The sequence below is a fragment of the Nocardia sp. NPDC058244 genome (assembly GCF_042882065.1).
Lineage (GTDB): Bacteria > Actinomycetota > Actinomycetes > Mycobacteriales > Mycobacteriaceae > Nocardia.
Genome location: NZ_JBHVWX010000001.1, coordinates 229,445 through 317,934, shown reverse-complemented (window position 1 = coordinate 317,934; position 88,490 = coordinate 229,445). Strand labels below are relative to the sequence as shown.

81 protein-coding genes (1 of these 81 cut by a window edge) are annotated in these 88,490 nt (G+C 69.6%); 41 read left to right on the top strand and 40 right to left on the bottom strand.

Going from position 1 to position 88,490, the window contains the following annotated elements; all coding sequences use genetic code 11:
• Positions 1–582 (bottom strand): hypothetical protein (locus ACFVW6_RS01450; RefSeq protein WP_387790444.1); only part of this gene is annotated, 582 nt, incomplete at its 3' end.
• Positions 583–646: 64 nt separating this feature from the next.
• On the opposite strand from ACFVW6_RS01450, the gene ACFVW6_RS01445 reads away from it, so the two are divergent.
• Positions 647–2,005 (top strand): hypothetical protein, encoded by a 1,359-nt coding sequence (locus ACFVW6_RS01445; protein ID WP_387790441.1) that lies wholly within the window; start codon positions 647–649, stop codon positions 2,003–2,005.
• Here ACFVW6_RS01445 and ACFVW6_RS01440 read toward each other — a convergent pair.
• Positions 1,971–3,140, bottom strand: a complete 1,170-nt coding sequence (locus ACFVW6_RS01440; protein WP_357342122.1) for a glycosyltransferase family 4 protein — start codon at positions 3,138–3,140, stop codon at positions 1,971–1,973. The two genes, ACFVW6_RS01445 and ACFVW6_RS01440, sit on opposite strands and share 35 nt — an antisense overlap.
• 155 nt (positions 3,141–3,295) lie before the next feature.
• Here ACFVW6_RS01440 and ACFVW6_RS01435 point away from each other — a divergent pair, with 155 nt between their 5' ends.
• A complete protein-coding gene (locus tag ACFVW6_RS01435) occupies positions 3,296–4,168 on the top strand; it encodes a class I SAM-dependent methyltransferase (RefSeq protein ID WP_355274961.1) in 873 nt (290 codons plus the stop codon).
• Here ACFVW6_RS01435 and ACFVW6_RS01430 read toward each other — a convergent pair.
• The gene (locus ACFVW6_RS01430) at positions 4,096–4,392 is read right to left on the bottom strand and encodes a hypothetical protein (protein WP_355274964.1); all 297 of its coding nucleotides are present in this window, start codon (positions 4,390–4,392) and stop codon (positions 4,096–4,098) included. The genes ACFVW6_RS01435 and ACFVW6_RS01430 overlap by 73 nt on opposite strands.
• Before the next feature lie 211 nt (positions 4,393–4,603).
• Between ACFVW6_RS01430 and ACFVW6_RS01425 the strand changes: the two genes are divergently transcribed.
• Positions 4,604–6,052: an aldehyde dehydrogenase gene (locus tag ACFVW6_RS01425; protein WP_378824230.1), complete on the top strand. Its 1,449-nt coding sequence runs from the start codon at positions 4,604–4,606 to the stop codon at positions 6,050–6,052.
• A 4-nt stretch (positions 6,053–6,056) separates the two neighbouring features.
• Here the strand turns inward: ACFVW6_RS01425 and ACFVW6_RS01420 are convergent, their stop codons facing one another.
• Positions 6,057–6,236 (bottom strand): hypothetical protein, encoded by a 180-nt coding sequence (locus tag ACFVW6_RS01420; protein ID WP_355274970.1) that lies wholly within the window; start codon positions 6,234–6,236, stop codon positions 6,057–6,059.
• Positions 6,237–6,527: 291 nt separating this feature from the next.
• The gene (locus ACFVW6_RS01415; protein WP_378824231.1) at positions 6,528–7,478 is read right to left on the bottom strand and encodes a GlxA family transcriptional regulator; all 951 of its coding nucleotides are present in this window, start codon (positions 7,476–7,478) and stop codon (positions 6,528–6,530) included.
• Between the two features lie 114 nt (positions 7,479–7,592).
• Here ACFVW6_RS01415 and ACFVW6_RS01410 point away from each other — a divergent pair, with 114 nt between their 5' ends.
• Positions 7,593–8,348, top strand: a complete 756-nt coding sequence (locus ACFVW6_RS01410; protein ID WP_357342120.1) for a phosphohydrolase — start codon at positions 7,593–7,595, stop codon at positions 8,346–8,348.
• 54 nt (positions 8,349–8,402) lie between these two features.
• Here the strand turns inward: ACFVW6_RS01410 and ACFVW6_RS01405 are convergent, their stop codons facing one another.
• From ACFVW6_RS01405 to ACFVW6_RS01395, 3 genes are all read right to left on the bottom strand, one after another.
• Positions 8,403–10,235 (bottom strand): phosphoenolpyruvate carboxykinase (GTP), encoded by a 1,833-nt coding sequence (locus ACFVW6_RS01405; RefSeq protein WP_355274978.1) that lies wholly within the window; start codon positions 10,233–10,235, stop codon positions 8,403–8,405.
• 252 nt (positions 10,236–10,487) lie between these two features.
• Complete coding sequence (locus tag ACFVW6_RS01400; RefSeq protein WP_378824232.1) at positions 10,488–11,960, bottom strand: hypothetical protein; 1,473 nt, start codon at positions 11,958–11,960, stop codon at positions 10,488–10,490.
• Complete coding sequence (locus ACFVW6_RS01395) at positions 11,947–13,056, bottom strand: hypothetical protein (RefSeq protein WP_357342117.1); 1,110 nt, start codon at positions 13,054–13,056, stop codon at positions 11,947–11,949. The genes ACFVW6_RS01400 and ACFVW6_RS01395 overlap by 14 nt, the downstream gene beginning before the upstream one ends.
• Before the next feature lie 167 nt (positions 13,057–13,223).
• Here ACFVW6_RS01395 and trmB point away from each other — a divergent pair, with 167 nt between their 5' ends.
• From trmB to ACFVW6_RS01380, 3 genes are read left to right on the top strand one after another with little or no spacing between them, the layout of a single operon-like run.
• On the top strand, positions 13,224–14,057 hold the full coding sequence (trmB, locus tag ACFVW6_RS01390) for a tRNA (guanosine(46)-N7)-methyltransferase TrmB (protein WP_355274985.1): 834 nt from the start codon (positions 13,224–13,226) through the stop codon (positions 14,055–14,057).
• Positions 14,054–14,776, top strand: coding sequence for an NYN domain-containing protein (locus ACFVW6_RS01385; RefSeq protein WP_355274987.1), 723 nt, complete (start codon positions 14,054–14,056; stop codon positions 14,774–14,776). Before trmB ends, ACFVW6_RS01385 begins: the two co-directional genes overlap by 4 nt.
• Positions 14,777–19,045 carry an MMPL family transporter gene (locus ACFVW6_RS01380; protein ID WP_387790434.1) on the top strand — a complete coding sequence of 1,423 codons (4,269 nt, stop codon included), beginning with the start codon at positions 14,777–14,779 and terminating at the stop codon, positions 19,043–19,045.
• Between the two features lie 252 nt (positions 19,046–19,297).
• Here the strand turns inward: ACFVW6_RS01380 and ACFVW6_RS01375 are convergent, their stop codons facing one another.
• From ACFVW6_RS01375 to ACFVW6_RS01355, 5 genes are all read right to left on the bottom strand, one after another.
• A complete protein-coding gene (locus ACFVW6_RS01375) occupies positions 19,298–20,863 on the bottom strand; it encodes a DUF2339 domain-containing protein (protein ID WP_387790905.1) in 1,566 nt (521 codons plus the stop codon).
• Positions 20,864–22,001: 1,138 nt separating this feature from the next.
• Positions 22,002–22,667, bottom strand: a complete 666-nt coding sequence (locus ACFVW6_RS01370; RefSeq protein ID WP_378824238.1) for a DUF1707 domain-containing protein — start codon at positions 22,665–22,667, stop codon at positions 22,002–22,004.
• Between the two features lie 49 nt (positions 22,668–22,716).
• Entirely contained in the window at positions 22,717–23,373 is a 657-nt protein-coding gene (locus tag ACFVW6_RS01365; RefSeq protein WP_218718521.1) for a response regulator transcription factor, read from the bottom strand.
• 14 nt (positions 23,374–23,387) lie between these two features.
• Positions 23,388–24,566, bottom strand: coding sequence for a MacS family sensor histidine kinase (gene macS / locus ACFVW6_RS01360; protein WP_378824239.1), 1,179 nt, complete (start codon positions 24,564–24,566; stop codon positions 23,388–23,390).
• A complete protein-coding gene (locus tag ACFVW6_RS01355; RefSeq protein ID WP_355275004.1) occupies positions 24,547–25,794 on the bottom strand; it encodes an AI-2E family transporter in 1,248 nt (415 codons plus the stop codon). The genes macS and ACFVW6_RS01355 overlap by 20 nt, the downstream gene beginning before the upstream one ends.
• Before the next feature lie 72 nt (positions 25,795–25,866).
• Between ACFVW6_RS01355 and ACFVW6_RS01350 the strand changes: the two genes are divergently transcribed.
• Together ACFVW6_RS01350 and ACFVW6_RS01345 are read left to right on the top strand one after the other, a co-directional pair.
• Positions 25,867–27,387, top strand: coding sequence for an adenylate/guanylate cyclase domain-containing protein (locus ACFVW6_RS01350; protein ID WP_355275424.1), 1,521 nt, complete (start codon positions 25,867–25,869; stop codon positions 27,385–27,387).
• 4 nt (positions 27,388–27,391) lie between these two features.
• Positions 27,392–28,474, top strand: coding sequence for a YbhN family protein (locus ACFVW6_RS01345; protein WP_355275007.1), 1,083 nt, complete (start codon positions 27,392–27,394; stop codon positions 28,472–28,474).
• Between the two features lie 2 nt (positions 28,475–28,476).
• Here ACFVW6_RS01345 and ACFVW6_RS01340 read toward each other — a convergent pair whose 3' ends face one another.
• Both ACFVW6_RS01340 and ACFVW6_RS01335 read right to left on the bottom strand, forming a co-directional pair.
• Positions 28,477–28,833 carry a DUF3054 domain-containing protein gene (locus tag ACFVW6_RS01340; protein WP_378824240.1) on the bottom strand — a complete coding sequence of 119 codons (357 nt, stop codon included), beginning with the start codon at positions 28,831–28,833 and terminating at the stop codon, positions 28,477–28,479.
• Between the two features lie 83 nt (positions 28,834–28,916).
• The gene (locus ACFVW6_RS01335) at positions 28,917–30,554 is read right to left on the bottom strand and encodes an NTF2-like N-terminal transpeptidase domain-containing protein (protein WP_355275013.1); all 1,638 of its coding nucleotides are present in this window, start codon (positions 30,552–30,554) and stop codon (positions 28,917–28,919) included.
• Positions 30,555–30,993: 439 nt separating this feature from the next.
• On the opposite strand from ACFVW6_RS01335, the gene ACFVW6_RS01330 reads away from it, so the two are divergent.
• Both ACFVW6_RS01330 and aroQ read left to right on the top strand, forming a co-directional pair.
• Entirely contained in the window at positions 30,994–31,575 is a 582-nt protein-coding gene (locus ACFVW6_RS01330; RefSeq protein ID WP_355275014.1) for a hypothetical protein, read from the top strand.
• A 15-nt stretch (positions 31,576–31,590) separates the two neighbouring features.
• Entirely contained in the window at positions 31,591–32,049 is a 459-nt protein-coding gene (aroQ, locus tag ACFVW6_RS01325; protein WP_378824242.1) for a type II 3-dehydroquinate dehydratase, read from the top strand.
• Between the two features lie 97 nt (positions 32,050–32,146).
• On the opposite strand, the gene ACFVW6_RS01320 is transcribed toward aroQ, so the two are convergent.
• Positions 32,147–32,593: a nitroreductase family deazaflavin-dependent oxidoreductase gene (locus ACFVW6_RS01320; protein ID WP_357344154.1), complete on the bottom strand. Its 447-nt coding sequence runs from the start codon at positions 32,591–32,593 to the stop codon at positions 32,147–32,149.
• 180 nt (positions 32,594–32,773) lie between these two features.
• Between ACFVW6_RS01320 and ACFVW6_RS01315 the strand changes: the two genes are divergently transcribed.
• From ACFVW6_RS01315 to ACFVW6_RS01305, 3 genes are read left to right on the top strand one after another with little or no spacing between them, the layout of a single operon-like run.
• Positions 32,774–33,703 (top strand): ABC transporter ATP-binding protein, encoded by a 930-nt coding sequence (locus tag ACFVW6_RS01315; RefSeq protein ID WP_378824243.1) that lies wholly within the window; start codon positions 32,774–32,776, stop codon positions 33,701–33,703.
• Positions 33,700–34,542 carry an ABC transporter permease gene (locus ACFVW6_RS01310; protein ID WP_378824245.1) on the top strand — a complete coding sequence of 281 codons (843 nt, stop codon included), beginning with the start codon at positions 33,700–33,702 and terminating at the stop codon, positions 34,540–34,542. The genes ACFVW6_RS01315 and ACFVW6_RS01310 overlap by 4 nt, the downstream gene beginning before the upstream one ends.
• The gene (locus ACFVW6_RS01305) at positions 34,532–34,768 is read left to right on the top strand and encodes a helix-turn-helix transcriptional regulator (protein WP_232995771.1); all 237 of its coding nucleotides are present in this window, start codon (positions 34,532–34,534) and stop codon (positions 34,766–34,768) included. Before ACFVW6_RS01310 ends, ACFVW6_RS01305 begins: the two co-directional genes overlap by 11 nt.
• Before the next feature lie 52 nt (positions 34,769–34,820).
• Here the strand turns inward: ACFVW6_RS01305 and ACFVW6_RS01300 are convergent, their stop codons facing one another.
• The gene (locus tag ACFVW6_RS01300; RefSeq protein WP_378824246.1) at positions 34,821–35,747 is read right to left on the bottom strand and encodes an NAD(P)-dependent oxidoreductase; all 927 of its coding nucleotides are present in this window, start codon (positions 35,745–35,747) and stop codon (positions 34,821–34,823) included.
• A 94-nt stretch (positions 35,748–35,841) separates the two neighbouring features.
• Here ACFVW6_RS01300 and ACFVW6_RS01295 point away from each other — a divergent pair, with 94 nt between their 5' ends.
• Entirely contained in the window at positions 35,842–36,213 is a 372-nt protein-coding gene (locus tag ACFVW6_RS01295; RefSeq protein WP_378824247.1) for a winged helix-turn-helix transcriptional regulator, read from the top strand.
• 6 nt (positions 36,214–36,219) lie between these two features.
• On the opposite strand, the gene ACFVW6_RS01290 is transcribed toward ACFVW6_RS01295, so the two are convergent.
• A complete protein-coding gene (locus tag ACFVW6_RS01290) occupies positions 36,220–37,347 on the bottom strand; it encodes a glycerate kinase (protein WP_378824248.1) in 1,128 nt (375 codons plus the stop codon).
• Positions 37,348–37,504: 157 nt separating this feature from the next.
• On the opposite strand from ACFVW6_RS01290, the gene ACFVW6_RS01285 reads away from it, so the two are divergent.
• A complete protein-coding gene (locus ACFVW6_RS01285) occupies positions 37,505–37,816 on the top strand; it encodes a GNAT family N-acetyltransferase (protein ID WP_355275028.1) in 312 nt (103 codons plus the stop codon).
• Here ACFVW6_RS01285 and ACFVW6_RS01280 read toward each other — a convergent pair.
• Positions 37,810–38,571 carry a lysophospholipid acyltransferase family protein gene (locus tag ACFVW6_RS01280; RefSeq protein ID WP_378824250.1) on the bottom strand — a complete coding sequence of 254 codons (762 nt, stop codon included), beginning with the start codon at positions 38,569–38,571 and terminating at the stop codon, positions 37,810–37,812. The genes ACFVW6_RS01285 and ACFVW6_RS01280 overlap by 7 nt on opposite strands.
• A 106-nt stretch (positions 38,572–38,677) precedes the next feature.
• Between ACFVW6_RS01280 and ACFVW6_RS01275 the strand changes: the two genes are divergently transcribed.
• The 3 genes from ACFVW6_RS01275 to ACFVW6_RS01265 all read left to right on the top strand — a co-directional run bounded on the left by ACFVW6_RS01275 (position 38,678) and on the right by ACFVW6_RS01265 (position 40,589).
• Entirely contained in the window at positions 38,678–39,316 is a 639-nt protein-coding gene (locus ACFVW6_RS01275; protein ID WP_355275032.1) for a YqgE/AlgH family protein, read from the top strand.
• A gap of 68 nt (positions 39,317–39,384) precedes the next feature.
• Positions 39,385–39,894 carry a sigma-70 family RNA polymerase sigma factor gene (locus ACFVW6_RS01270; protein WP_218718536.1) on the top strand — a complete coding sequence of 170 codons (510 nt, stop codon included), beginning with the start codon at positions 39,385–39,387 and terminating at the stop codon, positions 39,892–39,894.
• Complete coding sequence (locus ACFVW6_RS01265; RefSeq protein WP_355275033.1) at positions 39,891–40,589, top strand: zf-HC2 domain-containing protein; 699 nt, start codon at positions 39,891–39,893, stop codon at positions 40,587–40,589. Before ACFVW6_RS01270 ends, ACFVW6_RS01265 begins: the two co-directional genes overlap by 4 nt.
• 51 nt (positions 40,590–40,640) lie before the next feature.
• Here the strand turns inward: ACFVW6_RS01265 and ACFVW6_RS01260 are convergent, their stop codons facing one another.
• The 3 genes from ACFVW6_RS01260 to ACFVW6_RS01250 all read right to left on the bottom strand — a co-directional run bounded on the left by ACFVW6_RS01260 (position 40,641) and on the right by ACFVW6_RS01250 (position 43,023).
• Positions 40,641–41,420, bottom strand: a complete 780-nt coding sequence (locus tag ACFVW6_RS01260) for an ABC transporter permease (RefSeq protein WP_355275035.1) — start codon at positions 41,418–41,420, stop codon at positions 40,641–40,643.
• On the bottom strand, positions 41,417–42,376 hold the full coding sequence (locus ACFVW6_RS01255) for an ATP-binding cassette domain-containing protein (RefSeq protein WP_378824251.1): 960 nt from the start codon (positions 42,374–42,376) through the stop codon (positions 41,417–41,419). Before ACFVW6_RS01255 ends, ACFVW6_RS01260 begins: the two co-directional genes overlap by 4 nt.
• Before the next feature lie 119 nt (positions 42,377–42,495).
• On the bottom strand, positions 42,496–43,023 hold the full coding sequence (locus tag ACFVW6_RS01250; RefSeq protein ID WP_378824252.1) for an EXLDI protein: 528 nt from the start codon (positions 43,021–43,023) through the stop codon (positions 42,496–42,498).
• A gap of 175 nt (positions 43,024–43,198) precedes the next feature.
• Between ACFVW6_RS01250 and ACFVW6_RS01245 the strand changes: the two genes are divergently transcribed.
• From ACFVW6_RS01245 to ACFVW6_RS01225, 5 genes are read left to right on the top strand one after another with little or no spacing between them, the layout of a single operon-like run.
• Positions 43,199–44,872 (top strand): thiamine pyrophosphate-binding protein, encoded by a 1,674-nt coding sequence (locus ACFVW6_RS01245; protein ID WP_378824253.1) that lies wholly within the window; start codon positions 43,199–43,201, stop codon positions 44,870–44,872.
• The gene (locus ACFVW6_RS01240) at positions 44,869–45,528 is read left to right on the top strand and encodes an SRPBCC family protein (protein ID WP_357342076.1); all 660 of its coding nucleotides are present in this window, start codon (positions 44,869–44,871) and stop codon (positions 45,526–45,528) included. Before ACFVW6_RS01245 ends, ACFVW6_RS01240 begins: the two co-directional genes overlap by 4 nt.
• Positions 45,529–45,530: 2 nt before the next feature.
• On the top strand, positions 45,531–46,544 hold the full coding sequence (locus ACFVW6_RS01235; RefSeq protein ID WP_355275042.1) for a 3-oxoacyl-[acyl-carrier-protein] synthase III C-terminal domain-containing protein: 1,014 nt from the start codon (positions 45,531–45,533) through the stop codon (positions 46,542–46,544).
• Positions 46,541–47,584: a pyridoxal phosphate-dependent aminotransferase gene (locus ACFVW6_RS01230; protein WP_378824254.1), complete on the top strand. Its 1,044-nt coding sequence runs from the start codon at positions 46,541–46,543 to the stop codon at positions 47,582–47,584. The genes ACFVW6_RS01235 and ACFVW6_RS01230 overlap by 4 nt, the downstream gene beginning before the upstream one ends.
• Before the next feature lie 4 nt (positions 47,585–47,588).
• Complete coding sequence (locus ACFVW6_RS01225) at positions 47,589–48,386, top strand: hypothetical protein (protein ID WP_378824255.1); 798 nt, start codon at positions 47,589–47,591, stop codon at positions 48,384–48,386.
• Positions 48,387–48,511: 125 nt separating this feature from the next.
• Here the strand turns inward: ACFVW6_RS01225 and ACFVW6_RS01220 are convergent, their stop codons facing one another.
• The 7 genes from ACFVW6_RS01220 to ACFVW6_RS01190 all read right to left on the bottom strand — a co-directional run bounded on the left by ACFVW6_RS01220 (position 48,512) and on the right by ACFVW6_RS01190 (position 53,318).
• Positions 48,512–48,778 (bottom strand): hypothetical protein, encoded by a 267-nt coding sequence (locus ACFVW6_RS01220; protein WP_378824256.1) that lies wholly within the window; start codon positions 48,776–48,778, stop codon positions 48,512–48,514.
• Positions 48,779–48,847: 69 nt separating this feature from the next.
• Positions 48,848–49,138: a hypothetical protein gene (locus tag ACFVW6_RS01215; RefSeq protein ID WP_378824257.1), complete on the bottom strand. Its 291-nt coding sequence runs from the start codon at positions 49,136–49,138 to the stop codon at positions 48,848–48,850.
• A gap of 24 nt (positions 49,139–49,162) precedes the next feature.
• The gene (locus tag ACFVW6_RS01210) at positions 49,163–49,444 is read right to left on the bottom strand and encodes a hypothetical protein (RefSeq protein ID WP_378824258.1); all 282 of its coding nucleotides are present in this window, start codon (positions 49,442–49,444) and stop codon (positions 49,163–49,165) included.
• A 124-nt stretch (positions 49,445–49,568) separates the two neighbouring features.
• Positions 49,569–50,084, bottom strand: coding sequence for a DUF3558 family protein (locus ACFVW6_RS01205; RefSeq protein WP_378824259.1), 516 nt, complete (start codon positions 50,082–50,084; stop codon positions 49,569–49,571).
• On the bottom strand, positions 50,081–52,534 hold the full coding sequence (locus ACFVW6_RS01200) for a hypothetical protein (RefSeq protein ID WP_378824260.1): 2,454 nt from the start codon (positions 52,532–52,534) through the stop codon (positions 50,081–50,083). Before ACFVW6_RS01200 ends, ACFVW6_RS01205 begins: the two co-directional genes overlap by 4 nt.
• Complete coding sequence (locus tag ACFVW6_RS01195) at positions 52,527–52,793, bottom strand: hypothetical protein (protein WP_378824261.1); 267 nt, start codon at positions 52,791–52,793, stop codon at positions 52,527–52,529. Before ACFVW6_RS01195 ends, ACFVW6_RS01200 begins: the two co-directional genes overlap by 8 nt.
• A 117-nt stretch (positions 52,794–52,910) precedes the next feature.
• Positions 52,911–53,318: an SdpI family protein gene (locus ACFVW6_RS01190; protein ID WP_357342060.1), complete on the bottom strand. Its 408-nt coding sequence runs from the start codon at positions 53,316–53,318 to the stop codon at positions 52,911–52,913.
• A gap of 159 nt (positions 53,319–53,477) precedes the next feature.
• Here ACFVW6_RS01190 and leuS point away from each other — a divergent pair, with 159 nt between their 5' ends.
• The gene (gene leuS, locus ACFVW6_RS01185; RefSeq protein ID WP_378824263.1) at positions 53,478–56,327 is read left to right on the top strand and encodes a leucine--tRNA ligase; all 2,850 of its coding nucleotides are present in this window, start codon (positions 53,478–53,480) and stop codon (positions 56,325–56,327) included.
• Between the two features lie 54 nt (positions 56,328–56,381).
• Here leuS and ACFVW6_RS01180 read toward each other — a convergent pair whose 3' ends face one another.
• Both ACFVW6_RS01180 and ACFVW6_RS01175 read right to left on the bottom strand, forming a co-directional pair.
• On the bottom strand, positions 56,382–57,173 hold the full coding sequence (locus ACFVW6_RS01180) for a polysaccharide deacetylase family protein (RefSeq protein ID WP_378825631.1): 792 nt from the start codon (positions 57,171–57,173) through the stop codon (positions 56,382–56,384).
• 260 nt (positions 57,174–57,433) lie between these two features.
• Positions 57,434–58,123, bottom strand: coding sequence for an SDR family oxidoreductase (locus tag ACFVW6_RS01175; RefSeq protein WP_378824264.1), 690 nt, complete (start codon positions 58,121–58,123; stop codon positions 57,434–57,436).
• A gap of 191 nt (positions 58,124–58,314) precedes the next feature.
• Here ACFVW6_RS01175 and ACFVW6_RS01170 point away from each other — a divergent pair, with 191 nt between their 5' ends.
• Complete coding sequence (locus ACFVW6_RS01170) at positions 58,315–58,818, top strand: DUF6069 family protein (RefSeq protein WP_355275061.1); 504 nt, start codon at positions 58,315–58,317, stop codon at positions 58,816–58,818.
• 54 nt (positions 58,819–58,872) lie between these two features.
• Positions 58,873–60,213, top strand: coding sequence for an amylo-alpha-1,6-glucosidase (locus ACFVW6_RS01165; RefSeq protein WP_378824265.1), 1,341 nt, complete (start codon positions 58,873–58,875; stop codon positions 60,211–60,213).
• A gap of 1 nt (position 60,214) precedes the next feature.
• On the opposite strand, the gene ACFVW6_RS01160 is transcribed toward ACFVW6_RS01165, so the two are convergent.
• A complete protein-coding gene (locus tag ACFVW6_RS01160; protein WP_378824266.1) occupies positions 60,215–60,898 on the bottom strand; it encodes a pentapeptide repeat-containing protein in 684 nt (227 codons plus the stop codon).
• A 160-nt stretch (positions 60,899–61,058) separates the two neighbouring features.
• On the opposite strand from ACFVW6_RS01160, the gene ACFVW6_RS01155 reads away from it, so the two are divergent.
• The 3 genes from ACFVW6_RS01155 to ACFVW6_RS01145 are packed head-to-tail and all read left to right on the top strand — an operon-like array spanning position 61,059 to position 62,387.
• Entirely contained in the window at positions 61,059–61,799 is a 741-nt protein-coding gene (locus ACFVW6_RS01155) for a glycoside hydrolase family 25 protein (RefSeq protein ID WP_378824267.1), read from the top strand.
• A 31-nt stretch (positions 61,800–61,830) separates the two neighbouring features.
• Positions 61,831–62,121, top strand: coding sequence for a type II toxin-antitoxin system Phd/YefM family antitoxin (locus tag ACFVW6_RS01150; RefSeq protein WP_387790411.1), 291 nt, complete (start codon positions 61,831–61,833; stop codon positions 62,119–62,121).
• Complete coding sequence (locus ACFVW6_RS01145; protein ID WP_378824269.1) at positions 62,118–62,387, top strand: type II toxin-antitoxin system RelE/ParE family toxin; 270 nt, start codon at positions 62,118–62,120, stop codon at positions 62,385–62,387. Before ACFVW6_RS01150 ends, ACFVW6_RS01145 begins: the two co-directional genes overlap by 4 nt.
• 73 nt (positions 62,388–62,460) lie before the next feature.
• Here ACFVW6_RS01145 and ACFVW6_RS01140 read toward each other — a convergent pair whose 3' ends face one another.
• The 3 genes from ACFVW6_RS01140 to ACFVW6_RS01130 all read right to left on the bottom strand — a co-directional run bounded on the left by ACFVW6_RS01140 (position 62,461) and on the right by ACFVW6_RS01130 (position 66,012).
• Positions 62,461–64,527 (bottom strand): PhoX family protein, encoded by a 2,067-nt coding sequence (locus ACFVW6_RS01140; protein WP_378824270.1) that lies wholly within the window; start codon positions 64,525–64,527, stop codon positions 62,461–62,463.
• A 133-nt stretch (positions 64,528–64,660) separates the two neighbouring features.
• Positions 64,661–65,461 (bottom strand): hypothetical protein, encoded by an 801-nt coding sequence (locus ACFVW6_RS01135; protein ID WP_355275071.1) that lies wholly within the window; start codon positions 65,459–65,461, stop codon positions 64,661–64,663.
• 41 nt (positions 65,462–65,502) lie between these two features.
• Entirely contained in the window at positions 65,503–66,012 is a 510-nt protein-coding gene (locus ACFVW6_RS01130) for a lipoprotein LpqH (protein WP_357342042.1), read from the bottom strand.
• A 132-nt stretch (positions 66,013–66,144) separates the two neighbouring features.
• On the opposite strand from ACFVW6_RS01130, the gene ACFVW6_RS01125 reads away from it, so the two are divergent.
• The 4 genes from ACFVW6_RS01125 (at position 66,145) to ACFVW6_RS01110 (ending at position 71,510) form a co-directional block, all read left to right on the top strand.
• Entirely contained in the window at positions 66,145–67,497 is a 1,353-nt protein-coding gene (locus ACFVW6_RS01125) for a hypothetical protein (RefSeq protein WP_378824271.1), read from the top strand.
• A complete protein-coding gene (locus tag ACFVW6_RS01120) occupies positions 67,497–68,678 on the top strand; it encodes a hypothetical protein (RefSeq protein WP_378824272.1) in 1,182 nt (393 codons plus the stop codon). The genes ACFVW6_RS01125 and ACFVW6_RS01120 overlap by 1 nt, the downstream gene beginning before the upstream one ends.
• Before the next feature lie 76 nt (positions 68,679–68,754).
• Complete coding sequence (locus ACFVW6_RS01115; RefSeq protein WP_378824273.1) at positions 68,755–70,269, top strand: tetratricopeptide repeat protein; 1,515 nt, start codon at positions 68,755–68,757, stop codon at positions 70,267–70,269.
• Positions 70,266–71,510 carry a CHAT domain-containing protein gene (locus ACFVW6_RS01110; RefSeq protein ID WP_378824274.1) on the top strand — a complete coding sequence of 415 codons (1,245 nt, stop codon included), beginning with the start codon at positions 70,266–70,268 and terminating at the stop codon, positions 71,508–71,510. Before ACFVW6_RS01115 ends, ACFVW6_RS01110 begins: the two co-directional genes overlap by 4 nt.
• A 4-nt stretch (positions 71,511–71,514) precedes the next feature.
• Here the strand turns inward: ACFVW6_RS01110 and ACFVW6_RS01105 are convergent, their stop codons facing one another.
• The 5 genes from ACFVW6_RS01105 to ACFVW6_RS01085 form a co-directional block, all read right to left on the bottom strand.
• A complete protein-coding gene (locus tag ACFVW6_RS01105) occupies positions 71,515–72,585 on the bottom strand; it encodes an alpha/beta hydrolase (RefSeq protein WP_378824275.1) in 1,071 nt (356 codons plus the stop codon).
• Between the two features lie 130 nt (positions 72,586–72,715).
• Entirely contained in the window at positions 72,716–73,012 is a 297-nt protein-coding gene (locus ACFVW6_RS01100) for a hypothetical protein (protein ID WP_355275084.1), read from the bottom strand.
• 94 nt (positions 73,013–73,106) lie between these two features.
• Entirely contained in the window at positions 73,107–73,832 is a 726-nt protein-coding gene (locus tag ACFVW6_RS01095) for an amino acid ABC transporter ATP-binding protein (protein WP_355275086.1), read from the bottom strand.
• Positions 73,829–75,619 carry an ABC transporter substrate-binding protein/permease gene (locus ACFVW6_RS01090; protein ID WP_378824277.1) on the bottom strand — a complete coding sequence of 597 codons (1,791 nt, stop codon included), beginning with the start codon at positions 75,617–75,619 and terminating at the stop codon, positions 73,829–73,831. Before ACFVW6_RS01090 ends, ACFVW6_RS01095 begins: the two co-directional genes overlap by 4 nt.
• Before the next feature lie 71 nt (positions 75,620–75,690).
• Positions 75,691–76,485 (bottom strand): LLM class F420-dependent oxidoreductase, encoded by a 795-nt coding sequence (locus tag ACFVW6_RS01085; protein ID WP_357342030.1) that lies wholly within the window; start codon positions 76,483–76,485, stop codon positions 75,691–75,693.
• Positions 76,486–76,718: 233 nt separating this feature from the next.
• On the opposite strand from ACFVW6_RS01085, the gene ACFVW6_RS01080 reads away from it, so the two are divergent.
• From ACFVW6_RS01080 to ACFVW6_RS01050, 7 genes are all read left to right on the top strand, one after another.
• Positions 76,719–78,335 carry an MFS transporter gene (locus ACFVW6_RS01080; RefSeq protein WP_378824278.1) on the top strand — a complete coding sequence of 539 codons (1,617 nt, stop codon included), beginning with the start codon at positions 76,719–76,721 and terminating at the stop codon, positions 78,333–78,335.
• A gap of 78 nt (positions 78,336–78,413) precedes the next feature.
• Positions 78,414–79,499: an ABC transporter ATP-binding protein gene (locus ACFVW6_RS01075; protein WP_378824279.1), complete on the top strand. Its 1,086-nt coding sequence runs from the start codon at positions 78,414–78,416 to the stop codon at positions 79,497–79,499.
• Between the two features lie 143 nt (positions 79,500–79,642).
• Entirely contained in the window at positions 79,643–80,290 is a 648-nt protein-coding gene (locus ACFVW6_RS01070; RefSeq protein ID WP_378824280.1) for an NADPH-dependent F420 reductase, read from the top strand.
• Between the two features lie 83 nt (positions 80,291–80,373).
• Positions 80,374–81,600: a hypothetical protein gene (locus tag ACFVW6_RS01065; RefSeq protein ID WP_378824281.1), complete on the top strand. Its 1,227-nt coding sequence runs from the start codon at positions 80,374–80,376 to the stop codon at positions 81,598–81,600.
• A complete protein-coding gene (locus ACFVW6_RS01060; protein WP_378824282.1) occupies positions 81,597–83,552 on the top strand; it encodes a hypothetical protein in 1,956 nt (651 codons plus the stop codon). The genes ACFVW6_RS01065 and ACFVW6_RS01060 overlap by 4 nt, the downstream gene beginning before the upstream one ends.
• The gene (locus ACFVW6_RS01055) at positions 83,549–84,574 is read left to right on the top strand and encodes an AAA family ATPase (RefSeq protein WP_378824283.1); all 1,026 of its coding nucleotides are present in this window, start codon (positions 83,549–83,551) and stop codon (positions 84,572–84,574) included. Before ACFVW6_RS01060 ends, ACFVW6_RS01055 begins: the two co-directional genes overlap by 4 nt.
• Positions 84,571–88,490, top strand: the 5' portion of a protein-coding gene (locus tag ACFVW6_RS01050) for an SAV_2336 N-terminal domain-related protein (RefSeq protein ID WP_387790399.1). 730 nt of this gene lie beyond the right edge of the window; the window shows 3,920 of its 4,650 coding nt (coding positions 1–3,920); it begins with the start codon at positions 84,571–84,573; its stop codon lies beyond the right edge, outside the window. The genes ACFVW6_RS01055 and ACFVW6_RS01050 overlap by 4 nt, the downstream gene beginning before the upstream one ends.

Genomic DNA, 88,490 nt, shown 5'->3' with positions numbered 1-88,490 from the left:
CAGGAGCGCGGCACACGGCACCACGGCCGACCGCACAGCGACCTCCAGCAGGACCGCGACACACCGCACCACGGCCGACGGCACAGCATCCTCCGGCGGGAGAGCAACACACGGCACCACGGCCGACGGCGCAGCGACCTCCGGCAGCAGCGCGACACACCGCACCACGGCCGACGGGGCATCCTCCAGCAGGAGCGCGGCACACGGCACCACGGCCGACCGCACAGCGACCTCCAGCAGGACCGCGACACACCGCACCACGGCCGACGGCACAGCATCCTCCGGTGGGAGAGCGACACACGGCACCACGGCCGACGGCGCAGCGACCTCCGGCAGCAGCGCGACACACCGCCCTACGGCCGACCGCACAACGTCCCCCGACAGGAACGCGGCACACAGCACCACGGCCGACGGCAACACATCCTTCACGAGGAGCGCGGCGATCGGGGCCTGGGCTGCGCTGACGGCGGGTTTCGCGGCGGCCGGGCTGACGCCGACGGGGTCGCTGCTGGCCGCGATCATCGGGCTCGCGCTGGTTGGTCGGCGGGCTTTCCTGCCCGCCACGGTGCTGTGGGTCCTCACGTGCGCGCCCTGGCTGACTGCGACGGCGCTCGGTTCCGGCGCCGAACCGTCGGATCCAGCGGGTGTGTCGGCGTTCGCGGCCAGGGCTGAGCCGTGGCTCGGCACCCTGGGCAGCCTGGCCGGGCTGGGCGGGATCTGGAACAGCGAGGCGGTGCCCGCCACCCGGACGACACCGCTGGCCCTGGTCGGCACCGTGCTGTTGCTCGGCATCGTCGCGCTCGGCGTGCGCACGGTGTGGGCGCTGGGCCGCGACGGCCGGGCACTGCTGATGATCGCCGCACTGGCGATCGTGCTGCCCGCACTCGGTGCGACCGGCCCCGGTCTCGCGGTCGGCGAGTGGCTGGTGGTGCATGTCCCCGGCGCGGGTCTGCTGCGCGACACGCAGAAATACGTCGCGCTGGCGATGCCTGCCTACGCGCTCTGCGCGGCAGCCGCGTGCGGAACCGCCCTCCGATGGGCCCGCCGGACAGCATCGGCACAACCGGGTCCAACGACAGGCCAGGACTTCCAGCACGCCGGTCCGGTGGACTCGTCCCTCGCCGGACCGACGAACTCCGCCGAAGCCGTTCCGACGGAGTCGACCCACGCCGAGCTCACCGGCTCGATCGACGCCGGTCCAGCGGATGCCAGCGGAGCTGCGCCGACAGACTCCACCGACGCCGACCCAGCGGACGCCAGCCAAGCTGCACCAACAGGCCCGGTCGACGCTGGACCGGCGGCCTCGGACAACGCCGATCCGGGGAACACGGACATCGCCGTTCCGACAACAGCCACCGCACGAACCGAACGCGGAACCTCCACGGTGGCCGCCCTTTTCATCGCCCTGCTGATCCTCCCGCTGGCCGATCTGGCCTGGGGTGTCGGCGGCGAGATGCGGCCGGCGCACTACCCGGCGGGGTGGGCGCAGGTCGTCGAGCGCGTGGACGGGCCCGGCGATGTGGCCGTTCTCCCGACCGGCATGTTCCGCCGATTCCCCTACAGCGGAACCGCTCCCGTGCTCGATCCGGCGCCGCGCATCCTGCCGAACGACGTGCTGCAAACCGGTGAGCTGCGGGTCCGGGGCTACGCCGTCAACGGTGAGGGCAACCGGGCGCGCCGGGTCGAAGACGCGCTGCTCAGGGGCGCGAGCCCGGCCGAGATCGCGGCACTCGGGGTCGGCTGGATCGTCGTGGAGCGCACCACTCCCGGCCCGCTCGGCGACTCCGGGAAAACCCTCGCCGCAGCCGAACTGGCTTATCAGGACGCGGATCTGGCCCTGTACCGGGTGGCGGACCACGCTCCCACCGACATCGCCACGCCGGCGCAACGCTGGATTTCCGCGGCGGCGCACCTGCTGTGGGCGACGCTGCTGATCGGCGGACTGCTCACCGCCGCACTGCTTTCGCGCGTCAGTCCCGCGCGGGCGGGGCGACCAAACCGGTGACGAACGCGCCTCGGGCGGCGGCGGACAGCACCTCGTAGACCCCGGAACCGGTCTGCTCCCAGGAGAATTCCCGCGCGCGGGCCCGCGCCTTCTCGCCCATCATGAGCCGGGTCTCCGGATCGGCCAGCAGGTCGGCGGCCGCCTCGGCCAGTGCGGGGGCGTCGTCGACGAGCAGTCCGGTGACGCCGTCGACGATGGAGTCGGTGAGGCCGCGCGAGCTGCGGTAGCCGATGGTCGGCACGCCGTGCTGGGCCGCCTCGATGACGGCCAGGCCCCAGCCTTCCTTGCGCGACGGCATCACATGCACCCACGCGGTCGACAGGATCTCGTGCTTGCGCTGTTCGTCGACGTGGCCGTGGAAGGTGACGGCGTCGGCGATGCCGAGCTCGTCGGCGCAGGCGCGCAGGTTCGGCGCCCACCAGCCGTCGCCGATCACGTCGAGGTGCACGTCGGGGAAGCGCCCGCGCAGGGCGGCGACGGCGGTCAGCGCGTCTTCGATCTGCTTGTGCGGAACCAGGCGCGACAGCACGGCGATGCGCGGATGCGTGGCGCGGGTGCCGTCGGCGCCGGGGACGACCTCGGCGGGCACCGGCTCGGCGCCGTTGCGCACGACGGCGATGCGCTCGCGGTCGACGCCGAGCACCGCCAGCTCCTCGGCCGAGGGCAGCGAGACGGTCAGGTACTGGTTGTCGCGGTGCACGCGCGGCGAGAGCCGCGACTCGATCCACCAGCCGATCCGCCCGACCAGCTTGCCCGCGACCGGCCACTGCTCCCGGTGGCCGTGGTGCACCAGCACCACCGAGGGCACACCGGTGGCGGCGGCGAAGAAGGGGATGCCGTTCTGGGTGTCGATCACGACGTCGGGGCGCACTCCGCGCAGCGGTCCGATCCCCAGTCGACCTGCGACGATGGCGGCCAGCGCCCGGGGATAGACGGTGAAGCGACCGCCCGCGCGGCTGATGTCGATGCCGTCGATCCGCTCGCGGCGCGCCGCGCCCGGGTAACCGGCCGTCCGCAGGGTGACCTTGATACCGCGGGCGGCCAGCTGGGCGCCGACCTGCTCCAGGTACCGCTCGCTGCCGCCGCCCTGCGGGTGCCCCGTGTCACGCCAGCACAGCAGGAGGACTTCACGCACGGTCGGGGCTCGCAATCGGTTCGGTCGAGGACAAAGGTCGGCACCCACCCTAGCGGGTGTGGTCTGCGCGACACATCTGTATCGGCACGTCCGTCCAGCTGTGTCCCGCCGGACCACGCGATCGGCCCCGGTGACGCTGCCCATAAACTCTGGCCGTGCCGACCGCATCCCTGCCGAGAACCGAGCAGCCCGTCCAGCGCCGCGACCAGTCCAGGTTCGCGCGCCGCGCGACGCTGCGCCGCTCCCTGCGGCTGCTCACCAGCTTCCGGTTCGAGCAGTCCGACCCGGCCAGGTTCTACGGCGGCATCGCCACCGACAGCGCCGACCTGATCGGCGACTTCTACGCCGACATCACCGGCCGCGACCTCACCGGCACCGTCGTCCTCGACGTGGGCGGCGGCCCCGGGTACTTCGCCGACGAGTTCACCGCGGCGGGGGCGCGCTACGTGTCGGTCGAGCCCGATCCGTCCGAGATGCACGCCGCCGGCCTGCGGGTCTCCGGGTCGGTCCGCGGATCGGGCATGGCACTGCCGTTCCGTGACGACGCCTTCGACGTCTGCTTCTCCTCGAACGTGGCCGAGCACGTGCCGCACCCGTGGGTGATGGCGGAGGAGATGGTGCGCGTGACCAAGCCCGGTGGCCTCATCGTGTACTCCTACACGGTGTGGCACGGGCCCTTCGGTGGTCACGAGACCGGCCTCTGGCACTACCTCGGTGGCGAGTACGCGGCCCGCCGGTACCGCCGTAAGCACGGCAGGGAACCGAAGAACAGGTTCGGCAGGTCACTGTTCGCGGTGACCGCCGCCGACGGTTTGCGCTGGGCGGCAACGACTTCAGCCGACGTCCGGACGGTCTTCCCCCGGTACCACCCGCGCTGGGCGTGGTGGCTGGTTCGAGTTCCGGTGATCCGCGAGCTACTGGTGAGCAACCTGGTGGTCGTGGCCACCAAGGGCGATCAGGCCAGCCAGCTCAATCGACGCGACCGGCGGACCGGCTCGGGTAGCGCGGCCACCCACGGCGACTCCTGAATCGCCAGGCCCACCGTCTCCAACGTGGTCAGGCCGACCTGATCAGCCAGCGCCCCGACCATCGCGACCGCCTCAGCGGCCTGAATGGCGGCAGTTGCCTGCTCGATCGTGAGCGTCCGGCCGGGCAGGAATGACACAACCCATCCCCCGCTGCCTACACTCTTCGCTTGATGGTCGGTCTGGTCGCTGGTCATCAACGATCGGCCGATCACTTGCACAGCCATGAGTCGGTCTCCCCAATTCGCTGTAAAGGTCTGATGAATCGAGCGAGCTGATCAGTAGCTAAAGCATCCCCTTTTCAACAACAGAACGCAATAGTGCGTTTACCCGAAAAGCGAACCGACAGGTTGGAATTCGCCCTGTTCACAGTCGTTGCGGCACAGCGAATTAGAACGTGTTGCAGACAACCCGGCCACAAAACTGTAACGTGTTCTTATGCACTACGACAGTCTGTTCATCGGCGGGAAGTGGACCACCCCTGCCGGTAGTGACCGCATTTCCGTGGTCTCACCCGCAACGGAGGAGACCGTCGGCAGCGTGCCCGCGGTGACGAAGGCCGATGTGGACGCCGCGGTCGCCGCGGCCCGCGACGCCTTCGACAGCGGACCGTGGCCATCCACACCGCCACTGGAACGAGCAGAGGTGCTCACCAAGGCGGCCCGACTGATCGAGCAGCGTTCGCCCGAGTTGCTCGCCGCGCTCACCGCGGAGATGGGCGCGCCTTCGTTAGCCGCCTTGACGCTCAACCAGCTTCCGGCCGTCGCCGCGCTGGACGCCTGGGCGGCGCTGGCGAAGACGTTCCAGTGGAACGACACTCGCACCGGCCTGTTCGGAACCTCGCGCGTCTCACGGGAACCCCGCGGCGTCGTCGCGGCGATCACCGCCTGGAACGTCCCGCTGTTCCTGGCCGCCAACAAGCTCGGCCCCGCCCTGCTGGCCGGCTGCACCGTGGTGCTCAAGCCCTCGCCGCTCACCCCGCTGACGGCCAACATCCTCGCCGACATCTTCACCGAGGCCGGCCTGCCGGACGGCGTGCTCTCGGTCCTGCCCGCCGACGCCGCGGAGAGCGAGTACCTCGCGAGCCACCCCGGCGTCGACAAGGTGACCTTCACCGGCAGCACCGCGGTCGGCCGCAAGCTGGCCGCGATCGCGGGCGAGCAGCTCAAGACGGTCTCGCTGGAGCTCGGCGGCAAGTCGGCCGCCATCGTGCTCGAGGACGTCGACCTCGCCGCCAGCATTCCCGTGCTCGCGTTCTCCGGGTTGATGAACAGCGGACAGGGCTGCGTCGCCCAGACCCGCATCCTCGCCCCGCGCAGCCGCTACGACGAGATCGTCGACGCGCTGGTCGCGCACGTCAAGACCATGCAGGCAGGCGACCCGACCGACCCGGCCACCCAGCTCGGCCCGCTGATCAGCGAGAAGCAGCGCGAGCGGGTGGAGGGCTACATCGCCAAGGGCAAGGAAGAGGGCGCGCGCCTGGTCCTCGGCGGCGGCAGGCCGGCCGGCGTCGAACGCGGCTGGTTCGTCGAGCCGACGATCTTCGCCGACGTCGACAACGCGAGCACCATCGCCCAGGAGGAGATCTTCGGCCCGGTGCTCTCGGTGATCCCGTACGAGACCGAGGAGGAGGCGATCGCCATCGCGAACGACTCCGACTACGGCCTCGCCGGTTCGGTGTGGACCACCGACATCGACCACGGCCTCGAGATCGCGGCGAAGGTGCGCACCGGCACCTATGCCATCAACTGGTACGCCTTCGACCCCACCGCGCCCTTCGGTGGGTACAAGAACTCGGGCATCGGCCGCGAGAACGGCCCGGAGGGCCTGGACGCGTTCTGCGAGCAGAAGTCCGTGCTGATGCCGATGGGCTGGACGGCGGAGTAGTCGTTCAGTTCTCCGGCATCTGCACCCGCAGTACCGGCTGTCCGGCCACTTGACCGCGGGGTGGCAGGTCGACCACGTCGACCCGCCACCCCGGCGGCAGTGCGCTCTGCAAACGTCCCGCCACGCGTTGCAGCGGGGTACTCGAGTAGGTGTCGGACCCGTATCCGGTCACCACATCGGTCATGCGTCAACCACCTCTCAGCGTCGATCTCATCGGGACCGCATCGGCGGTGCTGGAGTCTCGAAAGGGAGTTAGCTCGGATGGTGCGACGTGCGGAGGAGCCTGACCAGGAATATAAGTCACGACTCCCACCCAACGGCAGCGACCCTCTGACATCGACAGATGTACCCAGAATCGAGTCGGGGAAATCGTCCACGCCGGAATCTGTCCGGAAACTCATAGTTCGCTTGTCCAGTTGATCACCGCCCGCCGCCCCGAAAACCGCGGCGGAATCGGGATTCCGACGGAACCGTGTCAGTGCCGCAGCGAGCGCCGATACGCCGAGGGCGTGAGTCCGGTGGCGACGCGCAGATGATCACGCAACGCCGTCACACTGCCGAACCCGGCGCGCTGCGCGACCGCCTCCACCGGAAGGTCGGTGCGCTCGAGTAGTTCCCGCGCGCGACCGAGCCGTTGCGCGTCGAGCCAGGCGCCCGGGGTGGCCCCGACCTCCGCCTTGAAGCGGCGGATGAACGTGCGCTCACTCATCAGCGCGTGCGCGGCCATGGCCGAGACATCGCGGGCGACTTCGGGATTCGCGGCCGCCCAGGTCAGCGTGGCGGCCAGGCCACCGTGCGGATCGGGGCCGCCCAGCGGCCGCGGGATGTACTGCGCCTGGCCGCCCTCGCGATGCGGCGGCACCACATTCCAGCGGGCGAGGTCGGCGGCCGCGGCCGCGCCGAGTTCCCGGCGCACCAGGTGCAGGCACAGATCCAGGCCGGCCGACAGGCCCGCCGAGGTGAGGATGTCGCCGTCGTCGATGTAGAGGGCCGTCGGGTCGAGTTTCACCGCCGGATAGAGCTCGGCGAACTGGTCGCAGTAGCCCCAGTGGGTGGTGGCCGGGCGGTCGTCGAGCAGCCCGGCCTGGGCGAGCACGAAGGCGCCGATGCAGATGCTGGCGATCGTCGTGCCGCGATCGGCCGCCGCGCGCAGGGCGTCGAGCACGGGTTCCGGCGTCGGCAGCGTCGGCAGGCCGATACCGGGGACGACGATCAGATCGGCCTCGGCCAGGAGTTCCAGGCCGTGTTCCACCCGCAGGTCGAAGCCGTTCGGCGTCCACACCGGACCGGGCCTGACCCCGCAGGTGCGCATCGCGAAGCCCACCGGTTCGCCGGTGACGCCGGGCCCGTGCCGGAACGTCTGCACCGCGCAGGCCAGGTCGAACGTCATCACCCCGTCCAGTACCAGCGCGGCGACCTCGATCATGGCTCCAGTTTGGCACGTATCCACGCATTGCTGGCATTTCCGCCACTTCACCGGCCGGGTCCGCTCCGCGACACTCGACGGACATCGCGAAACACGCGTCGGAGGAGACCGAACATGCTCACCGTGACACCCGCCCTCGACTGGGAGTGGGCCACCAGCACCGGCGGGAATCTGACCGCCGCCCAGCGCCGGGCGCTCACCGTGCGCCTGCTGCGCACCGTGCCCGCGATGGTGCCGGGCCGCGTGCGGCAGGCACTCGGCAGGCGCGGCTCGGGGCGGCTGGCGCTGGCCGAACTGCGGCTGCCGGACACCGCGCTCGCTCGCGCCGCCGAAGCCGAAGCGCGCGAACGGCTTTCGGACACGATGCTGGCGCACTCGTACCGCACCTACTTCTTCGCCCGCGCCCTCGCCGAGCTCGACGGCGTCGACCACGACGACGAGATCGGCTACGTGGCCAGCCTGCTGCACGACCTGGAACTCGAACAGCCGACGCCGGGCCGGTGTTTCGCCGTGGTCGGCGGCGAGACGGCGAACGCGTTCGCGGTCCGGCACGGCGCGCCCGCCGAGCGCGCGGCGGCGATCGGCGCCGCGATCGCCGCCCACCTCAATCCGGACGCGGCCGAGAACCTGGCCGATCCCGGCGGTTTCGTCTCCGCGGGCGCCTCGGTCGACGTCCTGGGGCGACGGCTGGCCGATCTCGACGCGGGCTTCGTCGACGACCTGCTCGTCCGGCACCCGCGCCAGGACTTCAAGCGGCACCTCGTCGCCTGCTTCACCGCCGAGGCCGCCGCCGTCCCCGACGGACGCATCCACTGGCTCACCGGCGCGGGCTTCCTGCCGATGATCAAGCTGGCGCCCTTCGCCGAATAGACGAAACCGCCCGTACCGCAGTGCGGTACGGGCGGTTCGCTGTCGCGGGGCGGATCAGCCCAGGCGCTCCTTGAGGGCCTCGAACTCGTCACGCACGCCCGAGGGCAGCTTGTCGCCGACGAACTGGAACCACTCCTCGATCGACGGGATCTCGTTGCGCCACTCCTCGACGTTCACCGCGAGCGCCTCGTCGACGTCGCCGACGACCACGTCGAGGCCTTCCAGGTCGAGGTCGGAAGCCGACGGGACATTGCCCACCGCGGTCGCCTCGGCGCCCGAACGGCCCTCGATGCGGCCGACGATCCACTCCAGCACGCGGGAGTTCTCACCGAATCCGGGCCACAGGAAGCGGCCGTCGCCACCACGGCGGAACCAGTTGACGTAGAAGATCTTCGGCAGCTTGTTCGCGTCGGCGTTCTTGCCGAGGTTGATCCAGTGGTTGAGGTAGTCGCCCACGTGGTAGCCGAGGAACGGCAGCATCGCCATCGGGTCGCGGCGGACGGTGCCGACCTTGCCCTCGGCGGCGGCGGTCTGCTCCGAGCCCATGGTGGCGCCCATGAACACGCCGTGCTCCCAGCCGAACGACTCGGTCACCAGCGGGACGGTGGTCTTGCGGCGACCGCCGAACAGGATCGCCGAGATCGGCACGCCCTGCGGGTCGTCCCACTCGGGGGCCAGGATCGGGCACTGCGACATCGGGGTGCAGTAGCGCGAGTTCGGGTGCGCGGCCAGGGTCTCCGACTCGCGGAGGTTCCAGTCGTTGCCCTTCCAGTCGATCAGGTGATCGGGCTCGCCCTCGAGGCCCTCCCACCACACATCGTTGTCGTCGGTCAGGGCGACGTTGGTGTAGACGGTGTTGCCCGCCTCGATGGTGGCCATCGCGTTGGGGTTGGAGCTGCGGTTGGTGCCCGGCGCGACGCCGAAGAAGCCGAACTCCGGGTTCACGGCGTAGAGCCGGCCGTCCTCGCCGAAGCGCATCCAGGCGATGTCGTCGCCCAGGGTCTCCGCGCGCCAGCCCGGGATGGTCGGCTGGATCATCGCGAGGTTGGTCTTGCCACAGGCGCTCGGGAACGCGGCGGCGACGTAGTAGTTCTTGTTCTCCGGCGAGATCAGCTTGAGGATCAGCATGTGCTCGGCCAGCCAGCCCTCGTCGTGGGCCATCGCCGAGGCGATACGCAGCGAGTAGCACTTCTTGCCGAGCAGGGCGTTGCCGCCGTAGCCGGAACCGAAGGACCAGATCTCACGGTCCTCGGGGAAGTGGGTGATGTACTTGGTGTCGCTGCACGGCCACGGCACGTCGGCCTCGCCCTCGGCGAGCGGGGCACCCACCGAGTGCAGCGCCTTCACGAACGGCTTGTCGGCGCCCAGCTTGTCCAGCGCGGCCTGACCCATGCGGGTCATCACGCGCATCGACACGACGACGTACTCCGAGTCGGTGATCTCCACGCCCAGCTTGGGGTCCTCGGCACCGAGCGGGCCCATGCAGAACGGCACCACGTACATGGTGCGGCCCTTCATCGAGCCGCGGTACAGCTCGGTCATGGTGGCGCGCATCTCGGCGGGGTCGACCCAGTTGTTGGTCGGACCGGCGTCGGCCTCGGTCTTGGAGCAGATGTAGGTGCGCGACTCGACGCGGGCGACGTCGGACGGGTCCGACAGCGCCAGGAACGAGTTCGGCTTCTTCTTCTCGTCGAGCTTCTTGAAGGTGCCCGCCTCGACCAGCTGGGTGGTCAGGCGATCCCATTCCGCGTCGGAGCCGTCGGCCCAGACCACGCGATCCGGCTGAGTGAGCTCTGCGACTTCCTGTACCCAGGCGAGCAGTTCACTGTGCTCGGTCGGCGCCGTGCCGTCGGATCCACGAAGACCAGGAATGGTCGCTGAGGTCATGAAAACTCTCCTGAGATGGGCGGTTCTTCGATGCGAAGTCCATCGATCGCCACCGGGCGGGAAGGCGTCCGCAGCGAACCAACCACCGCACAACCCCAAATGGACGGCGTACAGCGACGTCCATGGACGGAGGCCGCGCATCGACTGGCACGGAGCGGACGCCCAGGTTCCTGGTTAAAGGTTAACGCGATATGACGATCGATATTGAATCGGGTTGGGAATCCGGTTCACTGTTAACTACCCACAGGTCGATCACCCAATCACGGCCTCGGCGCGATCCAGCGCGGCGAGGTCTCGCTCGCACGCCGCCAGCTGCGCCGGGCGCTCGGCGACGAGGCGTCGCGCGAGGGTGTCCAGCTCGCCGACCCGGCGGTCGACCGCGACCGCGCGCGCCGTCGATTCCCGGATGACGTGCTCGGCCAATTCTGCCTCGACATCCACCAGAACCGCGGCGACACGCTGCTCGAGCTGGGCTTTCACATTCACCAGCGCCTCGGCCACCCACTGCGAGAGGTGATTGCGCTCGGCGAGCTGACCTCGCGCGCGCACCACCCAGTAGGCCGCGCCGGCGCCGAGCAGCAGCGTCACCGGGACGCTCGCGGCGTCCAGCGCGGGCACCAGCGACAGCGGCGCGACGACCAGTCGACCGAGGCCGACGCCAGCCGACGCGCCGAGGGCGATCATGAGGTGATCTTCGACACCACGGTGTCTCGGCTCGGGATCGGGGCCGACCTGCGGGGCCGGATCGTGCCTGCGTGCCGCGGGCGGGGCGGTGCCGACCCGGCGGGCGGTCTCGATCACCCTGGCGTCGATCGCGGTGTCGACCGCCACCGACAGCTCGGCCACGGCCTGCCGCAACCGCTGCGGGTAGGCGCGCAGCTCGGCGCGGTCGCAGCGGTCGAGCTCGGTGCGCGAGCGGGTGTGCAGGGCGCGCACCAGCGCGCCGACCTCGGTGGTCAGGTCGACGCGGGCCAGCTGGACCTGGCTGCGCACCGCGGACAGCCCGGTCTGGCGACCGCCGTCCCGCTCGGCCAGCAGCGCCACCCGTTCCTCGCGCAGCCGGGTCGACTCGGCGCCCGCCCGCAGCGCGGTGACCTGCTCGGTGATCCTGGCCCTGGTGTCGGCGAACACCCTGGTCAGCACGACCGAGCGGCGCACGGTGCCGTCGGTGGGCCGGTGCGCGGTCGCCGCGGCAAGGGCGGCGTGCAGCGCGGCCAGGCCGGAGCGGTCGAGCAGGGCGGAGTCGTCGGCGGCGCGGGCCGCGGCGGACAGCCGGGCCGAGACCGGCAGCACGGGCAGGTCGGTGATGCCGCGCGCCGCCAGCAGGGCGAGGCTGCGTTCGCGGATCGCCTGCCAGTCCTGATAGGCGTGGAAGCCGTTCATGGCGAGCACTATCCGCTCGCCCGCGGCGCGCAGGCGGTCGATCACGGCGAGCATGTCGGCGCCGAGCACGCTGCCCGCGTCGAAGACGATCAGGGCGGCGACGGGATCGGCCGACGCGGTGACGGCGGCCGGGTCGGTCAGGTCGACGCGCGGTTCGAAACGGGCCAGTTCGGTCCGCAGCAGAGTGGTGTTGGCGTCGTCGACCGCGTAGAAGGCGACGGTCGATCCGGCGCCCGCCTGCGCCATCGCCCGCAGCAGGGCGGCGCCCTGCGGATTCCAGCGCTCGACGACGGCCGCGAGCTCGTCGGACAGCGGCTCGTCCGGTTGCTCAGAGCCCGGCACTCGTCATCCGTTCCCAGGCGCGCACATAGCCGTTGTGTACGCGCAGGGCGGCGCGGCGGGCGGCGGGCGGCATGTCGCTGGAGACCACGGCCCGCCAGCGGGTGGCGCGGGCGAGCGCCTCGTCGGCGTCGGCGGGCGCGGGCGAGGGGTAGCCGGCGGCCAGGTGGGCGACCTGCGGGCAGGCCAGTCCCGCGCACAGGCCGGCCCACAGCGCGTCGTCGCCGACGAGGTACTGCTCGATCAGTTCGCGGGCGCGGCCGCCGTCGGCGGGCACGGCGCGCGCGGCGAGCCGGACCAGTTCGTCGAGCAGTTCGCCGCCGCGCACGGCCTCCACCTGCTCGTAGCGGCGATGCACGAGCCGGTGCAGCGGGTCGACGCCACCGGCCGAGTGCAGGATCTGGATCAGCGCGGCCGAGGTCAGGTCGGGGTCGGCGCGCAGCGCGGTGAGCGCGCAGTCGACGCCGTAGAGGTCCCAGTTGGCGATCAGCCGCCTGCGCGCGTCCTGGTCGGAGCCGGTGCCGATGAACAGGTCGGCCGACAGCACCGACGGCACATCGGGGCCGACCGCGAGCCTGCGCAGGTCGGACAGGTCGGCGGCGTCCACCGCGCCAGCCCTGGTCCGCGCGGCCAGCGAGGCGACGACGGGCACGATCGGCAGCCCCAGCTCGCGGGCCGACCGCTCGGCGGCCGCCACCGCGTCACCCCAGCGCGCCCCGACCGCGTCGGCCTTGTTCAGCACCACGACCCCGCGACCCGGCGGCACCGTGGCGAGCACGCGGTGATCGGCGGCCTGCGGCGCACCGGCGAGGACATAGATGACGAGGTCGCCGTCGAGCACCGGGTCCGGCTGATCGGGCTGATCGACCGGCGCGGTCTCCTCCGCCGACAGCAGCGCCAGCGCCCGCAGCACGGTGGTCCGCCCGCTCAGCGCCCGCCCCGCGACCTGGATGTGCAGCGGTCGGCGGCGCCGGGCGACCGCCGCGGCCAGCCGCTCCGCGATCGCCGGATCGGTCCCCCGCCCGGCACCGATGGCCCCGATCAGCTGATCGAGCTGGTCGGATGCCCGTGACTGTGCGGATTCGGTGGCTGTCGACATTCTGCACACCCCCTTTTCGGAGGGCATTGTGTCAGATCCGGGTGCCGGTGGCCGTCGCGAACCATCTCCCCGACCTGGGGCAACACCGCCGCTACACCGTGCGGATCGCCGGTGCGCGGTCCGGACCAGCGCACGCGCCTGCGACGTAGCTCGGCGCATGCTGGACAATGGACGGCGTGAACGACGCCGCCAACCACCCTGTCGAGTCGGCGCCGGGGCAGCCGTCCACCGGCTCGACCCATCCCAAGCTGTCCGAGATACCGCACGAGGCGGGCCGCCGCTCGACCACGGGCTCCCGGCTCTACCCCCGCGTCACGAGCTTCCGCTCGCGGCGCGGCGCGCTGACGCCGAATCAGCAGGTCTCCTGGGAGCGCACCTGGCCGGTGATCGGCCGCGACGTCGCCAACGAGCCGCTCGACGCCGACACCTGGTTCGGCCGCAGCGCGCCGCTGGTCATCGAGATCGGCTGTGGGACCGGCACCGCGACGGCCGCGATGGCCCAGGCCGAGCCGCACCTGAACCTGATCGGCATCGAGGTGTACCAGCCGGGTCTGGCCCAGCTGGTCTGCCAGATCGAGCGCGAGGAGATCGGTAACATCCGGCTGCTGCGCGGCGACGCCGTGGACGTGCTGGAGAACATGGTTGCCCCGGAGTCGCTGACCGGCGTCCGGGTGTTCTTCCCCGACCCGTGGCCCAAGGCACGCCACCACAAGCGCAGGCTGCTGCAGGCGCCGACCTTCGCGCTGATAGCCAGCAGGCTGAAGCCGGGCGGCGTGCTGCACGTCGCCACCGACCATGCCGATTACGCCGAGCACATCCTGGAAGTAGGCTCGGCGGAACCGCTGCTCACCGGCCTGAACGACACCACCGGCGGCGACAGCGCCGCCAACCGCGTCACCGCGCCGATCGGTTTCGAACGGCCCGTCACCAAGTTCGAGGGCAAAGGCCTGCGTGCCGGTAGCGCCATCAACGAGTTCATATGGGGGAAGATCGACAGATGAGCGTGAGTGAGATCGCCACCGAGATGCCGGAAATCGCCCAGGGAGCAGCCGGCAGCGAGGCGTTGAGCAGTTCCGGCTCCGATGTCCGACGCGTCCTGCTCGTCTGGGACGCGCCGAACCTCGACATGGGACTCGGCGCCATCCTCGGTGGTCGTCCCACCGCCGCCTATCGCCCCCGTTTCGACGCGCTCGGCCGCTGGCTGCTCGCGCGCACGGCCGAACTGTCGGTCGGCGCGAAGGGCCGCGTCGAACCCGAGGCGACCGTCTTCACCAATATCGCCCCCGGCACCGCCGATGTGGTCCGGCCGTGGGTCGAGGCGTTACGCAACGTCGGTTTCGCGGTCTTCGCCAAGCCCAAGATCGACGAGGACTCCGACGTCGACGCCGACATGCTGGCGCATATCGCGATGCGCGAGCGCGACGGCGGTCTGGCGGGCATCATGGTGGCCTCGGCCGACGGTCAGGCCTTCCGCGAACCACTGGAAGCCATCGCCGCCAAGGGAATCCCCGCTCAGGTTCTCGGTTTCCGTGAGCACGCGAGTTGGGCGGTGACTTCCGATACTCTCGAGTTCGTCGACCTCGAGGACATCCCGGGAGTATTCCGGGAGCCGCTACCGCGGGTGAGCCTCGATTCGCTGCCCGACGAGGGTGCCTGGCTGCAGCCGTTCCGGCCGCTGTCGGCACTACTCACGTCTCGCCCTGGTCAAGGAGTCGCTTAAGTGTTCACCCGCTGGGGCGATCTGGTCTATCGGTTCCGCTTCGCCGTCATCGTGGTCGTCGGTGGGGCGATGTTGGCGCTGGGTGCCTACGGCATGGGCCTCGGCCCTCGGCTGTCGCAGAGCGGCTGGTTCGATCCGGGCTCGGAGTCGGTGCAGGGCGCGCAGATCGCCGACGGCTCGTTCGGGCGCGACCACAACGCCGACGTGATCGTCATGTACAACGCCCCAGAGGGCAAAACGATCGATGACCCCGAGTTCGCGCAGAAGGTCGTCGGCAGTCTGACCACGATCCTCGCCGAACATCCGGATCAGGTCAGCAAGATCAACGGCACCTACTGGAAGGTGGGCGACGCGCCCGCCGTGCCGTCGGCATTCGGGTCCAAGGACAAAAAGCACGGCTTCGCCGCCATCGCCCTCGTCGGCGACAACGACACGGTCATCATGGCCAATTACCGTGCCGTGCAAGATGTCTTCGCCATTCCCGGCGTCGATGTCGAAGTCTCGGGCCTGCAGCCCATCGCGGTCACCCTGACCGACACCATGGATCACGACGTCAAGCGGATGGAAGTGCTGGCCCTCCCCGCGGTGGCCATCCTGCTGTTCTTCATCTTCGGCGGCATCGTCGCTGCCGCGTTGCCGCTGATCATCGGCGGGTTGACGGTTCTCGGCGCCACCGGCGTCGTCATGGCGTTGACCAACTTCGTCGAAGTCAACTTCTTCGTCACCGCTGTCGTCTCGATGATCGGTCTCGGCCTCGCGATCGACTACGGCCTGTTCATCGTCAGCCGCTTCCGCGAAGAACTAGCAGAGGGCTACACCACGCCTGCCGCCGTCCGGCGATCGGTGATGACCGCTGGACGAACAGTGGTGTTCTCCGCGACGATGATCGTCGCCAGCGTCGGCGGCATCCTGATCTTCCCGCAGGGATTCCTGCGCTCGGTCGCCTACGGCACCATCGCCGCCGTCTCGCTGGCGGCGCTGACCGCGGTCACGATCCTGCCCGCGATGCTGGGCATCCTCGGCCCGCGCGTCGACATGCTCGGCCTCAAGTGGTTCCGCAAGACCAGGACCGCCGAGGAAGTCGAGAACGGTTTCTGGGGCAACCTCACCCGCTGGGTGATGCGGCACCCGCTCAAGATCGCGATCCCCGTGACGGTCGGCCTGTTGTTGCTGATCATCCCGGTCAAGAATCTGGCGTTCGGCGGGATCAATGAGAAGTACCTGCCGCCGGACAATGAGACCAGGGCCGCGCTCGAGCACTTCTACGAAGTCTTCCCGCAGAAGAAGACCGACCCCATCCAGCTGGTCTTCGTCTCCGACAACACGGTGGCGATCGGCAAGGTCTGGAAAGAAGCCAACCAGGCACCCGGGCTGGTCGGCCCGTTCGAAGTACCGACCAAGTCGCCGACCAATCCCGAGGTGTTCCGTACCTCGGCGACCCTGGTCGATCCCACCGGCGGTGCCGAACCGACGATCGACTACCTGCGCTCGATCGAGGTTCCCGACGGCGTCACCATGTACGTCACCGGTCAGCCAACGCTCATGGCCGACAGTATCGACACGCTGCTCGAACTGATGCCGTGGATGATCCTGATCGTCCTGTTCACCACCTTCGTGCTGATGTTCTTGACGTTCGGTTCGCTGGTGCTGCCGATCAAGGCCGCGCTGATGAGCGCGCTCGGACTCGGCTCGACCCTGGGCATCCTCACCTGGATTTTCGTCGACGGCAACGGTTCCGGGATCCTCAACTTCACGCCACAGCCGATCAGCGCCCCGGTGCTGATGTTGATCATCGCGATCATCTACGGCCTGTCGACCGACTACGAGGTCTTCCTGCTCTCCCGCATGGTGGAGGCACGCGCGCAAGGCGCGTCGACCACCGAGGCCGTGCGGATCGGTACCGCCCAGACCGGCCGCATCATCACCGCCGCCGCGCTGATCCTGCTGGTGGTGACCGGCGCGTTCGCGTTCTCCGACATGGTGATGATGCAGTACATCGCCTACGGCATGATCGCGGCGCTGTTCATCGACGCGACCGTGCTGCGCATGCTGCTGGTGCCCGCGATCATGAAGCTGCTCGGCGACGACTGCTGGTGGGCGCCGAAGTGGATGAAGCGGATCCAGGAGAAGATCGGGCTCGGCGAGCCCATTCTCGACGACGAGCGGCCGCAGAAGGGCGCCGTGGTCGACCTGGTGAAGACCACGCCGATCACCGACCCGCCGACCATGCAGATGACGGTGGTCCCCGACAGCAAGCTGGCCAAGACCCCGCGCCGCCCGCGCACGGTCGCCGAGATCGAGGCCGAGGCGCCGACCGCGCACCTGGACAAGATCACCGAGCACACGGACCCCGCCGAGCCGGCGCGTCCGCGGCCGCCGATGTCGCCCGATCCGACGCGTCCGCGCGCGCCGATGCTGTCGGGCGAGCCGACCCGGGTGCTCCCGGTCGTCAAGCCGGGCGCCGAACCGCCAAAGCCCGAACCGGATTCGGCCGCGAAGGCGCCGGAGGCCACGCCGCCGTCGATGTTCACCACCGGTGAGCCGACGCAGATCCTGCCGGTCGTCAAGCCCGGCGCCGAACCGCCGAAGCCCGAGCCGGGCCCCGATCGTCCGGGCCGGGACGCGCCGCGCGGCGATGTGGGTTTCCGTGCGCCGGAGGCGAATTCCGCCGCGCCCGCGACGCCCGGCGATTCCGGGGTGATCGGTGGCGAGAGCTCCGGACCCGCGATCGATGGCGTCATCGGTGGACACGATCTGTCTGCCTTCGCTCCTGCCCCGGCACCCGCTCGTGGTCGGGGTACCGTCCCCGGCCCGGCTCCCGCTTCCGGCCCGACTCCGGCCCATGGCTCGGCTCCGGCCGCTGGCTCGGCTCCGGCCCATGGCTCAGGTCCGGCCGCTGGCTCGACTCCGGCCCATGGCTCAGGCCCGGGCGCTGGCTCGGCTCCGGCTCCCGGCTCGGCACCGGCCCATGGCTCTGGTCCGGCCGCTGGCTCGGCTCCGGCACCTGGCTCGGCTCCGGCCCCCGGCTCGGCTCCGGCTCCTGGCTCGGCGCCTGCGCGTGGTCAGGGTGGCGCTCCCGGTCCGGCCGCCGCCCGTGGTCACGGTGCCGTCCCTGGTCCGGCTCCCGTTTCCGGCCCGACTCCGACCCACGGCTCGACTCCTGGCCCGGCCGCTGGCTCGACTTCCACCGCCCCGGGCGCGGCGCCGAGCCGCGATACCCCGCCGCCGCGCGGATCGGCGCGGGTGCAGCCGCCGAGCGGCTACAGCCCGTCCGCACCCCGGGTGTCGACGCCGGGTGAGGCACCCGGATTCGGCGCGCCCGCAGAGGATTCCGACGCGCGGCCGAGCATCGTGCCGCCCGCCCGGCCGAGCATCGTCACCCCGCAGCCGCGTGGTGTGGTGCCGCCGCCGGCGCCGAGCATCGTGAACACGCCGCCGCCCGGTGTCGTGCCGCCGCCTGCGCCGAGCATCGTCACTCCGCCGCCGAGCATCGTGTCGCCGACGCCGCGGCCGGTCGATCCGCCCGCGGGTGGGACGTTCAGCGGATTCACCCCGCTGACCGGCTTCGAGCCGACGCCCCGCGAGGAGGCGCCGGAACCGGAGCCGCGCAGCACGGCGTCGGCGAGCGACGATCTGTCGGTGACGCCGGGTGCGCATCGCGCCGAGTCGCCCGCGAACGACGTCGCGCGGCCCGAGCAGGACGACGAGCCGCGTGGTGTCTTCGGCACCTCGGTTCCCGTCGAACCGCAGCAGCCGACCTCGCCGTGGAACGGCAGCCCGGCCGCGCCGAGCGGATTCACCGCCCCCGACTCGGACAGCGGACCCCGGTTCGCCCCGGTCACGCCGTCGCCGGAGCAGGACTCGGCGCGACCGGAGGTGCGCCCGCAGGTGGCCCCGCCCGGTTTCACCGCCGTCCCGTCCGGCGAGGTGCCCCCCGCGACCGAGCCGATGCCGCAGACCGCCGAACCGCCGTCGAACCCGAGCCGGTGGCAGGCCCCGGACGGCTTCACCGCCGTGCCGGCGCCGACGGCCGCCGCGCCCGAGGCGCCTGCCACGCCGGAGCCCGCCGCGGACGACAGTGCCACCAGCGCACCGGATCTCGACGAACCGCAGGCGGACAGCCGCAACGAGATCGAGAACTGGATGGCCCAGCTGCGTTCCTCCCGGCGCGGCACCGCCGCCGCCGAGGAGGGTCGGCACAGCGGCAACGAAGGGCGCACGGTCAGCGTGAACGAGCTGCTGCGCCGTCGCGAGGACGACTCCAACTGAACCGAACCGCGCTCGAACGCAAGGAAACCCACGGCGACCTTTCGCCGTGGGTTTCCTCGTTCGACGCTCAGCCGAGCGGTCGAACCTGCCGCCGGGGAACGTCTCGATCAGCCGATGCCTGCGGACCATGGCGACGGCGGCGTGTCTCGCTCGGACCGGCTGAGTCCCTTCCGATTTCGCTTCATCCGACGACCACCGGGCCGGTCCGATGCGGGGCGCGCGCACAAACGGCACCGCCCTCGGCGGGGCCCGCTAGCTGTTCGGGCGGGTGGGCGCCGCGTCGGCGAAGGCACGCGCGTACCGAGTTCCGGTGAGCAGCAGGAGCATTCCGACCACCAGGAAGGCGGCAACGCGGACCAGGCCGGACAGCGTCGACAGATCGAACAGGAACAGCTTGGCCAGCGCGGCGGCGGCCACCAGCAGGCCCGAGACCAGGCAGACCTTGGCGACGGCGGGCGAGCGGGACAGTCGGCGCAGGCCGTAGAACAGCGCGGCCGTGGCCGCGGCCATCCACACGATGGTGGCGATGCTGTGGCCGAGGATGAAACCGTCCGAACCGCCGAGGGATACGCCCAGCGAGACCGACGCGACCAGCACGTAGTAGAGCCCGGCGACACTCACCGCGATCCACACCCCGGTGACGAGCGCCTGCTCACCCCAGCCCCGCACCCGGGGCACCGTCCACGCCACCATGGCGGCGACGCCGAGCCCGAGGACGGCGGCACCGGCGGTCGCGAGGTCGAGGCGCTGGTCGGCGAGGCGGTGCAGCGCCAGGGTTTCCGGCGTGGCCATCGCCAGCAGCACCAGTCCACCGAGTGCGGCGAAGGCGATGCCGAGGCTGGCGCTCACCCGCGTCCGGCTTGTCGCCGCGACCGCGAGGAAGGCCAGGGCCACCGTCGCGAACGCGATCGGCAGCAGCCGCGGCTCACCGCCGGTCCCGGTGACGCAGGTCAGCAGGAGGGCGACGGCGCCGGTGAGCGCGGCGACCAGCGCGGTGTGCCGGGGAATCCCGAGGCGCTCGGCGAGCCCGGCGACCAGCGTCGTCGCCGCCAGGCCGAGCAGGATCGCGGCCTGCGCGCCGGTGATCGCCGTGGTCACCGGGCGGTCGAACAGCAGCGCGGCGGCGAAGACGGGCAGCGCGGTGAGCGCGATCGTCACGCTCGCGGTGATGTCGCCGCTGCGCCGCCGCACCACCAGCAGCGCGCCGATCAGCCCCACCACCGCGCTGGCGACGGCCGCTGCCAGCAGCCCGCCGCGCTCCTCGACGACCTCGTCACCGGCGATGGCCGCCGACAGCCCGCTCAGCGCGATCATGCTCAGCGCGGCCAGCACCACCGGCAGGGTCCGCGCCACGTGCAGCACCGGCCACTCCCGGCGCATCTGCACCGGCACCCCCGCCGCCTGCAACACCACCAGGAACCCCAGCAGCAGGAGCTCGGTCGTCAACACGGGCGACAACACCGCCGCGCCGAGCACCACCCCCACCGCCAGCGGTTGCGACTGCCACCGCATCGCGATCCCGACCCCCGCCGACGCGACCCCCAACGCCACCGCGAGCCCGATCCCCGGTGCCACCCAGTGGTAGTACCCGGTCACCGCGACCACATCCAGGTAGGCACCGGCAATACCGGTGGCCACCAACGCGATTCCGCCGACCCGCCCACCCGGCCGCCCGAACACCCGCCACCCGGCCGCGACCAACCCGACCGAAAGCGCGCCCCCGGCAACAACTCTCGCTACCGGCTCGAAGAACCCGGCCTGCGCCGCCAGCACCAGCAACATCAGCACACCGATGAGCGTCACCCCCACACCAGCCACCGCCAGCGCCCGCGAAATCACCCCTTCCCGCTGCCACCACGGCGTCCGCGGCTCCCGCACCACCGGCGCCACCCACCCCCCACCGGGCCGCCCCGCCCCATACCCCGACGCCCGGTTCCAGCCCCCGTACGACGACGGAACATGCTGCGCCCCAGCCACTTGCCGCCCCCGCCCATACCCCGGCGCCCACGGCGACTGCCCCACCCCAGCACCACCGGGCACCCCACCGACGAACTGCCCACCCGGGACGTACCTGCCCACCGGCGGCTGCCCACCAACCGGCACACCCCCGACCACGTCGCCACCACCGACCGACACACCACCAGCCACCTGGCCACCAACCGGCGCAGCGCCAGGCACCTGGCCACCACCGACCGGTGCAATGCCGGGCATCTGTCCACTGGCGACAGGCACTCCGCCCGGAGCCGGAATACCCCCGCTCGCTGCGATATTCGACGCCGCAGCGCCGGGAACTCCGGGATTCGCCCCCACCCCGGCAACTCCGGCGGGGGCACCGGTCGACGCGGCCGCAGGGGAAGCCCCCGGAACCGATCCAGCTCCAGCGCCTGCGGGAGCACCCCACGGCGGAACCGCCGCCGGTGCATCGCGAACCGCGCTGTCAGCGACCACACGATCGCCCGCCTCCGCGGCAACCGCCCTTCCTGGCGGATCGCCCGGTATCGCCGCATCTCCGGTAACGCCTTCGCCCGAGTCGGACGCACCACCGTCCGTCCCACGGGTAGGCGAGGTGGTGATCCCGGTAGCAGCCGGAGCCCCGGATGCCGCATCGAGCATCGGCCCCGCCGGGACCGGATCGGGCGAAGTCGCATGCGGAGTCGCTGTCGCGCCCGGATCGGGCGACGCCGGAGTCGGCGCCGGTGCCGCCACGAACCCGGGGTACACCGCGGTCCGACCCGGCGCGGGCGCACCCGCGATCTCCCCCTGCAACTGTGCGCGCAGCACCTCCAGGTCACCGCCGAGCTGCCCCATCCGGGCACCCAGCGTGGTGAACTCGCCCGAGAGGCGGGCGACGAGCGCGGGATCGATCGAAGTACTCATGTCCTCATCGTCGGCGCGCGGGCCGCGCGGGACATGAGTAGAAACCCCTGCCGGGGTGCCAGTTCCTACCCGAAAACGGTCAGGAGCCGAGGAAACGGCGCCACTGGACCATGAGCGGGTACTTCGCGGTGACCGAGCCGAAGCGGACGCGGCCGTGCACGACCAGGTGCAGCGGACCGATGGGTGGACCGGTGCGGACCTTGTTGGTGACGCCGGAGCCGATGAGTTCCAGGCCGTTGAGGTCGACGGTGGCCGCAGCGGGGACCAGCAGGGTGAGCCCGCTGAGGTAGTCGTCGACCTTGATCTCGACGATCTGGGTCTGCATGACCGCCTCGGTGAAGTCCAGGGTGACGCCCGAGAGCAGGTTGTTCAGGTGCAGGACCGGCGGCACCTGCCAGGGTCCGCGGCGGTGCACGCCGGAGAGGCGGCTGCGGATCAGGCCGGGGATCGCACCGCCGGGCGGGACCGGGCGCGGGCGCGGCATCGCGGCGGGCTGCGGCGCGCCCGCCACCCGCATGCCGGGCAGGTCGACGAGCACGGCGTTGAGTTCACCGCGGGTCTTCGCGGCGAGCGCGGTGTCCATGCGTTCGGTGAACTCGCCGAGCGAGAGCATGCCGAGGCCGACGGCGCGTTGCAGCAGCTGGCCGACGTGCTCACGTTCGGCGTCGGAGACGCGCAGGTCCCGGTCGCCGACGGGGCCGGCCGTCGTGGCGCCGGGAACGAAGAGGGATTCGGGACCGCCCATGTCATCGAGGGTAGCGACGGCGGCACCCCCGGCACATCAGGGCAAACCCCTATTCGAGTCCCTGTTCGATGGCGTACCGGGTGAGTTCGACCCGGTTGGCGAGCTGGAGTTTCCGCAGCGTCGCCTGCACATGGTTCTCCACGGTGCGATGAGAGAGATTGAGCCGCGAGGCGATCTGCTTGGCGGACAGGCCCTTGGCGACCATCCGCAGCACCTCGGTCTCCCGCTCGGTCAGCGACGGGCGATGCGGTTCGTCGGCGGCGGGCGGCGCGGTCGCCATCCGGCGGTACTCGCCGAGCACGAGGCCGGCGAGGCCGGGCGTGAATACCGGCTGCCCGGCGGCGGTGGCCCGCACCGCGTCGATCAGCTCGGCGGCCGACGCGCTCTTGACCAGATAACCGCTGGCCCCGGCTTTGATCGCGTCGAGCACGTCGTCGCGTTCGGCCGACGCCGAGAGCACGAGCACCCGGCTGTGCGGGGAGACCCGCAGCACCTCGGCGGTGGCGGCCGCGCCATTGCCGTCGGTGAGCTGCATGTCCATCAGCACCACGTCGGGCTGGACCGCGGCCGCGCGGCGGGTGGCGGTGCCGACCCCGTCGGCGGTCGCGGGGACTGCGAATCCGGCCTCGGTGAGGTCGCGGGAGACGCCCTCGCGCCACATCGGGTGGTCGTCGACCACCATCACCGTGATCGCCTGGTCCGTCATCGCGGCTCCTTCGCTCAGCGCGCCGGGTGGCGCGGAATCCGGAATTCCCATTCGGTGCCGAAGTCCTCGCCCTCGGTCAGCAGTTCGGCGGTGCCGCCCAGCGCCTCGACCCGGCCGACGATGGAGCGGGAAACCCCCATCCGCCCCTCGGCTTCGGCCGCGGCGAGCCGCCCCGCCGGGATGCCGATCCCGTCGTCGCGCACGCTCACCACCAGCATGTCACCGGTGTCCTCCAGCAGCACATAGGCTTTCGCGTCCGACCCGGCGTGCAGGTCGACGTTCGACAGCGCGGTGGCCACGGCGGCGGCGATCTCCTGCGCGGCGGTCCTGGCGATCAACACCGGGTCACCCGGTGTCGCCACCGAGACCTCCGGCGTGGCCCGTGCGGTGAGCATCGGCCGCAGATCCACCTCGGCCGCACCGGAATCCGGCTGTTCGGCCTGTTCGGACAGCAGCACCCGCAGCGCCACTTCCTGTTCCCCGGCGCGCTGCGCGAGTTCGGCCGCCGGTCCGCCGATCTCGGTGCCCCGACGCTTGATGAAGGCCAGGACTTGCAGCACGCCGTCGTGCACTTCGCGGGCCAGCCGCTCCCGCTCCTGCGCGGCGGCGGTGATCCGCAGCGCCCGCTCGAGCTGGCCCTGGGCGCGGCGCGCGGTATTGGCCGCCAGGCCGAGCGCGAGGCCGACCGAGACGAGCACCGGCGCGGTCGCGTCGCCCCACACGTCCTGTCCCCACTGCTCACGCACCGTCACCACCACCGCCGACATCCCGAGCCCGGCGAGCACCCCGGCGACCGGACCGCGCAGGATCGCCATCGAGATCACCGAGTTGGCGATCCACAGCGTGGTCGGCAGCGTCTGATGACCGTGGTACCAGTCGTAATCGGCGACCAACCGGGTGGAGGCGATCAGCAGGATCGTCACGACCTGGTCGCCGAAGACCACCCAGCCCCGGATCCGGCCGGTCGCGGTGGGGAAATACCACTGCGAGAGCAGCAGCGCGGAGGTGCCCGACCAGATCGCCATCAGCGCGATCAGCACCCAGCTCAGCCGCGGGTGCTCGTAGTAGGACACCGACGCGATCTGCTGGCCGATCGCGTACAGCAGCGTGACCAGCCGGAACGCCTGGGCGGCCCGCCACAGGGGCGCGGTCGCCGCGTCGGCCGAGCTCAGCTCAGCTGTGTGCGTCCGCATCGCCGGGCTCCGCCTCGGTCTTGCTCTCTTCCTTGCGCAGCGTGCGCGCGATGTCGAACCGGCCCGGCTCGGGTTTGTCCGGCTCGGCGGCGAACATTCTTCGGTCGTCGCCGACGAGTTCGCCGTAGACCTCCTCCGGACTGTCGGCGAGCAGATAGCGGATCGCGGTATTGCCGACCGCGATCAACGGCACCGCCAGCAGCGCGCCCGCGATCCCGCCGACCACCAAACCGGCGGTGATCGCCAGGACGACGGCCAGCGGATGGATACTCACCGCCCGGCCCAGCAGCAGTGGTTGCAGCACATGACCCTCGAGCTGCATCACCGCGATGATGATGCCGAGCACGATCAGCGCCGTGACCGGCCCCTTGGTGACCAGCGCGATGAACACCGCGACGAACCCGGCGAAGAACGCGCCGATGATCGGGATGAACGCGCTGATGAACACCAGCGAGGCCAGCGGCAGCGCCAGCGGGACGTGCAGGATCGCCAACCCGGCGCCGATGCCGATCGCGTCCACCGCGGCCACCACGACGGTGGCGCGCACGAACCCGACCAGCGTGCCGAAGCCCAGCTCACCGGCGGTGCGGACCTTCTCCCGGTGCGCGGTGGGGATGATCCGGGTGACGAAGTGCCAGATCTGGTCGCCGCCGTAGAGGAAGAAGATGAGGATGAACAGGATCAGGAACGCGCCGGTGAGGATGTGCCCGATCGCGGTGGCGGTGGTCAGCGCGCCGCTGGTCAGGCTCTCGCGGTTGTCCTGGATGGTGCGCACGATGGTGTCGCCCGCGCTGCGGATCTGCTGATCGCTCAGGTGCGGCGGGCCGTTGATCAGCCAGTCCTGCACCTTGTGCACGCTGTTGGTGACCTCGTTGGACAGCCCGGGCACACCGTCGACGAACTGCTCGACGACGAAGGTCAGGATCCCGGCGAGCAGCCCGATCGACCCGACCAGCGCGACGAACACACCGAGCGAACGCGGGATTCCGACCCGCTGCATCCAGTCGACCAGCGGCGCGAGCAGCGCGGCCGCGAGCAGCGCGATCGCCAGCGGAATCACCACGGTGGCGAACTTCTGCACCAGCATCCCCACCGCGAGCAGGGCGGCGAAGATGATCAACAGCCGCCAGCTCCAGGCGGCGGCTTTGCGGACCAGGGGATGGACTGCCTCGGCGTCCGCGCGCCACGGCACGGACGTGGGCCCGGAATCTACCTTCTGGTCGGTCACCCGAGAGAGCCTATCGGTCCGAACGCTAGATTGGTGGTCGTGTCGGCGCCCCTGGAAGCGGTCAAACAGACCATGCGAACGCGCTGGCCGCTGTATCTGACCTCGGTACTGCTGGCCAATGCCTTCGGCGCGGTCCTGGTGTGGGCCTTCATCCAATACGGCCTGCCCGTCCCCGAGGGCGATCCCGGTGGCGTGCGCCAGACCGGCTTCCTCGCGCCGGTGCTGGTCTTCGGTGCCGCCGCGGTGCTGAGCATCGCCGGTGCCGCGCTGATGCTGCGGCCGGTGATGCGCTGGCAGATGCGCGGCGGCCCGCCCAGCAGGCAGGAACAGATGGCGGCGCTGCACGTGCCGCTGCGCCAGTCGATCCTGCACCTGGTGCTGTGGATCATCGGCGGCGGCATCCTCGCGGCGCTGATCATCGTCGAGTCGCCCGAGCTGGCCGGCGCGGTGATCGTCACCGAGTGTATGGCCGCCACCATCGTGTTCGGCTTCACCTACATGCTCGGCGAACGCATTCTGCGCCCGGTGGCCGCCGAGGCGCTGACCGAGGGCACCTTCGACCACACCCTCACCCCCGGCGTCGGCACCAGGATGGCGATGACCTGGGGCATGGGCACCTTCGCGCCGACCATCGCGATCGTGCTGCTGTGCGTCACCCAGATCTCCTCCGATGTGAAGTTCTCGGCGAAGTCGCTGGCCATCTCGATCCTGCTGCTGTGCGGCGTGGTGATCATGCAGGCGCTGGCGCTGTCGATGCTCACCGGCTCCTCCATCTCCGACCCGGTGCGCCAGCTGTCCCAAGCCATCAACAGGGTGCAGGGCGGCGCGCGCGATGTGCAGGTGGAGGTCTACGACGGCAGTGAGATCGGCCTGCTCCAGGTCGGCTTCAACCGGATGATGGAGGAGGCGGCCAAGCGGCGCAAGCTCCAGGAACTGTTCGGTCAGCACGTCGGGGAGGACGTGGCCCAGCGCGCCCTGGACTACGGCACCGAGCTGGGCGGTGAGACCAGGTTCGTCGCCGTGCTGTTCGTCGACATGGTCGGGTCGACCGCCGCCGCGGCCGAGCGTCCGCCGACCGAGGTCGTCAGCCTGCTCAACGAGTTCTTCCGGGTGGTGGTCGACGTGATCGACCGCCACCACGGTTTCGTCAACAAGTTCGTCGGTGACGCGGCGCTGGCCATCTTCGGCGCGCCGCTGGACCGGCCCGACGCGCCGAGTGCCGCGCTGGCCGCCGCCCGCGACCTGCGCGAGGCGCTGCGCGAGGTGACCAGCCTCGACGTCGGTATCGGCGTCTCGGCGGGCCTCGCGGTCGCCGGCAACATCGGCGCCGCGAATCGTTTCGAATACACCGTGATCGGCGACCCCGTCAACGAGGCGTCGCGGCTCACCGAATTGGCCAAAGATCAACCCGGCCGCGTTCTCGCTTCGGGCAGCGCGCTCTACTTCGCCGACGAAAGCGAGCAAGACCATTGGGAAACCGGCGACGAGGTGCAACTGCGTGGCAGACGCAGGAAAACCCGCCTGGCCTGGCCGAAACCGCCGAGCGCCGCACCCGGAGCGGACGAGGAAGAACAGCTCCGTTCGTTAGGCTGAGACCGTGACGGCCGACGGCGACCTAGCAGGCGATCCCGCCTCGCCTCCGGCCGAGCGCCGCCGCCGGTTCCGGTGGGTGAAATGGGTGCTCGGCGCGGTGCTGCTCGCGCTGCTCATCGGCGAAGGCGTCTACCTGTGGCCGCGCCTGCACGAATCGTGGCGCACGCTGACCGAGATCCACTGGGGCTGGCTCGTGCTGTGCATCGTGTTGCAGGCGATGTCGATGAGCGGATTCGGCCGGGTGCAGAAGCAGCTGCTGCACGCGGGCGGGGTGGACGTCAGCCAGGGCAAGTCGGTGTCGGTGGTCTACGGCGCCACCGCGATGTCGGTGACCCTGCCCGCCGGGCAGGTCTTCTCCACCGCGTTCACCTACCGCCAGACCCGGCGCTGGGGCGCGAGCCCGATCGTGGCGTCCTGGCAGCTGGTGTTCTCCGGCGTGGTCGCCGCGGCCGGGCTGGCGCTGCTCGGCATCGGCGGTGCGGCGCTGGTGGGCAATCAGATCGGTCCGAAGCTCATCGGGTCGGTGGTGATCCTGGCCGTGCTGCTGATCGCGGGCAACTACCTCGCCCGGCATCCCGGCACGCTGGAGGCGATGCTGCGCCGGGTGCTCGCACTGGTCAATCGGCTGCGCAAGAAGCCCGCCGGTCACGGCATCGCCAAGCTGGGCGAGATCCGGCGCCAGCTCGAATCGGTGGACCTGGGCAAGAAGGACGCCGCGCTGGTCGGGCTCTGGGCGCTGGTGCACCGGTTCGCCGACGTGGCCTGTCTCGGCGCGGCGTGCTACGCCGTCGGCGCCGATCCCAAGTTGTCCGGCCTGCTCATCGCGTTCACCGCGGGCAAGGCCGTCGGTTCCATCCCGTTCGCGCCGGGCGGCATCGTCTACGTCGACGCGACCCTGATCTACGGTCTCACCGCGGGCGCGGGCCTGCCCGCGTCGCAGGCGGTGGCCGCGGCGTTCGTCTACCGGCTGGTCAGCTTCATCCTGGTCGCCATCGTCGGCTGGATCGTGTTCGCGTTCCTGTTCCGCACCCCGCAGGCCGACGACGAGGAATACGAGGAAGAGTTCAAGCAGCAGCGCCGGATCTGAGCTCAGCGCAGGGCGCTCAGCGCGGCTCGCCAGCCCAGCAGGAACAGGGCCAGTACACAGCTCGCGACGATGATGAAGCTCACCGCCACCCCCTGACCGCTGACCGCGCGCAGCACCATCCCGCCGACCAGGGTGCCGAGCCAGATCAGGATGCCGCTGGGCCACAGCACCGTCGCGTCGAAGCGGGTGCCGCGGGCGACGAGCACCGCCAGCGCCCAGCCGATCAGCAAGCCGATCGCGAAGGGCCACACCGTTTTCACGAGACCGGCGATGACCGCTTCGTCGTGACTGCGCCTGCCGATCGCGCAGAAAACGATCACCAACAGGGCATCAGCGGCGAACGGCGCGAATCTCCTCACGCAAGCAGCCTAACGGTTCGTGATCTTCATCGAGCCCGCGCCGAGCCCCACTGATCAGTGCACACTCTGTGCGTGCAGCCGCGCTACGGCTCCGGCGAAGCCAGCGATTTCAGCAGGACGGCGGCCAGCCGCGAGGTCGCGTCGCCGCTGTCGGCGTCGGCGATGTGCACCGCGAACACCAGGTCGCCCATGGTGGCCAGCAGCCAGCCGTCGGGGCCGCCGGTCGCCGCGAAGGCGGTGACATCCCGGAAGCCACGCAGCGCAGCGGTTTCCGGCTTGCCGATGCCCTCCATCATCAGGCCGCGCAGCCGGTCGACCGCGGGCTGGGTGAGCGCGGGCACCGGCGTGTCGGTGGTGCTCGGCTTGCCGTTCTCGATCATCGGCGGCACCACCGAACCGCGCGAGATCGCGGCGGCGGCGATCGCCATGCCGAAGGGGCTGACCAGCACCGCGTCCGACCCGGCGCCCTGCCGGACCTGCTCGGTGCTGCGGCCGGGGGCGCTGATCCGCCCGGTCACCTCGTCGAGCCCGTGCACCTTGAAGTCGACGCCGACGCCGAGCGCGGTGGCCGCCTCCGCAGCCTCCTGCACCGAGACATCCTGCGGCGCTTTGTTCTTCGCGGCCGCGGCGACGGTGCGGAACAGTTCCATGGTGCCGCCGGCCGGGTACAGCCCGGTGAACGCGATCGGGCCCTTCTCGGTGGCGTAGCTGTTCTGCGCGACGGCCACCACCGCGCCGGTCGACGGCTGGATCGCGACCACCGAGGCCGGCGTGCCGACGCTGACCACCGCGTCCTCGGCCGCGCGCTGCAGGCGCTGGTCCATGGTCGCGGAGATGTCGGGCCCGGCCGGGCCCTGGTAACCGGCGACCTGGTTGACGAACCGGCCGTCGGCCTCGAAGATCTGCACGCCCCAGCCGGAGGTGGTCTCCTGGCTGTCCTTCCACACCTCGCGCAGCGCGTCCAGCATCGGCGACCAGGTGCGGCGATCGGCGGAGATCAGCTTGGGCTGCTTCTCCATCACCACGCCGGGCACCCGCGCCATCCGCGGTTCCAGGATCGCGAAGTCGCCCTCGCGCAGGTTCACCGCGACGACCGGCTGACCCTGCGACGCGGCCAGCTGCTGCATCAGCGACGGCCCGGTGATCAGCGGCGCGACCGGTTCGATCGCGTCGGCGAGCGCGTTCGTCGACCCCACCAGGTCGCCGGTGCGGCTCGGATCGATCTTGATGACATTGATCGTCTGCTCGGTCATCAACAGCTCACCGGGCAGGTCGACCACGCGCGGCGGCGGCTTGGCCGTGGTCCGCACCAGCTTGACGGTGCGATTGTTGGCCAGCTGCGGCATGACGACGGCCGGGTCCCAGGAGATCCGCCAGCCGATCGCGAGCTTGCGGACGGTGCCCTGCAGTGTGTAGGTCCAGTCCTTGTGCTCGCCGAAGTTCCAGGCGACTTCCATGCTGAAGATCGCCGACTGCCGGTCGAGGTCGATGACCTGGCTCGGCTCGTAGTCGACCTTGCCGGTCGCCAGACCCTCGAACATTTGCTTCATGGTTGCCGAAGCGGCGGCGGGGTACGAGGTCAGGTCGGCGGCTTTGGTGTAATCCTGCGCGTCCAGCAGATCGGTGAACCGCTGGACAACCGACTCCGACTCACTCGGCTTCCCACCCACTCCGCACGAGCACAGCGCGATGGCGAGGGTCGCAACCCCCGCGATCGCCATTGCGCCCCGTGCGCGAAAGCGGCGGGATCCCCACACATCCATATCGCCCACTCTTCACTCTTGCCACTCCGGTAACAAATCCACCGTACCGGAAGTTGACCCGTCTCCGATGCCCCGGTAACACGGGACGCTACCCGACCTCAGCACCTAGATTGTGCCCGAAATCTCGCCCCGATGAGGGTCTGATTTCGAACCTCGCCCAGCCAGTGGCAACATCTGGCGCGCTAACCGTACCGACCGGCGCGCCGAGTTGTGCGGATCTCGCATTGTCCGGCGATTCAACGCCGGGGTACCCAGCCCGGCCGGCGCTCAACCCACCGCCCCCGACCCGGGCCGACCGGGAACATTCGCGTTCACGCAGAGCATAAACCGCTACGCATATATCGGCGTAATCTTGTAATCATCGCAACGTGCGCAACAGAGATAGCAGGTGATTTCCATGCGGAACGCCCATCGCGAACGCGGATTCGGCCGACCCGGCGGTTGGCAGCAAGCGGACCTGCCCGACCCGGCCGACGCCGCCGACTGGTTCGCCGGACGATTGCCCGACGACTGGTTCACCGGCCCGCCCGAGATCGAGATCGACCGTGACGAGATCGTGGTCGTCGGCGAACTGCCGGTGCCACAGCCCAAGTCGGCCGACGCCGACGCGCCGCCGGTCTCGGCGGCCACGAAAGAGGGAGCACTGGCCCGCTTCCGCGAGTCCACCCGCCCGGCCAGGATGCGGATCGCCGACGAGGCCCAGCGCCGCTACGGGCGCAGCGTCGCCTGGGGCGTGCAGGTCGACGGTGAGCGAATCCTGTTCACCCACCTCGCCGTTCCGGTGATGACCCGGCTGCGGCAGCCCGAGCGCCAGGTCCTCGACACCCTGATCGACGCAGGCGTGGCCCGTTCCCGCGCCGACGCGCTGGCCTGGACGGTGAAACTGGCGGGCAAGCACGCGGAGTCCTGGCTCGCCGAACTCCGCGAGGCCATGCGCAAGGTCGACGACCTGCGCTCGGAGGGCCCGACCGGCCTGTGAATTAAGGTGGCCTGCATGGCAGACACCGTGCAGGCCACCGGCCCGATCCTCGTGCTCAACGGGCCGAACCTGAACATGCTCGGCACCCGCCAGCCCGAGATCTACGGCGCCGACACCCTCGACGACGTCATCGCCCTGTGCGAACGGACGGCCGCCCGGTTCGGGCGCGAGGTCGTGACGTTCCAGTCCAATCACGAAGGCGCGCTGATCGACCGGATCCAGCAGGCCCGCGGCGAGGTGTCGGCCATCGTGATCAATCCCGGCGGCCTGACCCACACCTCGGTCGCGCTGCGCGACGCCCTGGTGATTCCCGAGGTACCGATCGTCGAGGTGCACATCAGCAATGTGCACGCCCGCGAGGAATTCCGGCACCACTCGTTCGTGTCCCCGATCGCCACCGCGGTCATCGCGGGCCTCGGCATCCAGGGCTACGCCGCGGCGATCGAATTCTGCTCCGCCTCTCCGCGTATTTAGGCCAGACTCAGGCGCGACCGACCCCGGGGACGCGGCCGGAGGTTCGACATCGGCCAGGTCAGCCCGTGCCCGGGAAGTTACCCATGTACGCGGCTGATCAGGCGAGACGGAACACAGGGAAACCGGGGGCGATGGCGGCGAGTTGTTCGTCCGAGGCGTTCTTGTCGACGCCCTCGAAGAACTTGCCGACCTCCCAGCCCCACTTCTCCAGGTAGAGGCGCAGCAGCGGGACCTTGTCGGCATCGGCGATCTCGGTGGCCGTGAAGGATTCGACCTTGCGGCCCAGCCGCAGTTCACCGTCGCCCGCGACGCGCAGGTTGCGCACCCACTGGGTGTGCCCGCGCGGGGCGACCAGGTAGCGCGCGCCGTCGGCGGCGGTCATCACGTTGACCATGGTGGTGCGCCATTCGCCGCTCTTGCGACCGCGCACGGCCAGCAGCCGCGAGCCCATGACGCTGATCCCCAGCTTGGGCAGCAGGTTCGCGATCTTGTTCATGATCGGGTCGAAGCCGGTGGGGCCGAGGTAGCGGGTCGCGTTGTCCATCTTGATCACTCCTGAACTGTGAGCACTGCTCTCTGTTGAGTACAAGCATGCGCGCTCGGTGGCGCCATGTCAAGAGCAGTGCTCTCACTTTCCGAAATGCCCGATTCGGCCGAAGTATTGCCGCGATGAAATGTAGTACGTATGCTACATCTCATCGAAGGTTGATGACTGGGAGGACTCATGACTTCGAGTAACAGCGTTGTGCTCGACGTGCGACAACTTCGGATGCGCTACGACGACACCGACGTCCTGCACGATGTGACATTTCAGGCCGCGCGCGGCGAAGTACTCGTCATGCTCGGGCCCAACGGCGCGGGCAAGACCACCACGATCGAGATCCTCGAGGGGTTTCGCAGGAGGTCGGCCGGCCGGGTCGACGTGCTGGGGACCGATCCCGAACACGGTGACGAACAGTGGCGCGCGCGCATCGGTGTCGTGCTGCAGTCGTGGCGTGACCACGCCAAATGGCGTGTGCGCGAACTACTTCAGCATCTCGGCTCGTACTACGTGCCCTATGCCACCGCGCGCACCCCACGGCCGTGGGACACCGATGAGCTCATCGAGCTGGTCGGCCTGACCGACCACGCGAACGCCAAGATCTCCACCCTGTCGGGCGGTCAGCGCCGCAGGCTGGACGTGGCGATCGGCATCGTCGGCAAGCCCGACCTGCTGTTCATGGACGAGCCGACGGCGGGCTTCGATCCGGCCGCGCGCCGCGACTTCCACGACCTGGTGCACCGGCTGGCCGATCTGGAGGACACCACGGTGCTGCTCACCACGCACGACCTGGACGAGGCGGAGAAACTGGCCGACCGGCTGCTGATCCTGGCAGGCGGCCGGATCATCGCCGACGGCTCGCCCGACGAGCTGTCGCGCTCGGTGGCGGGCGAGGCCCAGGTGAGCTGGACCGTGGACGGTCAGCGATTCGTGCACACCACCACCGAGTCGACCAAGTACGTGCACGAACTGTTCAAACAGCACGGCGAGGCCATCGGCGACCTCGAGGTCCGCCGGGCATCCCTGGAGGACACCTACATGGCCCTGGTCCGCCGCGCCGAATCCGGCGACACGGGCGCACCGGTGCACACTCTCGCGGAGGTCACCCGATGAACGTCACCGCCATTCGCGCCGGTCTCGCCCGCGGCGGGATCGAATTGCGCCAGCTCTACACCAACGCCCCCGATCTGATCGGGCAGTTCCTCACTCCCGCCCTCTCGCTCGCGGTGCTGTTCCTGCTGCGGAACACGATGTACGGCGAGAGCGGGCTGTCGGTCGCCGAGCTGGCCGTGCCCGGTCTGCTCGGCGCCATCATCGCGTTCAACGGCCTGTACGCGATCCTCAATGTGCTCGTCCTCGACCGCGAGGACGGCACGCTGCTGCGGGCCAAGGCCGTGCCCAAGGGCCTCAACGGCTACTTCGTCGGCAGGATCACGGCGGGCGCGGGCGCGGTGCTCGCGCAGGTGGTTATCGTGCTCGGTGTGGGCATGGTGATCATCGGCGGTTCCTCGCTGACCGACGCGGGCGCGATCGCGACCTTCGCCGGGATACTGGCGCTCGGCCTGCTGGCCGTGCTGCCCCTGGGCACGATCCTGGGCAGCCTGCTCGACAGCCGCTCGTCGTTCCTGCTGACGATTCCGCTGATGGGCCTGGTCGCCATCTCCGGCATCTTCTATCCGATCACCGCGCTGCCGGGCTGGCTGCAAGCCGTCGGACAGGTGTTCCCGATGTACTGGCTCGGCCTCGGCATGCGCTCGGCGCTGCTGCCCGCCGACGCCGTCGCCGTCGAACTCGGCCAGTCCTGGCGGCACCTGGAAACCGTTGCGGTGCTCGGCCTCTGGGCGGCGGCCGGGTTGCTGATCGCGCCGGTCGTCCTGCGCCGGATGGCGGCGCGCGAATCCGGCTCGGCGATGGCCGCGCGCAGGGACAAGGCGATGCAGCGTGCCTTCTGAGGTCATCTACAACCGCATCGCGATGCTGCGCGCCGAGCGCGGCATCTCGCGGCGCGACCTGGCCGAGGCGCTGGGTGTGCACTACCAGACCGTCGGCTACCTCGAGCGGGGCGAATACAGCCCCAGCCTGCATCTCGCCCTGCGGATCGCGGCCTATTTCGAGGTGGCGGTCGAGGTGGTGTTCGCCACCGAACCGTTCCCCCGGCTCGGCGCCGAGACCGCCTGACCACCCGAACCGTCCGGTGCCCGCGGGCCCGGACGGTTCCGGCGTGTCCGGCTCAGGCCGCGCCGCGGATCAGCTCGAAGGTCGACACCGGCTTGCCCGCCGCCTCGCTGGCCTCGACCGCCCTGCGCCAGTACGACTGGGCCAGGTGTGAGAAGCCCGCGTCGACCCCGACCTCCTCGCTGGCGTCGATGATGTGCTGCGCACCGGCCACCATCATCTTCAGCGAGGCCAGATCGGCCCAGCCGCCGTTCTGGTTGGCCACCGAGAACTCCTCCATGAAGTACGGGTAGGCCTGGCTGGACCGGATCGCGAACGGCACGAACTGCGCGATGTCGTGACCGGACTTCGCGATCATCGCGGTCGCCTGGTCGAAGGCCAGCAACCAGGGGTGGAAGGTGATCAGCAGCGCCTGGTAGAAGACCTGCGCGAGGCCGTCGTCGGCGCCCAGGTACTCCTGCGGGCTGAGCGGGCGCAGCAGCTCGGCGTGCGCGTCGAACACCTCCCGCGGACCGCTGTAGAAGATGTAGGACGCGGGGTGCTCGATATTGTCGCCCGCCGACATCACCCCGCCGGAGAGGAACTGCGCGCCCCGCTCGCGCACCCAGGCCGCACCGGCCCTCGCCTTCTCCGGCGAGTCCGAGGACAGGTTGGCGATCACCTTGCCCGCCAGGGCTTCCGGCGCCTGCCCGAGCACGTCGTACATGGCGGCGTAGTGGGTCAGGCTCAGGACCGACACCTCGTTGGCGGCCAGCGCCTCGGCGACGGTGGCGGCCCGTTTCGCGCCGAGCGCGACCATCGCGTCGACCTTGTCGGTGCTGCGGTTCCACACGGTGACCTCGACGCCGGCGGCCAGGAAGGCGCGGACCATGGCCTGGCCCATCGGGCCGAGGCCGAGGACGGAGACGGAGCGGGTGGACTGTTCGGACATCTGATGCCCCTTCGGTTCTCGATGGTTCGATGGTTCGGCGCCGGAATCCATGGTGGTCGGCGCGGGTATCGTCGGGAAGACCGAACGTCGGGGTGTGGTTGCTTACCCCGAGGTCCGAAATACGGTCGGAAGGGGTGCACCAACGATGAATGGTGACGCAGATCACGATGTGTGCGGCATGAGCCTGGCGATCGACGTCGTCGGCGGCAAGTGGAAGCTGCACCTGATGTGGGTGCTGGGCGCGGGCCCGCAGCGGTTCGGGCAGATCCGGCGGATGCTCGACGGGGTGAGCGAGAAGGTGCTCACCGAGAACCTGCGCCAGCTGGAAGCCGCGGGCGTGGTGCACCGGGAGATCTACCCCGAGATCCCGCCGCGCGTCGAGTACTCGCTGACCACCCTGGGCGACACCCTGCGGCTCGCGCTGGAACCGCTGGAGACCTGGGGCGACACCCACCGCGCCGTGCTCGCCGCGAACACCCGGCCGAGCGCGCCCGTGGTCACCGCGGTCGCGCTGTAGCGGGTCTCACCAGCGGTCGAGCGCGATCCGTTCGCCGACGCGTTCGAGCAGCGCGGCCGCGTTCGCGATCGATCGCGCCGGGTTCGGTTCGAGGTCGGCCAGGGCGTAGCAGCCGGCGAACCCAGCGGCCCGGATCTCCCCGGGCGAGAGCATCGTCCGGCCCACCGCGGCGACCACCGGCACCCCGGCCGCCTTGGCCGCGGCGGCCACCCCGACCGGCGCCTTGCCGTGCATGCTCTGGTGATCCAGCGATCCCTCACCGGTGACCACCAGGTTCGCCCCGGCCACCAGCGCCGGGAATTCCAGCAGCTCGAGCAGCACATCGATGCCGGGGCGGACCTGCGCGCCGAGTACGGCCAGCGCGCCGAACCCGGTACCGCCCGCCGCGCCGGCACCACCGATCTCGGCGTAGCCGGTGCCGAGGACGGCGGCCCAATTCGTCAGCGCCGCTTCGAGATTCACCATCCGGCAGGCGTCGGCACCCTTCTGCGGCGCGTAGACGGCCACCGCGCCCGCCGGCCCGAGCAGCGGGTTGTCCACATCGCAGGCCAGCGTGAACCGCGCCTGCGCGATGGCCGGATGCAGCGCGGCGCGATCGACCGACACCACCCGGCTCAGCAGTGCGACGACATCGAATCCGGCGGCGTCACCATGCAATTCGCGACCGTCGCGGTCGAGCAGGCGCAGGCCGAGCGCCTGCAGGAACCCGGCGCCGCCGTCGGTGGACGCGCTGCCGCCGAGCCCGAGGACGATCTCGCGGGCGCCGTGGTCGAGCGCGTGCGCGACCACCACCCCGAGACCGAAGGTGTTGGCCCGGATCGGCTCCAACCGGCCACCGGGGAGTTTGACCAGGCCGACCGCCGCGGCCAGCTCGACCACCGCGGTGTCGCCGTGCACGGCGTAGACCGCGGTCGACGGCTCCCCGGTCGGGCCAGGGGCCGGGACGACGACCCGCTGCCAGCCCGCGGCGGCGAACGCGTCGACCATGCCGTCGCCGCCGTCGGCGACCGGCACACAGCGCACGTCGACGGACGGCGCGGCCCGGCGGATCCCGGCCGCCAGCGCGATGGCGACTTCGGGCGCGGTGAGAGAACCCTTGAACTTGTCGGGAGCGAGCACCACACGTGCGGTCATGCTGATTCCTCCTGGGATGCTCGGGCGCCCTCCGTGGTTACGCGGGCTACCGCCTCCGGGCGCTGACCGATCATCCCGACATTGTCCGGGCTCGGACCGAAACCCGCCATACACAGACGCCACCGTCGAATGTCGCGGACCGGGGTAGTTTCGACGCATGGCGACCGAGGTCCGCAACAACGCCGCGCTCGAGCGGTTCGAACTCACCGCCGACGGGGTACCCGCCGGCTATATCGAGTACCAGGACACCGGGGCCGAACGCGCCCTCGTGCATACCGAGATCCATCCCCGCTTCGAGGGCCAGGGCCTGGCCAACGTGCTCACCCAGGCCGCGCTGGACGCGAGCCGCGCCGAGGGGTTCGGCGTGCTGCCGCTGTGCCCGGTGGTCCTGCACTTCGTCAAGACCCACCCGGCCTACATCTCGCTGGTGCCGCAGCGGGCGCGGGAACTGTTCGGGCTGCCTCAGTAGCTCGCGACAGCGGCGTCGACGGCCAGCTGCATCTCGTCCTTGACGAGGCGCGCGATGTCGCCGGGCCGCTGCGGAAGCTCCAGTACCGGCTCCCGGAAGTAGAACCGGGCGCCCACCACCTCCTCGGCCGTCGGCTCGACCTTCGGGTCGGGCCGCGGGCCGTAATTCATCGCCAGGGCGACCAGCGCGGGCGGCGCGTCCAGCTTGGCCGCGCGGAACGCGATATGCCCGATCCCGCTGCCGACGGACTGCACCGTCGCCGGGTCGACATCGTTGCAGGTGCCCTCGGGGAAGATCGCCAGGTGATCACCGGCGGCCAGGCGCTGCGCGCAGACGTCCATCATGCGCTGTCCCGCGGCGTTGACGGCCCTGATGCCGTGGTCCTTGCCACGGAACACCGGGATACCGCCCATCATGTCGACCTTGCGGCGCTGCTCGGGATCGACGAACAGTTCGTCCTTGGCCAGTACCCGCACCCGGCCGATCTTGCGGCGCAGCGGCGAGCGCCACGCCGTCGCGGCGACGGTGTACGGATCGCTGGTGGAGAGGTGATTGATCGCGAAGATCACCGGGCGCCCACTGCGCACCAGCGCCTTCAGCCGCTGCTCGGCGCCGTCGGCGAAGGCCACCCGCGGACGGAACCGCCGGGCCAGCACGGCATAGGACGCCAGCGCCTGCCAGCGGTTCTGCTGATGTCGCTGGTAGTAGTCGTACACGGCGTCACTGTTTTCGAGAAGGACCTCGGGCGAGTGCATGCCGCGACCCTACCGGGCGGGCCCGAGGCCGGTCGGACCAGAAAATTTCCGGTGCGTGGCGGTCTGCGGGGAGCGCCAGACACCGGTCCAATGCGATGATGACTCGGTGGCACGCGGAGACGACCCGGACGAGCGACGGACTCGCGACGGGCACGGCGACGACCGGCGGCACGGGCAACCGGCGGTGGGCGTCCGCGCGGGCAACCTGCTGGTGTCGGCGATCGACCTGGTGGAACCGACTTTCCGGCGGACCGTGGTGTACGTCATCGAGCACAACGACGCGGGCAGCCTCGGCGTGGTGCTGAACCGGCCGAGCGAGACCCCGGTCCTCGACGTCCTGCCCGCCTGGGCCGAGCTGGCCGCCCAGCCCACCGACCTCTACATCGGCGGGCCGGTCAAACGCGACGCCGCCCTGTGCCTTGGCACCCTGCGCACCGGCGCCGACATCTCCGAGGTGCGTGGCCTGCGCCGGGTCGACGGCCGGGTGGTGCTGGTCGACCTGGACGCCGATCCGGCCGAGATCGGCCCGCTGGTCGAGGGCATCCGGATCTTCGCCGGGTACGCGGGCTGGTCGATGGGCCAGCTCGACGGCGAACTCGACAACGACGACTGGATCGTGGTCTCGGCGCTGCCGTCGGATCCGCTGGCCACCGATCGGCACGATCTGTGGGCGAGCGTGCTGCGCCGCCAGCCGCTGCCGCTGTCCTTGCTCGCGACGCACCCGATTGAACTCGAACGCAACTGATCCCGTTACTCCATCGACAGATCAGGAGTGACACCATGAATATCGACGAGCAGTGATCCGGACCGCCGATGGACGACGGTCGCGACGAACTGATGCGCGCGCTCTACGCCGAGCACGCTCCCGCACTGTGGCGCTTCACCCTGGGCCTGGTGCGCGATCCCGGCCGGGCCGAGGACATCGTGCAGGAGACGCTGCTGCGGGCCTGGCAGCGGCCCGCGGTGCTGGAGCAGACCGAGACCTCACCGCGCGCGTGGCTGTTCACCGTGGCCCGTAATCTAGCCGTCGACGAACACCGCAGCGCGCGACATCGCCGGGAGTTCGGCACCGACACACCGCCGGAGCAGGTGAGTCCCGACCAGTCCGACCGGGCGCTGGACGGCTGGCTCGTCGCCGACGCGCTCAGCACGCTGAGCCAGGATCATCGCGAGGTGATCGTGCGGGCCTACTACCGCGGTCTGGGCATGCAGCAGATCGCCGACGAGCTGGGCATTCCGCCGGGCACGGTGAAGTCGCGGCTGCACTACGGCATGCGCGCCATGCGCTTGGCCTTACAGGAGATGGGGGTGACGAACCGATGACCGATCTCTTCGACGAGTACAGCACCTGGGACGCCGCCTACGTCCTCGGCTCCCTGGGCGCCGACGAGCGCCGCGAGTACGAGACGCACCTGCACGACTGCCCGCACTGCACCGAAGCGGTCGCCGACCTGGCGGGCATGCCGGGCATGCTCGCGCTGGTCGATCGCGACACCGCGCTGTCGATGATCGAAGCCACCGATCCCACCGCCGCCCCGGCCCCCGACCTGCTCCCCTCGCTGGCCGCCGCGGCCGAGAAGCGACGGCGGCGCAATCGCTGGATCGGGATCGGCAGCGCGGTCGCGGCCGCCGCGGCCGCCGTGGCGATCGCCATCCCGGTGACGGTCACCGTCGCCCGCTCGGACGCCCCGGCCGAACAGGTCGTCGCCGCCCAGCAGATGCGGGCGGTGGAGCAGACACCGGTCAGCGCCGAGGTGAAGCTGGTGCGCGACGGCGATCGCACCCGCCTGGTGATGACCTGCCGCTACGCGCCGAGCAGCTACGGCTCCGGCTACAGCTGGACCTACGGCCTGGTCGTCACCGCGGGCGAGCAGCGCTTCGAACTCGACCAGTGGCCCGCGGGCCCCGGCACCGAGCTCACCGTCGACCGCACCATCGACGCGCCGCCCGAGTCGATCAGCAAGGTCGAGATCACCTCGATCAACTCGGGCCGCACGATCCTGGAAGCCCAGATCTGAACACACGCGAAAGCCCCGGAGGGAATCCCTCCGGGGCCGCGCGACGTGAACTCAGCTCTGCTTGCTGAAGATGGACTTCGACCACAGGTAGCCGCCGCCGGCGATCACGGCGCACCAGCCCAGCGAGACCCAGCCGTTGACGCCGATCTCGGTGCCCATCAGCAGCCCGCGCAGGGTCTCGGTGATGGGGGTGAAGGGCTGGTACTCGGCGAACTGGCGCAGGCCGACCGGCATGGTGTCGGTGGCGACGAGGCCGCTGCCGAGGAAGGGCATCATCACGATGGGAAACGGTGCGTTGCTGGCGCTTTCGGGATTCGGCGAGAGCAGGCCGAGCGCGATGGCGAGCCAGGTGAAGGCGAAGGTCACCAGGGTGAGCAGACCGAAGGCGGCCACCCATTCGACGAGGTTCGCGTTGGGCCGGAAGCCGATCAGCAGCGCGACACCGGTCATCACGGCCATGCCGCCCAGCGCCTGGATGAGCGCGCCGAACACGTGCCCGGTGAGCATCGAGGACTGCGAGATCGCCATCACCCGAAAGCGATTCACGATGCCCTTGCTCTTGTCGGTGGCGATCGAGACGGCCACCGACACCGTCATGTACGCGGGCAGCAACAGCAGCATGCCCGGCGCCAGGTAGTCGATGTACTCGCCGCCGGAGGACTTCTCCAGCGCCCCGCCGAAGACGTAGTTGAACACCAGCAGCAGCACGGTCGGCATGATCAGGATGCCGAAGACCATGCTCGGATAGCGCTTGGCGTGGATGATGTTGCGCCGCAACATGGTCATGGTGTCGGCGAAGGCGTGCTTGTTCGCCACGGTGGTGGTGCTCATGCGAGGGACTCCTGCTCGATGGTGGCGCGGCCGGTAAGGGTGAGGAAGACGTCGTCGAGGTTCGGGGTGTGCACCGAGATGCCACCCGCTTCGATGTTCTCGGCATCGAGCAGGTCGAGAACGGCGCGCAGCGAGCGCACGCCGCCGTCGCTGGGGACGGCGAGGGTGAGACCGTCGCCCGCGTCGAGCACCCGCGCGGAGGGGCCGAGCGCGTACTGCGCGGCGGCCAAGGCCCGCTGATCGGCGAAGTCGATGCGGATGTGCCCGCCGGGGATCAGCCGCTTCAGCTCCGCCGCGGTGCCCTCGGCGACGATGCGGCCCTGGTCGAGCACCGCGATGCGGTCGGCCAGCTGATCGGCTTCCTCGAGGTACTGGGTGGTGAGGAAGACGGTGACGCCGAGGTCGTCGACCAGGCCGCGGATGATGTCCCAGATGGCGCGGCGGCTGCGCGGGTCGAGGCCGGTGGTCGGCTCGTCGAGGAAGATCACCCGCGGATTGCCGACCAGGGTCATGGCCAGGTCGAGCCTGCGGGTCATGCCGCCGGAGTAGGTGCTGGCCGGTTTGTCGGCCGCCTCGACCAGGTCGAAGCGCTCGAGCAGCTCGGTGGCCAGGCTGCGGGTGTCGCGCCGGGGCAGGTGGTTGAGATCGCCCATCATGTGCAGGTTCTCGCGGCCGGTGAGCAGTTCGTCGACGGCGGCGAACTGCCCGGTGACGCCGATCAGCTCGCGGACGCCGTCGCGCTCGGCCACCACATCGTGGCCGCCGACGGCGATCTCGCCGCCGTCGGCGCGGATCAGCGTGGTGAGGATCTGCACCGTGGTGGTCTTGCCGGCGCCGTTGGGGCCGAGCAGGGAGAAGATCGTGCCCTCGGCGACGGTGAGGTCGATGCCGTCGAGGACCGTGTGCTCGCCGTAGGCCTTGCGCAGGCCCCGAGCCGTGATGGCCGAGTTGACCATGGTCGTCCCTTTCCAGAGAATTTCATTCATTACTGCGAATAAGTGCATGAGTCATCGACACAGCCCCTAGGGGCTGCGGTTGCTGGTGTGGTGTGTGGTTGTGTCCGGCAGCGGGGGAACTAGATGTCGAGTTCCTCGATCTGCGGGTGGGACTGGATGTCCTCGACCTTGCGGTAGAGCTTGTCGGGGATGCGGCCCTTCAGGTCGCCCACCTCGTCGACGACCTCGTACTCGTAGTCGCCCCAATCCCAGGGCCGGTCGCCGATGCCGAACATCCGGCGCCAGTACTTCCAGTCCTTCATGTCACCGGCGGCCTCGCCGGTCGGGTAGTCCTTCCACAGCGCCGTGTGCGTGTGCAGCACGAGCTTGCCCTTGCGACTGCGGTAGACCTGCTGGTGCAGCACCCGCTCGTCCCCGACGTCGCGCCATTCGCCGAGCAGCGTGCCCTGGAAGCGCACCTGCCGCACGCCGTCGCGGCCCACCTGCAAGACGACCTCGTCGAAGCCGGCCTGGCGGCCTTCCTCCAGGTCGATGAACCGGCGCAGCGCGGCGACCACCGCGCCGGAGATGTTGCCGCCGACGAGCTCCTGCGCCCGCTGGAACAGGGGCAGATCATCGTCGGCTACGTAGATCGTCTTGTTGGGCATGCACTCACTATACGTAGATGTATACGTACACACAAGGGGTGGATCTCACCCACCCTCTGAACCGGGGTCGAAGCCACCCCGTATTCCTCGTGTACGCGACGTTCCGTCCGCCGGTACCCGCTGGTCAGACACGGTACCGATTGAGGGACGCAGCACGCGAGGAAAAGGAGGGCCGATGCCGGACAGAGTGGTCGACTACCTCGTCGACGCGGTATCCGGACTGGGGGTCACGCACCTCTTCGGCGTCGACGGCGCCAATATCGAAGACCTGTACGACGCGATCTTCGACGCGGGCGGACGCCCGGCGGGCATCGTCGCCAAGCACGAGTTCTCGGCGGCCACCATGGCCGACGGCTACGCGCGCAGCACCGGCGGTCTCGGCGTCGTGGTCGCGACCTCCGGCGGCGGGGCGATGAACCTGGTCGCCGGGCTCGCCGAGTCCTTCGCGTCCCGGGTGCCCGTGCTCGCGCTGATCGGCCAGCCACCGACCGCGCTGGAAGGCCATGGGGCGTTTCAGGATTCGAGTGGATTGGCCGGGTCGATCGACGCCACCGCGCTGTTCTCGGCGGTGAGCCGATACTGCGCGCGCGTCACCGATCCGGCCGAGCTGCCCACCCAGTTGGCGGCGGCCGTCGCGGCCGCCGAGGGTGGCGGGCCCGCCGTGCTGCTGATCCCCAAAGATGTCCAGCAGCAGTCGATGCCGGACCCGGTGCCGCGACCGAGCCGGGTCGAGACCGCCGTGGCGCCGGTGCTCGACGCCCTCGTCGACGAGCTGGCCGCCGCCCGGCGCACGGGCAAGATCGTCATCGTCGCGGGCGATCAGGTCGCCCGTGACGACGCCCGCGACGAACTGGCCGAGCTGGTCACCGCGCTCGACGCCTCGATCGGCCTGGCACCCGACGCCAAGGACGTCTACCCGAATACCGGACCCGGCTACCGCGGCGTCGCGGGCAGCATGGGGCACGCCGAACTCGCCGAAGCGCTGGCGACGGCGAGCGCGTGCCTGCTGATCGGCACGCGGCTGCCCGTCACCGCCGCCGCGGGCCTGGACGCGGCACTCGCCGACGTCACCGTCCTCAGCATCGGCGCGCTGCCGCCCTACCCGGCCGCGCACCACACCACGACCACCGACCTCGCCGCGACCCTCAGCGACCTGCTGACCCGCGTCGACGGCACCCCCACCCACACCGATCCCCCGGCCGACCCGACCCCGATGACGGTGCCCGACGCCGCGGGTCCCGGCCTGCGCTACCGCACCGTCGTCGAGGCCATCCAGCATGAATTGCCTACCGGCGCTGATATTTTCGCCGACGCTGGTAACACCGGGGCCAGCGTGGTGCATTACCTGAGGGTGCCCGAGGGTGGACGGTTCGTCGTCGCCCTCGGGATGGGCGGCATGGGCTACGCGTTCGGCGCAGGCATCGGTTCCGCCTTCGCCCGGCACGACGCCGCCGACGGCCCGCACCGCACCATCGTGATCGCCGGCGACGGTTCCTTCTACATGCACGGCATGGAACTGCACACCGCCGTGGAGCACGACCTGCCGATCACCTTCGTGGTGTTCAACAACAACGCGCACGCCATGTGCGTCACCCGCGAACAGCTCTACTACCGGGATCGCTACAGCTTCAACCGATTCCACCCCGCACACCTGGGAGCGGGCATCGCCGCCATGTTCCCCGGGCTGCCCGCCCGCACCGTCGACGAACCCGGTGACCTCACCGCCGCCCTGCGCGACAGTTTCACCGCCACCGGCCCCTCGTTCCTCGAAATCCTCTGCGACCCCGACGAAATACCGCCCTTCCTGCCCTTCCTGTCGACTATCGACGCCTCGAGGAGTACCCCGTGACAACCAGCGCCCTGCCCGCACTCAGCGATATCCCCGACGAGGTGATCCCCGGCGTCCTGCGCATCGAGAATTCCGATCGGGAGGCGACGACCCCGATCATCATGGACATGCTCCGGTCGGTGTATCCGCACGACCAGATCTACGGCGACTTCTGCCCCGTGCAGACTTATATCGCCGCACCGCCGCGCGAGGTCTTCGAATACCTCGCCGACACCCGCTCGCTGGAGGAATGGACCTACAGCCTGCGCGGATTCACCGAGACCGACGAACCGGGACTGTGGCTGTCCTACGACCGGCTCGGCGACGCGACCAAGTGTTTCACCAGGACCGTCGCCCACGCCGACGCCATGACCGTGGACTACCACTGCGCCTGGGACCAGTCCGCGCACCTGTGGATGATCTACCTGATGCGGGTCGTCGACGCCCAGGTGGTCTTCAACAAGCCGGGATCGGTGGTGCTGTGGGTCAACTGCAAGCACCCCTTCTACGACGAGAACGGTTATCCGGAGACCGCGCCGCCCAAGCGGCCGGTGTGGGTCGGTGATTTCTGGGAGATGTTCTCCGCGGGACACCAATTGGAGCTGGACAACCTCAAAGCCATTTGTGAATACCGCGCGGCTCACGGGCTGCCGATCAAGCCGGAGTGGATGCAGTGAACATGCCCCCAGTGAGTCTGGTCGACGTCGCGAGTTATCTGCCCGGCGACCCGGTCCCGACCGAATACTTCACCCAGTTCTCCCGTTCGGAGCGCATGGCCAAGAACGTGATGTTCCGGTCGCCGACCGGCCGCCATCACATCACCCGCGACGAAACCGCCGTCGATATGGCCGAAAAGGCCTTCGCGCCGCTGCGGGAACGCCACGGCGACGAGTTGGTGGCCGAGATCGACATCATCATCACCCACACCCAGCTGCCCGACAATCCGGTGCTGGGCGCGGGCCCCGAGCTGGCCCGGCGCCTCGGCGCGACGCCGTCGCACGTCCTGGACGTGCACAACGGTGGCTGCGCGGCATTCGTGCACATGATGGCGCTGGCCCGGATGATCATGGCCACCAGCGACGCCAAGACCGCGCTGATCGTCGCCGCGCAGAACTGCGCGGGCCCGGTGTTCACCCAGCCCGACATCCGCAAACTCGCGCAGGCGCCGGTGCCCGGTGACGGCTGCGGCATCGGGCTGCTGCGCAAGGACGATTCGGCGCCGATCCTCGACATCGAATGCCGCACCTATCCCGAATTCGCCGGTGACATGGACTTCTCCACCAACGGTCCGCGCAAGTACTGGGAGCCGGGCGAGGGTCAGGGCTGCGTGAGCTTCACCGAATCGAAGATCACCAAGGTGTTCGCGCGCGGGAACCGGCTCGTCCCCGAGGTGGCGCTGGCGGTGTGCGATCACATCGGGGTGAAGGGCCGCGACATCGACACCTTCGTCACCAATCAGCCGAATCGGCTGTTCCTGCGCAACTGGCACGACGCGCTGGAACTGCCCGCCGAACGTCATCCCGACACCTTCGACCAGTGCGGAAACCTGTTCGCCGCGGGCATTCCGGTGACCCTGGACATCGAGAACCGGGCGGGCCGACTGCGCAACGGCTCGGTGGTGCTGCTGTCGGCGTTCGCGCACGCCGGTGATTTCGCCGGCGCGGCCGCCGTGCGCTGGGGCGCGGCGCGATGACCACCCGCCTCGCGGAACCGACGATCCCCTCCCGCCGGTTCCGCACCTCGGCCACGCCGATGCTGTTCGACCTCTCGCTCAGCGAGAACCCGTTCCCACCATTGCCTTCGGTGGTCACGGCCGTGAACGACACCCTCGCCCATGCGAATCGGTATCCGGAGTTCCTGCCCGAGCAGCTGCCCCGGGTCATCGCCGAGCGCCTCGGCGTTCGGCCCGAACAGGTGGTGGTCGGCGCCGGTGCCACCGGGGTCGCCCAGCAGGTGATGCGGGCGCTGTCGGGTGGTGAACTCGTCACCAGCACCCCCACTTTCGACGGGTACCAGATGCTGGCGGACATGACCGGGATGACGCTGGTCCCGGTGCCGCTCGACACCGCGGGCGAGCAGGATCTCGCCGCCCTGCGCCGCGCGGTGAACCGGCGCACCGCGCTGGTCGTGCTGTGCAGGCCGCACAACCCGACCGGAACGGTGCTCGACGCGGGCGCGGTGCGCTCGTTCCTGTCCGCGCTCCCCCGCCGGGTACCGGTGCTGCTGGACGAGGCCTACGTCGAATTCCTCGACCCCGCCGACCGCCTCGACCTGCACGCCCTGCTGAACCGATCCCCGAATCTGCTGATCCTGCGCACCTTCTCGAAGGCCTACGGTTTGGCAGGGCTGCGCATCGGCTATTGCGTCGGCCGGGGCGAGCTGATCGATCGCATTCGCCGTCAGCAGCTCCCCTTCGGCATCGGCACCGCGGCCGTGGCGGCGGTGCGCGCCGCCTACGCCGCCGACGACGAGCTGCACGACCGCATCCAGCGGATCAATCAGGAGCGCGACGCTCTCCGAACGGTGTTGCGCGCCTGCGGCATCGATGTGTACCGCAGCCACGCCAACTTCCTGTATCTGCCCGGCCCCGGCGTGGCCACCGCATTGCGGAGGGCGGGTATCAAGGCCAAGTCCTATCCGGACGGCAGCGCCCGGATCGCCGTCGGCGATCCCCTGGCGGGCCGGGCCGTGCACGCGGCCCTGATCGGTCTGCGCGGAGCGGTCGGCCGATAGACGGATGACCTGGTGGCACCCCCTTCGCCACCAGGTCATCCACCGCCGAAGTCAGCTGCCCCCACCGCAACTGCTCGAACTTCCCCCACCGCAGCTGCTGGAACTACCGCTGCTGCAACTGCTCCAGCTGCTCGACCCCGAGTCGCTGCCGCTCGACCAGCTGCTCGACCCGGAGTCGGTCCAGCCACTACCACTGGACCAGCTACCGCCTGCCCGCTGTCGCGACCGGTTGCGCACCTGCCGGTTCCGCCGCTGCTGCGGCGATTCGGTCGCCGCCCGGACGATCGCCACGATGATCAGCACCGGCACCATCACGAACATCGCGATTCCGATGATGACGATGACGCCCGCGAAGACGGTCACGATCAACTCGCTCATGGATCCACCCCTTTCGGCCTGGTGTGTCGATACCGAAGGTAGGACCACCCCCTTGCAATCCCCTTTCAACCGACCTGCACCCCCGGCCGACGAGTCGGCAGGCTCAGCCGCCGCCCCCGCCACCACCGCCACAGCCACTTCCACCGCCGCCACAGCCGCCGCTACTGCCACCACCATCGCCGCCGGTGGTGTCCCCGAGATCGCTGCCGCTGCCGTTGCCGCCTCCGCCGCCTCCCTGGCTCACGCCACCGACAGTGGCCGTCCCACGAGTGCGCCCGGCGGACTCACCCGCCCGCCACCCGGCAGCGCGCTGTCCGGCCCCCGAGGCCGGCCCGAACATCGAGCCCTCGCGACGGACATCGCGGATACCGCCGACCAGAATCACCCCGGCGATGGCGAACAGCGGAAGACCGGCCATGAGTGATTTCCCGACCACCGTCGCACCGATTACGGCCAGCAACAACGCGGAGACGAAGAACATATCGAACCCCCCAATGAGTTCTGATCCAGTTTGTACCCCGGGGTGATTCCCCCGAAACTGCGGCAGGCTCAGCCGCCGCCCCCGCAACCGCCGCCCCCACATCCGCCGCCGTCCCCGCCGTCGAAGAAGCCAGCGAACCAGGCGCCGCCGCCGGCCTGACCGGAGCGGCGCCGCTTGCGCTTACGGGACTTCGTCGGGCGGAAGGCGATACGGAAGATTCCGTAGCAGGCCAGTGCCAGGGCGACGGCGAACACGGCGAGAGCGGCGATCACCGAGGTGCCGCTGACCACCGTCGTGCTGAGGGCGACGACGAACGCCGCGACGATGTACCGCATGACACGGCCTCAGCCCTCGCTGCCGGGATCGGCAGCCACGAACATTTCCATGAGATCCCCCCGGATCGATCAGTCGCTACCGCCACCGCAGCCACCCGACGACCCACCGTCATCGTGACCGCTGTCCTCGTCACGCAACTTGCGCAGTGTGCGCGACGCGCTGGTCAGCCCGTCGGCGCTCGCGCCCCACACCCAGCGCGCGGGTTGGCCACGCCGGGCGACCCGGCGCGGACGGTGGCGCACACCCACGATCACCAGCAGAGCGGCGGCGACGCCGAGCAGCGCGATACCAGCGACCGGTACGAAGCCGAGCGCGATCGCGCCGACGAGAACGAGCAACACCGCCGCGCCGACCACCATGGCAGACCCTCCGACCGCGCGCGGTCAGCTACCGCCGCCGCACCCGCCGCCGCCACAGCCGCCGCCACCCCCACCGTCGCCATGGCCCGAGTCACCACCACCACCGGCGATCCAGAAGCCACCCGCGCCCGCCGCCCCGGACCCCGCGCTCCAGCCCCGACCCGCCGTGGACCCGCCACGCGAAGCACGCACCCAACCGACGACGAGCAGCACCACCGCGAGCACGAGCAGCGCGATGCCGATGCTCGCCGAGACGATGGTGGTGACGAGGCCGATCAAGGCCAACAGCAGAGCGGAAAAGATCAACCGCATGATTCCCCCCGGAAATCGAGTCCTGCCTCCGTTGTACCGGAGGAGGCGCACGTCGGCCACCCGCCCGCAAGCAAGCCCGTCGGCCGCTGCGTGCGCCGCACAGACCAGCGACGTTGTCTCACGCGCCGGCGGGAAGGTGCCTCACAAGTTTTTCCGCCATAGCAGAAAGCACGGTGCAGTTGTCGCCCGACGGATCGCCGCTCAGGGTCAGAGCGAGGATGCCGCCGGTGATTTCGACGTCGAGTCGACAGAACCGGCGCTCTTGGGGCAGCGACATGATCCGCGCTGCCCGGCCCGCGATCTGCGTCGGCGCGAAGGAGCCTGGCGACTCGCGGCCGAGCTCGCTCAACAGCGCGTTGCTTACCGTCACAGTAAAGTCCCGCTCGGTGCCCAAATATGTACAGCCGATCGCCGCGTAGTTCTCCACCAAATTGTCCCCGCTCTTGGTCTCGGGCCCGACGGCGTACTCCGCGAGGAGTCGCTCGGGCACGTCGCGGCACGGGTTGAACACATTGTCGAAGAGGTACTGGGCCGATGTCGTGTCGGTTGTATCCGAGGGTTCTTCAGCACACCCGACGGTGAGGATCAAGAACCCCGAGGTGGAAATCGCCGCGACCAGCTTTCGATATCTCACTTCGGCGGTACCCCGGTGATGTAGTACGTCAGGTCACCCGGCCGCTGCGCCAATCCGGTGGCCGCCTCGAAAGAGTGTGCGGCAGCGTATTCCTGGCTGAAATCCAGCAAGTTCCGGTCCTGCAGGAATTGATTGAGCTTCGGCTCCAGCGGCGTACCGATGAACGGCGCCACATCCAGCGGCTTTCCATCGGATCCGACGTACTCGGCGGGCAGTTGCCCGTTGTCGTGCAGCGTGGTGAACAGTTGCTGGATAATCTGCTTGTTCGCTTCGGCCGTCGAGCCCGCGGCATTCGGGTAGGCCGCGTACTCCTTCTCCGGCTCCGGGTTGAACTTCTCCATCGCCGCGTTGTAGCCCTCATCCTTGGCCACCTCGAGAACCTGGTTGCCAATGACACTGACCGGGGTGTTTCCGGGCAGCTCGAGATTGTCCAGCGTCAGTGACTTGACGATGTCGCCGACCTGCTGACGTGTCTCGTACGTCTCCTGTTTGGCGTTGAAACTGTCGTCGGCGGCCTTCTCGCCCTGCAGCGTCAGTGCGTTCAGCGAGGCGTTGGTGATCCTCGCGTCGAGGGTGCCGAGTCCGGGAGCGTTGACATCCAGCCATTTCTGCGGGTTCGCACCACCTTCGGTGACAGCGCGGCCCAGCATGTCGGCTTCGTAGGTCTGCCTGGCGAATTCGAGACTGAACCGGCCGCCCTCGGATTGGCTCCCGAGGAGCAACAACCGATCCGCGTCGAGCTTGCCGAGCGTGGCGTTGGCTTGCTGGCCGGGGGTGAGGGGGTCGTCCTGGACCTTCGTATCAGCCATAGGACTCACGTAGGTGTCGATATTCGTGGCGAGTACGTGGGAAAGCCCGTCGGCGAGCTTCGGATTCGTGTTGAACGCCTCGATGTTCTTCTGGTAGACCGTGCTGTTGTCGCCGTCGGGCTTCAACTTCATCTGACCGGTCGACTCGTCCTTCTCCGTAGGCGCGAACACTTCGGGCAGCTCGACGAGCGCCTGCTTGGCAAGCACACCTTCCTGCCCCGGCTTCTCGGTCCCCTCGGCGATCCAGTCGTACAGCCCGGCGGCGGTCTGACCGTCGTCCTCCCACTCGTGCCGGAAGATCGTGGAGGTGAACTTGTCCGGGTCGTACTCGCCCGGGTTGAACGACTTGTCCGTGGCCCCAAAGGACAGGTCGCCGGGAATCTCCTGACCGGTGTTGAAGTCCTTGCCGGTGAGCAGCGCGTAGCTGGCCTCGTTGCTGCGAGTGCCCGATTCGAGGAACTGGCGGCTTGCCTCTTCGACCTTGCCGAGGTCGCCCTCGTTGAATCCGGGCGGGTATCCGTTCCAGTTCTCCTCGCCGTCGGCGACGAAGGCAGCGAGGCTGGCGCTCTGCCTGCCGAGCTCGATGCCCAAGGTCTGACCCGGTTCGTAACCGGGGTTGGCCTGGGTGAGCAGTTCAGCCAGTGCCGCCTGCTGCATGATCTGGTCCTTGACCGGCATCTGCCCGTCGATCGCCAGATTGTCGCGGTCCTCGTAGCGGCCGGAGATGAGTTCACGCACGCCGTTCGGCAGGTCGGCATACGAGCCGCGCTGGTTGCCCGAGCCGATCTTCTCGTTCGAGACCACCATCAGTGAGTTGGCGAGATTGTCGCGTTTGATCGCGGCGACTGGATCGCCCGCCTGCTCACGCTCGAGCAGGCGCTGATTCAGCGCGAGGACGCCATCCTTGCCCGCCTCCTGGTACAACGCTTTGTAGTAGTCCTGCACAGCCGCCGGAACAGTGCTGACCTCCTCGCCGTTGGCGAGACGGCGCAGCTCTTCCGCGCTGAGCACGTGCTCCGGCATATTGGACGCGATCTCGTCGATCGCCGCCGTGTCACCGGTGCGGGCCGCGTCGGCGAGCGCCTTTCCGTCCTGCTTGCCGAATCGCGCCGCCTGGTTGTCGGCGTCGGCGACGTCGAGGCTGGAACCGAGCAGGTCACCGCCTGACCTGATCTCCAACGCCTGGTCACCGATCGCCTTGGCCAGTGCCTCTACCGCGTCTCGGAACGGGTTGTAGGCCCCCGTGATGGCGTCCTGGTGGGTGCGAACGACCTCGGCATCCACCCCCTCCTTCTCCAAGACCTTCCAACTCGCGTCGACTTCGAGTGGGACGGCGGTCGCATCGTTGAGCTTGACGAGCAGTGTGTCGCGGAAGCCGGATACCGAGCTGATGCCGGAGTTGAGGACGTCGATCAGCTCATCGATCTCGTAGGCGAGCTTCTGGCCCTGGGTGTGGTCCTGGCCCACGCGATCGTAGGCGGCGTTGTAAGCCAGCCCCTGCCACGACTGCCCGAGGTTCTCGAAATGCTTTTTGGTGGAATCGAATTCGGTCATCAGCTTCGCCCTGGACTCGGCCAGCTTGCCGGTCCACGTGGTCAATTCACCGAGATTCCAGCGCCGGACCTCGTCGGGGCTAGGCATCGCGCACATCCATCTCGCGCAGCATCTGGGAGAACTGCTCGTCGGTGGTCTGCAGGTTGGTCGCGGCATTGCGCGACTTGGTAGCGACCTCGCGCAGGCGCTCGGCGGCGCGCAGATACGCGCCCTCGACGAACTCCGCAGCCAGCTCTACCGCGCGCGGGACGTCACAGCCGGGAAGCGCCCCGGACAGCGCGCCGACGGAAGTTCGCACGTCGATGTTGTCGATAGAGTCTCCGCTGGTGGTCAGCGTGTCGGCCATGGCACGGATCTGATCGATATCAGCTTGAATCAATTGCTCCCCCTCATCCGGCAATCGCAGGCAGAGCCCAGTATGCGCGATGTCCGAAATGCCCGCCTTGCCAGGGCGGTGAGTGGGTCAGCTGGCGGGGGCGCAGGTGTCGCGGAGGGAGCAGCCGCCGCAGGAGGAGCCGCAGCCGCCGACGGGGGCGGGCGGGAGGAGGGGTTCGACGGCGCGGGCCGCGGCGTTGGCGCCCGCGCCCAGGGTGAAGATGGCGATCACGGCGACCACGACGGCCACGCCGAGGGCCGGGAGACCGCCCGCGACCAGGGCCACCAGGCCACCGGCGAACAGCAGGGCACCGGCGCCGACGGAGGTCGGGGCGGCGATGCGGTTGGCGATGCGGAAATTGTCGTCGCTGTGCAGGGCGGCCTCGGTGGTGACACCGAGGAAGCGGTTGCGGGGCAGTTTGCCGATCAGTCCGAGCACACCGGTCACGATGGCGACCGCGGCCAGCGCGAACAGCAGGAGAGCGACGACGACCATTCCTGCAGGCTAGCGCACCACCGTCGGGGCCGGATCGCGCGCTCCCCGCCGAGGTGACCGCCCACACACCGCAGTGCCCGTGGGAAATCACCTGGCATCGACGTTCTACCCTGTTAGACGATGTTTACCGGGGATCGGCGAGAACAAGAAGGCAGGACCGTGCAGGACACTCGTGCAACCGAGAGTGACGTACCTCAGCACCGGTACAACGCCGAGCTGGCTGGGCGGATCGAGCGGCGCTGGCAGCAGAACTGGACCGAGCGCGGCACCTTCCACGCGCCCAACCCGGTCGGCCCGCTCGCCGGCGCGACGCCCGCGGACAAGCTGTTCATCCAGGACATGTTCCCGTTCCCCTCGGGCGCGGGCCTGCACGTCGGCCACCCGCTGGGCTACATCGCCACCGATGTGTTCGGCCGCTACCACCGCATGCACGGCCGCAACGTGCTGCACGCGCTGGGCTACGACGCCTTCGGCCTGCCCGCCGAGCAGTACGCGGTGCAGACCGGCGCGCACCCCCGGGTGACCACCGAGTCCAACATCGCCACCATGCAGCGGCAGCTGGACCGGCTGGGCCTGGGCCACGACCCCCGGCGGTCCTTCGCCACCACCGACCCCGAGTACTACCGGTGGACGCAGTGGATCTTCCTGCGCATCTACAACGCCTGGTACGACCAGGAAGACGGTAAGGCCCGCCCGATCGCCGAGCTGGAACAGCAGTTCGCCACCGGCGCCCGCCCCGTGCCCGACGGCGGCGACTGGAACGCGCTGTCGGCCGCCGAGCGCGGCGCGCTGCTGGACTCGTATCGCCTGGTGTACCAGTCGGATTCGATCGTCAACTGGTGCCCGGGTCTGGGCACCGTGCTGTCCAACGAAGAGGTCACCGCCGACGGCCGCAGCGAGCGCGGCAACTTCCCGGTGTTCCGTAAGCGCATGTGGCAGTGGATGATGCGGATCACCTCCTATGCCGATCGCCTGGTCGACGACCTGGATACGCTGGACTGGCCGGACAATGTGAAGTCCATGCAGCGCAACTGGATCGGCCGCTCGCGCGGCGCGCAGGTGCGCTTCGACGCGCCCGACGGCGAGCAGATCGAGGTCTTCACCACCCGCCCCGACACGCTGTTCGGCGCGACCTACGTGGTGCTGGCCCCCGAGCACGAGCTGGTCGACAAGCTGACCGCCGCCGCCTGGCCGGACAGCACCGTCGCCGCCTGGACCAACGGCGGCGCCGCGAACCCGGCGGAAGCCGTCGCGGCGTACCGCAAGTCGATCGCGGCCAAGACGGATCTGGAGCGCCAGGAGAACAAGGAGAAGACCGGCGTCTTCCTGGGCTCCTACGCGACCAACCCGGCCAACGGCAAGCAGGTGCCGATCTTCATCGCCGACTACGTGCTGAGCGGCTACGGCACCGGCGCGATCATGGCCGTGCCCGGCCACGATCACCGCGACTGGGACTTCGCCACCGCGCTGGAACTGCCGATCATCGAGGTGATCGACGGTGGCGACGTCACCGAGGCGGCGCATTCGGGCGAGGGCAAGCTGATCAACTCCGGCTTCCTCGACGGCCTGGCGGTCGACGAGGCCAAGGCGACCATGATCGGGCACCTGGAGGCCGAGGGCCACGGCACCGGCACCGTCCAGTACAAGCTGCGCGACTGGCTGTTCGCCCGCCAGCGCTACTGGGGCGAGCCGTTCCCGATCGTCTACGACGCCGACGGTGTCGCGCACGCGCTGCCGGAATCCATGCTGCCCGTGGAACTCCCGGAGATGGAGGACTTCGCGCCGGTCACCTTCGACGCCGACGACGCGAACTCCGAGCCGTCCCCGCCGCTGGCCAAGGCCACCGACTGGGTCACCGTGGAACTGGACCTGGGCGACGGGCTCAAGCAGTACCGCCGCGACACCAACGTCATGCCCAACTGGGCCGGTAGCTCCTGGTATCAGCTGCGCTACGCCGACCCGACCAACGCCGAGACGTTCTGCGCCGAGGAGAACGAGAAGTACTGGCTGGGCCCGCGCACGGCCGAGCACGGCGCGAACGATCCGGGCGGCGTCGACCTGTACGTCGGCGGCGTGGAGCACGCGGTGCTGCACCTGCTGTACGCGCGGTTCTGGCAGAAGGTGCTGTTCGACCTGGGTGACGTCTCCGGCAGCGAGCCCTACCGCCGCCTGTACAACCAGGGCTACGTGCAGGGCTACGCCTACACCGACGAGCGCGGCGCGTACGTGCCCGCCGCCGAGGTGGTCGAGCGTGACGCCAAGTTCTTCTGGACCGGCGCCGACGGCGTCGAGATCGAGGTGAACCAGGAGTACGGCAAGATCGGCAAGTCGCTGAAGAACGCCATCTCCCCCGACGAGATGTGCGATCTGTACGGCGCCGACACCTTCCGCTTCTACGAGATGTCGATGGGTCCGCTGGACACCTCGCGGCCGTGGGCGACCAAGGACGTCGTCGGCGCGCACCGCTTCCTGCAGCGGGTGTGGCGCCTGGCGATCGACGAGGAGACCGGCGCGGTGAAGGCCACCGACGCGGCCCCCTCGGACGAGACCCTGCGCCTGGTGCACCGCACCATCGCCGGCGTCGACGAGGATCTGGCCGCGCTGCGCGACAACACCGCGGGCGCCAAGCTGATCGAGCTGACCAACCACCTCACCAAGAACTACCCCGACGGCGCCCCGCGCGCGGCCGTGGAGCCGCTGGTGCTGATGCTGGCTCCGCTCGCCCCGCACATCGCCGAGGAACTGTGGGAACGCCTGGGGCACACCACTTCCCTGGCCCACGGCCCCTTCCCGATCGCCGATCCCGCGCTGCTGGTCGCCGATTCGGTGGAGTACCCGATCCAGGTGAAGGGCAAGGTGCGCAGCCGGATCCAGGTGCCCGCCGACGCCGACCCGGCCACCATCGAGGCCGCCGCGCTGGCCGACGAGAAGGTCGTCGCGCTGCTCGAGGGTCAGGCGCCGCGCAAGGTGATCGTGGTGCCGGGCAAGATGGTCAACATCGTCCCGTAGCCGTGAACGACGAAGCGCCCCGGTCCTTCTCGGACCGGGGCGCTTTCGCGTTGATCAGGCCTGGACCTGGAGGACGTCGTTGAGCGTGACCAGCGCGAGGTTGCGCTCCTTGATGATGTCGACCAGCTGGCCGTAGCAGCGGGTGACCGGCGGGAAGTTCGCGTGACCGATGACGATCGACTGCGCCGCGAAGTACTTCTGCGCGCACTCGATCAGGTACTCCTCGGTGATCAGACCCGAGTCCGACAGCGAGCCGTACCACATGGCGGGCACGGTGTAGCCGAGGTCGGCGGCGATCTTGTCGACGGTGGCGTTGTGATAGCCGAACGGCGGCCGGTAGAACGGGGTGCCGTCGACACCGAAGTTGTTGCGCAGGAAGGTCTTCGTGCGGCCGAGCTGGTCGGCCACGGCGCTCTCGCTGATCTTGGTGAGCGCGGCGTGGTCCCAGGTGTGGTTGCCGAGCTGGATCTGGCCCGACTCGACCAGCGGGCGCATCGCGTCGCGGTGGATCGTCCAGGACTCGTAGTAGCCGGTGACGAAGAAGGTGAAGCGGGCGCCGGTGTCCTTGGCCCACTGCACGTAGGCGCCTACCACCTCGGGGCTGGCGCCGTCGTCGACCGTGAGCGCCATGCTCGAGCCCGGACCGGGCAGCGCGGTGATGGTCTTGGCCGGGATGATCGACTTCGGCCCGCCGGGCGGCGGCAGGAGCCGCGGTTCGGGCGGGAGGGGCGCGATCTTCGGCGGGTCGGGGATATCGCCGAGGGAACCGGCATCGACGGTTTCACCTTCCGCGGTCGCGCAGCCGGTCAGCGCCACCGCGCCACCGGCGGCGAGCAACGCGAGCATCCGACGTCTGTCCACTTACGCCAACCCCTACTCGAAACAGGTGCACCGCAGAAGGCCGGGCACGACTCACAAACAGCGGGACCGTACCCGCCGAATCCGGCGAACAGCTGAACCGGCGGGGACATGCGGGCGAACGGCGGCGACCCCGGCCGCATCGTTCACACGAGAAGCGAGGCTACCGAATCAGCCGCTGCCGCGTCGGGTCGGGCGCAGGCTGATCGTAATCGCCGCCGTCACCGCGGGATGGGCATCGGTCCTGGTCAGCGCGGTCGCAGCACGACCTCGGTGGGGTGCCCGTCGACGGGGGTGTCGATCGCGGTGCGGACCGCGCGCGCGACCGTCTCGGCGGTGAGGAATTCCTCGGGGCGGTACTCGCGACCCTCGTCGGCGACGATCGCGCGTTGCATGTCGGTGTCGATCCTGCCGGGGAAGATCGAGGTCACCCGCAGGGCGGGCTCTTCCAGGCGCAGCGCGTCGGCGAAGGCGCGTAGGCCGAACTTGCTGGCCGCGTAGGAACCCCAGCCGGGATTGGCGCGCAGGCCCGCACCCGAATTGATCAGCACCACATGGCCGTTCGCGGCGCGCAGGGCGGGCAGCAGCAACCGGGTCAGCTCGGCGACCGCGATCAGGTTCACCTCGAGCGTGGTTCGCCACTGCTCGACCGAGGACTCGGCGACGGTGCCGAGGTCGGCGACGCCTGCGTTGTGCACCAGCACGTCGAGCCGCTCGACGCGCTCGGCCGCCGCGGCGACCGCCGGATAGTCGGTCAGCCGTACGGGCCAGCCGGTGGCGGTGGGCAATTCGGCCAGGATCGGGGCGAGCGAGCCGGCCGAGCTCGCCCCGAGCAGCAGCTCGTGGGTCGGCGCGAGATCACGGGCGATCGCCGCGCCGAGGCCACGGCTCGCGCCGGTGATGAGGGCGGTCGGGGCGGGAGTACTGGTCACCGTCATGCGTCCCACGCTAACCGGCAGCGCCGGGCGCTTCGCCGCCCGAACACCGCACCGACGCCGCCGATCCGCCGCCTTCGCGCCGCGCCCGGCGGCCGTCCACATTCCTGGCAAACCCGACGAATCGACCGCCCGCACTCGACACCACCGCCGTTTCGGCGCAGATCAGCGGCCGACGCTAGTACCGTCGAACCATGACCGATCCCCGGTACAACTACGGACCAGCGAACCCGCAGTATCCCCAGGGGCAGGAGCAGCCGCCCGAACCGAAGGTCAATATCGGCAAACTGTGGGCAGGCGGCATCGGCACCGCCGTGGTCGCCGCGCTGCTGGTCGTCGTCGCGATCATGCTGGTGCGCGGGGTCCTCGGCATCGCGATCCTCTCGCCGGAGGGCGCTGGCGCCTACGGCACGGTGTCCACCACGTCCTACGCGCTGGCCGCGGCGGGCGCGGCGCTGCTGGCGACGGCCCTGCTGATGGTGCTGCTGCTGGCCATGCCGAGTCCGCTGACCTTCTTCACCTGGATCTGCCTGCTCGTCACCGCCGTCGCGGTGATCCTGCCGTTCACCCTGGTCGCCGACATGGACGCCAAGATCGCGACCGCGGCGATCAATCTCGTCGTCGGCCTGTGCATCACCACGATGCTCGGTTCGGTCGGCTCCGCGGCCCAGAACGACGCGCGTCAAGTGGGGTACTGACCGTCACAGCCGTGCCGGGATGCCATCCGGCCTGGTCGGTCGCAGAATAGACAGATGACAGACCCAGGGTTCACCGCCACGCAGCTCGCGGCCCGCGCCGCCTATCTCCTGCGCGGCAACGACCTGGGCACGATGACCAGCGCCGCGCCCCGCCTCTACCCGCACATGTGGAGCTGGGACGCGGCGTTCGTCGCGGTGGGGCTGGCCCCGCTGAGCGTGGAGCGCGCCGTCGTCGAACTCGACACGCTGCTGTCGGCGCAGTGGAAGAACGGGATGATCCCGCACATCGTCTTCGCCAACGGCGTCGACGGCTATTTCCCCGGACCGGCCCGCTGGGAATGTCGCAGGCTGGCCGCCAACGCGCCGGACGGGCCGGATACCTCCGGCATCACCCAGCCGCCGGTGCACGCCATCGCGGTGCAGCGCATCCTCGATCATTCCCGCAGGCACGGCCGCTCGACCAGGGCCGTCGCCGAGGAGTTCCTGAACCGCCGCTGGCCGGATCTGGTGCGCTGGCACCGCTGGCTCGCACACGCCCGCGACCCCAAGGAGACCGGGCGCGTCACGCTGTACCACGGCTGGGAGTCCGGGATGGACAACTCCCCGCGCTGGGACCGCGCCTACGCCAATGTGGTCCCCGGCGACGATCTGCCGCCGTACCGGCGCGCCGACACCGCCATCATCTCCGACCCCACCCAGCGCCCGAGCGACCGCGAATACGACCGCTACCTGTGGCTGGTCGAGCAGATGCGGCGGGCGAACTACGACGACTACCAGCTCACCTCGGTGATGAGCTTCGCCGTCGAGGACGTGTTCGTCTCGGCGATCTTCGCGCTGGCCTGCGAGGTGCTGGCCGACATCGGCGAGGAGTACAAGCAGCCGCACGCCGACGTCCGCGAGCTGCACGGCTGGGCCGACCGATTCCGCACCGGCGTCGTGGCCACCACCGACGAACGGACCGGCGCCGCACGCGATTACGACGTGCGGCTGCAACGCTGGATCGGCACCGAGACGCTGGCGATGTTCGCGCCGCTGCTCTCGGGTGGGCTGCCGAGGTCCGCCGAGCGAGCCCTGCTCAACACGTTCGAAGGCCCGCGCTTCTGCGGCCATCCGGACCTGCGCTACGCGCTGCCGCCGTCGACCTCACCGGTGTCCAAGGACTTCCGCCCGCGCGAGTACTGGCGCGGCCCGGTCTGGCCGGTGATGAGCTGGCTGTTCTCCTGGGCGTTCGCCCGCCGCGGCTGGGCCGAACGCGCCTACATGCTGCGTGCGGAGGGACTGCGCCAGGCCAGCGACGGCAGCTTCGCCGAGTACTACGAACCGTTCACCGGCGCGCCGCTGGGCAGCATGCAGCAATCCTGGACCGCCGCTTCGGTTCTCGACTGGCTCGGCTGACTCAGTACTCCCCGCCGACGGCCTGCGGTTCGACGGTGATGCCGAGCTCGCGGGCCAGGGTGGCGGCCAGTGATTCCAGGTCGCCGCCCTGGATGGTGGCCCCGCGCAGGGCGGTCAGGCCGTAGACGCCGGTGAGGTCGCACTCCTCGAACCGCAGGTTCTGCTGCGGCCTGGCGTCGCTGAACCTGGCGCCGGTGAGATTGCAGCGCTCGAAGCGGACATGGCGGAACTCGGTGCGCTGGAAATCGGCCTGGCGCAGGTCGCAGTCGCGGAAGACGACGGTCCGCAACCGGGATTCGGCGAAGGAGGCCATGTCCGCGCGGCTGGAATCGACGAGCACGTCGCGCAGCACGCCCGCCGTCCAGGACAGGCCGGTGAGCCTGCCGCCCGCGATCTCGGTCTCGAACATCGAGGAGTCGTCGGCCTGCACATTGGCGAGATCGCAGACGCGCAGGGCGGATTCGCTGATGGTGGCCTGGCGCAGGGTGCTCGGGAACCGGACGCTGTCGAACAGGCAGCCCTCGGCGGTGAAGCCGTAGACGTGGACCTCGGCGAAGTCGGCGCCGCGATACTCCACGTCGGCCGCGGTGCGATCGTCGGCCGGGTCGTCGGCCGGGGTCGCCTGCCGCAACCCGCCCGGGGTCGCCACCGCCGGCTCGAACCGCACCTCACGCTTGCGCGCCATCGCCCATCACTCCCGTCGTCGGATGTCGGCACCAAGATACGGGCACCCACCGACCGGTCCGGGCGGTCCGGACCGCTGACCGGGTGCTCGGCCAACTATTCGACAACACCTCACCAGTAACACTGGCCCCACCCGCATCAATGACCTACGGTCGAGGGCCATGGACACCAAGCGCTGGAGTTCGACGGTTCGCCGCAGTTGCACCGCGCTCTCGCTGGTCGCGCTGGCCGGGCTCGTGCCCGTGACCGCGCAGGCCGGACCGAGCGGTCCCGATGTGTCGTCCTGGCAGCATGTGGACGGCCGGATGATCGACTGGCACGCGGTCCGCGCGGCCGGACACCAATTCGCCATGGTCAAGGCCACCGAGGGACTGCATTACGTCAATCCGTACTTCGTGCCGGACAGCCTGCTCATGCGCACGGCGGGCGTGGCCCGCGGCACGTACCATTTCGCCAGGCCGGAGCTGCCGCCCGAACCGCAGGCCGCGCTGTACGCGGCGACGGTCCTGGGCCAGAACGGCCCGCTCGACCTGCCGCCGGTGCTGGACCTGGAGACCTCGGGCGGCCTGCCGCCGGACGCCCTGATCGACTGGACCCAGCGCTACCTGAACACGGTCCAGGCCCTCACCGGCCGCGCCCCGATCATCTACACGTACCCGAACTTCTGGAAGACGGCGATGGCCGACACCAGCCTGTTCACCCGCTACCCCCTCTGGATCGCCGACTACCGCGGCGAGGCCGAACCCGAAGTCCCCGGCAACTGGCCCACCTGGACCTTCTGGCAGACCACCGACCGCGGCAGCATCCCCGGCATCGGCGGCGCCACCGACCTCAACCTCTACAACACCACCCAGGGCGACTTCGCCCGCTTCGCCAACATGCCCAGCTTCGGCAGCAGCTGACTGGCGACTTGCCGCGATTATGGTCATACTTATGACTATGAAACTGGCCGAAGCTAAAGCAACGCTCTCCGAGCTGGTCGCTCGCGTCCGCGGCCAGCACGAGCGGGTGACGATCACGGTGCACGGCGAGCCCGCGGCCGTCTTGGTCGCCGTCGACGACCTGGAATCGATGGAGGAAACCATCGCGATCCTGTCCGACCCGGAAACGGTCGGGCGGCTGATCTCCTCGGATGCCGAACTCGCGCGCGGCGAGATCGTCACCGGCGATGAACTGGCTCAGGCGATGGCCGTGCGCCGTGCGATGGCGAACCGCACCGCGTGACGGAGTACGCGCTCGAGACGACGCCGACCGTCCAGCGAATGCTGACCGAACGACTCCCGGAAACGGTGGCCGCAGCAGCCTTCGAGTTCACGACCGGGCCACTCCTCGAGAACCCGTTCCGGGTCGGGAAACGCCTGCAGCCGCCACTCGACGACCGATTCTCCGCACGGCGTGGCACCTACCGGGTGATCTACCGAATCGACGACAAACGCAAGGTGGTCACCGTGGTCGACGTGAACCACCGCCGCGACATCTACCGACCATAGCGGGGGTCGCCGAAACGACGAAACCGCTACTCGCCCAGTCGAGTAGCGGTTTCATCAGCGGGACGGGATTCGGCTAGACGCCGATGCGGCCGCCGTTCTTCTTCCACACGACCGCGACGGCCGGGCGGGGCTGGGCCGCGCCGCCGTCGGGCCAGTGCGACTGCGGGTTGTCGGGGGTGGCGTCGTCGGCCTCGCCCGGGTGCTGGACCGAGACGATGACGCGCTGCTCGGTGACGATCGGGCCGCAGGTCTCGGCGCCCTTGGGGACGGTGAGGAACTGCTTGGTCTCACCGCGGTTGGGGCCGTCGAGGATCACCGAGAACAGGCCGTCGTTGGTCTTGAGGGCGTTGCCGTCGGTGGAGATCCACAGGTTGCCGTAGGGGTCGAAGGCCAGGTTGTCCGGGCAGGAGATCGGGCTGACCTTGGTCTTGTCGAAGCCGGCGAAGTAGGTGTCGGCGGCGGCCGGGTCACCGCAGACCAGCAGCAGCGACCAGGTGAAGTCGGTGCCGGTGTGGTTGTCGGTGATCTCGAGAACCTGGCCGTTCTTGTTCAGCTTGCGCGGGTTGGCCTCGTCGACGCCGGCCACCTTCTCGTCCTTGGCGCGGTTGTCGTTGTTGGTCAGCGCGACGTAGACCTTGCCGGTGAACGGGTTGGCCTCGAAGTCCTCGGGGCGGTCCATCTTGGTGGCGCCGACCTTGTCGGCGGCCAGGCGGGTGAACACCGCGACCTCGGCGGCGGACATACCCTCGACGTGCGACTTGCCCTTGCCGTCGGCGCCGGTCTCCAGCAGCGGAATCCACTGGCCCTTGCCGGTGAAGCCCTTGTCGGAGGGGACGGTGCCGCTGCCGTCGATCTTGTCGGGGTGGTCGCCGGTGAGCTTGGCGACGTAGAGGGTGCCCGCGTCGAGGATGGTCAGGTTGTGCCGCATGGCCGAGGCGCCGGTGCCGGACTGGATCTTGCGCGAGGACACGAACTTGTACATGTAGTCGAACTTCTCGTCGTCGCCGGTGTAGGAGACGACGTCACCTTTGTCGGTGACGTAGATCGACGCGCCCTCGTGCTTGAGCCGCCCCATCGCCGAGTGCTTGATCGGCGTCGAGGACGCGTCCCACGGGTTCACCTCGACGACATAACCGAAGCGGTTGGCCTCGTTGGGTTCCTGACTCAGGTCGAACCGCTTGTCGGTGCGCTCCCACTGGTTGGGGGTGCCGCCCTTGGGGAAGCCGTAGCGCTTGACCCGGCCCTGCGGATCGGAAGCCTTGTCCCCGTTGGCGAAGTAGCCGTTGAAGTTCTCCTCGCCGGACAGCACGGTGCCCCACGGGGTCACGCCGCCCGCGCAGTTGGCGAAGGTGCCGAGCACCTTCGTGCCCGCCGGGTCGGCGCCGGTCACGGTGAACGCGCTGCCAGCGGCGGGGCCGGTCAGCGTGAACTCGGAGTCGGCGGTGATGCGGCGGTTGTACTTGCCGAAGACCGGGGTCAGTTTGCCGGTACCGGGCTCGCCCTTGACCTCGACGACGGCCATGCCGTGCGCGGCCTTGGTGATCGCGATCTGCTCGTCGGTCGGGTTGGCCTTGTCGTAGCCGCGGAACATCATCGGGCCGGTGGTGTACTCGTGGTTGACCACGAGCAGGTAGCTGTTGGCCTGGCCCTCGATCGGCAGCAGCGCGGCGAAGTCGTTGTTGTAGCCGAACTGCTTGGCCTGCGCGGCCGCGGTCTGCTTGTCGAAATCGAACGCGGGGGCGTCGGCGAAGATCGGGTCGCCCCAGCGGAGCACCACCTGCTGCTCGTAGCCGTCCGGGATGACCAGCGCGTCTTCCTTGTTCGGCGCGACGGCGGTGAACGCCGTTCCGGTGCCGGGGGTTCCGGCCGGGGTGGGCGCCGGAGTGACGGCGGCCTCGGAGGCGTCGTCGCCACAGGCGGCCAGCGCGCCCGCCGCACCGATGGCGAGCACGGCGGCGGCGCCGCCCTTGATCAGGCCGCGACGGTTCAGGCCACTGACGATGTCACCGAAATAGGCGCCCTCGGACGTGTTCGGCGGCTCGTGGAAGCAAGCGTTGCCACACTTGTATTCACAGGTCAGGGCGGCGCGTGCCGACTGGCCGTCGTGCTTGACGAACAGGGCGAGCGGTTTCGGACTCACGGTGACTCCTGAGTAGGTCGGACTTCGCCGCACGGTAGGCAGTCCAGGCGAGCCAGCGGGAACGCGAAGATGAACACACGACCAAAACTCGGCGAGTGCTGTCCTCGCCGAGTTCGGGTGGGTTCGATTGTCATCAGGCGTTGACCGGCAGGGAGATCACCACCTCCTGCTCGTTGCCGGGCAGGTAGTGCACCTGCAGGATCCGGCCGACCTGCACGTGGCCGATCGCCGTCGGCGGCAGGAACTTCTCGGCGCTGGTCTGGAAGGTGCTGCCGTCCGGTCGGGTGACCACCAGCCCGAGGATGATCTCGGTGTAGCCGCCACGGATCCGGCCGGGAACGTCGAGGCTGCGGACCACCGCCTGGGCGGCCAGGCCACGCTCGGCGATGTCGAGCTTGCCGCGGGTGGTGATGCCCTTGCGGATGAGCGATTCGTTCATCGCCCGCTGCGCGGCGCCCGCGTCGCCGGAGCGGTCCACCTCGACCTTGTCGGTGCGGCCCGGCAGGTACCGGACCGGCAGCACCACGCCGGGCTGCAGCAGCGCCAGCTCGGTGAGCGGCACGATCATCTTGGCGTGCGAGTCGAAGACCTTCCCGTCGGCGCCTTCCACCCGGAATTCGATTCGCACCTGCGGCTGATCGTTGACCGAGACCCCGGTCTGGCGGAACGCGGTGATGGTGCCGATGCCCACCTCGCCGTGCCGGAACTCGCCGCTGTTGCGGCCGGTGAAGGCCTCCATGATGCCGTCGCCGGTGAAGGCGAAGACCATCGGCACGATGGTCAGGGCGATGATCGGCAGCGCCATCTGCGGGCCGACCCAGCCGAGCATGCCGCCGGTGAACTCGTCGGGGGTGTAGGTGAGGCCGTAGTAGAGGTAGTAGCCGACGGACAGGACACCGAAGGCGACCGCGGCCGCGCGGAGCTTGGATTTCATGATTCCTCCTCGTGAAGTGGTGCGACCGGGTCGCGAACGGATCAGGCGATGGTGGTGCAGGCGAAGGTGATGTCGAACTTCGCGGTGGTCGGGCCGGCCAGCGGGTTGGTCATGTCGGCGCTGACACCCTCGCCGGTGATGCGGAAGGTGTTGCCGTCCTTGGCGAGCTTGGCCGAGCCGCCGGGCTGGCCGTTGCCGTAGCCGACCGCGTAGGGCAGGCCGTTCGAGCCGCCCTGGGTGCCGCCGATGGCCACCGCCTGGACCGCGTCGCCCTCGACCGTGGCGCTGACCGACAGGTTGCCGTAGGTGGCGTTGGCCAGGTCGGTCAGCGACAGCGCCAGGACGCCGCCCTGCTTGGCGCAGATGGTGTCGAACTTGGCGGCGAATTCCTTGCCGTCGACGCTGGCGGTGGACTTGCCCGCGGCCGGGGCCGGGGCGGCCGAGCCGGTGCTCGACGGGGTGGAGCTGGTGCCGGAGTCGCTGCAGCCGGTGACGAACAGCGCGGTGGCGGCGGCGGAAGCGGCGAGGGCGGCGATCAGCTTGGTGTTCATGGTGTTTCCGTTCTCTCGGTCGAGCGGGCCGGTTGTCGTTGACCCGTTGAGAGAAAGGTAGAAATCCGCGCCGACCTACCGATCCCAACTTTTCCGGGCGCCACCCGCCGGAAATGTCGTTAACCTGGTCGAATGCGAAGACCCCGCGCCCTGGTGCTCGACGAGGTGTGGCGCGGGCTCGACGGTGTCGACGCCCTGAGCGGGCCCCAGGGCGGCCCGCTGCGCCGCACCGTGAAGCTGATCCTCGATCCGCTGGTCATCCGGCCGGTGCAGCATCCGCTGTGCGCCGGGACCGTGCTCTCCGCCGACGGCGCCACCCTGCTGACCTCGCTGGTCCTGGCCCGATCCGACGTGCTGCGGGCCTGCGCGGACTGGTTCACCGTGCTCAAGCAGGTGCGCCGGGCGCTGCGGATCACCGAGGGCAACGCCCAGGACCTGTACTTCCAGCGCTGCTTCGAACTCGCGACCGTGCACGGCGCGCCCGGCCCGGACGCGCGGGCGCGGGCCGAGGCGATGCTGCGCGAGGTGCACGAGAGCACCGGCGGGCGCACCACGGCGGCCTTGAAAGACCATGTGACCGATCCGAATCGGCTGGTGGAGCTCACCGCGCTGGTCGAGGTCGCCTGGAACCGGCGGCCGCTGTCGGATTTCGGGGTGCGCGATCTGGCACCGGCGCTGACCGAGTTGCTCGAGGCGAGCACCCTGGCCGGCGACGGTGATCCCGCCGACGCGGGCCCGCTGCTCGACGAGCTGATCGAGAACCAGGCGGGCACCCATCGCGGCATCGCGCTGTGGCGGGCGCATCCGGCGCACGGCGCCGACGACCTCGGACTGACCGTGCACACCTGTCCCCAGCGCCCCGACCTGGGCGCGTCGGCGTCGACCGCGAATCTCGGACTGCCGTTCGACCGGACGATCTACGAGCGGGTCTTCACGGTGCTCCAGGGCAGCGTGGACCGCACCGATCTGCCGGACATCCCGGAACTGGTGACCACGGAGATCTCGCGCGGCTGCTCCCCCTGGGCACTGCTGGACGAATCACTGCGGCTCGCGGCGGCGGTGGGTTGCGAACTGGCGCTCGGTCTCTCACCGATCGGCACCGCCGACGGGGCGAACCCGAACCGCGCGGCGGCCACGGACCAGGGCGATCCCGCGACCTCGCGCGCGCACGACATCGTGAACAAGCGCTGGCGGCGGGAAGCGTATGTGCTGCAAGCGCGTCGGTACGCCGTGCACGGACCCGGCGCGACCGGCCCGCTGGCCACCGTGGCCGCCGAGCTGCGCACCCCGTGGCGACCGTATCTGCGCAGGTTGTGGGTCCGGCTGCACGGCCGCGACGTGCGGGAGATGCCGGTCTACGAACCCGGTGAGCTGTGGGATCTGCTCGACGGCGTCGCCCGGTCGGTGATCCTCGACCATCGCGCCCGGGTGAAACAGGCGCTGACCATCCTGGGTCAGCCCGTGGCGGAAGCGAGGGCGAGCTGATGACCGCGATCCGCGTCGCGCGCGCGGCGGAGCTCGTGACGCTGCTGCCGCCGGGCGCTCCGACGGTGCTCGATGCCGCGCCCGCGCTGGATGTCCTCGTGCTCGAGGTGGCGGGCGGCCACCTGACCTGGAGCCTGCTCGCCGGGCCCGACCTGCCCGCCGCCGTGCTGGACGATCCGGATGCCGCCCAGGACTGGCTGTGGGCGGTCTACGGCGAGGAGGTCGCGCTCGCCGTCGCCGACGCTCACGAACGCCGCGCTGTCGTCGACCCGGCGCGCGCCACGAGCGTGCTCACGGCCGCGTCCCTCCGGCCGGACCTCGCCGCCGCGCTGCGGCGACTCGCCTACGCGCACTGGGCCTCTCGATGGTGGCCCGCGTCGACCGTCGACGGCATACCCGCGCTCGACCCGGCGCTGCTGGCCGCCGATATCGACGAGCTCACCGAGGCGTGCGACATGGCCCTCGACGTCGAGCCGCCGACGCCACTCGACCGCCCGGCCGGATTCGACGTACCCGACCGCCTGGCAGAAGCGGATTCCGGGGCAGCAGGAGCTTCCCGACGCGGCGGATCAGCGCACCCGACCGGACCCGAGCCGTTCGGTCCGCAGTCCGGGCACTCGACATCACCCGGGTCCGAACAGGCCGATGCCCGGCCGCGACCGGAGTCCGCCCGCGCGGACGATTACGCGCTCGCCGCCGGCGGCCCCGGCAGCACCGGCGGCCTCGTGTTCACGCGCGGTCGTGGTGAATGCGACTGGCGCCGGTGCCCGCCCGGCATCGTCGACGCGGGTGGCGGCGCGGTGTCGTGGCAGGCGGTGCGGGCAGAGGGAGCATCGACGGTGCAGGTCAGCGTGGTCGCGGCGCCCGGTGGCCCGCGCGAGGTGCCCGCGCATCTGCGCCCGCATGCCCGCGTCACGGCCGGAGCCGAGGTCGCCGAGGTGGCGTTGCGACGCCAGGGTGACGCCTGGGTCGGCACAGTCCGGGTCGGCGAGTTCCTCGGCAAGGAACTGGCCGTCGACGTCTTCGTGCCCGGTGTCGGACCGGCGGGCCCGCGGCCGGACGAGACATCCGCGCGCGGATTGATCCGGGAATTCGCTCGGCAGCGGCTCACCGGATCGACGCCCGGTGAACCGCTACTCGGTGCCGAAGCCGTTGCCGCCACAGACGATTCGGACTTCTGATGCTCGCGCCGAGCGCCGCCGATCATCCGTCGACAGCCGAACTCGACGACCGTCCCCGACCGAGGCGAGGGAGCAGATGGCAGCCGTAGGGAAGACCTCCGACAAGGACGACGCCCAGCTCACCGAGGGATACGCGGCGTATCAGCGCGGCGATCTGGTCGGCGCGCTGGCGATCTTCGAGCGGGTCGCCGATGGCGCGGCGCCCCGGCTGCGCAGTGCGGCGCTGATCAATGCCGCGAGCATGGCCGACGAGATCGGCGAGCATCGGCGCTCGGTCGAGCTGTTCCGGACCGCGCTGGCCGTCATGCCGGAGGACGCGGCGCACCAGCGACCCGCCGCCCTGGTCAACCTCTCGCAGGCGCTCCAGCACCTCGGTGAACTCGACGCCGCGCAGCAGGCGCTGGAAGAAGCGCGCGAACTGCTCGCCGGCACCGCCGACCAGGGCATGGTCCGGGTGGCCTGCCTGCTCTCGCTGACCGCGGTGGCGCTGCATCGTCAGCAGTGGGCGCACGCCGCCGAGCTGGCCAACGAATCACTGGGCGTCACCGAGCGCTTCGCGCCCGAACTGGCGGGTCATCCGCTGATGAACCTGGCCGCGAGCTCGTTCGAGACCGGCAGGCACGAGATGGCCTTCGACTTCGCCCGGCAGGCGATGACCGCCTTCGCCGCCACCGGCGATCGGGCGGCGGTCGCGGAGGCGTCGCAGAACCTGGCGATCATGCTGGTCCGGGCGGGCCGCTACGACGAGGCCGAGGAGCCGCTGCGGTCCAGCCAGGCGTTCTTCGAAGGCGCCGAGCTGGGGCACTGGTCCGGAATCGGCTACAAGACACTGGGTTTCCTCGCCGAGGGCCGCGGTGACTACGCCGCCGCGCGGGCCGGCTACCTGCGCGCGCTGGAGCGTTTCGACAGCACCGGCGCGGTCATCGACGCCGCCGACGTCCGCTTGCGGCTGGCCACCACACTGTTCGCCCTCGGCGACCCGGCGGCCTGCGAGGAACTGCTGGCCGCGGCCTTCGCCGAGTACTCGGCGCACGCCCTCGGCCTGCACTGCGCCCAGCTCGACTACTGGCACGCGGAACTGCTGCACACCGCGATAGAGCAGGCCGCGCAACCGGATCCGGCCCTGGTCGCGCGGGGCGTCGGGCTCGCGGTGCCCGCCGCGCTGGCGATCGACGCGGTGCGCCACACCCTGCCCAACGGCAACCAGCGCGAGCACTGGCATCGCGCGGTCGCCGAACCGGCCATGCGGCTCGCGTTCCGCTTCGCGGTGCTGTCCGGGGACGGGCAGCTGGTCAGCGATCTGATCGATACCCAGTGCGCGGGAACGGGTCTCGACCCGGCCGCGTTCGACGACGCGCTCACGCCGACGCTCGGTTTCGAGCTGCTCGACGCACCCGACGAGGAGACCGTCGCCGCCCCCGCGCTTCAGCTGGGCACCGCGCTCGCCGAGGTCGCCGCGGCCGCGGGCATTCCCGTCGCGCCCCCGCCGAGACTGTCCGACCACGGTCGAATCGTGCTGTCGGACTTCATCTCCTACGCCGAGCAGCGGTACGCGCGACCGGTGCGCGACGACCGGGTGATCGCGCTATGAGCGCCCCCACCGCCCTGATCAGGATGGCCGACGCGGGCGATGTCTACGTGTCGTGGCGCTGGCACGACGACACCGCCGCGCGCGGCGTCGGGATCCTGCCCAGGGATCAGGTCCGCGAGGTGCTGGAACTGCTGGCCGACGCGGTCCCCGATCCCGGGCGGCCCGACGAGCTGCGACGGGTGATGACCGAGGGCGCGCTGGCGGACCCCGACGCGGAAAAGGAACTGGCCCAAGCTCTTTCCCGGGCCCTGCTGCCGTATGGGCTCGCCGTGCAGCTCTACGAGCTGTCCCAGCGCGGCATCCGGCCGCACCTGCGGATCCAGCCGTCCCCGCGCCTCGCGCAGGTGCCGTGGGAGATCATCGCGCCCGATCCCGAGCTCCGGCTGCTCGATATCGCCGATGTCAGTCTGCTCGCGCCCGCCTCGGTGGTGCACGCGCCGGAGCGGGTCGTGCACCACTGGGCCGACACCGCCGAGCTACCGGTCGTCGCGGTGCTCGATCCACGGGTACCCGGCTATCGGGCCGACTCCGAACTGGGCTCCGTCCTCGGCAGGCCGAGCGCGGAAACCCTGGTCGCCCGGCATTTCGGCCGCTATGACGGCAGGCTCCTGCCGCACGCGGGCGATCCGGTCGACCTGTTCCGCCGCACCGACACCGACCGCGAATGGCTGTCCACGGTGCTGCGGGCGGGCGCGAGCCGACTCGTCTACGTCGGCCACGTCACCGCGCCGCCGCCGGAGTCCGGGGAGAGCGAGCACGCCGAACTCCACCTGAGCTGCACCGCCGAGGTCCGCGGCCTGGCGTCCCCGACCCGCACCCATCGCCCGCTCTCGGCCAAGGACCTGCTGCTCGGCACGCACACCATCGACCCCGTGCCGACGGCAGGCCGCGAACTGTGGCCGATGCCGAGCCGGGTCGCCCTCATCGCCTGCGAAAGCGGTGGTGACCTGCGCTTCACCGAGGCGCTCGGGCTCACCACCGCCGCGCTGTCGGCCGGGGCGGAGCTGGTCACCGCGACCCGCTGGCCGCTCCCCACCGACCACGCCTTCCACACCCTCACCAGCGCGACGGGCCATCCCCTGCAGGCCGCCATCTGCGCCGTGGACACCGCCCACGATTCGTCCACACCCATCCCCACGCTGCTGACCTGGCAGCGCGCACAGCTGGCCGCGTGGCGCGCCGACCCGGCCCCCGAGAACTGCCCGCTGCTGTGGGCGGCCTTCGCCACCGTGACGGACTGAGCGCCTACTCGGGCAGGCCGAGCCCCGCGGCGAGCACCGGCCACGACCGGTGGAACGCGTCGCGCCAGTAGCCCCACGAGTGGGTACCGGTGGCCTGGCGGTCGAAGGTGGCCGGAATGCCGAGCTCGCCGAGCTTGGCCTCGAGGTTGCGGGTGCACCAGTTGACCGCGGCCTCGATGACCCCGCCGACGATGAGCTGGTTCGCCAGGCCGACCGGCGTCGGGTTCATCATGTACGGGTCGTCGAGGCTGTCGTGCGGGCCAGGCAGACCGGACGTGTCGGAGACGAACAGTCTTGTCCCGCGCAGCTTCTCGGCGTGCAGGACCGGATCGTTGGCGGCCCAGGCCGGGTCGTCGTCGGCGCCGTACATATTGCGGACGTCGCCGCCGCCGTAGGTCTCCACCACCAGCTTGGTGAACTGCTGACCGATCGGATCGGCGATCTGCGCGCACCCGCTGTACCCGGCGACGGACTGGTAGAAGCCCGGCCTGGCCTCCGCGAGCTGGAGCACGGCGGTGGCGGTCATCGAGTTGGCGGCGATGGCGTTGACGCCGTTGGTCCCCAGGGCCTGGTCGACCAGCGGCGGCAGCTCGTCGAGCAGGAAGGTGCGCCACTTGTTGCGGCCCAGCGTCGGATCGTCGCGCTGCCAGTCGGTGTAGTACGCCCAGGCGCCACCGATCGGCATCACCACATTGACATCCTTGGTGGCCAGGAAATCGCCGACGTCGGTGTTCTGCCACCAGGTCGCCCGGTCCTCGCCGCCGCCCGCCCCGTTGAGCAGGTAGAGAACGGGTCGCGGCTGCGAGGCGTCCTTCGGACGCTGCACCTTGATCGTGATCGCCTTGTTCATCGCGGCCGAGAAGACCAGCATGCTCAGATCGCGCTCGCCGATCCGGCTGGAGACGATGTGCGAGCCGTCCGCGGTGGTCGGCGTCGCGAGCAGCTTCTTCGACTCGACGATCGGGTCGCCGCCGCCCTCGGCCAGGCCGGTGCCGACGCCGAGGACGGCGGCGCAGACCGCCAGCACGCTCGCGGCGGTCCCCAAAGCCAGTGCGCGCCTGATTGTTCTGACCATCCGCCGAGCTCTCCCCAGAAAAACATGAATCGGCAGACATTCAGCTGACCGCCAGGACACCGAACAGTATCCGGCGCGGGATCGGCCGTCGAGCCGACAGTATTACGGGCGCGCGAGCGCGTTCAGCGGATCAGTGGTCGTCGTAGTGACCGTTGTGCGCCGCGTGCCGGTGGCCGTCGTGGATGTAGTCGACGTGGTCGCCGTGCGGGACCGCGACATGCCCGCAGCCGGGGCCGTGCACGTGGTCGTGGGCGGAGTGCTCGACGTGTGCGGCGGTCTCGCACTCGTCGAAGTGGCCGTCGTGTTCGCGATGCAGGTGGCCGTCGTGGACGTAGTCGACGTGGTCACCGTGCGGGACCGCGACGTGCCCGCAGGTGGGGCCGTGGACGTGGGTGTGTTCTGGATGCTCGACATGTGCCGTTGTCATCGGTGCTCTCCCTGTACTCGTACCGGTCGATTCACACGGAACACCTCTGACATTAACAGTTGCGCATTTGTTGCTGTAATCGCGTTCGAGCTGGTCAGAGGACCTGATCGAGGAAGCGGCGCAGACGCGGGGTCTCCGCGTTGTCGAAGACGGCGTCGGGGGTGCCGGTCTCCACGACGACGCCCCGATCCATGAACACGACGCTGTCGGAGACGCTGCGGGCGAAGCCCATCTCGTGCGTCACCACGATCATCGACATGCCGCCCGCGGCGAGGTCGGCCATCAGCGCGAGCACCCCCTTCACCAGCTCCGGGTCCAGTGCCGAGGTGGCCTCGTCGAAGAACATGAGCTCCGGCTTCATCGCCAGCGCGCGGGCGATGGCGACGCGCTGCTGCTGACCGCCCGACAGCGACGCGGGCCGGGCGTCGGCCTTGTCGGCCAGCCCGACGATCTCGAGCTGTTCCAGCGCCAGTGCCCGCGCCTGCTCGGCGGACAGCCCGCGCAGCTTGCGCGGGCCGAGCGCGATGTTGTCGGCGACCGTCTTGTGCGGGAACAGGTTGAAGTGCTGGAACACCATGCCGATGCGCTGGCGCAGCTTGTCGGGATCGTCGCGCAGCACCGACTTGCCGTCGAGCAGCACGTCGCCGGAATCGGGTTCGTGCAGGCGATTGAGCACCCGCAGCAGGGTCGACTTGCCCGAGCCGGACGGGCCGATGACGGTTGTCGCGTGGCCCGCCTCGACGTGGATGTCGACCCCGCGCAGGATGTGGTTGTTGCCCAGCGTCAGGTTGAGGCCGGTACCGGTCAGGGAGGCACTCATGCTCCGCGTCCTTCCGTGATGACGGCCTGCTCGATCGGGTCGGCGGGCGTCGGTCTGCCGGTGCGCATCCGCCCGTCGATGTAGTTCACCAGGTGGGTGAGCGGGATGGTCAGCACGAGATACATCAGACCGGCCGCGACCAGCGGGGACAGGTTGCCGGTCTGGGCGTTGAGGTCGCGGCCGACGGCGAACAGCTCTCGCTGGGAGGCGAGCAACCCGAGGAAGTAGATCAGCGACGAATCCTTGATCAGCGCGATGAACTGGTTCATCAGCGCGGGCAGCACCCGCCGCACGCCCTGCGGGATCACCACCAGCGTCATCGCATGCCGGTAGCCGAAGCCGATGGCACGGGCGGCCTCCAGCTGTCCCGGCTCCACCGATTGGATGCCGGAGCGGAAGATCTCGCCGATATAGGCGGCCGCGAGCAGCGCCAGCGCGATCGCGCCGAGCCAGTACGGGTTGCCGCCGGTGATGCCGCGGACGACGGGGCCGATGCCGAGGCCGATCAGCAGGATGATCACGACGGCGGGCAGGCCGCGGAAGATGTCGGTGTAGACGCGGGCGGGCCAGCGCAACCAGCGGGTGCGCGAGATGCCCATCACCGCCAGGATCATGCCGAGCACCGTGCCGAGCACGCCCGAGACCAGCGCCAGGATCAGCGTGTTCGGCAGACCGGTCTTGATCAGGTCGGGAAAGGCCTTGCGGTACAGGGACCAGTCGAAGAACGTGTCCTTCAGCTGCTCGAGGGTCGACTTCTGCTGCACCTGCTCGGCCTGCCCCGGCTCCCGCTCCGCGGCGATGGCGGCGAAGTCCGGAAGTTGCGGGGCTGGCACGGCTTTGGAGCCGGGCTTCCAGCCGGGCGGCAGTTCGCGCGGCACCCAGTCCTCGTAGAGGCGGGCGTAGGTGCCGTCGGCGATCACCGCGTCGAGCCCGGAGTTCAGCGCGTCGATGAGCGGCTGGTTGGTCTTGGCGACGGCGTAGCCGACGAAGTTGTCCAGGCTGAAGGTGTTCTCCGAGACCACGATTCCGTCGCCGGGCTTGATCGCGCCCTCGGCCTGCGCCGACGGGGCGACCCAGGCGTCGACCTGGCCGGACTTCAGATTCGCGTACGCGGTGTTGTAGTCGGGAAACTTCACCGGGTCCAGCTTCAGCTGGTTCACCACGAACTCGTCCTGCACGGTGCCCTGCACGACCGCGATCCTGGTGCCACTGTTCAGGTCGCCGAAGCCTTTGATCGCGCTGCCCTGTGGCACGACCAGCGAGAAGTAGCCGAAGTCGTAACCGTTGGTGAAGCCGACCAGCTCGCGCCTGGCGTCGGTGGTGGTGATGTTGGACGAGCCGACGTCGAAGCGCTTGCCCGAGACCTGCGCGAGCAGACCGGCGAACTCGGTGCCGGCGAACTCGACCCGCAGCCCGAGCTTCGCGCCGATCGCCTTCAGCAATTCGTTGTCGAATCCGGTGAAGGTGCCCTGGCTGTTCACGCAGATGCTCGGCGGCGCGTCCGACAGGGTGCCGACGCTGAGCGTCCCGGGATTCAGCAGGCCGAGCTTGCCGGTGTCGATCGACTCGACCGGCGCGGTGGTCGCGGTGGTGTAGCGATCGGTGCCCGCCGTCGCCGAGGAGGCGAGGTTGGTCGGCGCGGCCGTGGCCGCGCTCGCGCCGGGCGGGGAACACAGATCACGCGTCGCCGTGTCACCGCCGTCGCCGCAGCCGGTCGCGGCCACGCCGACGAGCAGTAACAACGCGGCTATCCGCGCCCGGGTTCGCACAGCACGCACACCTGCCATGGCGATAGACCCTAGCCGCAACCTTGCACGGCGAGGGTTACGCGCACCCCGCGTCGGGGCGGATCAGCAGGTCAGGCGAGGCCTTCCAGGAGTTCGGGGTTCACATCGTCGCGCCATTCGATGGCCTTGCGCACGGTGCTCAGGTCGTAGTCGGGGCCGGAGACACCGACGGTGAACAGCGTGACACCGGCGGCGTGCAACGCGTCAGCTTGCTCGCGGCCCTGCCACTGCACCGACCGCTCGATCCGGTCGGCGTCGGCGCCGATGTCGGCGGCGTGCTCGGCGAGGACCTTGTTCTTGTGCGCCAGCGTCGCCACGTCGACGAAGGAGTGCCAGATGTCGGCGTACTCGGCGACCAGCCGCAGCGTCTTGCGCTCGCCGCCACCGCCGATCAGGATCGGGATGTCCCGGACCGGCGCCGGATTCAGCTTCTTCAGCCGGGCGTCGATGCGGGCGAGGCTGTCCTTCAGCAGGTTCAGCCGGGTGCCCGGAGTGCCGAAGTCGTAGCCGTACTCGTCGTAGTCGCGCTGGAACCAGCCGGCGCCGATCCCGAGGATCAGCCTGCCGCCGCTGATCTGGTCGACCGTGCGGGCCATGTCCGCGAGCAGATCGGGATTGCGGTACCCGCCACCGGTGACCAGCGCGCCGAGCTCGACCCGCTCGGTCTGCTCGGCCCACGCGCCGAGCATGGTCCAGCATTCGAAGTGCGCGCCGGCGGGATCACCGGTCAGCGGGAAGAAATGGTCCCAGTTGAAGACGATGTCCACGCCCGCGTCCTCCGCGCGCAGCACCGCGTCGCGGATGAGCGCGTACTCGGGCGCATGCTGCGGCTGAAGCTGGACTCCGATACGAACTGGACGACTCATACCGTGCTCCTCGGCACTCGGGTGGGCTCCGCGCCCGAGGCTACCCGCCCGCGGGCCCTGGCTCAGAACATGCGCCGGCGCACACCCATCGCATCGATCGGGCAACCAACCGGCGCGCGCGACGATCGACGGAAAATGCCGGGTCACAACCCCGTTGCGCGCGCCTCCCGCCGATTCAGTTACCTTGCGGCACTATCCGAATGGCGGACATCCTCGAACGGCGGGAGTGGTCTATGTCGGAGCACGAGACGGAGCAACGGCCCCCACTGGGCCGCGAACGCTGGGCCGCCCTCGGGGTACTCGCGCTCGGGTTGTCCATGGTGGTGCTCGACGGCACCATCGTCTCCGTCTCGCTGCCGGTGATCATCGCCGATCTCGACCTGAATTTCACCCAGGCGCAGTGGATCACCAGCATCTACGCGGTCGTCCTGGCCGCGCTGCTGATCACCGGCGGTCGTCTCGGTGACCGCCTCGGTCGCCGCAACATGTTCGCTGTCGGCGTCGTGATCTTCGTGGCGGGCAGTGTCCTCGCGGCGGCGGCCGACTCCATCTGGCCGCTCATCCTCGGCCGGGTGGTCCAGGGCATCGGCGCGGCGGGCATCATGCCGGGCACCCTCGCCACGATGAACGCGATCTTCCGTGGGCGGGACCGCGTCGTCGCGTTCGCGGTCTGGGGTTCGGTGATCTCCGGGGTCGCCGCCATCGGCCCGCTGCTCGGCGGCTGGATCACGACCTACTACACCTGGCCGTGGATCTTCCTCGTCAACGTGCCGTTGGGCGCGTTGGTGCTGATCGGCCTTTTCCTCTTCGTTCCGGAGACCAGGATGGGCGCGGCCGCCCCCGGCCTGGACGTCGACGGATTCCTGCTCAGCGCGGCGGGTTTCGCGCTGCTGGTGTTCGCGCTGATCGAGGGCCAGACCTACGGCTGGTGGACGCCGCTGCGCGACTTCCCGATCCTGGGCTGGACCTGGCCCGCGAGCGCCCCGATCTCCCCGATCCCGGTGCTGCTCGCGCTCGGGGTGCTCGCGCTGGTCCTGTTCGTCCGGTGGGAGCAGCATCGCCAGCGGGTCGGCCGTTCGGCGCTGCTCGATCCGGCGCTGTTCACCATCAAGAGCTTCCGCTGGGGCAACATCACCGCCTTCGCCGTGGCGCTCGGCGAATTCGGCCTGCTGTTCGTCCTGCCCCTGTTCATGGTCAATGTTCTCGGCCTGTCCACCCTCGGGGCAGGCTATGTCCTGGCCGCGATGGCGGTCGGCGCGTTCCTGGCGGCGGGCATCGCCGAGGGACTGGTCCACAAGTACGGGCCGGTCCGGGTGGTCCAGCTCGGGCTGATGCTCGAAACCGTGGCCATCGCGCTGACCGCACTGTTCGTCACCCCGCACATCTCGGGCTGGTGGCTCGCGGCGCTCCTGGTCGGCTACGGCATCGGCCTCGGGATGGCCTCCGCCCAGCTGACGGGCACCGTCCTCGCGGACGTCCCGCCGCAGAACTCGGGTCAGGGTTCGGCCACCCAGAGCACCGTGCGCCAGGTCGGCTCGGCCTTCGGCACCGCGGTCGTCGGCGCGCTGCTGTCGGTATCGCTCGGCCGCGAGCTGCCCGCGCAATTGGCCGAGGTGCCCGGCCTCCCGGCGGAGCAGGCCGACTCCCTCGCCACCGCGACCCGCGAATCCGCCGGTGGCGCCATTTCCGGCGTCCGCGAGCACGGGCACGCCGACGCGATCGTCGACGCCCTGTGCCGCGGCTTCACCGATGCCACCCGGACCACCCTGCTCGCCGCCGCGCTGTTCCTCCTCGTCGGCCTCGCCGCCGCGTTCCGGATTCCGCGCGGCACACGCGTCACCGGCGACTGATCCGGCCGCTACGATCCCTGCGACCCTGTACTCGGATCGTCCGGCACGTTCCTGCCGGGATGGGATGTTGAACCACGCATGGCTACTGTCACCTTCGACCGCGCCACCAGGCTCTACGCCGGCGCGACCACGCCGGCCGTCGACGCACTCGACCTGGAGATCGCCGACGGCGAATTCCTGGTCCTCGTCGGCCCGTCCGGCTGCGGCAAGTCCACCTCGCTGCGGATGCTGGCCGGCCTCGAGGAGGTCAACGGCGGCCGCATCCTGATCGGCGACAACGACGTCACCAACGCCGAACCCAAGGATCGCGACATCGCGATGGTGTTCCAGAACTACGCGCTCTACCCGCACATGTCGGTCGCGGAGAACATGGGCTTCGCGCTGAAGCTGGCCAAGGTGTCCAAGGCCGAGCGCGACGAGCGGGTGCTGGCGGCGGCCAAGCTGCTCGACCTCGAGCAGTACCTGGACCGCAAGCCCAAGGCGCTGTCCGGCGGTCAGCGTCAGCGGGTGGCGATGGGCCGCGCGATCGTGCGCCAGCCGCAGGTCTTCCTGATGGACGAGCCGCTGTCGAACCTCGACGCCAAGCTGCGCGTGCAGACCCGCACACAGATCGCCCAGTTGCAGCGCAGGCTGGGCACCACCACCGTCTACGTCACCCACGACCAGGTCGAGGCGATGACGATGGGTGACCGCGTCGCCGTACTCAAGGACGGCCTGCTGCAGCAGTGCGCGTCGCCGCGCGACCTGTACCGCGATCCGGCGAACATGTTCGTCGCCGGGTTCATGGGCTCGCCCGCGATGAACCTGTTCACGCTGCCCGTCGCCGACGACGGCGCGGTCACCATCGGCGGCTACCCGGTGCGGGTACCGCGCGCGGTGGCCGACGCGGGTGAGGGCGAGGTCGTGCTCGGCATCCGGCCCGAGCACCTCGAGGTGGGCAACGGCGGGCTGCGGATGGAGGTCGACGTGGTCGAGGAGCTCGGCTCCGACGCCTACGTCTACGGTCGCGCGGTCTCCGACGGGACCAGCGGGCAGACCGGGGAAACCATTGTCGCGCGGGTGGATTGGCGCAAGCCGCCGGCCAAGGGCGAGCTGCTCCAGCTGGTCGCCGATCCCGAGCACGTGTACTTCTTCAGCGCGACGGACGGTCGTCGCCTGCGCTGAGCGGGACCGGGCGGGCGGCTGCCGCCGCTCGCCCGCCACACCCGATTCAGCTCTGCGCGTAGTCGCTCGGCGGGTGCCCTCACCTGGACCTATGCTGTTCGGGCCCGGTGCTCGCCGGGCTACTCGACAGACGAGGTAGCGGAATGCGCGTAGCAGTACTCGGGACAGGGCAGGTCGGCCGCCGGCTGGCGAGCAAGCTGGTCGAGGTCGGGCACACGGTGACGATGGGTTCGCGCACGGCCGACAATGCCGACGCCACCGCCTGGGCGGCCGAAACCGGCGGCGCCCACGGCACTTTCGCCGACGCGGCGGCCGATGCCGACGTGATCGTCAACGCCACCTCCGGCACCGTCTCGCTGGCCGCGCTCACCGCGGCGGGGGCGGACAACCTGCGCGGCAAGGTCGTCGTCGACGTGTCCAACCCGCTCGACTTCTCCCAGGGCTTCCCACCGAAACTCGTTGTGCCCGAAGAGGGCAGCGTCGCAGAGTCCCTCCAGGCCGCCTTCCCCGACGCCTTCGTGGTGAAGACGCTCAACACCACCAACAACCAGGTGATGGTCGACCCGGGCCGGATCCCCGGCAAGCACAGCATCTTCCTCAGCGGTGACGACGCCGCCGCCAAGAAGACGGTCACCGAGCTGCTGCTCGCCTTCGGCTGGACACCGGATCAGCTCATCGACCTGGGCCCACTGCACACCGCACGCAGCACCGAGCCCATGGTGCTGCTCTGGGTGAGCCTGTTCCAGGCCCTCGGCACCGAGGACGTGAACATCGGCGTCTTCACCGCCTGAGCCCGATCACGACCGCGGAACCACCCGACATAGTCCGGCACTGATGATTACGATTGGAGAGATCATCAGCACGAGGGGGTTCGGTGCCGAAAAACGCCGCAGTACAGGTCTCCGCGGACCTCGGTGCTGCCACCGAGCCGTCGACCGTCCTGTTCATCCACGGCACCGGTGTCCGGCAACCGAGCTACGACGCCAGGCTGGGCGAGGTCACCGCGGCCATCGGCCGGATCCGGCCGACCTGGCGGGTCGCGCCCTGCTATTGGGCGGGTGAGCACGGTTCGACCCTGCACGCGGGCGGCGCGAGTCTGCCGGGGGCGGCCGACCGACCGGGTTACCGGGAGCACGACCCGGAACTGGCCCTGTGGTGGGCGCTCGACCACGACCCGCTCGCCGAGCTGCGCGCCGTCGCCGACCGGCACCGCTCCCTGCCCAGCAATCCGTTCCGCGGCGAGCACGGTGGGGACGACCTGCGCGAGTTGGCGGAGTCGATCCCGTCACCGGAACTCGTCGCGGTCGCCGACCGGCACGGGCTCGCTCCCGCGCTGCGCGAGGGGTTGTCGACGGTTCGCGACGCACCCGAATTCGAGGTCTTCGTCGATCCGCCGGACGCGCCCGAGTACATCGATCCGGCGCCACTGGCGCGGGCTATCGTCGCCGCGACCCTGAATTCCGCCACTCGGACAAGCGGATTCGGCTTCCCCGGTCCGGTGCGGGACGAATTGCTCGAAGCGGTGCAGGACGATCTCGGCGGCGCCACCCTCGGCATCGCCGCGAGCGCGGGACGGGCGCTGGTGGAACTGGCGATGCGGGCAGGCGGCAGCCGCTGGGTCGACCGCAAGCGGGCGGGCTGGACCAACGACGCCGCACCGGCAACGGGTGATGTGCTGCGATACCTGGCGCGCGGCGAGGGAATCCGCGAATACATCGCCCAGCAGGTCGGCGGGGTCACCGGGCCGGTGGTGCTGCTGGCGCACAGCCTCGGCGGGATCGCCGCCCTCGAACTGCTGGCGGCGCGCCCGCTGCCGCAGGTGACTCACCTGATCACCGTCGGTTCGCAAGCGCCGTTCCTCTACGAACTCGACGCGCTACCGACCCTGCCCTATCCGCTGCCGTTGCCCGCGTCGGTGCCGCGCTGGACGAACATCTACGACCCACGAGACCTCCTCGGCTACCGGGGATCCGAACTGTTCGGAGCGCGCGTGCGCGATATCGAGGTCGACAACAGAGCGCCCTTCCCGACCGCGCACAGCGCCTACTTCTTCCGCGGCAATACCGGGTTCTACGACGTGCTGGATGACGTTCTGCGGTGAGCGATCCGGAGCAGACCGTCGTGGTCGTCGTCGGCATCGATGTCTACGGCGAGGACTTCGACGGCGCGGCACCGGTCACCGGCCGTGCTGGCAGCACGGTGAACCGGCCGGCGGGCAAGCTCAGCTCGCCGGTGGCGAACGGGTTCCGGTTCATCCAGATGCTGGTGGACACCCACAAACTGGATGCCGGTCTGATCACCTTCTACGCAGCGCCGTGCCCACAGAGTCGTCATTACCTCGAGGAAGCGGAAAACCTGGGCGTGCGAGTCGAACAACCGACTTACGCGGAACTCGACACCCTGTTCACCGAGACCCTCCCGGCGACGGCGAGCGAGCGGCTGATCATCCACTGGGGTGGGCACGGCGTGCAGTCAGGACGCGAGCAGTACCTGCTCTGCGCCGACTACGGGCCGGACCGCCCGAAGGCGATCGACCTGCATTCGCTGCTGGGAAAACTGCGTTCCCCCGCGTACCGCGAGCACCCGCGTCAATTAGTCCTCATCGACTCGTGCGCGGAGAGCGACCCCGCCGCGTCGGAACGGCTGGCGGCGCTGAATTTCGGTTGGCAGGAGCGCGCGGCCGATACCGATCAGCAGGTGATCCTCGCCGCCGCACCCGGTTTGCTCGCGGTCGAAAGACGCAGGTCGGGCGTCTTCTCGACGGAGGTGCTCGGTGCGCTGAGGGACGAATGGCCGCCAGTGCCTGAGGTTCTCGCCAGTACGTTGGCTCGCGCCTTCGACGCGCGACGAACCAGCGACAGAACGCAGACGCCCTACGTGATCACGCACATCAGCGCCTGCCGAGGGCGACCTGACGGCGAGCAGGAGATCCACCGGTCGGTCGCCTTCGCCGACGAGGCCCACCTCCGGCAACTCCTGGAGATCGTCGCGGGCACACCCGACCGGACCCAACGCGCCGCCCGAGGTCGCGCTGGATTGCCGGTGGAACCGCGGGATTGGTACACCGGGGAGAGTATCGCCAGCAGAAAGTCACAGGCAGCCAGGTTCGCGGGCGCGATCGCCGCCGACCCGACTACCCCGAGTGCGGTCAAACAGCGCCTGCTGAAATGGCTTTCGTCCGCTGCGGACGACTGGGACCTGCAGCCCGACGAGGTCCGGACAATCCATGCCGATATCGATCGGAGCCGAAGCCCGTACGTGCTCGTGTGTATGAACGATTCGATCGACAAATATGGCGAACCCGAGCTGACCACCGCCCACGTGTTCTACGAATCAGCGGAGGGCGTGCCGATCTACACGGGCGAGGGCGAACACCCGAGCCTGGCCGCGGCGCTCAGCGAAGTGGTGCGGAGCGCACCGGAGCTGGCGCCCGCCACGGTCGACTTCATGGCACCCGTCATGAAGTGGCACAAGCGGTTCGACAAGATCGAGATCGAGATGGCCGACGGATCGAAGGAGCCGCTGGGGCGGGTCGCGATCGTCGCCATCCGGCCGGAAGAACGGCACAACCCGAGAACCCGCACCGATGACCACTACGATCTGTGGGAACGGCGCTGGGGGTATGTGACTGCTGCCGAACATGATTCGCTCGACAGGGCGGTGCATTGGTTCCACGGTGAGAACGCGACCATCGCGGCGAGCGCCGCCGCCCTGCGGAACGGGACGTTCGTATGCGTCGCACTCACCAACGCCAACCGGTTGGCACCGGATGTGATGCAGTTGCTGGTCGAAAACGGGGTCCCCGCGGCTGTGTGGGTCCACCGGAGCTACGCGCTCCCGGCCGGAATCCAGCAACGGGAACTGGAGGCGCTGCTGGGCACAGCGCCGATCGTCGACCTGCCGCGGGTCGTGCACCAGCGCCGGGTCGCCTTTCCCCCGGATGCCGACTCCCGCAAGACCGCCGAGATAGTGCTGATCTGGGATGACCCCAGCAGGCCGACCCCGTACGTCAACTTCTCCGACTCTTCACCGATCCAGGGAGCGCAGTCATGAGCGCATGGCCTATCTATCGCGGTACCGACGACCCACACGACGGCATCGACGAGCTGCCCGACCCACCCAACTGGCGCAGGTTCGACGGCGGCCCGGTCCTGGACCACCCACCCACGACCGACGACGAAACGGCAGGTTTCGCCCGGCGACTTGGTACCGGCCCGGCACAACGCACGCCTACCGCCGAGGAAGAGCGCATGGTGAACGCGGCCCTGTTCCTGCGGCGGCCGCTGCTGATCACCGGCCGTCCGGGGACCGGCAAGTCGACCCTCGCCTACCGGGTCGCCAGGGAATTGAAACTCGGTCAGGTCCTGCGCTGGCCGATCACCAGTCGCACCCGGCTGAGGGACGGTCTCTATCACTACGACCCGATCGGCCGGCTGCGCGAGGAGAACCTGCGCCAGTTCCGTCGCAATGATGGCGCCGACGAACCCGATGCGGATCTCGACACCGATATCGGGCGGCATATCCGGCTCGGCCCACTCGGCACCGCGCTGCTGCCGTACGCGCGACCGCGCATGCTGTTGATCGACGAGATCGACAAGAGCGATATCGACCTGCCGAACGACCTGTTGAACGTCTTCGAGGAGGGCGAATTCCTCATCGACGAACTCGCCCGGCTACCGCTGGAAAGCGAACAGGTATTCGTGCGCACCGCCGACGGCAGCGCGCCCGTCCCGGTGCGACGCGGCCGCGTGCGGTGCCGCGCCTTTCCGTTCGTGGTGCTCACCAGCAACGGCGAACGTGACTTTCCCACCGCGTTCCTACGCCGCTGTCTACGGCTGGACCTGGCCGAGCCGGATACCGACGCGCTCAAAGACATCATCGCGGCCCACCTCGGACCGGCAGCCGCCGAAACCGCCGCCGAGCGCATCGCGACCTTCCTGCACAAACAGGCCAACGGCGACGCGATCAGTACCGACCAACTCCTCAACGCCGTCTACATCGCCACCTCGGAGCGCGACTACAGCTCACTCGAAGACGTGGTGGAGGCGTTGCTGCGACCATTGACCACGTCATGACCAGCGACGAACTGCGGCGTCGCCTCACCGCGGGTGGCCTGTCACCGACGGCCGGTGAACTGCTGGATGCCTTGTGGCTGGCCGAGCATCTGCCGACGATGGACGCGACGCCCCCAGCCAGGCTCGCGGTGTCGCCGGCAGCGCCGGAGGTGCAGCCGAACGAGCATTCGATATCGTCGGCACCAGCACCACCTCCATCGCCACCCGCCGTGCCGAAACCGACACCGGACGCGCCGATCTATCCAGCCGGTCACGGCCGTTCCGCGGTCACCCGGCGCGGCATCGGTGTCAGTGCGCCCGCGGTCCCCGCGCTGCGCAACACCCTCGACCTGGCCCGGGCGCTGCGCGCCTTCGGGCGTCGCGTCGACAGTGATCACGCCTTCGAAGTCGACGACGAGGCGACCGCCGCACAGATCGCCGAAGAGGGCCTGTGGACCGTGGTCCTGCGCCCCGAGCGCGAACGCTGGCTCAGTGTCGCGGTGCTGGTCGAAGAGACACCGACGATGTCCGTGTGGGACAGCACCGTCACCGAGTTCGTTCGAATGCTGAACTGGACCGGGCTTTTCCGTGGCGTCAGCAGGCACTCCTTCGACAGCTCGGCGCGTCGGACCGATCCGATCCCGCACCAGCCGCTGACCCGGCAGCTGATCCTGGTGATCACCGACGGGATCGCCGAGCCCTGGCGCACCGGAGCCGCGCAGACGACCATCGCCGGATGGGGTAGAACGCGGCCCGTCGCGATGTTGACCGTGCTGCCCCGGCGCATGTGGTCAGGGACCGGGTTGCTCGCCGTCAACAGGTGCGATGTCACCGTTCCCGGGCCTGCCGCGCCGAATCACCGCTGGCAGCCGAACACTGCGCCGGTACCGGTGTTCGAGCTCGCCGCGTGGGGATTACGCGGCTGGGCAACGGTTTCCACCATCGGGCCCGATACCCACCCGGTGCGGGTTCTCGCCGCGCCGAACGGTGCCGAACGGCCACAGCGCAGTCCCCGCGACGCCGAACACACGGTGGCGATGTTCCGGGCAATGGTGTCGCCCACGGCTTTCCGGCTCGCCTGCTACCTGTCGCCGATGCCGCTGACGCCGCCGATCATGCGCCTGGTGCAACACACGATGCTGCCCAACTCCGAGGTGGTGCATCTGGCCGAGGTCCTGCTCGGCGGGATCCTCGACAAATACCCACCCGACGACAACGCCCACCCGGACGCGATCGGCTACGACTTTCCCGCCGGTGTCCGGGATATCCTGCGCGCCCACCTGACCCGCGCGGACACATTCCGCATCGAGCAGCAGGTCATCCGGTTCGTGAACGGAAAGTTCGGCGGGTCGATGAACTTCCGGGCCATCCTGGCCGACCCCGACGGTGAGCTGTCCCTCACCGCAGGCGGCCCCGACGCGCCTCCCTTCGCGCGTATCGCACGCGACCTGCTCTCCCTGCTGCCCGCTCGCCCGGAGTTCGGTGACCCCGACGCCGATCTCTTGCGATGGCTGAAACGCGCTCGCGGAACCCGGCCGGTGCTCATCCTGTTCGACTCCCCGGTCAGCGCCGATCTACTCGACAAGACCCTGCGCCGCCGCTTCCCGTCCTACCGCTCGACCCGGACGATGCTGGCCTTCGCCGACTTCCCCGCGGGCGAACTCGACACCCTGGTAGCGGCTTTGCACACCTCACCGGCCACCACCGACGATCCACCGATGCGGATCGGCGGCGCCTGGACCGACCAGGCCGAGGTCGGCATCGACGAACTCCACCAAGCCGCGGTCCAGGCGATGCTCAGCTCCAAGCAGCATTCGCACCAGATCGATCGGGTGATCTGCGAGACGCGGATGATCCTGGTGATCGACCATAACGAGCGCGCTATCGATGACATCGGGTTGCCACGTATGGAGTTACTGGTCGATCGGGTCGTCACCGATCACGGAATCACCGGGCTGATCCCCATGGGTGATCATCAAATCTCCGACGCACCCGGGACGCTCGTGTTCACCAGCGAACCGTCTGTCGCCCTTTCCCACGTGATCGATCGCCTGTCCTATCTACTCCTCGAAATCAATTCACCCCCGGTCATCAGGGCAGTGCGAATCGTCGTCCATCTGGGCCGGATCTGTGTCAGTGTGCACGGCGTATTCGGTCAAGCTATCCAGGATTGCGTCTCGGTGGCGACAGCCCTGTGGTCACGGCCGATGCCTGCTGCCGACGCAGTGCTCCTGACGGCTGTCACCGATTCCGCCTTCCCCGAACTACATGGGTTGGCGCCAGACTGGATACAGGGGAACTTCAGCGACAGTGATCGTCATCCTGTCGAGGTGGAGTCCGGGACGCTGTATGTCCGTATCCACGAGGGTCATTCGTCGCATTCCAGTGCAACGGCAACGAACGATTCCGAACGTGAACTCGAAATCAGAATCCTAGCAGCGGTCGAATTGGCTGAACTTGGAAGGACATTCGAGGCAATCGACGAGTTGTCCCGGTTGAGCATTCTCAGTACAGAGCGGTTGGGACGAAACCACCCCACCACACTGACCGCGCGTCACCATCAGGCAGACCAGCTCGCCGAGGGTGGTCGTACGAGGGAGGCGACCGCACAGTTGACCGCCGTCGTAGCCGATCGAACTCGAGTCCTCGGTTCGAGACACCGAGATACGCTGCTCAGTCGACGGCAGCTGGGCGACTGGCTGGCGAAAACCGACCGGGCAGAGGACGCGGTGCCCCATCTTCGAGAGACACTCGAGATAGGGCTGAGCGAGTTCGGTGGCGATGACCCCGATGTCATTCACACGGATCGCGTCCTCGGGTCAGCGATCGGCTATGCGGGTCACGCGACAGATGCGGTCCATGAGCTCGAACGAATCGCCGCGCACGCGCTCCAACGATTGGGCGCGGACCATCCGCGCACACTCGACGCACGCAACAGTGTCTCCTACTGGACCGGGGAAGCAGGCGACCCAGCCACCGCCGCACAACAATTCACAAACCTCGCCGCAGACTGCCTACGCACTCTCGGACCAGACGACCTCGGCACGCTCACCGCCCGATACAACCAGGCCTACTGGACCGGGGAAGCAGGCGACCCAGCCACCGCCGCACAACAATTCACAACCCTCGTCACCGACTACACCCGCATACAAGGACACGACCACCCCGACACCCTCACCGCCCGGCACAACCAGGCCTACTGGACCGGGGAAGCAGGCGACCCAGCCACCGCCGCACAACAATTCACAACCCTCGTCACCGACCGCTCCCGGGTACTAGGACCCGACCACCCCGACACCCTCAATGCCCGCGGAAATCTAGCCCGCTTTACCGGCCGAGCAGGCGATCACACCACCGCCGCACAACAATTCACAACCCTCGTCACCGACCGCTCCCGCATACAAGGACCCGACCACCCCGACACCCTCACCGCCCGGCACAACCAGGCCTACTACGCTGGGGAGGCAGGCGATTCAGTGACCGCCGCACAACAATTCACAACCCTCGTCACCGACCGCTCCCGGGTACTAGGACCCGACCACCCCGACACGCTCAAGGCTCGCGGAAATCTAGCCATCTATACCGGCCGAGCAGGTGATCACACTACCGCCGCACAACAATTCACAACCCTGGTCGCCGATCGCTCCCGCGTGCTCGGACCCGACCACCCCGACACGCTCACCGCCCGCCACAACCAGGCCTACTACGCTGGGGAGGCAGGCGATTCAGTGACCGCCGCACAACAATTCACAACCCTGGTCGCCGATCGCTCCCGCGTGCTCGGACCCGACCACCCCGATACTCTCGGCGCCCGCCACAACCAGGCCTACTGGACAGGTGCGGCAGGCGATCCCACTACTGCCGCACAACAATTCACCGCTGTCGTCACGGAACGCATCCGGATCTTCGGGCCGAAACACTCCCGCACCCTTACCTC

What these genes read in the sequence shown, in the direction of transcription:
- ACFVW6_RS01430 (WP_355274964.1), bottom strand. Translation starts at nt 4,392, where the DNA reads ATGGCTGTGCAAGTGATCGGCCGATCGTTGATGACCAGCGACCAGACC.
- ACFVW6_RS01425 (WP_378824230.1), top strand. Translation starts at nt 4,604, where the DNA reads ATGCACTACGACAGTCTGTTCATCGGCGGGAAGTGGACCACCCCTGCC.
- ACFVW6_RS01420 (WP_355274970.1), bottom strand. Translation starts at nt 6,236, where the DNA reads ATGACCGATGTGGTGACCGGATACGGGTCCGACACCTACTCGAGTACC.
- ACFVW6_RS01415 (WP_378824231.1), bottom strand. Translation starts at nt 7,478, where the DNA reads ATGATCGAGGTCGCCGCGCTGGTACTGGACGGGGTGATGACGTTCGAC.
- ACFVW6_RS01410 (WP_357342120.1), top strand. Translation starts at nt 7,593, where the DNA reads ATGCTCACCGTGACACCCGCCCTCGACTGGGAGTGGGCCACCAGCACC.
- ACFVW6_RS01405 (WP_355274978.1), bottom strand. Translation starts at nt 10,235, where the DNA reads ATGACCTCAGCGACCATTCCTGGTCTTCGTGGATCCGACGGCACGGCG.
- ACFVW6_RS01395 (WP_357342117.1), bottom strand. Translation starts at nt 13,056, where the DNA reads ATGTCGACAGCCACCGAATCCGCACAGTCACGGGCATCCGACCAGCTC.
- trmB (WP_355274985.1), top strand. Translation starts at nt 13,224, where the DNA reads ATGGACGGCGTGAACGACGCCGCCAACCACCCTGTCGAGTCGGCGCCG.
- ACFVW6_RS01385 (WP_355274987.1), top strand. Translation starts at nt 14,054, where the DNA reads ATGAGCGTGAGTGAGATCGCCACCGAGATGCCGGAAATCGCCCAGGGA.
- ACFVW6_RS01370 (WP_378824238.1), bottom strand. Translation starts at nt 22,667, where the DNA reads ATGGGCGGTCCCGAATCCCTCTTCGTTCCCGGCGCCACGACGGCCGGC.
- ACFVW6_RS01365 (WP_218718521.1), bottom strand. Translation starts at nt 23,373, where the DNA reads ATGACGGACCAGGCGATCACGGTGATGGTGGTCGACGACCACCCGATG.
- macS (WP_378824239.1), bottom strand. Translation starts at nt 24,566, where the DNA reads ATGCGGACGCACACAGCTGAGCTGAGCTCGGCCGACGCGGCGACCGCG.
- ACFVW6_RS01350 (WP_355275424.1), top strand. Translation starts at nt 25,867, where the DNA reads ATGCGAACGCGCTGGCCGCTGTATCTGACCTCGGTACTGCTGGCCAAT.
- ACFVW6_RS01335 (WP_355275013.1), bottom strand. Translation starts at nt 30,554, where the DNA reads ATGGCGATCGCGGGGGTTGCGACCCTCGCCATCGCGCTGTGCTCGTGC.
- ACFVW6_RS01330 (WP_355275014.1), top strand. Translation starts at nt 30,994, where the DNA reads ATGCGGAACGCCCATCGCGAACGCGGATTCGGCCGACCCGGCGGTTGG.
- aroQ (WP_378824242.1), top strand. Translation starts at nt 31,591, where the DNA reads ATGGCAGACACCGTGCAGGCCACCGGCCCGATCCTCGTGCTCAACGGG.
- ACFVW6_RS01320 (WP_357344154.1), bottom strand. Translation starts at nt 32,593, where the DNA reads ATGGACAACGCGACCCGCTACCTCGGCCCCACCGGCTTCGACCCGATC.
- ACFVW6_RS01315 (WP_378824243.1), top strand. Translation starts at nt 32,774, where the DNA reads ATGACTTCGAGTAACAGCGTTGTGCTCGACGTGCGACAACTTCGGATG.
- ACFVW6_RS01310 (WP_378824245.1), top strand. Translation starts at nt 33,700, where the DNA reads ATGAACGTCACCGCCATTCGCGCCGGTCTCGCCCGCGGCGGGATCGAA.
- ACFVW6_RS01300 (WP_378824246.1), bottom strand. Translation starts at nt 35,747, where the DNA reads ATGGATTCCGGCGCCGAACCATCGAACCATCGAGAACCGAAGGGGCAT.
- ACFVW6_RS01295 (WP_378824247.1), top strand. Translation starts at nt 35,842, where the DNA reads ATGAATGGTGACGCAGATCACGATGTGTGCGGCATGAGCCTGGCGATC.
- ACFVW6_RS01290 (WP_378824248.1), bottom strand. Translation starts at nt 37,347, where the DNA reads ATGACCGCACGTGTGGTGCTCGCTCCCGACAAGTTCAAGGGTTCTCTC.
- ACFVW6_RS01285 (WP_355275028.1), top strand. Translation starts at nt 37,505, where the DNA reads ATGGCGACCGAGGTCCGCAACAACGCCGCGCTCGAGCGGTTCGAACTC.
- ACFVW6_RS01280 (WP_378824250.1), bottom strand. Translation starts at nt 38,571, where the DNA reads ATGCACTCGCCCGAGGTCCTTCTCGAAAACAGTGACGCCGTGTACGAC.
- ACFVW6_RS01270 (WP_218718536.1), top strand. Translation starts at nt 39,385, where the DNA reads ATGGACGACGGTCGCGACGAACTGATGCGCGCGCTCTACGCCGAGCAC.
- ACFVW6_RS01265 (WP_355275033.1), top strand. Translation starts at nt 39,891, where the DNA reads ATGACCGATCTCTTCGACGAGTACAGCACCTGGGACGCCGCCTACGTC.
- ACFVW6_RS01260 (WP_355275035.1), bottom strand. Translation starts at nt 41,420, where the DNA reads ATGAGCACCACCACCGTGGCGAACAAGCACGCCTTCGCCGACACCATG.
- ACFVW6_RS01255 (WP_378824251.1), bottom strand. Translation starts at nt 42,376, where the DNA reads ATGGTCAACTCGGCCATCACGGCTCGGGGCCTGCGCAAGGCCTACGGC.
- ACFVW6_RS01250 (WP_378824252.1), bottom strand. Translation starts at nt 43,023, where the DNA reads ATGCCCAACAAGACGATCTACGTAGCCGACGATGATCTGCCCCTGTTC.
- ACFVW6_RS01245 (WP_378824253.1), top strand. Translation starts at nt 43,199, where the DNA reads ATGCCGGACAGAGTGGTCGACTACCTCGTCGACGCGGTATCCGGACTG.
- ACFVW6_RS01235 (WP_355275042.1), top strand. Translation starts at nt 45,531, where the DNA reads ATGCCCCCAGTGAGTCTGGTCGACGTCGCGAGTTATCTGCCCGGCGAC.
- ACFVW6_RS01230 (WP_378824254.1), top strand. Translation starts at nt 46,541, where the DNA reads ATGACCACCCGCCTCGCGGAACCGACGATCCCCTCCCGCCGGTTCCGC.
- ACFVW6_RS01225 (WP_378824255.1), top strand. Translation starts at nt 47,589, where the DNA reads ATGACCTGGTGGCACCCCCTTCGCCACCAGGTCATCCACCGCCGAAGT.
- ACFVW6_RS01220 (WP_378824256.1), bottom strand. Translation starts at nt 48,778, where the DNA reads ATGCGGTACATCGTCGCGGCGTTCGTCGTCGCCCTCAGCACGACGGTG.
- ACFVW6_RS01215 (WP_378824257.1), bottom strand. Translation starts at nt 49,138, where the DNA reads ATGGTGGTCGGCGCGGCGGTGTTGCTCGTTCTCGTCGGCGCGATCGCG.
- ACFVW6_RS01200 (WP_378824260.1), bottom strand. Translation starts at nt 52,534, where the DNA reads ATGCCTAGCCCCGACGAGGTCCGGCGCTGGAATCTCGGTGAATTGACC.
- ACFVW6_RS01195 (WP_378824261.1), bottom strand. Translation starts at nt 52,793, where the DNA reads ATGGCCGACACGCTGACCACCAGCGGAGACTCTATCGACAACATCGAC.
- ACFVW6_RS01190 (WP_357342060.1), bottom strand. Translation starts at nt 53,318, where the DNA reads ATGGTCGTCGTCGCTCTCCTGCTGTTCGCGCTGGCCGCGGTCGCCATC.
- ACFVW6_RS01180 (WP_378825631.1), bottom strand. Translation starts at nt 57,173, where the DNA reads ATGCTCGCGTTGCTCGCCGCCGGTGGCGCGGTGGCGCTGACCGGCTGC.
- ACFVW6_RS01175 (WP_378824264.1), bottom strand. Translation starts at nt 58,123, where the DNA reads ATGACGGTGACCAGTACTCCCGCCCCGACCGCCCTCATCACCGGCGCG.
- ACFVW6_RS01170 (WP_355275061.1), top strand. Translation starts at nt 58,315, where the DNA reads ATGACCGATCCCCGGTACAACTACGGACCAGCGAACCCGCAGTATCCC.
- ACFVW6_RS01165 (WP_378824265.1), top strand. Translation starts at nt 58,873, where the DNA reads ATGACAGACCCAGGGTTCACCGCCACGCAGCTCGCGGCCCGCGCCGCC.
- ACFVW6_RS01160 (WP_378824266.1), bottom strand. Translation starts at nt 60,898, where the DNA reads ATGGCGCGCAAGCGTGAGGTGCGGTTCGAGCCGGCGGTGGCGACCCCG.
- ACFVW6_RS01155 (WP_378824267.1), top strand. Translation starts at nt 61,059, where the DNA reads ATGGACACCAAGCGCTGGAGTTCGACGGTTCGCCGCAGTTGCACCGCG.
- ACFVW6_RS01150 (WP_387790411.1), top strand. Translation starts at nt 61,831, where the DNA reads ATGACTATGAAACTGGCCGAAGCTAAAGCAACGCTCTCCGAGCTGGTC.
- ACFVW6_RS01135 (WP_355275071.1), bottom strand. Translation starts at nt 65,461, where the DNA reads ATGAAATCCAAGCTCCGCGCGGCCGCGGTCGCCTTCGGTGTCCTGTCC.
- ACFVW6_RS01130 (WP_357342042.1), bottom strand. Translation starts at nt 66,012, where the DNA reads ATGAACACCAAGCTGATCGCCGCCCTCGCCGCTTCCGCCGCCGCCACC.
- ACFVW6_RS01125 (WP_378824271.1), top strand. Translation starts at nt 66,145, where the DNA reads ATGCGAAGACCCCGCGCCCTGGTGCTCGACGAGGTGTGGCGCGGGCTC.
- ACFVW6_RS01120 (WP_378824272.1), top strand. Translation starts at nt 67,497, where the DNA reads ATGACCGCGATCCGCGTCGCGCGCGCGGCGGAGCTCGTGACGCTGCTG.
- ACFVW6_RS01115 (WP_378824273.1), top strand. Translation starts at nt 68,755, where the DNA reads ATGGCAGCCGTAGGGAAGACCTCCGACAAGGACGACGCCCAGCTCACC.
- ACFVW6_RS01110 (WP_378824274.1), top strand. Translation starts at nt 70,266, where the DNA reads ATGAGCGCCCCCACCGCCCTGATCAGGATGGCCGACGCGGGCGATGTC.
- ACFVW6_RS01105 (WP_378824275.1), bottom strand. Translation starts at nt 72,585, where the DNA reads ATGGTCAGAACAATCAGGCGCGCACTGGCTTTGGGGACCGCCGCGAGC.
- ACFVW6_RS01100 (WP_355275084.1), bottom strand. Translation starts at nt 73,012, where the DNA reads ATGACAACGGCACATGTCGAGCATCCAGAACACACCCACGTCCACGGC.
- ACFVW6_RS01095 (WP_355275086.1), bottom strand. Translation starts at nt 73,832, where the DNA reads ATGAGTGCCTCCCTGACCGGTACCGGCCTCAACCTGACGCTGGGCAAC.
- ACFVW6_RS01090 (WP_378824277.1), bottom strand. Translation starts at nt 75,619, where the DNA reads ATGGCAGGTGTGCGTGCTGTGCGAACCCGGGCGCGGATAGCCGCGTTG.
- ACFVW6_RS01085 (WP_357342030.1), bottom strand. Translation starts at nt 76,485, where the DNA reads ATGAGTCGTCCAGTTCGTATCGGAGTCCAGCTTCAGCCGCAGCATGCG.
- ACFVW6_RS01080 (WP_378824278.1), top strand. Translation starts at nt 76,719, where the DNA reads ATGTCGGAGCACGAGACGGAGCAACGGCCCCCACTGGGCCGCGAACGC.
- ACFVW6_RS01075 (WP_378824279.1), top strand. Translation starts at nt 78,414, where the DNA reads ATGGCTACTGTCACCTTCGACCGCGCCACCAGGCTCTACGCCGGCGCG.
- ACFVW6_RS01070 (WP_378824280.1), top strand. Translation starts at nt 79,643, where the DNA reads ATGCGCGTAGCAGTACTCGGGACAGGGCAGGTCGGCCGCCGGCTGGCG.
- ACFVW6_RS01055 (WP_378824283.1), top strand. Translation starts at nt 83,549, where the DNA reads ATGAGCGCATGGCCTATCTATCGCGGTACCGACGACCCACACGACGGC.